The following is a 111,721-nucleotide window of genomic DNA, read 5'->3' on the forward strand; positions in this document are numbered from 1 at the left end:
CCCGTGCTAACGAACATTGACCCCTGGTCAGACCGTCGCGAATTGATGCCTGCGCTCCTACCGGCCCTTGAGGCCTTTTTGTAATGGGCAGATCGCGAGCTGATCCAATGTTGGCCAGAAGCTGTTTAGGGCTTCCTCGAATAGGCCTGATACATAGATGCAACCGGGTACCAATGTTTGAAAAGCGGGTTGACAGTGGGGGCGAGTCCATACATAGGAGCGAGCTTGCTCGCGAAAAACCTCAACGATAACGCATGCCTCCTGAATGAATGCGGCGCCTATGAGTTCTTCGCGAGCAAGCTCGCTCCTACAACAGCTAGATTGTATTGGCCCTGAAGTCAGGGTTTCAGCGGGCGCTCCTGGTCCCGCTCGGAAAGCTCCGTGCCGTCGTCGGGGTGCTTCCAGGTTTGCGGCTTTTCTTCCTCTGGCTGCTGCCGAGGATGTTCACGTTCCGGTTCATTGTGCTGCTTGTATTCGTTGCCCATAGCCACCTCCCATCCGTAAGAATTGGATACAGGTTCAAGCATAGAACAGCTCTGAAAAATCGGGTGGCCGTTTGAACTGATAGCCAACACGCATCAATGCATCCATATTTGTCACTTATCATTTCTAAATGTGTCAGCCAATATCCCAAGTCTTAAGCGAAACAAGCACTTTAAAAAGAACGCTGGAGACACAAAATCATGACTAGCCCTTCCCGGCCTGACGCTGCCAGCTCGAAAGTAGGCGCTGTATTGCGCGTTACTTCGGGCAACTTCCTTGAACAGTTCGACTTCTTTCTGTTCGGTTTCTACGCTACCTATATCGCCGCCGCTTTCTTCCCTGCCGCTAATGAGTTTGCGTCATTAATGATGACCTTCGCCGTATTCGGCGCGGGCTTCCTGATGCGACCGCTGGGCGCAATCATTCTGGGCGCCTATATCGATGACGTGGGCCGTCGCAAAGGCTTGATCGTGACGCTGTCGATCATGGCCAGCGGTACGCTGTTGATCGTGCTGGTGCCCAGTTACCACACCATTGGCCTGTGGGCGCCGCTGCTGGTGCTGCTGGGCCGCCTGCTGCAAGGCTTCTCGGCCGGTGCTGAATTGGGCGGTGTGTCGGTTTACCTGTCTGAAATGGCCACCCCGGGCCGCAAAGGTTTCTACACCAGCTGGCAGTCGGGCAGCCAGCAGATCTCCATCGTCGTCGCCGCCGCGCTGGGCTATGGCCTGAACGTGTGGATGGAGCCGTCGGTGGTTGCCGACTGGGGCTGGCGCATTCCCTTCGCCGTTGGTTGCGTGATCATTCCGTTTATCTTTGTGCTGCGTCGCAACCTCCAGGAAACCGAAGAGTTCGCCAACCGCAAGCATCGCCCGACCATGCGTGAAGTGATGGCGACCCTGGTAAAGAACTGGACCGTGGTCATCGGCGGCATGTTGATGGTGGCCATGACCACCACCGCGTTCTACCTGATCACCGTTTACGCACCGACCTTCGGCAAGACCGTGCTGCAACTGAGCACCTCCGACGCCCTGCTGGTGACCTTGCTGGTGGCGGTGTCGAACTTTTTCTGGCTGCCGATCGGCGGCATCCTCAGCGATCGCTTCGGCCGCAAACCGGTGCTGATCGCCATGACCGTGCTGACCGTTCTCACCGCTTATCCAGCGCTGTCCTACGTGGTTAACGCGCCAAGCTTTGCGCACATGCTGGAAACCCTGTTGTGGTTCTCCTTCCTCTACGGCCTGTACAACGGCGCAATGATCCCGGCGCTGACCGAAATCATGCCGGTAGAAGTGCGCGTGGCAGGCTTTTCCCTGGCTTACAGCCTGGCGACTGCGGTCTTCGGTGGCTTCACGCCGGCGATTTCCACCTGGTTCATCCACATCACTGAAGACAAGGCATCCCCCGCTTACTGGATGATGTTCGCCGCGCTGTGTGCCTTGTGTTCAACCCTGGCGTTGTATCGCCACGCCAATACCCGTGGCCAAGTCATGCAGGAGGCCGTGCAATGAAGCCGTTGTTCAAATCCCTCACGGCCGTCGTCCTCGGTGCCCTGGCGCTGACGGCCCAGGCCGAACAGCTCAAGGTGATGACCTCCGGTGGCTTCACCGCTGCCTATAAACTGCTCGGCCCGCAATACGCCAAGCAAAGCGGTGACACCCTCGACACCATTCTCGGCCCGTCCATGGGCAAGGCGCCGGAAGCGATTCCCAACCGTCTGGCCCGCGGCGAACACGCCGATGTGGTGATCATGGTCGGCTACGCTCTGGATGAGCTGATCAAACAGGGCAAGGTCGACCCCGCCTCCCGCGTGGAATTGGCCGACTCGCGCATTGGCCTGGTGGTGAAGGAAGGCGCGGCAAAACCTGCGATCAATACTGACGCCGAACTCAAGGCCGTACTGAGCAAGGCTAAATCCGTTGCCTATTCCGATAGCGCCAGCGGTGTGTATGTCGAGAAGGAGTTGTTCAAGAAGCTCGGTATGCCGGCCAAGGGCACCATGATTGAACGCGTGCCGGTGGGCGAACAGGTGGCCAAGGGCGACTACGAAGTCGGCTTGCAGCAGGTGGCCGAATTGCTGCCGGTCAAGGGCGTGACGTTTGTCGGCAAGCTCCCGGAAAACGTGCAGTCGGTGACACGCTTTGCGGCGGGCATTCCGGTCAACGCCGAACACCCGGACGAGGCCAAAGCGCTGCTGGAGTTCATGGCATCGCCGCAAGCTCAGCCAGCGGTGCAATCCACCGGCCTGGACTCGGTGTCACGCTGACCGAAACGGCATCTCCCGCACCAACCGCTCCAACTCCAGCGCCGCTGGCGGCAATGTCCGCCCGCGGCGCTTGATCAAGCCCACATTGCGCATCACCTGCGGCTCTACCAGCGGCACACTCACCAGAATCGGGTGCTCACACGCCGGCATCGCAATCGACGGCACCATCGCCACGCCCAACCCCGCCTCCACCAGCCCGATCATCGTGGTCACGTGGTGGGTCTCGCAGATACTCGGCTTTTTCACCCGCACGCCCCGCAGCGCCTGGTCGAGCAGGAAGCGGTTGCCCGAGGTTTTGTCCACGCTGATGTAGTCGTGTTCGTAGGCTTCGGTCCAGGTCACGCTCTCACGTGTGGCCAATGGGTGGTCACGTCGACAGGCGAGCACATAACGCTCCTGCAACAACAGCTCGAACTCCACCTCGTCGGCCAGGCTACCGCTGAAGCTCACGCCGAAATCCGCTTCACCGCTTGCCACTGCATTGCTCACTTCGCCCGCACTGGCATCCAGCACACGCAGGCGAATCTTCGGATACAGCTTGTGGAATTCGGAGATCACGTGGGGCATGAAGTAATACGCGGTGGAGGGCACACAGGCGATGGTGACGTTGCCCATGCGTGTGGACGCGACGTTGCTGATGCCCATCAAGGCGATGTCCAGATCGTCGAGCATCCGCTCCACCTGCGGCAGGAAGGCACGCCCGACCATGGTCAGGCTGACCCGCCGCGTGGTGCGCTCGAACAGCTTCACATCGAGGGCGGACTCAAGCTTCTCGATGCGTCGGCTGAGGGCCGGTTGCGAGATTCTTATAGCCTCGGCGGCACCGCGGAAACTGCCCTTGTCTACCACGGCGCGGAAGGCCTGGAGGTCGTTGAGGTCGAAATTGATGATCACGGGAGGCAGGCCAAAGTGGTCGGGGTGACGAGCATTATCGTATGGGAGCCGGTGGGATGCCACGTGTGCCGAGAGGGTTTGTCGAGATCATCCTGTTACACATATGAAGTCATACATATCAGCAGGTTATCGGCCGTATACGGCCACGCGATCGCCAAAACGGGTCAATACTTGGAGCCTGACCTACACAACTGGAGACGTAGCAATTCATGGAAACCTACCCCTTCTGGATGGACGACGAGGTGCCGGGCATCGGCATTGATCAGTTGCTTCTTGCATCACGTCAATGGTCGAGTAGGATTGAATCCTACTCACCTCTGACGGATTCACCCATGCGCTCAACCCAGCAAATGAGCATCACCTTGCCCCTTGAAATGGCTGCCCTGGTCAAAGCCAAGGTGGCTACTGGCGAATATGCCAGCGAAAGTGAAGTGATTCGCGACGGGCTGCGGGCGTTGCTGGCGCGTGATCGTGCCATGGAAGATTGGCTCAGAGACGAAGTTATCCCAGCAGCGACCGCACTTGAGGCGAAGCCTGAGCTTGGGTTATCGCCAGAACAGGTTCGCGAACACATGGCGGCCAGACGTCAGCGCAAAGGCACAGGGGAAGTGTGAGCTACTCTGTAGTTTTTTCGCCCGAGGTCTTGACCCAACTCGATGCACTCGAAGACTACATCAGCGATGTCGGCTCCCCTCCTGTAGCAGCGCGTTTTATCGACAATCTTGTCAGCTACTGCGAAAGCCTTGCCCTGTTTCCCTTGCGTGGCATGCGCCGTGATGACCTGCTGAAACACTTGCGCATCACTCACTATCGTCGCAGCACCATTATTGCTTTCAGGGTGAGGCCTGATCTCAAAACGGTATCGATCGTGGGCGTGTTTTATGGCGGGCAAGACTACACAGCGTTATTACAAGGAGATGGGAACGAACGCTCATCGAAGTTTGAAGAGCCTGCTGAAAACTGATCAGCAGGCTTTTAGCGCTTAGTCGCCTGATCGCTTCCCCCAAGCCGCTGGCGTACTGAAAAATGCCTGCGCGTTACTGTCCAGGGTCTCCAGGTGATAACCACCCTCCTGCACGATCAGGCACGGCAGCCCCAGCCCTCGAATGCGCTGCCCTAACCGCGCGAAGCCTTCGCGCGTCACCGAGACTTTGCTTTGGGGGTCCAGCTCGTAGATATCAAAGCCCAGTGACAACACCAGCACATCCGCCGAGAAGCTCTTCACCGCTGCCAGGGCCTGCTCCAGCTTTTCGAAGAACACCGCTTCGCTGGCACCATGTGGCATAGGCAGGTTGAGGTTGTACCCTTCGCCGGCGCCGTTGCCTTTTTCCTCGGCAAAGCCTGTTACGCCCGGATAGAAGTTGGTCGGGTCGCCGTGGATCGACACATACAGCACGTCATTGCGGTCGTAGAAAATCTCCTGGATGCCTTGGCCGTGGTGCATGTCGGTATCGAGCACCGCGACGCGCTGGAAGCCTTGGCGTAACGCTTGCGCAGCCACCGCCGCATTATTGATGTAACAGAAGCCGCCCGCCGCATCGAAGCGGGCGTGATGCCCCGGTGGCCGACACAAGGCGTAGGCGGCAGGTGCGCCATCGAGGATCGCCTTGGCAGCGGCAACCGCGCTCTGGGCTGACCAATACGCCGAGCGCCAGGTCAGTTCACCGATCGGGCAACTGCCATCAGCCAGGTAACGTGCCGCCTGGGCCAGAATGCCGCGCAGGGCGTTGGGCTCGCGTACGAAGATGTTGGACATGACTTCGTCGCCCCAGTCTTCGGGGATTTCCTTCCAGCGCTGGTGAGCTTCTTGAAGAAAATCCAGGTACGCAGCGCCGTGCACGGCGAGCAGCGGTTCCATACCGTAGTCGCTCGGTTGCTGGATATCAAAGCCCAGGGTTTGCGCAGCCAGCAGCAGGTTGCGCGCACGCTCGGGGACCTCCTGTGGTGTGCGCATCTGGCCACGAGAATAGTAACTGCGTGGGTGATGCAGCAGTTGTTCGGGATGGAAAAACGTATTCATAGGATGCTCCTGGATAAACACAGAACCTGTGGGAGCTGGCTTGCCTGCGATTGCGCACGGTCAGAGCACAATGTACTGCCTGCTTCACCGCTATCGCAGGCAAGCCAGCTCCCACATGGGCACGGCGTCAGCCTTTATAAATGAACCTGGCCGGCGCGTTTCAACACGGCGTTGAGCAATACATCGGTGCCCTGGCGCACGTCTTCGGGCAAGACGTCTTCGGCTTCGTTGTGGCTCAGGCCACCGACGCAGGGGATGAAGATCATCGCGGTCGGGCAATAGCGCGCCAAGTGGATAGCATCGTGGCCGGCGCCGCTGATGATGGTCTGCTGGCTGTAGCCCAGCGCGTCCACCGACGCTTGCACACAGGCCACGCACTCAGCATCGAACGGCGTGGCCGGGCTGAGCCAGTGCGGTGTGATGGTCACGCTGAGGCCACGGTTGTCGGCAATCGCCTGCAGGCGGGCGCGCACTTGCTGCTCCATGGCGTCGATATCGGCGTCGCGGTGATGACGCAGATCGACAGTGAAGTCGAGCACACCGGGAATGGTGTTGCGCGACGACTTGGCGATGCTCAACTCACCCACCGTAGTCAGGCCATGCGGGGCAAAATCGGCAGCGAGGTTTTCCAGCGCCTGGATCATTTTTGCGGCGCCGTATAAAGCATCTTTGCGCAGCGCCATCGGCGTGGTGCCAGCATGGGCGGCCATGCCTTCGACCCGTACATCGAGCCAGCGAATCGCCTGGCCGCCGGTCACCACGCCGATACTATTGGCGTTGTCTTCCAGGATCGGGCCTTGCTCGATATGCGCTTCGAAATACGCATCCACCGCCCCACCCAATGCCCGCTCACCGTTATAGCCGGTGGTGCGCAACGCCTCGGCTACGCTGACGCCATCACCGTCGGTGGTCGCCAACGCCTTGTCCAGCGCGAGGGCACCAGTAAAGACCGCCGAGCCCAGCATCGCCGGGGTGAAACGCGCGCCTTCTTCGTTGGTCCACACCGCGATTTCCAGGGGCTTGCGCGTCTGGATGCCGTGGTCGTCGAGGCTGCGGATCACCTCCAGGCCCGCCAATACGCCGTACACACCATCGAAACGCCCGCCTTCGGGCTGGGTATCAAGGTGGCTGCCGATCATCACCGGGGCCGCGTCATTGTCGGCACCCGAGCGACGGGCGAACAGGTTGCCGATGGCATCCACGCTCAACGTCAGGCCAGCGGCTTTACACCAGTGACTGAACAGCTCGCGACCGGCCTTGTCTTCGGCGCTCAATGCCAGGCGACAGCTGCCACCGCGTGCGGTCGCGCCGATCTCGGCCATGTCCATCAGGCTACGCCACAGGCGCTCGCCATTAATCTTCAACATTGCTGACTCCCTCAACTGTGTGCCATTTCCAGGCGGTGGGCCGTGGCGTGGCGGCGGGACAAGGCCAGCACGCATACCAACGAAACCGCCGCGATCACGCTGTAAAACACTGCCATCGGCCACCACTGGCCCAGGTATTGATGGGCCAGCCAGGTGCCGATCAACGGTGTCAGGCCGCCGGCCAGCGCGCCGCATACCTGGTAAGCCAGGGAGATCGCGGTGTAGCGCACACGGGTTTCAAACAGGCCGCTGACAAAACCTGCGATGACGGCGTAGAACGACGCCATGCACACCACCGCCAGGGCTATGCCGAGGATGATCAACGGCGCCTGGCCGCTGCTGACCAGGACGAACATCGGGTACGGCGAGGCCATTGCCAGCACGCACATGGCGCACAGAAACCGCGTAGCACCGACCTTCTCCGCCACCCAGGCAGCCAGCGGCTGAACGCAGAACTGAATAATGGCGACGAAGAACAGGCATTCCAGAATCAACGAGCGCGGCAGGTTAAGTTGCTGAGTGCTGTAGGCAATCATGAAGGTGTTGGTGAAATACACGCCGGCAATCCCCAAGGTGTTGGCGCCAATGCACAACAACAGTGGACGCCAAGCGGTCTTCAGCACTTCCAGCACGGGGGCTTGGTCCTGCTTGATCGCCCGGGCTTTTTCCGCCAGGGCCTTGTCTTCGAGGAACTCCGGCGACTCATTTACACCCAGGCGAATCGCCAGGCCGACGACCAACAGCAAGGCACTGGCCAGGAACGGCAGGCGCCAGCCCCAACTGAGCAAGTCTTCTTCCGGCAGACGCGTGACGGCACTGAACGCCAGCAAGGAAAGGATCAAACCCGCCGGGCTGCCCAGCTGCGCGAAGGATGCAAAGAAGTTACGACGCCCCTTTGGCGCATGTTCCCCGGCCATCAACACCGCCCCGCCCCACTCACCGCCCACCGCAATGCCCTGTACTACCCGCAACAGGATCAGCAGCACCGGTGCGGCAGCGCCGATCTGGGCGTAGGTCGGCAATAGGCCGATGCACACCGTGACCACGCCCATCATCACGAGGGTAATCACCAGGGACTTCTTGCGGCCGATGCGGTCGCCGATATGGCCGAACACGATGCCGCCCAACGGCCGCGCAAAAAAGCCCACGGCGAAGGTGCCGAACGCGGCCATGGTGCTGAACAATTTATCATCGGAGGGGAAGAACAGCTGACCGAACACCAGCGCCGCAGCGGTGGCATAGATGTAAAAGTCGTACCACTCGATCATGGTGCCGATAAAAGCGGCGGCCGCGGCACGGCGAGGCTGCGGCGAAGCGGAAGGCTTCATGGGGCTGGCTCCTTTGTTTATTTTTTTGGCAGGAGAAGGTCAAACCGGTGCGCTCTGGTGGCGCTCGTTAAGCCTGATTTTTCGGCCAGAGGCTATGATTAGTCAATTTTCTATTTATTATCTTGATTATAAATAGCGCTTATTATCGAGCCACGCCATGCCCGAAACCCGCCGCGATATTCACCCGTTGCTCAACGACCGCCTGGACTGGAACCTGCTGCGCACCTTCCGCGTGATCGGCCAGGAACTGAGCATCAGCCGCGCCGCTGCGCGCCTGCACCTGACGCAACCGGCCATCAGCCAAGCGCTCAAGCGCCTGGAAGAACAATTGGGCTGTCAACTCATCGCGCGTCGCGGCCCACGCTTTGTACTCACCGAGGCGGGTGAACAGATCTTCGCGATCGCCGGTGAGATGTACGGCCAGGTGTCGCAGATGAGCAACGCCCTGCAAAAGCCTGGGGATGAAGTGATCGGCAAAGTGCGCTTGCTGATGATCAGCCGGATTAATTCCGACACTTTCGATGACTTTCTCGCGGGTTTTCATCGCGAGCATCCACGGGTCGAGCTGGAAGTCGAAGTGATGCGCAGCTCCGACATCGTCGCCGCCCTGCTGGAAAAAACCGCGACCCTGGGGCTCAGCCTCAATCGCCGGCCACAGCCGCGCCTGGAACAGCACCTGTTTCTGCGTCAGCGCTATGCGTTTTTTTGTGGGAAACACCACCCATTGTTCGGACGCACAGGCTTGGTCGAAGGGGACTTGCAGTCGGAAAACTTCGTGAGTTTTACCAGCGACCAGATCGGCGGGATGCTCTCGCCGCTGACGATTTTTCGCGATCAGCAAGGGTTCGGCGGGCGGATCGTGGCGTCGTCATCCAGCCTGGAAGAAGTGCGGCGATTGGTGATTGCGGGGTTTGGTTTGGGCTGCTTACCGACTCATGTGGTGGCGGACGATGTGAAAAACGGGCTGCTGTGGCGGTTGCCGCCGGATGAGGGGATTGCGGATGTGGATATTCACTTGTTGTGGAACCGGGAGCAGAAGATGAGCCGGGCGGAGGGAGTGTTTATTGAGTGTCTTTTGGGGCGGTTGGCAGGCGAATGATTGGCCACATCCTGCGTGTCAAAAAGCAGTTACAACTCACTGGATGCACGTCGAAGCACGCACGGCTAGGATTGCAGTGAACTAAGCCAATGGCGTACATTAGCGATGATTTTCATAGAGACGTCAGTCTTCACCCGTCGCGTTAAAGAATTGATCGACGAGGATGCCTACACGACTCTTCAGAACGTGTTGGTAGTCAACCCTTCTGCTGGCGATGTAATCGAGGGTACGGGTGGAGTTCGCAAGATACGAGTAGCAGCCAAGGGCCATGGCAAACGAGGCGGGGCGCGGGTGATCTATTACCACTTCGTCTCGGCATCACAGATTGTTCTACTGATGATCTATCCCAAAAATGAACAGCAGGACTTGACTGCCGACGAGCGCAAGTCACTGAAGGCTGCGATTGAGCACTGGAGATAGCTATGAGCAGATTTTTTGATGAATTGATGGAAAGCGTTCAAGAGATGAACGAGATCCTGCGCGGAGAACGCGAACCTTCTCGTGAATTCCATGTTGATTCAATGCGAGTCAAAGAGATCCGTAAGGCGACAGGGCTGACCCAGGCTAAATTCGCAGCGCTGATTGATGTGCAACTTGGCACATTACGTAACTGGGAGCAGGGTCGTCGTGAACCTACCGGACCAGCAAAGGCATTGTTGAAAGCTATCCATAATGACCCAGTCCATGTACTGAATGCATTGGCTAGCTAAAATAAGACTCCACCGCTGCGCCTTAACCATCGTCATAACCGGAAAAGCTCGGAGCTGACTCAGCGACGGGCTTTTTCGTTTGTGCGGCAGATTTAAGGCTTTTTAAAATCTCACATCGATAGCACTGATGATTACTATCGAAACGAGCGCCTGAACGATTGCCGCCACTGATTCCTATAATCGCTCCAAATTCCCTCCTCGCCTGGCTTCAGGCGATATTCCTCCCGGAACCCAATCCCATGCCAAGCGCGAGCCAGGCCCCTAGCGGGCTTCCCGAACATAATCAACAAAGCGTCAAACAGCAGTGGCTGGCGATTCTTTCAGTCGCCGTGGGTGCCTTCGCCCTGGTGACCAGTGAATTCCTGCCGGTGGGCGTACTCAACGACGTTGCCAGCGACCTGGGCATCAGTGCCGGTCACGCCGGGTTGATGGTGACATTGCCCGGCATCATGGCCGCCCTCGCCGCGCCGTTTCTGTCGGTCAGCATTGGCGCCATGGACCGACGCTACCTGCTGATTGGCCTGACACTGGTGATGATCATCGCCAACGGAGTGGTGGCCTTTGCCACCGACTTCAGCCTGCTGCTGTTCGGGCGTGTATTGCTCGGCATCAGCATCGGCGGCTTCTGGGCCACGGCCATCGCCCTCAGCGGCAGGCTGGCGCCCAAGGGCGTCGGCGTCGCAAAAGCCACGTCGATCATCATGATGGGCGTGACCCTGGCCACCGTACTCGGCGTGCCTGTGGGTACCTGGCTCAGCGGCCTGATGGGCTGGCGAATGACCTTTCTGGTCACCGCGCTGGTGGGTGTGCCAGTGCTGCTGGCACAAGTCTTCCTGCTGCCGCGCCTCAAACCGGAAAAGGCCATTGAGGTTCGTGACCTGCCAGCCCTGTTTATCAACCCACAAGCGCGGGTCGGGTTGATTGCCGTACTGCTGATCGGCCTGGCGCACTTTGCTGCGTACACTTATGTCGCGCCGTTCTTCAAACACAGCTCCGGCTTCGACGGGCCGACGATTGGCTCATTGTTGCTGCTGTATGGCGTGGCAGGCGTACTGGGCAATGTGTTCGCCGGCTTCGCCGCCAACCGCAGCGTGCGTAACACCTTGCTGTTGGTCGCGCTGATGATCGGGACCAGCACCGCCCTGTTCCCCTACTTCGCCACCGGTATGACAGGCGCCGTGGTGCTGATCGCACTCTGGGGCTTTGCCTTTGGCGCCTTCCCGGCCTGCGCCAGTATCTGGATGTTCGTGGTGGCGCCCAAGGATGTGGAACGAGGCATGCCGCTGTTCGTAGCGCTGTTTCAGGTGATCATTGCCCTGGGCTCGTTCTTTGGTGGACGGATCGTCGACCAGATGGGCAGCTCGGTGTTGTTGAGCCTGGCCACGGTGTTGGTGGGGTTGGGGTTTGCGACCGTGCTGGTGTTGGGCCGCAAGGTGAGCAACAGCTTGGTGGCGCAGCCTGCCTGACCGAGTTGCAGCCACAAAAAAGCCTGCTGAGCGTTGAGTTCAGCAGGCTTTTTTCGTTTCAGAAGCAGGTATTTATTTGGCCGTGGGGAAATCACGCTCCAGGACAGCGTCCACCAAGGCTTGCGCGTTTTCAATCAATTGAGCCAGGGCCATGATCACGGGCGACTGCGTGCTGACTGGATCTTCGGCGCATTGGTAGGCGGTTTGCAGGGCGGATGACAGGATTTCGGTGGCGTTTGTGAGGGCTTCTTCGGTGCCGACATCTGCACCTACATGGAAGATTTTCCGAGGGAAAAATTCGGAGTCAGAATCGAGATTGCTCATTGTGTAGCTCCTGTATGCAATGGGAGCTGCCACATCCCGCTGTCAAACAGAATCAGGTGGCAGCTGTGCGCGGGTTGACAGACCGGTATACAGGACCCGGCGCACCCGAAGATGCCCCACGCACAGCCGCCATAAAACGACGTCACAGCAGAAACGCTGTAATCGCATGGAGGTCGTACACCTGTAAATCAGTCTGTCAAAACCGGTCGCCATGAGGGCGACGGCGGAAGGTTAGCGCCCTACCCCAGCCAACGCAACCCTGCCCGAAAACTGCCGCCCCCGCATAACGTAAGCACCTGTTTCGGAAAAGCTCGGTAATCAGAATGGCAGGCATAAAAAATCCGGAGCTCTTATCAGGAGTCCGGATTTTTTATGCGGGTCAGACCCATTCGGTGCTACAGCGCTTTTACCGGCTTAATCAAACTCTCTGCCGGAATCCCAAACATCTCATGTAGTTTCCAAATCATCGGCAGCGTAAGAGCTCGCTTCCCGTTCAGCACCTCATACACCCGATTCTTGCGCCCAATGGCAGGCACAAGGTCTGTGGCTGACAAACCGGACTGTTCCATCCTGAAACGTATGGCATCCACCGGATTGGGCAGGTCAACCGGAAAGTGTTTCGCTTCATAAGCTTCGATCAGCGTAATCATTACCTCAAGGTAATCCCCTTCAGGCGTCCCGGGCTCTGGTTCATTATCGAACAGCGGCGAGACAGCCTTCAGCGCTTCTTGGTAATCCTGTTCGGTATGAATGGGTCGAATGTTCATGGGTTACTCCATTTCCACAGTATCAGCGTCGACGGCGTCGTACTGCTTATGTGTGCCGACAAATTTGATATAGAGCGCGCCGTAGCGATAGGCCACAGCAACCACTAGCCGGTAGTCATTGCCTTTGATGTTGAACACGACCCGGCGGCTTTTGAGAACGCTCGCATGGCGAAATTGGCCCTTGATATCTGCGGGCGTCTGCCAGTTCGCTTTCTTGACCTCGTCAATCCAGGCAAGGAGGGACTGCTCTGAATCCGGGTATTTCTGCCAGAAAGTCTTGAGCTGACTGATTGCGATGATTCTCATGAACCGATCCTAGTCCCACACTGGGACTCACACAAGTGCGTTTCATCTGTTTGTCGTGCTCTGATACCCCACCACACTCAGAAACGCCAAACTGAAATCATGAAGAAATTTTACAGTCAGGCACCCAGCATGATCGGGTTAGTGAGGAAGCCGTCGTGGTCACTCACGTCGGCCAGCTGCAGTTCAGATGCACCGATGCTCATGGCCACTGCCACCACGGCGTCGATGCGACCAGTGATTTTGCGCTGGGCGAAGATGCGGTTGTCCTTCTGATCGGCGTCTGACACTAAGCTGGCTGCGGTCCAACGCGATACTGGGTTGGCTTTGATCTTGACCGACCTAATGAAGTGGTCAGGCATTACTGAGCAGGGCGAGGCTATGACTCTGATGATTCATCACCTGCATGCGCTGGGCTCCGCGAAGTGCCAGCCGCTGCTGAATCCGCCGCGCCACGAAATCCAGATATCGTAAACCTGGCGCGGGAATTCCGTAATAAAAGCCTACTCGCCATCCAGAAAGGTCCAGGCGACGAGATCATAGAGCTCTTATAACCACCGTAAGAGCTGTATCCGACAATAAGAGAGCAGCTTTACTGCATCTGCTTTGTTCGAATCCACTCGGTTTTCAGAATTTGCTGTGCTAGCACAACAATTCTGCTGCAATTCCCATATGCGTCACTTCCTGGGGTGCTTGCGGATGACAGTGCACTCAGTACTTCTGCGGTAAGTTCAACGAAAGCTGGCTCTTTAGGGTTGGACAGCAGCTGTATTTTTGAACTCAGTGAAAAGGATGTCATCAATAACCTCCTCTTTTCTGCTTCCCACGACTCCTTCAATCCCGCAGCTGCAGCTTGATCATGAGCTCTAACATTTTCAATAAATGCGTCATGAGATTCGGCACCTGTCGCGTGAGCCTGTAAAAGACCGATTGCAGCAATGTATTCAGCGCACGTATCACGAAGGTCGTTGATCCACGCTTGCCGACTCTCTTTAAGTGCTACCGCTTTAGCCAGAATCATCTGATTATTGGCAGTTTTTTTGAAAGTGAAAATTGAAACCCACGCCCCTACCAGCACTGCAATAGCTGTAAGTGCGAAACCGAAAACAACAGTCCAATCCGTCCCTGAGTCAACAACTGCTCTAATCTCCGGCACTCGGTTTAGCGTCACTACCATATTTTGTATCGTCAATTTCTGCTCCTAGCAGGATATCATTCAAACAGACAGATACCCCAATCCAAACCAAACTGCCACCAGCGGCCACCGGAGGACGGCGCCTACCTGAGGAAAACGCAATGCCCGAACTTCACAGCGCAATCCACAAGATCGACATGAAGCCAGACGGCACCCCGGCCGTTCTGTTCCTCAGCGGCGCCGAGCAAGTAGAGAGGCAAGCCCGCGACGACCTGATGCGCCAATTCAACGAAAGCTACAACGGCACCGCCGGTAAGGGCTGGGGCTTCTTCCATGCTGAGTCGGTTGTCTACAGGTCGAGTTGCGTTTATCAGAAGTCACCATACTCACCACGGTGATTGCGCACCACTATACATTCAAATGTAAACCTAGTCAGGAGCGAGTCGCCAAGCTCAAATTTAGACATTTCAATCTTTCGTCTGGCTTCTAGCTTACAAGCTTCTCTAGTGGGGTAGGAAGTTAAGTCGATCACTAATTTTCCATCGTGGTCGTCATCGCACATGACGAGATACGTGCACCTATCGATGCTAAGATAATGGGGTTTTTCGGCAGTGCGGGCAAGGAAATTTTTTTCACGCTCCTTATAGTCTAATAGCAGCGCCATGCCAACGACAGTAGCGATCACAATGACAGCTCCCAATACACGTTTAAACCACTTTGTAAAAATTTTGAATTCCACTTTTGTTTGTCGTCCATTTGGTTGCGTGCTGGGATTTTCTAGATAAGTGCTCTGTCATCCTAATTCATTTGGCATTAGTGGAAGTCCGGGTCATTATCAAAGCTATCTTGATTGTAATCATTAATTAGGTCTCGTGAGGGTCTGACACCAACCCCAGTATTGACCCAGTCCCTCACATTTTTCGCTGCACCATAATATCCCGGAAATAGTGTTGTGGCATCCACGCCAAGACATGAGCAGAGCTTTAATAGGTCAGGAACCTGCTCAACTGCCAACGTCATCTTGATGAGCGGCCTTACGCTTCTAGCAATACTACAGATTTCCTCTACGTCCTCTAAGGCTTCCGCCTGGAATGGACCAAAATCATCTTCTTGGATACTATGCGTGGTGAATAACCCGGATTGAGCTGCTTGATTTCTACTAGTGCCACCTGGCGTTCTGATGATCTTGACTGTCTTCCAGCTATCAGAATATCTTGTATTGAGTGCCCAAATGGCAATCCTTGGCATATTTCTGTCATTTATCTCAAGGCTCGCCGATGATGCAGCAAAGTAGCAAGCTACAAAGCTTCTGTCTGTCCAATCTAGAAGGCGAGTTGGCACATCGTAGTGCTGCGCGGCTGCCATGATCTCATAGAGCTCTTTTGGGGGCCACGGCAAGTAAGAACTATGCATGACATACTTATCAGCAAACAGCCTGCCTTTAACCTGCTCTGAATAGCCTGGGACGGTTAGCCCCGATCGTTCACAACCCTCTAAAAACTTCTTGAGTACATCTAACTCAAAGTGAATTTGTGCGGAGTGAGACTTGTCAAAAATTCTATCGGGCAAATCAAGCCCAAAACCTCCCTCACCTTGACGACATATTGAAGGAATAAGTTTGTATTTGTCGCTTGGTTGACCTCTGAATATATATGGCTCTCCATCCCAAACAGAATTCAACGGTGATATGTACTCTATCAAATCACGCGCAGTCTCAAAATTTTTCACAATTGGGCTTCCCATCACTCACCTGCTGTCATTTGATCAGCCTTCAGTGTAATGGCCTTCTGGCAGAGAGGCTATCAAGGTGTGATACCAATAGAGTAATCGCACATAGTGACGATACACAGCTACAGCAAGAACACAGGTGGTTGCATGCACGAATGCTGAAATATTGCGTGATGATATCCCTGTGAGAATATTTGCAGATGTCACCACGCCGCTAGATATAGCAAATCACCTAACTGCGAGAGGTGTGAAGGCTGCTAGGGGTAATGTATTCGCACCTACCGTAGCAAAACGTACTATCGAGCGTCTTGGCATCGCCTTCCCACAAGCGTCACAGAGTGACGATAAAGACTGAGTGCGGCTCGACGTATTGGTATTGATCTAGAACAGCCCGTACGCGCTCCTAGGAAGGCTCGGGGTGAGGGGAGAGTAATCTTGGCATTCCCCCGGCGTAGATAAGACCCCTGCATCAAACCCTTCAGACCAATATCCAGCACCCTCCACGGATTTTGAAACCACGTGCACACGATAAGTCGGCAGATTGCCGATTCTGAATTTTAGGGAGTTGTGGTGGGGCAGACGTGGTCAACGCCCGCCGAAGAAGCTATGACTTCAGCTGTAACCAATCTTTCGACTAGGATTTTGGGGCGCGAGGGTCATAGGCTTGAAGGGTAAATGATTGGAATGATCCATCGACTTCAATATTTACAGCCGAGGATTTATCGATCCTATCGGTTCCGCCGATAAGAGCATAACCATTACGCCACACGAATATGCCCTGCTCCTTGAGCTTTTTTGCAATTTGTTTGGCCACCACATCCTGCAAATAGTCAGAATCGAGCTGTCTCCTTTGCAGGACATCCACGTCCTCATCTACCGGCCCTTCCTCACCCTTGTAGAAGGTGTAGGGCATGCTCACGAACTCTTCATTTGCGTCGACCATTGGGCTTCTCCTTAGCTTGGTAAGGGCACAATTTCGCCCGGAGACTACGATAGCACAGTGCCACACAACGGAAGATTTACAGAACCATTTGAGATTACGCAGAACTCAGATTTCTCAAAACAGGGAAAATCAGGATTTTGCAACAGTAAACAATGGTGGTGCTATCTACGCGTTATCTGAACGAGGCACCGAATAAGTTGATTCAAGGCAATGTTGGTGCCTGGAGCCAAGTCTCGCCGGTTAGTCAGCGACGAAGCCTCACATCACTCAGCCCGTGCGCACGACTTTATACGCCCTTGGCCCCTTAGGCTCCTCATGCACCTCAAACCGAACAACATCACCCATCGCTATACCATTAACGACATCTTCAACATCATCATAAAAGAAAAATACGTCGCGCCCTTTTTCTCTTCGTATAAACCCGTAACCTTTAAAAGAATCATAAGCATTAACAAAACCGGTATCGACTAGCTGATCTTCTGTCATATTCACTCCCACATCAACACCTTAGATGGAACGTCGGAAAATTTCGCTTTCAGCTGACGTCTAAGAGCTCTTGCCAAAGTCTTGTTGGTCCTTGTCAGGATTCCAACTCTGTTAATCAACCTCCTGTAAGCGTTAATTACAGAAACCTTCACATGACTAGTCTTAGGCCGCTTCAATAGCAAATCAGCCTCACGAATAATTGCGGCTGTTGCTTTACCATCATAAAGTGGAAGTATATCTCTCATCCGAGCACGCAATTTCAGAGCTTGAGAGTGTTCAAGCCTTGTTAGCTTGGCAACCTGACCTGAGACTTTATTCCAGAGCTCGTGATATTCATCTCGAAATCTGTCCTTCTGATACTCTTGCTCACAGATATAAACGGAATGCCGAATTAAATCTCTTTCAGCTCGTCGAATTTTTGGGATACCGTGCCCTACCCACACACCAGTGACAGCATACTCAGCCGACAAATCGTCAGCTCGCTCTATCTTCGTCTTACTTTTCTTAATGCGTAACTTATGCTCACTGAACAACCCGGCTACATATTTTATATAGGTAGTAGCTTCATCCTGAGAAAGAACTTTGTTGGACGAGAGCGTCACATCATCTAGCAGACGGGAATATGCGATCCCCTTACTCCTGAGCTCAGCAACAAAATTGTACTCAGAGTTATGAAATATTAGATTAGCAACATAGCTAGACGTGCATGCCCCTTGTGGGACTTTTCCGTCTCTAGTAACGATTTTACATAGAAGATCACTGACATCGTCAGGAAACTTGAATAAATATTTGAAAATACCTAGAACACTACCACAAGGAATATTATCGTAGAAATCCCGAATATCTAGACTAATCAGAGATTTTGAACCGGCATGTATTCGACTATTCTCAATATAGTCACGCGGATTATCCTCGTCCTTAACGCCACCTTGAAGATATAACGGGTAACGGACCTTTTCAAAAAGCCTAGAGTTTATTCTTTTTTGAAGCTTTTTAAGCTCATACTTTGGCTCATATACGTTCCGTTCCTTATCTCCTTTCGTCCTAATAACAAAATGAGTATATGAATCAGTCGCCCGTGCCGCCAGATCAGTAAGCAGCTTTGGGTGCACCCCTAGCGTCTTAGCTAACATCGCCAGAGAACCAATAGATGCATGAGGATAATAAGGCTTGTCCTTCGCCACTAGCTTGACCTTTCCGTAGTTATCAAAGCAAAGATTAAGAGTCAGTTAGTTGCTATCGCCTCCCAAGAAGATGGAGATCAATTTGCGACCAACCCAGCCGAAGAAAGCCATCACGGTCAATCTGAAAGCTGCATTTGAGCCAATTCTTTTCCCCGATGGACTATCTCTAGCTACACCGGGAATGCTCTTCTTTTTACCAGCCATGTGTATTTCAATTTTAACATCGAACATTGCAAAACCCTCTTGTTGTGAATACAGAGAATTCTGTATTCACGGCCAGACCAATTGGATTAAGCATCTCAAGGAATATTTGTATTGACTCAAATGGACTCTTAACTTTTACGCCAGACAACGGTCGCAGCGCGTAAGCGGAGGAGCGCAGAACACGCCACCACGCGTACGGAGGCTACCGAGGCGCCGGTCATGACCCCCAAGGGGTCGCCAAGTTAGGCATCGATTTCCTTGAACATATGACTTTAAAGAGCGGGAACAGGTGAATGCACCTGCTGCCACAGAGTATTGAGAATGAGGCTATGCTGTCAACAAGACATCAAAGAAAATTGAACTTTCGCAGGGCGCTGATATTCGTCTCCCCTACTGAGATTCCCGCGCAAGGCGAATGCATCGCCTATTCTGTTTACCGGGGCGGGTTGAGTAGTAGAATCGAGAAAATCATCAGACACAAAAAAGCCTCGTAAATCATAGACTTACGAGGCTTTCTAAATAATGGCGGAGAGATAGGGATTCGAACCCTAGGTACCGGTGAAGGTACAACGGATTTCGAATCCGTCCCATTCGGCCACTCTGGCATCTCTCCAACGGCGCGCATCATAACAGCATGATTGATGGATGCAAAGCGCCGAAGCGATTTTTTTCCGTGCTATCAGATGCTTGCGTCGATTACAGCGGTACGCCGAGACGATTGGCGACTTCTTCGTAGGCTTCGATCACGTCACCGAGACCTTGGCGGAAGCGGTCTTTGTCCATCTTCTTCTTGGTGTCCTTGTCCCACAGGCGGCAGCCATCGGGGCTGAATTCGTCGCCCAGGACGATGGAGCCGTCGTGGAATACGCCGAATTCGAGCTTGAAGTCCACCAGCAACAGGCCTGCGTCGTCGAACAGCTTGGTCAGCACGTCGTTGACCTTGAGGGACAACTCCTTCATGCGCGCCAGTTGCTCAGCGGTGCCCCAGCCGAACGCCACAACGTGGGATTCGTTGATGAACGGGTCGCCCTTGGCGTCGTCCTTCAGGAACAGTTCGAACGTGTAAGGGTTGAGCTTGAGGCCCTCTTCCACGCCCAGACGCTTGACCAGGCTGCCGGCGGCGTAGTTACGCACGACGCATTCCACCGGAATCATGTCGAGCTTCTTGACCAGGCACTCGTTGTCGCCCAGCAGTTTGTCGAATTGGGTCGGGATACCGGCCGCTTCGAGCTTCTGCATAATGAAGGCGTTGAACTTGTTGTTCACCATGCCTTTGCGATCCAGCTGTTCGATGCGCTTGCCGTCGAACGCCGAGGTGTCGTTGCGAAACAGCAGGATCAGGCGGTTGGCGTCGTCGGTCTTGTACACCGACTTGGCTTTGCCGCGGTAGAGTTCTTCACGTTTTTCCATGATGGGCTCCGCTTTGAGTAAGGTGGGCTAGGCGATGTGTCGCCAGTCGAGCCCTGAATCTTGATCGGCCAGTTGCAGCCAGTCCGGGTCGCACCCGAGGGTGTCGACAAAACATTGCCGGGCAAGCGTCGGCAGGTTGTTCTTGCTGCTGAGGTGAGCCAGGACCAGGTGTTGCAGGTCTTGCCAGCCCAACTCGTACACCAGGTATGCCGCCTGGTGATTGTTCAAATGTCCCAGCTCGCCGCCCACCCGTTGCTTGAGAAAGTAAGGGTAGTGACCGCGTGCCAGTAGATCCCTGCAGTGGTTGGACTCGATCATCAAGGCATCGAGGTCCCGGTAACCGTCCAGCACCCTGGCGCAGTAGGAACCCAGGTCGGTCAGCACGCCGAAACGCCGCTGGCCGTCACTGAATACGTATTGCGTAGGCTCCTGGGCATCGTGGGCAACCGCGATGACATTGATGCTCAAGGCACCGATTTGCAGTTGTTCGCCACCAGCCAGAAAACCTGCCGGCTCGATGGGTTTGCGCATCCCGCGCAGCGTGCCGCGGCTCATGTACACCGGCAGATTGTAGCGCCGAGACAGTAAACCCACGCCATGCACGTGGTCGGCATGTTCGTGGGTCACTAGAATCGCGCTCAACTGCGCCGGGTGGACCCCGAGACGCAGCAGGCGTCGCTCGGTTTCTCTTAACGAGAAACCACAATCGACCAGCACATACGTGTCATCGTGGGCGACCAGCGTACCGTTCCCTTGGCTACCGCTGCCGAGAACGGCAAAACGCATCGGATCAGCCCAGGTTGTCTTGAATCACGCCCAACACTTTGCGCGCTGTTTCAGCTGGCGCGACGGTGTTGATGTTCTTCTCGACGGTGACTTGCACGCTTTCGCCCACCTTGCTCAAACGAACCTGGTAACGCTCGGCGCGGGTTTCGATCTCTTCCTTGGTCGGCGCGCTGCCGAACAATTTGCCGAAGAAACCTGGCTCGTCGTCTTTCTTCTCGGCCTTTTCAGCCACGTTGATGTAGTACAGGCCCAGGCTGCGGTTGATGTCTTCAACGCGCCAAGGACCTTGCTCCAACGCACGGCCAACACTGGCCCAGGCACGGTCGAGGTCTTCACCCAGGTTCAGCACGACGTTACCGCTGCCGTCTTCGGTGAGGCTGACGCGGCTAGGGGTGTCGTAGTCACGGGCGGCGAGCAGGGAAACGGAACCGCCCTTCTCGGAGATACGGCTCATGCTGGCGAGCATTTCGTCGACCAGCGCAGCGTCTACGCCGGTGTTGACCGAACGCGGAGTGAAATCGACGTTGGCTGTGCTGCCGGCAGGGCGCTCGGCGCTGACCACATAGACTTCACTGGTATTGCGCTGCACGCCCGGCTCGATGCGCACACGCACACGGGCTTCACTGTCGGCGGCTACACCGCCAGCCAGCACGCGCTGGGCCATGTTGGCGGACAGCTCACGGCCTTGCTGCCACGCCGTGGTAAATTCACCGGTCTGCGGGCGTTGCTGGTCGATCCGGAAGCCGTTGTCCTGGAAGAACTGCACCGCCACCGGCCAGACTTCGGCAGGTGGGCGCTGGGCGACGATCCAGCGGTTGTCGCCACTTTTTTGCAGGCTGTAGTCGCTGGCATCGGCCACTGCCGTGATCGGCTGCGGGCGCGGTACTACGTACTCGCCCTTGACGGTGTCGTCGGCGACGTTGCGCGGGATCGGCAACAAGGGGTCAAGACGCTTGGCGACATTGACATCAGGCGGCAGCTGCATCGGTTTGGTTGCTTGCGCTTCCAGGTAATCGCTGCCGCGGTCACGGAAGTAGCCTTCCGGGCCCCATACCCAACCGCAGCCACTGGTGCTGGAGATAATCAAGGCAAGTGCGGAAAGTCCGGCCAATCGCTTCATGCGTAGTGCTTCCTCAATTAAACCAGGACGCCGGACTGGCGCAGGGCCTGTCGCAGCGGTTCGTGACAGGCTTCGCTGAGCCGGGTGAGCGGCAGACGGATACCGTCCGGCATCAGGCCCATCTCAGTCAGCGCCCATTTCACGGGGATAGGATTGGATTCGATAAACAGTGTCTTGTTGAGCGGCATCAGCTTCTCGTGGATTGCACGTGCCGTCGCGGCATCACCGGCGATGGCGGCGGCGCACATGTCGCTCATGGCACGCGGAGCCACGTTGGCGGTCACGGAGATGTTGCCCTTGCCACCCAGCAGGATCAATTCGACAGCGGTGGCGTCGTCACCGGAATACACCAGGAAGTCACTGCTCACACCGGCCAGGATGTCCTTGGCGCGCTGCAGGTCGCCGGTGGCTTCCTTGATGCCGATGATGTTCGGCACGGTGGACAGGCGGATCACGGTCTCGGCCTTCATATCGCACGCGGTGCGACCCGGTACGTTATAGAGGATCTGCGGGATCTGAACGGCTTCGGCGATGGCTTTGAAGTGCTGGTACAAGCCTTCCTGGGTCGGCTTGTTGTAGTACGGCGTCACCAGCAGGCAAGCGTCGGCGCCGGCTTTTTTGGCGTTGCGGGTCAGCTCGATCGCTTCGCGCGTGGAGTTGGCGCCCGTTCCGGCGATCACGGCGATGCGGCCCGCAACGCGTTTGACCACGAACTCGATCACCTGGATGTGTTCTTCCACATCGAGGGTGGCCGATTCACCTGTGGTGCCGACCGCCACGATGGCGTTGGTGCCCTCTTGCAGGTGGAAGTCCACCAGTTTGCCCAGGCTGTCCCAGTCGAGACGACCTTGTGCATCCATGGGTGTGACCAGTGCCACCATACTGCCCGCAATCATGCAACCGCTCCTGCCGGAAAAAGAGAGCCGTAATGGTACTGGCGCCAAGATGCTTGTACAAGCGAAGTACCGCGTGAGGATGCGTTCTGGAGCAACTAAACGTCGGGCAATGCCATCATTGGGCCAAAGCACCGCTTGAAGCCGGCCGATCACGCAATGAAAACGCCACCTCCTAGCCCTTGGCGACGCTTTTCGCTACCCTTGATCCTTTGATCGATACAGCCCACACGGTATCGACCGCTCATCGCTTTAGGAAGGCTGCATGTCCACCCCCACAGTTCGCGAACAATTCCTTGTTATCAGTGCCCTCGGCGCCAACCCCATGGAGCTGACCAACGTCCTGTGCCGCGCCAGCCATGAGAACCGCTGCGCGGTCGTGACCTCGCGCCTGACTCGCCACGGCGAGTGCAGCGCGCTGGTCCTGCAGATTTCCGGCTCCTGGGACGCCCTGGCGCGCCTGGAAACCGGCCTGCCGGGCCTGGCCAAAAAACACGACTTTACCGTCAACGTGGTGCGCAGCGCCGCCCTGGAAAATCGCCCACAGGCGTTGCCTTACGTGGCCTACGTCAGCTCAGCCTACCGTTCGGACATCGTCAACGAGCTGTGCCAGTTCTTTATCGACCATAACGTCGAGCTGGAAAACCTGACCTGTGACACCTACCAGGCGCCACAAACCGGCGGCACCATGCTCAATGCCACCTTTACCGTGACTTTGCCGGCCGGCGTACAGATCAGTTGGCTGCGCGACCAGTTCCTGGATTTCGCCGATGCCCTGAACCTCGACGCGTTGATCGAGCCGTGGCGCCCACAGAACCCAATGTAAGGAAGGACTCATGCCGGTAGCCATCGACACACCCGTGGCCGATTTCGAAGCCCAGGCCACCAGCGGCCAGACTTTCAGCCTCGCCGCCCTCAAGGGTAAGCAAGTAGTGATCTACTTCTACCCCAAGGACAGCACCCCTGGCTGCACCACCGAAGGCCAGGGCTTTCGTGACCAGTACGCGGCGTTCAAGGCGGCCAACACCGAAGTGTTCGGCGTGTCGCGTGACAGCGTGAAGTCCCACGAGAACTTCAAGGGCAAACAAGCATTTCCGTTCGAGCTGATCAGCGATAAGGACGAAGCGGTCTGCCAGCTGTTTGATGTGATCAAGTTGAAGAAGCTGTACGGCAAGGAATACCTGGGCGTGGATCGCAGCACCTTCCTGATCGACAGCCAAGGTGTGCTCCGTCAGGAATGGCGCGGCGTGAAAGTGCCGGGGCATGTTGATGCCGTGCTGGCGGCAGCGCAGGCGCTGAACAAGGCTTGATCTTGCCTCGATAAGCATAGGTATCTACACAACTTTGTGGGCTGTAGCACACACGGTAACCACGATGCGAAGCGAGTAGCTCTTGATCTTGATCTGCTTGTGATCTTGATCTCAGGCGCCCCGTTAAACCACGCTGGCCGGAATTCGACAGGGATTTGGGGGGTAAACCGGCAGGGATGCCGGTTTAGCCGCCCCGCGCCATGGATGGCGCGTGGCGGCGGCCCCCCAAATCACTGGCGGATTACGGGCACACCGAGCCCAAGCGAGGTGCCGAGTGGTGGGGCAAGAGCCCTTTGGTTACTTTGGGGCTTTTCCAAAGTGACCCGCCGTCAGGGCGGAACCCTAAGTGGCCGTTACCGCAGCAATGGATATGTACCCAATCCAACTGTGTCGCCTGTCAGGCCGCCTTAGCGAGCAAGCCCGCACACAGTTGGATTGCGGGGTGTCAGATAGATAGGGGGGCGGCTGTCAGGCCGTCTTCGCAGGCAAGCCAGCTCCCACAGTTTGATCGCAGGGTGTCAGGCAGATAGGGGGCGGCTATCAGGCCGTCTTCGCAGGCAAGCAGGCTCCCACAGTTTGATCGCAGGGTGTCAGGTAGATAGGTGTCGGCTATCAGGCCGTCTTCGCAGGCAAGCAGGCTCCCACAGTTTGATCGCAGGGTGTCAGGTAGATAGGGGGCGGCTATCAGGCCGCCTTCGCGAGCAAGCCCGCTCCCACAGTTTGATCGCAGGGTGTCAGGTAGATAGGGGGCGGCTGTCAGGCCGTCTTCGCAGGCAAGCCAGCTCCCACATTTGGATCGTGGTGGGTCAGGTAGACAAGCATCGGCCGTCAGGTCGTCACGGGAGCAAGCTCCCTTCGCCACAGGGTCAGCTTGGTACCGAAGTTGTGTAGATACCTTGCCTCGTAAGGCCCTCAGGCCTTGCGCAACCAATAACGGTACACGCCAGCGGCCTCTTCTTCCTGGACCAGCGTATGGCCCGCCAGCTTGGCAAAAGTGCGGAAATCGCGCTGGGAGCCTGCATCGGTGGCGATCACTTTAAGCACGGCCCCGCTGGCCAATCGATTGAGTTCCAGCTTGGCCTTGAGCAAGGGCAACGGGCAGTTCAGACCGCTAGCATCAAGTTCGGCGTCAAAGGCGACGGCGTCGGTCATAGTGTTACTCCAGGCAAACATTCGGGCCGCTTAGAATATCTGGTCCCAAGCTCAGTGTCCGGCTACAGTAAGCTCTTTGTCGAAAGGCTTTGTGCATGACTTTTTTGCGCCCTACCCTGCTGACGCTGGCCTGCCTGCTGGCCTCCCCGGCCTTCGCTGACGACCTGCCGTCACTTGGTGACGCCAGTTCTGCCATTGTCTCGCCCCAACAGGAATACCAACTGGGCCGCGCCTGGCTGGCCTATTTGCGCGGTCAGGTGTCGCAGCTTAACGACCCGCAACTCAAGGACTACGTAGAAACCAGCGTGTACAAGCTGGTGGAGACCAGCCAGGTCAACGATCGGCGCCTGGAGTTCATCCTGATCAACAGCCCGCAGCTCAACGCCTTTGCGGCACCCGGGGGGATCATTGGGGTGAACGGCGGCTTGTTCCTCAATGCCCAGACCGAAGGTGAATACGCCTCGGTACTGGCCCACGAACTGGCGCACTTGTCCCAGCGTCACTTCGCCCGAGGCGTGGAAGCGCAATCACGCATGCAACTGCCGATGATGGCCGCCCTGCTTGGCGGCATAATTGCCGCCGCGGCGGGAGCCGGTGATGCAGGTATCGCCGCGATTGCCGGTTCGCAAGCGGCTGCGATCCAGGAGCAGCGCAGGTTCTCCCGACAGAACGAACAAGAGGCCGACCGCATCGGCATCCTCAACCTGGAGAAAGCCGGCTACGACCCGCGGTCGATGCCCACCATGTTCGAGCGCCTGATGCGCCAGTATCGCTTCGATGCCAAGCCACCGGAGTTCCTGTTGACGCACCCGGTGACCGAATCGCGTATCGCCGACACCCGCAACCGCGCCGAACAGGCCAAACCTGGCGGCAAGGAAGACAGCCTGCGCTATCAACTGATTCGCGCACGCGTGCAGTTGAAGTACGAAGACACGCCAGGCCTGGCTGCCAAGCGCTTCCAGGCACAATTGGACGACAACCCCAAAAACGATGTGGCGCGTTATGGCCTGGCCATTGCGCAGATCAAGGGCGTCCAACTCAAGGAAGCGCGTGAAAGCCTGGCACCGCTGCTGGCCAAAGCGCCCAATGACATCACCTACAACCTGGCGCAGATCGAACTGGACATCACCAACAATCGGATGGCGGATGCCCAGCAACGTACTGACCGAATGCTCACCCAGTACCCCAGCAACTACCCGCTGAACCAGGTGCGGGTCGACCTGCTGCTTAAGCAGAACCGTACCGCCGATGCCGAGAAGGCCCTGGACGGTTTGCTCAAGTCACGCCCCGACGATCCGGACGTCTGGTATCAGGTCGCCGAGACGCGAGGCTTGTCCGGCAACATCATCGGCCTGCACCAGGCTCGCGCCGAGTACTTCGCACTGGTGGGGGACTTCCAGCAGGCCATCCAGCAACTGGACTTTGCCAAGCGCCGCGCCGGCAATAACTTCCCACTGTCCTCACGTATCGACGCACGCCAGCGTGAGCTGATCGAACAGGAACGTCTGGTGAAAGGGATGATGAGCTAAACCCGTCACCCACAAAAAAGCCCCGCTGCCGTTAACCGGCAGCGGGGCTTTTTGTTTCTATTGGAGCAGGCTTAACGATTACTCGGCCAACTTGAAGGTGATGAAGCTGGCACGACCTTGACGCAGTACGCGCATCGACACTGAACGGTTCTTCGGCAACGCCTTGGCGATGTCGGTGAACTCCTTGGTGGTGTTGATCGCCTGATTGTTCAGGTGAGTGATCACATCGCCCGGCTGCAGGCCGATCAAGGCGGCTGGGCCGTCCTGGACTTCCTTGATGACCACACCGCTTTGCAGGTCAAACGTCTTCTTCTGCTCGGCGGTCAGTTCAACCACGGCGATGCCCAGGCGGTTACTGCTGCGCTCTGCACCGGGCTTGGCGTTACCGAGGGCATCCAGCGTCGCGCCTTCTTCCGGGATCGCACCAACGGTCAGCTCAACGTTCTGGCGCTTGCCGTCACGAATCACTTCCAGCTTGGCTTTGCCGCCGGCCTTGAGCGCGCCGACCAGATGAGGCAGGTCAGCCGACATCACGATGGGTTGGCCGTTCATGCTCAAAATCACGTCGCCAACTTTCAGGCCGCCTTTGGCTGCTGGGCCATTGTCCTGGATTTGCGCAACCAGGGCACCGGCCGGCTTGTCGAGGCCGAAGGATTCAGCCAGATCTTTGTTCACTTCCTGGATCACTACGCCCAACCAGCCACGGCTGACCTTGCCACCGCTTTTCAACTGATTGGAGACGTCCATGGCCACGTCGATCGGGATCGCGAAAGACACGCCCATGAAACCACCGGAACGGGTGTAGATCTGTGAGTTGATGCCCACCACTTCGCCGGCCAGGTTGAACAATGGACCGCCGGAGTTGCCCGGGTTGATCGGCACGTCGGTCTGGATGAACGGTACGTAGTTCTCGTTTGGCAGGCTGCGGCCAATGGCACTGACGATACCCTGGGTGACGGTATGGTCAAAGCCGAATGGCGAACCGATCGCGACAACCCATTGGCCAGCCTTCAAGTCCTGAGACTTGCCCAGTTTGAGAACCGGCAGGTCCTTGCCGTCAATTTTAAGCAAGGCGACGTCGGAACGCGGGTCGGTACCGATCAGCTTGGCCTTGAGCTCACTGCGATCGGCCAGGCGCACGAGGATTTCGTCAGCATCGGCGATCACGTGATTGTTGGTCAGGATATAGCCGTCAGGCGAAATGATGAAGCCCGAACCCAGGGACTGGGCTTCGCGCTGCCCCCCGCCGCCACGAGGGGTGCGCGGCTGCGGCATGCCGCGCTCGAAGAACTCGCGCAGCATGGGCGGCAAGCCTTCCAGGTCGGGCATTTGCTGGTTCGAGACTTTGCGATCCGGCAGTTTCTGGGTGGTACTGATATTGACCACGGCCGGTGAGGCTTGCTCTACCAGTTGGGTGAAGTCAGGCAGCTCGACTGCTTGCGCAGGTAAGGCCTGACCCAGCACCAGCACTGTGGCAACTATGGATAGGTAAGACTTCAAACGTGGTATCGACATACAGCTCCCGTTACGACGAGCAGGGTTGAGCGACAGGGTCCAATAAACGCCGAATGCGACAAACGACATTTTTGTTCCGCGAACAAAACAAGGCCAGAGCCAACAAACCCTGACCTATAAAAAACATGGGAAGTTTTTGCAAGTGAAAATGCTGATCCAGAAGTTTCATACGCTCGCTCCCCAAACAAACCTGGGCACAGATTGAAAGGTCAGGATGAACATAGAATTAACAATCTCACGGCTTGGCAGCGGCCTTTTCACCGCGTACCGACAGCGCGATACGCTCAGCAGTGCCGACCGGAATTTCCCCTACCACGGTAACCATCATCTCCCCGTCAACCGTATTCAAACGCCGAGAAACCGCCACAGTCGGGCCGAGCTGAGCGCGGGTTTCATTCATATCGGCGCCCCTGGCGGACTCAAGAAATACAGAAAACCGTGCGAGCCCATCGTCATACATCAGGCTATCGACGCTCGATTCCGTTTGGGAGTCTTTGCGCGTAGCGCTGCTGATCTGCTTGAAGCCAGGCGGCAGCCAATCCAGATGCCACGCCTGGGAGGCAGGCATGTCAGAGGCTTTATCGGTGGAAACAGCGACGGGCGAACATCCGCTGCCTGGCTTTAAGTCGTGCTCGGCAGGAATGACCGAGGTATCCAGGCGAGCATATTGAAAGCGCTCCAGCAACTGCCCCTGATCATTGAGCAGCAGGGATTTAAGCGGCAGAGCCGTCTCACGATCCAGATGCAACTCAAAACCGTAGCGGTAGTGATCTCGCGGGCTGATCGACACAATCACTGCGTGACGACCAGCCACGCGGGATTTGCCAATGACGGCCAGTTCATAAAATTGAGTGAGTTTTTTTGAATCGAAAGCACGCGAGGGTGCATCGGAAGATTTGACCAACCCAGCAATCAGATCGCCACTGACGCATTGCGTCCGGCCATCCAACCGTACCGTTTCCCGGGGTGGGCCATCCAGTTGCAGCAGCCGTTCACGAACATGACCATCCTGAACCCGGTGCCAGATAGCGTGGGTAGAAAAACTGCCATTGCGTTCGTAAACAAACGTACCTTCAAAGCTTTGCTGCTGCTCTGCACGCCCAAGTCGAGTCAGCCAGTCTTGGGCTTCATCGGCATGGGCGGATAGTGCAAACCAACTACTGAGCAAAAGCGTAAGGAGCGGTATGGCGCGCATAGAGCTCCTTAGCGAATCAGCGGTTTTCCTGACTGGCTGCGCGAGCGTACGGCAGAGCGCTTTCGGTGCCTTTGGCAGCCGATTCCTGAGCGTGCTGACGCAGGTAGCCTGGAAGACGCTGATCTTGCCAGCCGGATTGCCCTTGAAGCACACCGTTGGCCATAGGGCCGGTGGCATCGGAGCTTTCCTTGTAGCCTGCCAGTACAGCCGGACCTTTGACTTGTGGACCCGCCATGACCGGTTGCTGAGTTTGCTGGGCCAGTTCGGCACCGGCAATTTCATCCTGATTGTACAGACGAACACCAGCCAGTACGGCCACAGTCACCGAGGCAGCCACTGCCAGTCGACCCAGGCTACGCCACGGGCCACGAGCAGTCTTGGCCGGAACGGCTTCATCAGCCAGCGCGGCAGAAACGGCCGCAGCAATATCCAGACGAGGGATTAAAAGATCCTTGTGCATCACCGCCCGAGCGACTTGGTAACGAGACCAGGTATCACGGGTTTGGGCGTCATCAAATGCGTTGAGCACTCGACGAAGTTCCAGTTCATCCGCTTCGTTATCCATCACTGCGGACAGCGATTCCTGCAGGGCATCACGACTCATGGCGGTTCCTCTCTTGGCTGTCGCCGCTGTCTTTAGTTTTCCTGCAACAATGGTTGCAAGGCTTTGTCGATGGCTTCCCGGGCCCGGAAAATCCGTGACCTTACAGTCCCCACCGGACATTGCATGACGCTCGCAATGTCTTCGTAACTCAGACCATCGAATTCACGTAAAGTTAACGCCGTACGCAAATCTTCTGGCAGTTGCTGAATGGTTCGATGGACGGTGCCTTCGATCTCGTCGCGCAGCAATGCACGCTCCGGCGACTCGAGATCTTTGAGGCCGTGATCACCATCGTAAAACTCAGCATCTTCTGAACTGACATCACTGTCTGGTGGGCGGCGGCCGCGAGACACCAGATAGTTCTTCGCCGTGTTAATAGCGATACGGTATAGCCACGTGTAAAACGCGCTGTCACCGCGGAAATTTCCAAGTGCACGGTAAGCCTTGATAAAGGCTTCCTGTGCAACGTCCTGCGCTTCATGGGTGTCGTGCACAAACCGCACGATCAACCCGAGAATTTTGTGCTGGTATTTCAGCACTAGCAGATCAAATGCTCGCTTGTCGCCGCGTTGTACGCGCTCGACCAGCTGCTGATCCTCTTCCTGGGTTAGCATGAACACTCCTCGTTGTACTTGAACGAGGCTTGCATAACTAAACGATCAGGCTTGCAAACATAGACTCGGGCTTTTCGCAAAAGTTCTCCCCCTTCAAGCAAGTTTCCGGCATGCACTGATTTGGCACACACGAAAAACGCAGCCCGGGCGGGGCCGGCTGCGCGAATAATCTTGTCGCCGGTTTCGTGACGCGTCCAATGCTCCCGACGGGCCAATAAACTCAACGTTTTCCCAGCTTTCGGGCAACCTGCTATTGAGTCGGGGCTCATGCAAAAAGTTCCCGTCCCGCCAACCGGCCGTTTCCCAAAGCTGCGCGGCATAATCTCACAATGCCACGAATGCGTGGCTATTGTGCCGCTCCACCCCTCTATATACTAGTGGCCCGTGTGACCCTTTGATTCGCCGATCCAGGCGTCCTGTTTGCGCCGCTCCTTCGGATCGCTTTTTGCGGAATCCTTCAAATGAGCCAACAGTTTCAACACGATGTGCTGGTGATCGGCAGCGGTGCAGCCGGCTTGAGCCTTGCCCTGACCCTGCCCCCCCACCTGCGCATTGCGGTTTTGAGCAAGGGCGACCTGGCCAACGGCTCGACATTCTGGGCCCAGGGCGGTGTCGCGGCGGTACTGGACGACACCGACACGGTGCAATCGCACGTCGAAGACACCCTCAACGCCGGCGGCGGTCTGTGCAATGAAGACGCCGTACGCTTCACCGTCGAGCACAGCCGCGAAGCCATCCAATGGCTGATCGACCAAGGCGTACCCTTCACCCGCGATGAACATGCCGGCAGCGACGACGGCGGCTTTGAGTTCCACCTGACCCGCGAAGGCGGCCACAGCCATCGCCGCATCATTCACGCCGCCGACGCCACCGGTGCTGCGATTTTCAAGACCCTGCTCGAACAGGCGCGCCAACGGCCCAACATTCAGTTACTGGAGCAACGCGTCGCCGTCGACCTGATCACCGAAAAACGTCTGGGTCTGGACGGCGAGCGCTGCCTTGGCGCCTACGTACTCAATCGCACCAGTGGCGAAGTCGATACCTACGGCGCGCGCTTCACTATTCTTGCCTCGGGCGGGGCAGCCAAGGTTTATCTCTATACCAGCAATCCCGACGGCGCCTGCGGTGACGGCATTGCCATGGCCTGGCGCTCGGGCTGCCGGGTGGCCAACCTGGAGTTCAACCAGTTCCACCCTACTTGCCTGTACCACCCGCAAGCCAAGAGCTTCCTGATCACCGAAGCCCTGCGCGGCGAAGGTGCGCACTTGAAGCTGCCCAATGGCGAGCGCTTCATGCAGCGCTTCGACCCACGCGCCGAGCTGGCACCGCGCGACATTGTCGCCCGCGCCATCGACCACGAGATGAAGCGCCTGGGTATCGATTGCGTCTACCTGGACATCAGCCACAAGCCCGAAGCGTTTATCAAGACACACTTTCCGACCGTCTATGAACGCTGCCTGACCTTCAATATCGACATCACCAAAGGTCCGATCCCAGTGGTGCCGGCTGCGCACTATACCTGCGGCGGCGTGATGGTCGACCAGCACGGGCGCACCGACGTGCCCGGCCTCTATGCCATCGGCGAAACCAGTTTTACCGGCCTGCACGGTGCCAACCGCATGGCCAGCAACTCACTGCTTGAATGTTTTGTGTACGCACGCTCGGCAGCGGCGGATATTCTGGAACAACTGCCGCATATCCCGGTTCCGGCCGCCCTGCCCCGCTGGGACGCCAGCCAGGTCACCGATTCGGACGAAGACGTGATCATCGCTCACAACTGGGACGAGTTGCGGCGTTTCATGTGGGACTACGTGGGCATTGTGCGCACCAACAAGCGCCTGCAACGGGCGCAGCACCGGGTACGCTTGCTGTTGGACGAGATTGACGAGTTCTACAGCAACTACCGAGTAAGCAGAGACCTGATTGAATTGAGGAACCTTGCTCAAGTAGCGGAACTGATGATCAGGTCTGCCATGGAACGTAAGGAATCTCGGGGTCTGCACTACACGCTGGACTATCCAGGGATGCTGCCAGAGGCGAAGGATACGATCCTTACACCGACCTGATGAGGCACGTTAAGAGACCTTAGCGTAGCACCATAGAACCCCGTTTTGTAACAGCTTTGGCGCACATTTGTCCCAACGCTGGGGTCCTTATCGCCTGCCCGCAAGGGTCCTTATCGTGCGCCTGAGCGAGTGCGCGAGGGCCTACGGGGGTAAGCGCGCAGGTTAGTAATTACAGGTGGTCACTCAGATTTTTGTGTCATTTTCTCATCACCCTTGGGGCGTCATCGAGTCAACATTGAGTATCCAGCAAGTCATGCCCTGGGCTCAGTACTTAAGGGGTTTTCCAGACAGAGACCTGTTTTAAGCAACCTCAGCAGGGACCATAGGGGGCCAGCATGAACGCTTAAAGGAAAGCTCAAGGTGACGCGCCCAGGGCCTAAGGATGGCAGACCCTGGGGCTCTAAAAGGAGATGGTGAGCTGTCTTATAAGACTCACTGGCCTTGACCTCTATCACATCCATACGCCTCCTGGGAGACAGGCCACCATAACCCGTAGACCCTACGGTCTCAGGATGCGAATAGGGATAAAGGACAAGCCACTGAGGCCTGAACGATACAGCTAAGGGAGGTGATGCTTATCAGCAATAATCACCAATCACTGAGGAACCCGATGAGGTGTCATTAAGGCTCTCGAAGTATCCTGGCTGAAGTTCCACGGGATTGGCGTTAACTATCGACGGTCAGTGTCGGATTGCGAACATGAGGGACCTTTAAGGTAACGCTCATAGAGAGGTCATTAAGGGACCATCAGGGAGGGTCTCTCCTCTCTCCTTAGTGAGGGGATCCGGGATTGAGATTTTGACGCTATCAAACTGACACAATGACAACCAACTGACATACCCAAAGGTGGCTATAGGGCCACAGCTCAGGGTCTGTCAGGTCATCACACAGCGGCCACAAGAGTGACCCACGGGGCAGTCAGTACAGCAGCGGCTATGCCTGTGCCCAGGTCAGACAGCACCTCACGGACAACCTCAGAGACCAGCTCAAGCATCCCCTCAGGGATCGTTAAGCCAATCAGCAAGGCCACAGTACAGACCAGACGCCAGAAGGCCTTAGTGTAAGCGTCTGGCAGACACACCTTGCTGATAGCTAAACTGCCGCCTTTCGTTTGTGGGTGATGGAGCCTACTTGCAGGAGTAGGCACTACCCTTTTGATGTCCTACGATCCGACGACGCTATCAAGTAGCGACGTCCCATAGGAGTTGTCCACTACGCATAGCCATTTTTCCGAGATTTGTCGAAACACGTAGGTCGCCCTGCGCGAAATCTCAGTTTTCACACCGTCCTTATCCGTGGCCTGTAGCAAGGTCTCCATGATAACGAGAGCTACATCACCTCCTTGTATAACTTGGATCTCCCCCTGTGTGACAACGATGCTGTTATTGAAATGATCCGCAATGGCGACAAAAGCTCGGCGGATGCTCTCTTTGCCTGAGACGGTCAATCCTGGTTTGACCACAAGACTGGCGTCATCCGCATAAAATTTCATCAGTTCGTCGAAATCTTCGGCTGTGATAGCGCGATCAGCGGCCTCGATTGTCTCTTTGAGAGTTCGGGTAAGTGCGTCCATTCCTGTGCTCCTGTATGAGCCTCAGAAGCAGGAATGAAAAACCCCGCTTTTGAGGCGGGGTTCGGCAGATCGTACGCAGCCCCACCACCTATGTGAAGGCGATAATAATTGAACTTGCGCAACGGAAACTGTAACTGTTCATGGCATGAATCTGCCGCATAAAGCCAAGAAAATCAACTGATACAATCCTGCATGGGCACACCGTTTGCCACTACACCGGTCTCCACTGATGCGGCAGCAACTGGCCGATCTCACTCGCCCGCTGCGCCGGCAACCGAGTTAGCACATCTTTGAGATAGGCATATGGATCATGCCCATTCAGCCGGGCAGACTGGATCAAGCTCATAATCGCCGCCGCTCGTTTACCACTGCGAAGCGACCCGGCAAACAACCAATTCGAGCGCCCGAGAGCCCATGGTCGGATCTGATTTTCGACTGGATTATTGTCGATGGGCACAGCTCCGTCATCAAGGTAGCGCGTCAGCGCTACCCAGCGTCAAGACTTCGATAAGATCCCTCACAGTCACCCGGCGTCTAAATCCAGTGAATTAGTGTTTTGGTGAAACCTTATTCCTCAAGGACCTCATAGGAGAGGACCGAAAGGGATCTTATCGAAGCCCACAAGGAACCCTTGCGAGAGCCCTGTAGGTGCATCGGGTGTCACTTGGTTTCCAGTTCGATCAAGGTGACCACTGGATACTTGACGGTCTCGGTTTGCAGCTTCTCTTTAGGGTCGGCTGGGTTGGCGATCTTGAGGCGGACCATAGCGTTAGCCACTACGTCAGCCACACCGCTAATCTCGATGTCGAAACCTTGGATGGCTGGGTTACGGGTAACATGGGTCGACCAGATGTCGCCGTCACGTTGCTCACGGAAAGACAGCATGGCGAAGGCGTTAGGGACCATAAAGATCAGACCTTTAGGGCCGCTGTGGTACTGGATACCCGCGCCGATCAACTCGGACACGTCCTCTACGCCAGCACGCTGTGCGGCACGATCAAGGGTCGGCCCCATGCTGATTGGGAGCATGTAGGTGAAGTCATCCAGACCTGAACCAAAGGCGGTGTCTACGTTGACGGCCAGGATGTCGATAAGGTCCTCAGCGACTTCACGCGGTGCGCCTATAGGCATGGTTGCCTTGACCTTACGCAGGTTGGCGGTCTTAGCCAGGATCTTAGCCACGGTGGTGTTGCACTGGATTTGGAAGTCAGTCAGCAGCTTGACGATGGTTTGTTCTGCGCCGTTGGCGGTGAAGCCTGCGATGACGTTTGCATCCAGCACAGTCAGGCGGGTCGAGAACAGGGCGGCAGTGCTGCAAGGCTCAGAGAACAGGAAGTCACCGGCGATGGCCTTACCCTTGGTGACCACTTGCGAACGGTCATACAGGGAGGTGCGTGGGTCGAACTCGATGTCTCGGCTTTCCAGTAGGGCCACTTGTTGCACGGTCGGCTCAGTACCTGTAGGACGGAACTCACAGGAGATTGCCTCCTCAGCAGCCTCACGCCAGTCCTCGGAGTTGAGGTAAGTGTTGATACCGTTCTGCATGAAGGCCACGTAGTCCAGTTCGTTAGGTGCAGCGCCTTGACGTAAACGGGAGTCACTGAAACGGGCCACAGTGGAACCCTCAACGACCGACTCAACGTGCATACGGTCAGGCATGGCGAAACGGTCACGGGCGTCACGGTGGTCAGTGTTGCGGTTAATGGTGCCGGTTGCGTGGTTCAGTTTTACTTTAGACATGTGGGAATCTCCTTTAGGGAATCAATAGGGTCTCGCTCAGCGCCTGAATGGGCTAAGTCGACAAGGTGTCTTGCAGGTGTTCTTGATGAGGCGTGAAGGTCCACAGAGGGGCCCTCAGCGGGTGGCTCTAAGGGTGACCCTGGGATTAGATCCAGGTGTCGTTTTCATCCCACGCCATGATTGAACGGCCACCATTACGGGACGCACGGATGTTCTGACCATGGGCACGAATCTTGGCCTCTTTGGCCTCACGCTCAGCCTTCTTACGGGCGATTGCCAGCGGGTCATGTGCCTCAGCCATTTGACGGTTGCGCTCAGCAAAGAACGCAGCGTCCTTACGGCGCTTTTCTTCCTCACGGCTAACCTCAGCGCGTTGAATAGAGACCTTGCGGAACTCGTCAGGGAAGCCACGCGGCGACAGGCCGACAGCTTCATACTGGTCACAGATTTCAGTCATGCGGTCTACGTTGCGACCACAGGCAGCGAACAGACCGGCCAGCATTGCACCCTCGGCAAATTCCTTGGTGACCTCTTGGCCTTGGACTTCATACTTGGTTTCAGACAAACGGGAAATATTGAGTTTCATGGTGGTAGCTCTCCTTTGTGTGTTGGTGGTGTGGGCCGAAGGTGTCCCGCGCTGCTGACTCATACTTGGTCAGACTCACGCTGCGCTGTGCCGTATCGGACAGACTTAGTTAACGGGACGCTCTACTCTCTCCTTAGTGAGGTGAAACGGGATTGAGATACGGGCTTAGGGTTGAGGACCCATTGAGGGCTCTTGAAGCTCGGTCACGTCGCTGTCAGTGCGACGACCTTTGCCATGTGCCCAGGCTTGCGGACCACAGCGGCCAGCATTAAGCCAATCGCCGGGGAGACCAAAAGGGTTTCATAGCGAGCCTGTGAGGCGTTCAGGTAGAAACCATGCTCGGCCACAACGTCACCGGGAAAGGACGGGTGAGGACTGGTCAAGGTCCAACGAAAACCGCCAAGGTGTGGCGCTTTGATCACTGCGCCGGATTCTTCAAGGTTGCTCAGAATGATCTCAGCGCGGTCCTTAACGGTTCGGTGTTCACCGCCCAGGGTGATAGCGATAGCGTGGGTTGCGGTCATCTGTGTGGTTGTCATAAGGGTTCTCCTTTTAGAGGTCGATAGGGTGCCGCCCAGGCTCTCAGTGAGCCCAGGAAGGTGAGGTGTGTGGTTGCTTTAGGATGAACCTTAGATACGACCCTGCGCGGTGTTGTCCGGGTCTTGGAACATCAGGGAGCCTTTAATCAGGGGGATGCGTAGGTGGGCGCAAAGGATGCCCGCAAGGTCAATGCCCTGCTCTACCAGTCGCTCAAAGCGCTCAACGGTACGAACACCCACATAGCTACGCATGTCAGCCAGGACAGCCGGTGCATCGAAGGTGACACGCTTGGCCTCATGGTCCCAGGTACGGAACTCACAACGGCGGTTGTTATAGCGTAGGCGCATGTCGATGAATGCAAGGCGGGCAGCCGCTGGGAATTCTTTATTGATGGCCTGTAGTTCGGCCTCGGTGATAGTGGTCACAGACTCACGGTCCTCCTTTAGTTGTTCGATACGTGCCAGCTCGGCACGCTCAAAGGTTGTCAGCTCGTTCCCGTCAAGGTCTTCCTCAAGGGCAAACACGATGTCGTCAGGGTCAAAGCTGAATTTCTCGCCAGTGGCAGGCCGGTACACAATGACCGACCCTTTAGCACGGGGCTCACCTTTGAGGGCCTTCCCGGTGCGGACAGAACGCAAGCCTGTAGGGCTCTCAGGGTCCAATGCCCACAGGGTACGGCAGACCTCGATAGGGGGCAGTCCCAGGGGCAACGAGCGGGCGGCCCATCGGCGCTGTTCAAGGATGGTCTTGACGCGGCTCAGTCCGTGACCTTGCAGGGCCTCAGGGCGGTCCTCATAAAAGTCAGCCCACATATTCATCAGTCGGCTAACGTCCACGCTCGCCCCAAGGGCCCCCACGATGGTTGCTGCGCTCAGATGCTGCGCTGTAGGGAAAACTTTGTAGCGCTCTGCCAGCTCACTCAGCGGCTCCTCAGTGGTGGTCATCCATTCGACCCAGGCAGGCAAGTCGTTAGGGTCCACCTCAGGCGGGCAAGGGCGGGACGGAATGACGGCAAGGTCAGCGCGGATAGAAACCTGCAAGGTAGCAAAGGCCTCAGCGGTCAGGATGGTCGGTGCAGTGGTGGTCTCCGTGGTCATGGTGGTGGTCTCCTTAATTTCAATCGTAAATGTGTGTCAGCTCATGCGGCTCTCACAATGTTGGTGGTGGAAAGTAAAGGGGTTGTGTTCTGTAACCTCAGTGAGGGTTTCTGTTCCCAGTAGCCTCACGGGCCTTAGCTTCGCGTACCTTCTTGGCCTCACGGCGGCGGGCCTGGGTGACCTCAAAGTGCTCACGGATCTCCTCAAGGGTGTGGCCTTGTAGGTCCAGCCCCCCCCCCCCCATGTGTGCAGGTGGTAGCGTTGCGATTTGGTCAGGATGGTCGGCACCTTGGGTGCATGGTAGGCGCTCGTTACGATTCAACGCGCAGGGTCTTGAAGACCTCAAGGGTTCGCTCAGGGCTCACCAGCTCGGCCACCTTCATCGACTCAGCACGGGTCAATTTGTCAGTCTCAGCGGGCAACTCAGGGAGGGCCTGTGCGATTGCTTTAAGGGTGTCGGCGTGGCTCAGTCGCAAGGCAACGGCCAGGGATACGGTGGTGTCTACTCGGCGTTCAGTGTGTGCGGTCATGTGGTGGGTGTCCTGTTCTGGTCTGTGAAAATTCCTGTGTGTTTTGAAGGAAGGTCGTAGGTGTGTCCCTTCCTCACCTGGTGAGGGGTTTTAATCCCAGGTCCTAAAGTGAGCCTTACGGCCAGCCCTCAGCGGGACCCATTACGGCTTCAAGCGGGAGCTGACAGTAGAAGCTGGTCACGTTGGCGAACTCGCCGTGTTCCTCAAGGATTGCCTCAAGAGCAGCACGACACATTGCGTTGAGCTGTGTGCTGTCATGGTCACGGTCAAGCATGAAGCTTTTGCGCAGGTTGTAGCCCTCGACACAGCCAGTCACGCGCCCGGTCTTGGCGTTGAGGTAGACCCCTTTAGGGAAGAACCCTCCACGGCCTGGGGTGTTGCGTGCGTTCTGGCGATTGGTGCAGGCCCGTAGGTTGCTGGCCTTGTTGTTGCCTGGGTCACCGTCCTTGTGGTCGATGTACAGGCCCTGGGGATCAGTGCCGGTGGTCAGTGCATACACGACCCGGTGAACTGCCAACCCTTGGAATGACCAATAGCCATCGGGCCGCTGCGTGCCTACGGGTTGACCTTCAAGGGTCGCAAGGCCCGAAGGGCTCAGGGAGTCGGCCTTGTAGGAAGCGGAAAGGGTCTTAATGTCGATCTGAATATTTTGCATGGTGGGTATCTCCTCGGTGTCTGGTTGGTGGTTCTCCTGGGTGACCCGTGGTGTGGGTCTTATAGGTGCGTGTAGGCCCTGATCGGTTGCTCAGTGATCCCTTAAAGGTTGCTCGGTGATGCTGGTCAATCTGTGGTCGGTAGACCCAGGCTCAAAGGTCTCTCTGAGGTGGGATTGCTTATCAGCAAATAATCCCATCACAAAGGGTCTCTTAGAGGGTCTTTAGTCTTGTGTCCGCATTGAGTGATTGCCTCTTAGAGGTCGGTCATTAGGTTTCTTTATCTTGTGTCCGCATTAAATGGCGAACGCATCAGCTCCCAGGTCCAGGCGTAGCTGTGCCATCTGGTCAGGTGTCGATTGAATGGCCGGGACCGTCTCGCGCTGGTGACCTTCAAAGTCTCCCATAGCAGCCCTCAGCCACTTAGGCCGGGACCTCATAAGCGGTTGCAAGGCCACCTCAAGGGCGTTGAGATAGCGGCGAGCCATCCGGGAGGACAGGCCCAGGTGTGCCCCAATGGTCTCTGTAGAGAACACGTCAAGGGACTCAAGCAATTCATAGAGGGTTTTAACGGGGAGCTGCTTGGTTCCGCCGTGGTCCAGCTTTGCGACTCCAGAAAGGATGTCTTCAGACCATCGGTCATACCGGTCCTGAAAATCCAGATGACCACAGAAAGGGTTCTCAATGATTGTCGGCACGGTTCCTCGCTTGGGTTTCGCAGGGACAAGGCGCAGCCCTGTCAGATAGTCCGCCCGGTCGAAGGCATCGGCCAGGGTGTGGAGTAGAACAGGTGTGTGGTGGATCATGGTGGTGGTCTCCTATAGCTCGCCTTATCGACGGGCAGCGTTGAGCCTCCCGTGGCGTAGGGTGATTGGTGATGTCCTCTTGTGGGTGAGGGGTTTTAATCCGAAGTGTCTAAACGAACCCACCTTGCCCCCCCATTGAGGGGATCGCAGCGGGAGACGTTGGGTGGAAACTGTATTGTCAGTGTTCTTGTGAGGGTATCTGTTGCGAAGTATCAGAGCGTGGCCCACACAGGCAGCCGGTTACTTTGCGGCACAACCCCAGCGCTCAACCTTTGATGCCTGGGCGGAAGTCCTCTCCTCGGCCTTGCACTTATTCCGCTCAACTAAGGCTGTGGTGATTTCCTCGGCGTGCTCTTGAAGGCGAGCACAGCCCATAGGTGCCTATCTCTCAATGGGTGAGGGATTCTAATCCGAGGTGTCAATTCGTAGCCTTAGTGAGGGTTTCTGCGGGTAGCGCGTAGCGGACAAGATAGGAAAGTGTTCGCGCCTTCCCGTTTTAGTGGGGTTATTCCGACCTGCTTAAAAGACAAAAGCCCTCAGCCACTTTGGCTGGACCTCATCAGTGGTTGTATGGCGACCTTAGGGCTCCAATTTGTGCCACGCTGCTATAGATGGAGAACACATCAAAAGCTCAAGTAATTCAATAGTGCCTTCACAGAGAGTCACTTGGTTCCGCCGTGTTCCAGCCTCGTGCCCCTGCAAGGATTTACTCAGCCCATCGGTCGTTGTCAGCCCCTTTACCACCTCATCGCAGGACCTTCGCCTTATTGGCATTAAGTGATAATTTCTGGCAAAGTCTTCTGTATGGGAAATTAGGTATTTGCCATTCAAGGATTGAACGATGAAGAAAGTGATTCAGCTAAAAGAAAAGCCTGCAGGTTACTGCACGAACGCAGCGAGAGCTGGAGAGCCCGTCCATATCCAGTACCGAGGAGTTTCCTTATCTTCAAGCGGCAGAGATTTCATTCGTAAGGTTGAGGCTTTCCCTAACCAGATGTTAGAAATGGCCTATACCGACTTTCAAGCCTCAACGGTTAAGCGCTTCGTTGCCATAATTCACGGCAATCTTGAAGCAGAACTGCACTTAAATGACTTTGAAGTATATGCTGAAGCACTCGTAACCAGAAGCGTTAAAGCGGGTGACGCCTTAAGAAAAAGCGACTTCCACCACTTTGACAAAATGACATTAGAAGGTATCGACTTCCCTGAAGATTGCGGCTACGTTGTGATACTGAACAATGGATGGGAGAGAATCCTATTCTGGGATTTCGGCCCTTTATTAGAAAATGAAAACTATGCACCTATAGACTACGACGTAGGCCGCCTTATAGCTACAGGGTTCTCGGCTTCAGTTTTCCCAGAGATTTTTGACCTGAATGACGACGAGTGGAGCAAGATTATTGCTTCCGGCTGGTTCCCATTCTCTTATCTTGATTATGAACAACAACTGAACCTATTGAATTACTTAAAGCTCGACTGGGACACCCAGGAGATAGAGCAAAGCATTGACAAAAAACTATGTGACGACAGTACTGAGTGGCTATCAAAAATAAGCAGCAACGAGAAAATAAAACCACATTACGACCTCATTGAAAAATCATTTAAATATCACCTAAACAACGATTACGACGCTTCGATACACATACTCTACCCAAGGATTGAAGCGCTCCTCCGGGAGGATTTTATCCGAGCAAACCCTAAAAAACAGGGGAGACAACAGAGTGTGCTTTCTTCTCATATATCTACCAATGTAACGAAGCACACTCATACGGTCACGCGACTACTCCCCGACAGATTCGGAGAATATCTCAACAAACACTATTTTAAAGATTTTAACGTTGAGGAAGTAACTGACTTCATCAGCAGAAACACTGTCAGCCATGGCAAAAACCCAACCTCCTCATTCACAAGAAAAGCGTCACTAATAGGCTTTTTAATTCTCGACCAAATCCATCAATACACCCACCTATCAAATACTTTTGAAATAAGAATCCAAGATGATGAGAGAACAGCACAAGCCAATCCCGAATGACTCTGGACAGGACACCACAGGGAAACCCTCGTAGAAAAGAGTCAAAACTAAATACCGAAACACGGGACAATTCAAATGTTTGGTTTCTTTAAGAAAAAACCCACACCCCCAAATGAGCAAGCCAGGGAGACACTTTCGCGGACGGCCACTATCATTGAATTAAACCTCATACTCTGCAGATCCACACCGAGCTACAAAGCTAAACTCAGCAGTGATTTTGTAAGAGGCTATTTTATAGGATTCTTTGATGCATCATTGCAATATTCAAAAACACCGTTAAGAGACGACGAGGAGTTTTTCATTTGCATGCTGTATGGGCATGAAGCCTTACTAAGAAAAGACATAAGCTCCACAACTGAATACACGCGGGCCTCAATTCACCTGCAAGGTGTAGAGGGATTCGACAAAGGACAAGCGGCAGGCGGAAGAGATTATTTTGATTTTATGAACAAAACTATCAACTCACCTGTCACCCTACTTAAAGTTTTTCACGACAACTAAAGAAATTTTGCGACCTCGACACATACAGGGTCTTGGTCGCAAATATCAGAAAAATATCTTGTAGAGCCCAAACAGACCTAAAGCCACAAACAAATAAAACACTAACTGAACCCCCTTCTTGGTAACACTTTTATTTATCACCCAAAGCTCATCAAGAAAAAAATCTCTAAACTTACGCTCATCAACGTCCATTGACAGGCCATATTGAGGAAGCAAATCAACAGCACGAAAATATTGGATTTGCGCCAGCCTTGATAAATTATTATTGTTGTCGTCTATTTTCAGCTCATCTTCGCAAAACATTTTCCAAGCCATAGTTCTTGCGGCCTTTTCACCATTTGAAGCTATCGAAAGTATATGTAGCTCACGACTCCTAAGCTCCTGAGCAACCTTTTCAACGCCATAAAGTTCGAGATTTCTCATTCCATTAAGACCTAATTGTATATTTCTTTTAGCCTGTACGTTTGATAACTGATCGACCGCGAAGCATGCTCCAAGCTCGGCTCAGTTACCCACTAACAGAACTGCTCAGTCCGTAAGATTCGCCCCACGTCAGTATCCCGTTAGAGCTGCGCTTGGTGGTCGTATCGGTCTGGGTATGAGCCACTGTCCGTATACGCCTTGCCCGCAGAGGGCCACCTTGGAGGTGACCTTACGGCATTATTCACAGAGGTCGCCACGTTTCGGTGGTGTCGCTTTGGTTATTGTGGTTTTTTAATCGCGCCCTCACTGTGACCAAAGCAGCCAAACCAGTCACAAAATACAGCCGTGATAGTTTTTTAACAGCACCAAAACCCATGATACCTTCACATTGCACTAACCGCGTTTACGCCGATTGAGTCTATGGCGAGCATCCCACATCAGACGTTCATTTTCTGAACTCGGCTCCTTCATATAACGCCGCTCAGCCCGTCTCAGCCCGTACTCGGGGAAAATTCGGCTGACAATAACTTTCAATGCTGCCCATCCAAATATCAGGACCACTACGATCCCTATAAACTCAAACATCCTACTTTCCTTGTTGAGAAACTTCATACAAATACATTATGGAGACACCGTATTGCACATAGATAGGCTCTGCTCGCATATCTGGGCTATAACCTACCAGATGAGTTCGAGCCTCTTTCACTACGCGCCTATTAGTCATCATTGCTTTAGCAAAATCATAGGGGATGCCACGTGACACAGCATAACTAACTGAGCGATTTATGGTCCCTCTAAGAATACCTTTAAGGACGTTCCATAAGATGAAGCAGAGGATCACAATAAATATCGTCGTTAACACCTGGTCACTTCCTTGAAGCCCACTAAACAGTGCCACTATTTTAGTACCAGTCGAGTGCTTTAACCAGAGCCTCGGCCATTCGTCCCACCTCAACTGCGCTCCCCGCCCCGTATAAGTCATAACTGATAGACCCCGAAGCGTGCCCCAAGATGGACTCAGCGGTTCCCACAGGCACCTCAGCGGCCTTCAAGGCACCGGCCAGCGAGTGACGTAACGAGTGGAAGGTCTGGGTCCGATCAGCGTTCAACGTCAGGACCTCCCTAAGGGCCCCATTGAGCACGTTCGAGAACTGACCGGCTCCCAGTGTGAACAGCCGGGAGTCTGCCTTTCTGACGAACTCAAGGAACGCCTGAAGATCGAAGCCGTAGGCACCATCAGTAAGCGGCACAACACGGAGAGCATTCTTGGTCTTGGCTGTCTTGCCATCGTTCCTGTTGATGTCGATGACCCACACGCTGCCGACCTGTTTAACGTCAGCCTTGGTCAACTGCCTGAGTTCTTCGATACGGGTCCCAGTGATCACCCCAAGGGATAATGCCCAGCGCTGCCAAGCGTCCACCGGAAGCGACTTAGCGTGAGCCATCAGGGCCTTTACCTGATCTTGAGAGAACGCCTCACGGGAGCTGTCAGCGCCTTTCGTTGGCTTCAGGCCCTTATCAAAACTCTTGTCGAGGTATCCGTTATTCACAGCCCAATCCATGACAGTCGATAGCCGGGTCAGCAGCTTCTTAACCGTTGAAGGCTTACGGTCCTGAAGGAGCTTGTCCCTCAGATTCTTCATGTCCTCCCGTGTGTGGGTCTTCATATCCAAGTCGCCAAGGATCAAGCCGATAGCCTCACACGATGACTTCACGTCCCGCATGGTGCTGTCCTGAATGCTGTCTTTGCGTTCCGCCATGTAGAGCCCAGAGAGGTCCTTGAAGGTCAGACTTGGGGAAGCATTTACAGATATAGGCAGGGAGAGAGCCAAAGGCACGCCACAAGACTCATCATTGAGGTCCTTAACGATCTCGACCAGTTTCCCTGACCGTCCACGCATGCGTTCCTGTGAGGCCTCAATGATCTCAAGTGCCTTACTCACTGCCCGTTGCTGGTTAACGCTGAGGGGCAGCTTTGCGGAGGCCATACGCAATGCCAAATGATGCTCATCGTTGATCATCTCGTAAGCGACCAAAGAGCTGTCACCGTGCGCCATCGTCAAGTTGTACTCTGCGATGTCTATAAGGCGCTCACGGAGTTCGTCCCAAGACGCCTCATGGTTGTCTAATTGGTAAGCCTTAAGGGTCGTGAGGATGTCTTGCGAGATGGTCATTGCGATGGCCTTGTCGGTAGTCCTGAGTGACAGCGTGAAGAAGCCCTTAACGGTTCCTTGAGGGCGAAGGCGAAGGTAATAGCGACCAGACCGGCGATAGTGGTACGGCTTGGCGAGCGCAGTTTGTAACAGGTTTGTCCCACTTCGGGAGCGGTGGATGACGGTCATCGGCTGAAACCCCTGTATCCATTGGGTTTAGCCTCATCGGGTTGAGTTCTACAGCAACTATAAGGTCAGCCGTGACCTGATCGAGTTGCGCAACCTGGCACAAGTGGCCGAGTTGATGATCCGTTCAGCCATGGAGCGCAAGGAAAGCCGGGGCCTGCATTACACCCTCGATTACCCGCAGATGTTGCCCGAAGCCCGCGACACTATCCTGGTGCCAACCACCTACGGCGGCTGAACTTCAGGCGTACCCGCAGGCGCCGGTGCACATCGGCGGCCTGCGCATCCCAGGGCACACAGACCGTGCGTACTCGTCGCTCACCCTGCACGCGATAACGCAACACCACGACCAACGGCAACGCCAGGCTGTCGGGCCGAAGCTGCACGGCGTGCCAGCCGCGGGCGGCGTTCCATAACTGCCAGCCATCATCATCGCGGCGCAGGCCACGAATCGACGAGCGGTGAGTGAGCAGAACATGGCGCGGTAGCACCCACGCACAGTGGGCCAGGCATAACAGGATGCCGAGGCTTGAATAAGGCAGGCTCACGATCAACAGGCTGCCCAGCGCGAACAGCAGGGCAAGCAGATACGCCGCCAGCAACAGCCGCGAGGCCTGCCAGCGGCATTCAAAGCGATTACTTGGGCTGGACACGATCCAGAATCATCCGGACCATGCGCTGCAGCTCTGGATCTTCAGATTCGGCGCGCTCCATGAACCAGCCGAACATGTCCTGATCTTCACAGGTCAGCAGCCTGACGTAGAGGTCGCGGTCCACCTGATTGAGCGTCGCGTACACCTCTTTGGTGAAAGGCACCAGCAATACATCCAGCTCCAGCATGCCACGACGGCTGTGCCAGTAGAGGCGATTGATTTCTACATCTTCGACCATGGAGCCCTCCTCAAATAGAGCGCAAGTATACAGGCCCGGCGACACCGGAACAGTCGGCTTTGGTCGCCCGCGACGAAACTATGCATTTGCCGGACGCCCCTCTATGATGCACCCATGACTTTTTAACCTGCGATGACCCATGGCTGACTCTGCTTTTTTCTGCACCCTGTCCCACGAAGGCGTTCTTGCCGTCCGCGGTTCTGATGCTGCCAAATTCCTGCAAGGCCAACTGACCTGCAACCTCAATTACCTGAGTGATACCCAGGCCAGCCTGGGCGCGCGCTGCACGCAAAAAGGCCGGATGCAGTCCAGCTTCCGTATCCTGCTGCAAGGTGACGGCGTACTCCTGGCCATGGCCACGCAGCTGCTTGAACCGCAGTTGGCGGACCTGAAGAAATACGCTGTGTTCTCCAAATCCAAACTCACCGACGAAAGCGCCGCCTGGGCACGCTTCGGTCTGGCGGATGCAGATCAGTGCCTGGCCGCCTTCGGCCTGGCGCTGCCCGCCGAAACCGACAGCGTGGCGCGCACCGACACCTTGATCGCCATTCGCGTGTCCCCCGGCCGTGCCGAGCTCTGGGTCCCCGCCGAACAAGCCGATGCCGTGCGCAGCCAACTGGCCGCACAATTGCCACAGGCTGAGTTGAATGCGTGGTTGCTTGGCCAGATCCGTGCCGGTATCGGCCAGGTGATGGCGCAGACCCGCGAGCTGTTCATCCCACAGATGCTCAACCTGCAAGCCGTGGGCGGCGTGAGTTTCAAGAAAGGCTGCTACACCGGCCAGGAAATCGTCGCGCGTATGCAATACCTGGGCAAACTCAAGCGGCGCCTGTATCGACTGAGCCTTGAAGCCACGCAGTTACCCGAGCCCGGCACGCCGCTGTTTTCCCCTGGCCATAACAGCGCGGTTGGCGAGGTGGTGATCGCGGCAAAAGCCGACCAGTCGATTGAACTTCTCGCGGTGCTGCAAGCCGAAGCTGCCGAGAGTGGCGACGTGCGTACAGGCAGCCTGGAAGGCCCCGGCCTGCAACTGCTTGATCTGCCCTACCAACTGGACCGTGATCGCGAGATCCAGCGTTAATCGCCGTACCTTTTTGCAGCACCTAGAGAGCATGAATGAACAAGCTGGCGGAAAAAATCCAACAGGCGTTGGTAACGGCCATCGACAACGATGACCTGGTTCTGCCGACACTGCCGGAGGTGGCCCTGAAAATTCGCCAGGCCGCCGAAGACCCGGAGATCAGCATCAGCCGCTTGAGCAAGGTAATCAGTCGCGACACCGCCTTGTCGGCACGCCTGATCAAAGTGGTCAACAGCCCGCTGTTACGGGCCAGCCAGGAAGTCACCGACCTGCACACGGCCATCACGCGGCTCGGTACCAACTACAGCAGCAATCTGGCCATCGGCCTGGTGATGGAGCAAATTTTTCACGCTCGCTCCGAAGTGGTTGCCCAGAAAATGCGTGACGTGTGGTGCCGCAGCCTGGAAGTCGCCGGCGTCAGCTATGCCTTGTGTCGTCGGCACAGCCACCTCAAGGCCGACCAGGCGGCCCTCGGCGGTTTGGTGCACCAGATTGGCGTGCTACCGATCCTCACCTATGCCGAAGATCACTACGAGCTGCTTTCCGATCCGGTCAGCCTTAACCACGTCATCGAGAGTATTCACCCGTTACTGGGCGACAAACTGCTGAGCGGCTGGGACTTCCCGGAAAAGCTGGCGAAACTGCCAGGCCAATACCTCAACCTGGAACGCGACTGCGCAAAGCTCGACTACGTCGATCTGGTGCAGATCGCCGTGCTCTATTGCCACCACAACACCGACCATCCGCTGGCTAAAGTCGACATTACCAGCGTGCCGGCCATGCAAAGGCTGCAGATTGATCTCTACAGCGAGAAGATGCGCACTGAACTGGACGAAGCACGTTCGATGTTCTACTGATCAACCGGCGATAAAACTCACGCGCACTTTCAAACCGGCCAACTCGCCGTCATGCAGACTGATCTGCGCCAGGTGTGCGCGGCAGATTTCCCCGACAATCGCCAGCCCCAAGCCAGACCCCATGCCCTGTTGGCTACGCCGATAAAAGCGCTCGAATACCCGGTCCCGCTCATCCAGCGGGATACCTGGGCCATCATCCTCAACCTCCAGCACCGCCGGTGCGGTCACGCGTAAAATCACATTGCCTCCGGGTGGCGTGTGGGCCATGGCGTTGTCCACCAGGTTGCTCAGGAGCTCATTCAACAGCGTCGGCTCACCACGCAACCACACCGGCTCGTCAGCCTCCAGTGCCAAGGCCACTCCGCGTGCGTGAGCCAGCGGCGCCATGGCCATGCCCAGTTCACGCGCCAACTGGCTGAGGTCGAGCAACTGCGCGCCGCCTTCAGCGATGGCTCGGGCACCGTTTTCGATGCGGGCCAAAGACAACAATTGATTGGCCAGATGGGTCAGGCGGTCAGTGCCCTGGGCAGCGCTTTCAAGGGTGCTGTGCCAGGTGGCCGGCTCCTGGGCACGCAAGCCCAGCTCCAGACGAGCCTTGAGCGCCGCCAGCGGCGTGCGCAACTCGTGGGCAGCATCGGCAATAAACTGCGCCTGGCGCTCGAACTGGCCGCGCAGACGCTCGGTGAAGTGGTTGAGGGAGCGCACCAGCGGGCCGAACTCATCCTGAACTTCCACCAGAGGCAGTGGCCGCAGGTCATCGGGCTGGCGCTCCTCCACCGCTGTACGCAGGCGTTCGAGCGGGCGCAGTGCAGCGCTCACCGCGAACCACACCAGCAGCAACGCACCGATGGCCAGCATCCCCAGGCGCAGCAATGTGTCGGCCATCAAGCTGCGGGCCATGGCGACGCGCGCTTCGTCGGTCTCCGCGACACGAATCTCGGCCATGCCATTCATGTTCGGCTCGGAAACGGCCTTGAGCAGGCTCACCACACGTACATGCTGACCCTGGTACATGGCGTTGTAGAAGCGCGCCAGGGCTGGGTAATCGTCGGTGCGGGGTGTTCCGGGCGGCGGGCCCGGGAGGTTTTCGTAACCGGAAATCAGCTTCTGATCAATGTCATTGACCTGGTAATAAATGCGACCGGCGCTGTCATAAGCGAAGGTGTCGAGGGCCACATACGGCACATTGGCGCTGAGGGTGCCGTCCACCTGGGTCAAGCCTGCGGCAATGGTGCGCGCCGAGGCCAGCAGCGTGCGGTCGTAGGCGGTGTCGGCGGCTTCGCGCCCGTTCCAATAGGCGCTCATGCCGCTGGCGAGCATCAACAGCACCAGCAACAGCGCCAGGTTCCACAGCAGGCGCCAACGCAGACTGCTGGGCTTATGCATCGCGGGCTTCCAGCAAGTAGCCCAGGCCGCGGAACGTCACGATGGCAATGGGCTGACCATCGAGCTTCTTGCGCAGGCGGTGCACGTAGATTTCGATGGCGTCGGGGCTGGCTTCCTCGTCCAGGCCGAACACCTGAGAGGCCAGTTGCTCTTTGCTCATCACGCGGCCCGGTCGGGCGATCAAGGCTTCGAGTACCGCTTGCTCACGGGAGGTCAACGTCATCAATTCACCGCCCACCGTGAAGCGTCGTGTGTCCACGTCGTATACCAACACCCCGCACGCCTGCTGACGTTCCCCACCGAGCACACTGCGGCGCAACAGCGCCTTGACCCGCGCCTCCAGCTCCGTCAGCTCGAACGGCTTGGCGAGGTAATCGTCGGCACCCAGGTTGAGGCCGTGCACGCGGTCTTTGACATCACTGCGTGCCGTCAGCATCAACACCGGCAGGTTTTTTCCTCGGGCCCGCAAGCGCGCCAGCACCTCGAAACCATCCATGCGCGGCAGGCCCACATCAAGGATCGCCGCCGCGTATTCCTCGCTGCCCAAGGCCAGGTCCGCGGCCACGCCGTCGTGCAGCACGTCGACGGTCAAACCCATGCCCTTGAGCGCTTGCGCGACGCTTTCGGCCAGTTGCAGATGGTCTTCGACCAGGAGGACACGCATGGATTTCTACCTCATGAGGAGTGGTCGGCGCAGCGTTTTATTGACCCGCCGGCCCGCGAGTTTACAGGCGCAACCTGCCCTGTGAAGCCCGAAAACATTGAAAGACAATTGAAAGGTTAGTGAAAGCTTCGCCCTTTAGCATCCAGCTACGGTGGTTTCTGTACGCCGAGCTGCCTCACCCGTAGCGCCCGAAAAACGCCTCGAAGCGTTTTCGCCAAAAATAAGAACAATAACGGAGTCCATCACGATGCTGTCGACACAGCCCCAGGCTTGCCCGCCCGTTCGTATTTCCCGTTTCACTCACACCGCACTCGCCGGCGCCGCTGCCCTTGCCGGCTTTTCGCCGCTAAGCCAGGCTGCCTTCTTCGAAGACAGTAGCGCGACCCTTGAAACCCGCAACATGTACTTCAACCGCGACTTTCGCGACGGCACCAGTGCGCAGCAGTCCAAACGCGACGAATGGGCCCAGGGTTTCATGCTCAACGTGCAATCGGGCTACACCGACGGCACCGTCGGCTTTGGCGTGGACGCGCTGGGTATGCTCGGCGTCAAGCTCGACTCCAGCCCCGACCGCACCGGCACCGGGCTACTGCCGACCCACGACAACGGCCGCGCCGCCAACGAGTACTCCAAACTGGGCCTGACCGGCAAAGTGAAAATCTCCGCGACTGAGCTGAAGATCGGCGCATTGATGCCCGAATTGCCGATCCTCAAGCCCAACGACGGTCGCATCCTGCCGCAGACCTTCAACGGTGGCTTGATCACCTCCAGGGAGTTCAAGAACCTGGTGTTCACCGGCGGCCGCCTGGACAAAGCCAAAGACCGCGACGACACCAATTACGAAGACATCGCGCTCAATAACAAGAACAGCCGCTTCCTCAGCGGCGCCACCGGCAAGCACTTCAACTTCGGTGGCGTCGACTACAAGTTCGCCGACAAAATCACCGGCAGCTATCACTTCGCCCAGCTCGATGACGTATACCGCCAGCACTTCCTCGGCCTGGTCGCTGCGCGCCCGATGGGCCCCGGCACGTTTGCCGCCGACCTGCGCCTGGCCATCAGCGATGACACCGGCTCGGCCCGCGGCGGCACTATCGACAACACATCCCTCAACGGCCTGTTCAGCTATGCCCTCAATGGCCATAAGCTCAGCGCCGGCTACCAGCACATGTCGGGCGACAGCGCCTTTCCGTATGTGGATGGCAGCGACCCGTACCTGGTCAACTTCGTACAGATCAACGACTTTGCCGGCGCCGAAGAACGCTCCTGGCAGGCACGCTACGACTACGACTTTGCCAAGCTGGGGATTCCCGGCCTGAGTTTCATGAGCCGTTACCTGTCGGGTGACAACATCAAGCTCAAGAACGGCCAAACGGGCAAAGAGTGGGAGCGCAACAGCGAGATCAAGTACGTGGTGCAAAGCGGCACATTCAAGGATGTGGCCGTGCGCCTGCGTAACGCGACCTATCGCTCCAACTATTCAGCCCGTGATGCGGATGAAATGCGCTTGCTGGTCAGCTACAGCGTAGCTCTTTGGTAAGTGTGCTTTGGTCAATACGTCCTGGTAGCAGAACCTGATAACAACAACGATGGAGATAACCATGAACCCTTCACTGCGTAAATTTGCCCTCGCCGCCGGCTGCATGTTGTTCGCCGGCCAGTTGCTGGCCGCCGACGAGCCCAAGCGCCCGGAATGTATCGCCCCGGCCTCGCCCGGCGGCGGTTTTGACCTGACCTGCAAACTGGCGCAAAGCGCGCTGGTCAATCAGAAGCTGCTGAGCAAGCCGATGCGTGTGACCTACATGCCCGGCGGCGTGGGCGCAGTGGCCTACAACGCAGTGGTCGCCCAACGGCCTGCGGATGCCGGCACGCTGGTCGCCTGGTCGAGCGGTTCGCTGCTGAACCTGGCCCAGGGCAAGTTCGGTCGTTTCGATGAGAGCGCTGTGCGCTGGCTGGCAGCGGTGGGCACCAGCTACGGTGCCATCGCAGTGAAAAGTGATTCGCCCTACAAGACCCTCGACGATCTCGTAAAAGCCTTGAAGAAAGATCCGGGCAGCGTGGTGATAGGTTCCGGCGGCACCGTCGGCAGCCAGGACTGGATGCAAACCGCGCTGATCGCCAAGGCTGCCGGGATCAACCCGCGTGAGCTGCGCTATGTAGCCCTGGAAGGCGGCGGTGAAATCGCTACCGCCTTGCTCGGTGGTCATATCCAGGTAGGCAGTACCGACATCTCCGACTCCATGCCGCACATCCTCAGCGGTGACATGCGCCTGTTGGCGGTGTTCTCCGAGAAACGCCTGGACGAGCCGGAAATGAAAGACATCCCCACCGCCAAGGAGCAAGGCTACGACATCGTCTGGCCTGTGGTACGCGGTTTCTACCTGGGGCCAAAAGTCAGCGATGCCGACTATGCCTGGTGGAAAGACGCCTTCGACAAGCTGCTGGCCTCCGACGAGTTCGCCAAGCTGCGTGACCAGCGCGAGCTGTTCCCGTTCGCCATGACCGGCCCGGAGCTGGACACCTACGTGAAGAAACAGGTGGCTGACTACAAAGTGCTGGCCAAAGAGTTCGGCCTGATTCAGTAATCGCCTCCTCTTTTGTGTAATGCCCCTGTAGGAGCGAACTGGCTCGCGAAAAACGCAAGTACACCGTGTGCATCCAGGATGGCCGGCGTCATCGTTGACGTTTTTCGCGAGCAAGCTCGCTCCTACAAGAGGGGCCTTGGAGTTTTCTATGCTCTTACAACGCATTTTCGCTGCCGCGATGCTACTGGCCTGCGTCGGCCTGGCGCTGATGGCCTGGCCGTATCAGGCGGCCTTTTCCTACGAACCGGTAGGGCCTCGGGCCTTCCCCCTGCTGCTGATCGGGCTGATGGCGCTGGCACTGATCTACATGCTGATTCGCCCGCAACCGACCAAGCACACCGAGGATGAGCCGGCGCTGGACCGCCCGACGCTCATCAAAATTGGGATTTGCGTGGCCTTGCTGCTGGTGTTTGCAGCCACTTTCGAATCCCTGGGTTTCATTCTCAGCAGCATGCTGATCGGTATTCCGATGGCGCGGCTGTACGGCGGCCGCTGGCTGCCCAGCGTAGTGATCATCACCTTGATGAGCATCGGTCTTTATCTGCTGTTCGATAAAACCATGGACGTGCCACTGCCCCTCGGTCTGCTCGACGTTCTGGAGAACTGATATGGATACTTTTGGCTATTTGGGCCAGGGCTTCGGCGTCGCGTTGAGCCCCTACAACCTGGTGACCGCACTGTGCGGCACCCTTATCGGCACCGTGGTCGGCCTGCTGCCGGGCCTGGGCCCAATCAACGGCGTGGCACTGTTGATTCCCATCGCGTTTGCCCTGGGCTTGCCGCCCGAATCAGCGCTGATTCTGTTGGCAGCCGTATATCTGGGCTGCGAATACGGTGGCCGGATCAGTTCGATCCTGCTCAACATCCCGGGCGAAGCCTCTACCGTGATGACCACCCTGGACGGCTACCCGATGGCCCGTAAAGGTATGGCCGGTGTGGCGTTATCGTTGTCGGCCTGGAGCTCGTTCATCGGTGCATTTATCGCCACCTGCGGCATGGTGCTGTTTGCGCCATTGCTGGCCAAATGGGCGATTGCCTTTGGACCGGCGGAATACTTTGTGTTGATGGTATTTGCGATTGTTTGCCTGGGCGGCATGGCCGGTGACAAACCGCTGAAAACCTTTGTGTCGGCGCTGATCGGCCTGTTCCTTGCGTGCGTGGGCATCGACGCCAACAGTGGTGTTTACCGTTTTACCGGCGACAATATTCACCTGACCGACGGCATCCAGTTCGTGGTTCTGGTGCTGGGCTTGTTCTCGATCAGTGAGATCCTGCTGCTCCTGGAAAAAACCCACCGTGGCCAGGAAGCCGTGAAAGCTACCGGGCGCATGATGTTCAACGTCAAGGAAGCCTTGTCGGTACTGACCGTTAACCTGCGCTGCGGGGTGTCGGGCTTTATCATCGGCGTCTTGCCCGGTGCCGGCGCGACCATGGCCTCGGCTGTGGCCTACATGACCGAGAAGCGTATCGCAGGCGCCAGCGGCAAATTCGGCCAAGGCGACATGCGCGGCCTGGCGGCTCCGGAAACCGCGATCGGCGCATCGGTCTGCGGCGCCATGGTGCCGATGCTGACGCTCGGCGTTCCTGGTTCGGGCACCACGGCAGTGATGATCGGCGCGCTGTCGCTGTACAACATCACCCCCGGTCCGCTGCTGTTTCAACAGCAACCTGATATCGTCTGGGGCCTGATCGCCTCGTTGTTTATCGCCAACATCATGCTGGTGGTCCTCAACATCCCGATGATCCGCATCTTCACGCGCATCCTTGCGGTGCCGAACTGGGCGCTGGTACCGGTGATCGCCATCATCACCGCAATTGGTGTGTACGCCGTACATGCCACCACCTTCGATCTGTTCCTGATGATCGCCATCGGCATCTTCGGCTACATCCTGCGCAAGCTGGACTTCCCACTGTCGCCGTTGCTGCTGGGCTTTATCCTCGGTGGTCTGATGGAGCAGAACCTGCGTCGTGCATTGTCGATTTCCAATGGTGCGCTGGAAATCCTGTGGTCCAGTCCGATCACCTTCGGTGTGTGGGTACTGACCGCCATCATGCTGCTCGTGCCATTGCTGCGTATCTGGCGCAAGCGCTCCTTGCAGCGCCGTGCCGTAGCCGATGTCTGAAGTCACCTTTAAACATTGGTGGGGAACACCGCTGGTCGGCCTGGCCGGCGGTTACCTGGCCAGCCTGGTCGGCTGGCCTTTGCCGTATATGGTCGGCTCGTTGCTGGCGATCATCCTGGTGCGGTGCCTGACGCCATGGCAACTGGCGGAAATCCCCGGCGGGCGCAAATGCGGCCAATGGGTGGTGGGCATCGGCATTGGCTTGCACTTCACGCCGCTGGTGATCGAACAAGTGATGAGCCACTTTGGCCTGATCTTCTTCGGTGCTCTGGTCACCAGTTTGTCGAGCGTGGTCGGCGTGTGGTTGATGCGCCGCAGCGGTGAAGACCGCGCCACAGCGTTTTTTTCGAGTATGCCGGGCGGCTCCGGAGAGATGGTCAACCTCGGCGCCCGTAATGGCGCGGTGCTGAGCCGGGTCGCGGCTGGGCAGAGTTTGCGCGTGCTGGTGGTGGTGCTCTGTGTGCCGGCGATCTTCAAGTATTTGCTGGGTGGCGGTGCACCGCAGTTTCACCCGGCGCCTGTGGACTGGGCCTGGCTGGCCCTGCTGTTTCCGATAGGTGCACTGGTGGCCTGGGGCTGGCAGCGTTTGCGCCAACCCAATCCCTGGCTCTTCGGGCCATTGCTGGTGAGTGCCATCGCCAGCGTGACCTGGGACTTACACATCGGCCTGCCCGACGGCGGCAGCCAGATCGGCCAATGGCTGATCGGCAGCGGTTTGGGCTGCCACTTCAATCGGCAGTTCTTCCGCAGCGCGCCGGTGTTCCTGGGCCGTACCTTGATCGGCACGGCGTTGACCATGGCGTTGGCGACATTGGCGGCGGTGGGGTTGAGCGCATTGACGCACCTGGACCTGCGCTCACTGACGCTGGGCATGATGCCTGGCGGCATTGCCGAGATGAGCCTGACGGCAGAGACATTGCAATTGTCGGTGCCGTTGGTGACGGCGATGCAGGTGATGCGTCTGCTATTTGTGCTGTTTTTGGCGGAGCCATTGTTCAGGCACTGGAACCGCCAGCCGTAAACAATCCAAACGCTCTCACATTTTGAATGTGAGAGCGTTTAGATTGGCGGCAGCCTCCACTCAATCGGCGTCTCGCCATTCTGCTCAAGAAACTTGTTGGTCCGGCTGAAATGCCCACACCCAATAAACCCCCGATACGCCGACAACGGCGACGGGTGCACTGACGTCAATACCAAATGTTTGGTGGCGTCGATCAGCTTCTGCTTGCCCTGAGCATGGGCGCCCCACAGCAAAAACACCAAGTGCGGCTGGTGCTCACTGACGACCTCGATAATTCGATCGGTAAAGAACTGCCAGCCCTTGCCCGCATGGGCGTTGGCATTGGCACGCTCCACAGTCATTGTGGTGTTGAGCATCAACACGCCCTGATCGGCCCAGCTTTGCAGGTAGCCATGATTGGGAATGTCGATGTTCAGGTCGCGCTTGAGCTCTTTATAGATATTGACCAGCGACGGCGGTGCCGGCACGCCCGGTTGTACCGAAAAGCACAGGCCATGGGCCTGGCCCGGACCGTGGTAAGGGTCTTGGCCAAGGATCACGACTTTGACCTTGTCCAGGGGTGTGGAATTGAGGGCGTTGAAAATCAACGGGCCGGGCGGGTAGATCTCTTTGCCGGCGGCATGTTCCTGGCGCAGGAATTCGCGCAACTGGGCCATGTAGGGCTTCTCGAACTCATCGCGCAGGGCGTGTTTCCAGCTGGGTTCGAGTTTGATACGGTCGCCATCGGTCATAGTTGAATTGTCTTGTAAAAAAGAATGAGGCGAACCCTAGGAAAGCCGACCCCGCTTGTCAATTGATCTGACACACCACCGGCACTTTCCCACGAAGGGATCATACTCATCCTTCACCTGCTTGATTGAGGTCACAATGAACCTGCACTTCGAAGAACTGGCCGGCAACGGCGGTGCGCGCATAGGCATCGCCAGCCTGGACGCGCCAAAGAGCCTCAACGCCCTCTCCCTGCCCATGATCCTGGCCTTGGCAGAACGCCTGGATGCCTGGGCCAAAGACGCGCAAATTGCCTGTGTGCTGTTGCGCGGCAACGGGCCAAAAGCCTTTTGCGCCGGGGGTGAAGTGCGCAGTCTGGCTCAGGAATGCCGTGAACAACCCGGCGAAGTTCCGACCCTGGCCGCGCAGTTTTTCGCTGCCGAGTATTGTCTCGACTACCACTTGCATACCTACCCCAAACCGCTGATTTGCTGGGGCCACGGCTATGTATTGGGCGGCGGCATGGGGCTGTTGCAAAGTGCCTCGGTACGCATCGTCACGCCGAGCAGTCGCCTGGCCATGCCCGAGATCAGCATCGGGCTGTACCCGGATGTAGGTGCCAGTTGGTTTCTGTCACGCCTGCCGGGCAAGCTCGGTTTGTTCCTGGGCCTTACCGGCGCCCATGTCAACGGCCGCGATGCCCTGGACCTGGGCCTGGCTGATCGCTTGCTGCGTGATGACCAGCAAAACGAGCTGCTTGACGGCCTGCTGCAATTGAACTGGCAGGAACAGGCCGCAATGCAGCTCACCAGTTTGCTCAAGGCTCTTGCCCAGGAGGCGGTCGGCCAACAACCCGAAGCGCAATGGTTGCCGCGCCGTGGGCTGATCGATGAATGCCTGGATGTGGGTGATATACGGTGTGCCTGGCGTGCGTTGAGCCTGTTGCGTGATCACAGCGACCCGCTATTGGCCCGCGCAGGTAAAACCCTCAGCGAAGGTTGCCCACTGACGGCCCACCTGGTGTGGGAGCAGATCCAGCGTGCCCGGCATCTATCCCTGGCCCAGGTGTTTCAGATGGAGTACACCATGAGCCTCAATTGCTGCCGCCATCCGGAGTTCGCGGAGGGTGTTCGAGCGCGCCTGATCGACAAGGACCAGACACCTCATTGGCATTGGCCGGATATCAATACCCTTCCGGAAGCGGTTGTGCATGCGCACTTTAACAAGGCGTGGGAAGGTAGGCATCCTCTGGCAGATTTATCTGACTACTGACAGGTCGGTGCTCTTGTCGTTGATGTTGAAAGCGCAGTTGTCCGGCTGGCTGTCCGTGCAGGTATATTCCGGCAGTTTGAACGCACCGGCCCGCAGCTCCCAGTAGAGGGTACTGGTCAATGACATGTTGATAATCTTGCTGCCCTTGTAGGGCCTCAGCGCTACAACGCCGCCCCAAGCGGTGCGATAGATGCATTTGTCCATGTAGCCGTTTTCCCTCTGCTCGTCCTCACCCGGTATAAAGACCGCGCCGATGAAGCCTTCGACAAGGCCCCGATACTTGACCTTCGGGCTTTGCCACCGCAGGTCGTTGCTCTCGACGCGATAATGGCCGTCGACATACGAAACCTGTGCCGGGTAAGCACAGCCTTGCTCCGCTCTGGCCGATGCAATGACGCCGGTCATCAGCAGGAACACGCAAATCGATAGTTTGAACATAGGGGGTTCCATCTGCTCAGTTTCACCACGTAAAGCTCAGGGGCTTTTCGCTAGTGAAATACAGCTATCGCCTCAAAGATAGCTGTTAAATCTGACAGTACGGACATACGGTACCTATAAAAAACGGCGCTTGATGCGCCGCTTGTTTTTCAAAATATTTAACGATGACCGCCGCGGCCCCCGCCGTGATCGGCACCCCGCCCATGCCCGCCGTTGCCCCAGCGATTACCCCAGCCCTGATTGGAATAAGGCCGGTAACCCGCTCTTGGGTAATAACGCGGTGCCGGCTGGTAATAGCGCGGCGCCGAGTAATAGCGAGGTTGTGGTGCATAGTAGCGAGGCGCAGGGGTGTAATAGCTGCGTCCATAGGGAGAGTAGCGCGGGCCGCCGTAGTAATAGGCGGGCGCCGGTGCGGTATAGACTTCGGAGCGATAGTAGGTGGCGCCTCCATCGTAATAGGGCACACAAGCTGACAGGGTCAGGCCGAGCAAAGCGATAAGCAGCAGTCGTCTATACATGGCGGCCTCCTGGACCGCGGAAGAGCTGCTCCAGCGACGCTGGAGAGCGGCATTCAGCCTTCACTGAATGACGAAATATCTGACATCAAAAACCGAATCTGGTGCGCCGACGACATAAGTAGAAACATCTGTTTCAGACGAAGTGAATGCCGGTCTTCAGAACGTGGTGATGGAACAGGGCTGAGCGGCGCTGTATCGTGCAAGCACTTGTGCGCCCCTGCCCGATTTCTGCCTGAACCGACCGATGACCACACCCTCCCTTTGCCCTGCCTGCGGTGCTCGCAACGACTGCGTCCTGGCCGATCCGCGCACCGCTGACCAGCCATGCTGGTGCTACAGCGTGACTATCGATCCGGCGGTGCTTGAAGCCTTGCCCGATGAACTGCGTAATAAAGCCTGCCTGTGTCCCCGTTGTGCCCAGGCGGACGAAGAGTTACGTAACCGCAATGCGCGTTGATCGTTTCCTCAGCAACCTGGCGCAGTTCAATCGCCAGCAAGTGCGCCTGCTGCTGGCGGGGCGCCGAGTGACCGTCGACGGTGTAGAAATCAGCGACCCCCATCATCCAGTGCGCGAATTCAGCCATGTCTGCGTTGATGGGGAAGTACTGCAGGCAGGCAAACCGGCGCGCTATTTCATGCTGCACAAACCCCAGGGCTGCGTGAGTGCCACCGCGGACCCGCAACATCCCACCGTTCTGGACCTGCTGGATGTGCCGGACAAGGCCGAGCTGCACATCGCCGGTCGTCTGGATTTCAATACCACCGGCCTGATGCTGATTACCAACGATGGCCAATGGTCGCGGCGCCTGACCCAACCACAGACCAAGTTGCCCAAGGTTTACCGCGTGGAAACCGAGCAAGAGATCGGCGAGCAGTACGCAGCAACTTTTGCCGAAGGTGTGTATTTCGCCTTCGAAGATCTCACCACCCAGCCTGCTGAACTTGAGTTGCTGGGCCCACGGACGGCGCGCTTGAGCATCATCGAAGGCCGCTATCACCAAGTGAAGCGGATGTTCGGCCATTTCGACAATAAGGTGATCGGCCTGCATCGCGAGCGGATGGGCCCCCTGGTGCTGGACACATCCCTTGCGCCGGGCCAATACCGACCACTGACCGACGACGAAATACGGCAGGTCTGACGACCGTTCGGCCTGCGATCGCAAAAAACCGGCCTTTGAACTTGCGGCCTGGCAGTTGTGCTGCTTGACTCAGGGCTTGCGCCACATCATGACTGATGAATCGCCCTATAACCTCCAAGAAACACCTTGCCTCGCCCGTGCTCGACCGACGGGCCTTCCCGGCAAACCGCCCCTCATAACAACACCCGCCGGCCAGCCAATCGGACCGACATGGGCCCTCATTTCAAGGCGTATGCCTACCTGTCACAAAGCTCGTGCAGAGTGATCTGCGCGCACTACCCGCTTGCCAGGAGTCTTACGACATGAGGCCAGAAATCGCTGTGCTGGATATACAGGGTCAGTATCGGGTGTACACGGAGTTCTATCGCGCGGACGCGGCTGAAAAGACCATCGTCCTGGTCAACGGCTCCATGGCGACCACGGCGTCCTTCGCTCAAACCGTGAAAAGCCTGTACCCGCAATTCAATGTGGTTTTGTACGACCAGCCTTACGCCGGCCGCTCCAAAATCCATAACCGCCATGAGCAAATGCTGACAAAGGAAGTTGAGGGCCAGATCCTGCTGGAACTGCTCGACCACTTCGCCGCTGAACACGTACTGTCCTTTTCATGGGGCGGTGCCGCCACTCTGGTCGCGCTTGCACACCGGCCTCGACGTGTGGAAAAAGCCGTGATCAGCTCGTTCTCGCCAGTGATCAATGCCCCCATGCGCGATTACCTTGAGCGCGGTGTCGATTACCTCGGCAACCTCGACCGCGACCGTGTCGGCCACCTGGTCAACAGCACCATCGGCAAGCATCTGCCGTCGCTGTTCAAGCGCTTCAACTACCGCCACGTCAGCAACCTGGCCGAGCACGAATACGGGCAGATGCACTTTCACATCAGCCACGTGCTCAACAGCGACCGGCTGTGCTACTTGAGAGCGGCCAGGCAGATCGATATTCCAGTGCTGTTTTTGAACGGCGAATGGGATGAGTACACCAGCGCCGAGGATGCCAAACTGTTTGGTCAGCATGTGGCCAAGAGCAGCTTCAGCACCATCCAGGCGACAGGGCACTTTCTGGATATGGAGCACAAAGCGGCGTGCCGGGATAGCCGTGAGGCCGTGGTGGGCTTCCTGAAATCAGAGCGACAGATGAGCCGGTTGCGATATCACCAGGGGCAGACGCAGCATGCCGCTGCCATTTGAAAGGGAGACTGGCGATGGCGAACAAGCACACTCGCCACACGCAACCCACACATTTTTCAAAGAAAAACTTCAAATTGCGGCGAACATCTGGTACAAAGTCAGCCGCTCTGAGCGGGTATAGTTTAGTGGTAAAACGAAAGCTTCCCAAGCTTTAGTTGAGGGTTCGATTCCCTCTACCCGCTCCACTTGAATGTGGCACCTGCGTCAGGATGAATCTGACGAAGGATGCATAAAAACCGGTCCCTGGTGACCGGTTTTTTTATGCCTGGGATTTGAGGTTCAAGAACGTTGCGCACTCATCAGCCCGGGGTTAGCAGGCCTCCAGCCCACCAGCGCGATCAACAGAATCAGCAGTTGCAAACCGATGATCAGCCCCACACACCCGGCCCAGCCCCAGCGCGCCCAAATCAGCGCCGGCACGATAGCTCCGCAACTGCCGCCCAGGTAGTAACAGGTCAGGTAGACCCCCACCGCTCCTGCCTTGCTGTCGCCCGCGCTGGCGGTGATGAAGGCGTTGGCGGCTGCCTGCGCGAGGAACACGCCGGTGGAGCTCAAGGCCAGGCCCACCACAATGCACCACAGCGAAGGCACCAGGGTCAGGGCCGAACCAAAAACGCCCAGCACCGCGGCGATGCTCAGCAGTTCGGCCTGGGGGCGGGTTTTGCTGAGGCGGCCGGCGATAGGTATCACGATCAGTGCCAATAGAAATACCGTGTACAACGCTCCCAAGGCCGCGGGCCCAAGGTTGAACGGCGGTAGGCCGAGGTACAAACCAGCGTAGGTAAAGGCTGCGACTTGCGAGAACAAAACACAAAAGCCTACGGCATAGGCGGCCAACAGCGGCTTGCGCAAAACACCTGACCACGCCGCCCTGCCCGGCTTCACCCGCGGGCGGTTGGCTGGCAACAGAAATTGGATAAAACCACCCACCATCAAGCTCAATACGGCCAGCCACTCAAATGCTTCGCGCCAGCCCACATACTCGGTCACCACCCCGGTGACGAACCGTCCGGCGAACCCACCCAGCACCGTACCCGCCACATACAGGCTGGTGACTTCAGTCACCGTGCCGCCGCTCCAGCGATCGCCGATGTAAGCCACGCTCGTGGCAAACACGATGGGGATCAACATGCCCTCGACAAAGCGCCACACCAACACTTCAGTGAAGCTGTCAGCATAAGCCGTCATCAAGGCCGGCCCCGCCAGCAGCAGCGCCGCTACGCTTATCACCGTGCGTTGCTCGAAGCGCCGCGTCAGATGGCTGACGAATGGCGCGGTAATCGCCACCGCCAGCGTGGTCACGGTAATGCTCCAGCCCGCAGCCTTGGCGCTGATGCCAAACTGCGCCGCAAACACCTGCAGGATGCTCTGGGTGGCGTAGAGGTTGAGGAACGCCGCACAGCCACACAGGAACAGGGCAAGGCGGGCACAATGCAAATGCGGCTTCATGAAACCTCTCGTTTTATTTCGTGCGGCCTTTATAGAATGGCTGGCGTGTCTTTAACCAATACCGAATTCCGACCGATTGATACCCAAGGACCAGGATGCTCGACCTACGCAAGCTGCGTTACTTTCTGACGGTCGCTGAAGAGCTGCACTTCGGCCGCGCGGCACTTCGCCTGCATCTGGCGCAGCCGCCGCTGACACGGCAGATTTCTGCGCTGGAGGCCGAGTTGGGCTTCAAGCTGTTTGACCGCACCAGCCGTACAGTCACCCTCACCGCCCAGGGCCGTGCATTCCTGCCCTATGCCCGCGGTGTGTTGGAGCAAGTAGAACTGGCGCAAGTGATTGCCGGTAAATTGGCCGCCGGCACCGCGGGCCAATTGGCGCTGGGATATGCCAGCTCAATTGCCCTGTCGGACCTGTTCAGCCAGGCGATCCAGGCATTCGCCCAGCGCTTTCCCGAAGTGCAATTGACCCTGGTGGAATGCGCCTCCGGCAGCTTGGGCGCCCAGGTGGCGGACGGACGCCTGGATATCGGCTTGAGCCGGCTGTGGCCGCAAAGCGCCGAGGTCCAGGCGTTATCGCTGGGCGAGGAGCGCTTGGTGGCCGCCGTCTCCAGCGACAGCCCATTGGCCAGCCAAACCATGCTCAGCGTGGCGCAACTGAGCACTTATCCGCTGATTCTGTTTCCGGCCGATTATGGGTCTGGCTTGAACCAATCCATTGAGCAACTTTACCGACACCACGGCCAGCCGCTGCGCCCCGGGCCGACCGGGCGACAGATCACCTCCATTATCGCCCTGGTGGCGGCCGGGCAAGGCGTGGCGCTGGTGCCGGAATGCACCCAGAGCTTGATGAACAAAGGCGTGACGTATCGGCCGATGCAGGAAGCGGAGGCATGTGCGCAGTTGCTGGTACTTACCCCAACGTCAGAAAGAGGCGTATTGGTGGACGCATTTCTGGGGGTACTCGGGCAGGCATTCCACATCCGGTAATACCGCGAAAAATCCCGCAATACGTCTGCGCGACGCCATTCCACCGGCCTCATACACTTCATTCAACCGCTACCGAAATACCGGACATCGACCGTCGGTAGGTAGAGTGTTGATAAATTTTTTTCAGTAGTTATAGTCACCACCAACACACACCACAAGGAGGTGATGTGGATAGCCGATACTTGATAGGTCACATCGTTGCAAACGGTTGGTATCTGGTGCGCATCAGGGGTAGTCATCACCACTTCAAGCACCCGATAAAGCCCGGACTGGTCACGATTCCTCATCCTAAAAAGGACCTGTTGGATAAAACCGCCAAGAGCATTTTGAAACAGGCTCTGCTGAGTTAACCGGCCCTGGAGGGCAACACATATGCTTTATCCCATCGCAATTTCAACGGGCGACAAGGACCATGCCTGGGGCGTGGAAGTCCCGGATATTCCTGGTTGCTATTCCGCCGGCGATGACCTGGACGACGCCATGGCCATGGCTCGCGAAGCCATTGAGGGGCACTTCGAAATTCTTGCAGAAGATGGCGCGCCGATCCCCAGCGCTCAGAAAGTCACCTTGCATGCCGCCAACCCACAGTACGCAGGCTGCACCTGGGCGGTGGTAGACATCGACGTCACCAAGTACCTGGGCAAGGCGCAAAAACTCAACATCACCCTGCCGGGGTATCTGTTGAATCGTATCGATGACTATGTACTGAATCACCCGGAAGAAAAAAGCCGCTCGGGGTTTCTGGCCTCGGCCGCACTCAAGGTATTGCAACAGGGTCGATAATCGCGGCGGAGCAAAACCGAAGGGTTTACTGGAACAGTCAGTTGAAAAGAATTTGACCGCAAGAAACGTAGTTTCCCGACCGGCTGGCGGAACTAGAGTAGCGTCATCCCCATTAATCGCCTGTTCGAGGAGCCCGCTCATGACCTACCAATTCAAGCTCATGCCTTCCCCTGTCGGTGAACTGACGCTGGTGGCGCGCAACGGCAAACTGAGCGCCATTTTATGGGAAGTGGAACGCGCGAACCGCGTGCGCCTGGGTCAATTGGTCGAGGCCAACGACAGCCTGATACTGCTGGAAACCCAACGCCAGTTAACGCAATACTTCGCCGGAACACGTAATCAATTTGAGCTGGAGCTGGATTTCGCCGGTACCGATTTTCAGAAACAGGTTTGGCGGGCTCTGCTGACAATTCCCTTCGGCGAAACGCGCAGCTACAGCCAGATTGCCCAACAGATCGGCAACCCCAAGGCAGTACGCGCAGTCGGTGCGGCGAATGGGCGTAATCCAATCTCAATCATCGCCCCCTGCCACCGAGTGATTGGCGCATCAGGCAGCCTGACCGGGTTTGCCGGCGGGTTGCAGGCCAAGCAGTATTTGCTGGCGCTGGAAGGCGCAGGTCAGGCAGAGCTGGCGTTCTAACTTTGAAGGCGATTGAACCCTCCAGCACTGGGCACCGAGACAATTGTTAAAAGAAATTTCAGAGAAGTGACGTGGTCAATGATTTATCACCTCTTCACAAAGGAAACGGTAATGAAATTTTCCACAGTCTCCCAAACCCTGTCGCGCTGGGCAGGCAGCCCCCGAACCTTTTACACAGCGGTGGCGCTGATCCTGATATGGGGCCTGAGTGGGCCCTATTTCCACTACAACGACACCTGGCAACTGATCATCAATACCTCGACGACCATTATCACGTTCCTGATGGTGTTCCTGATCCAGAACACGCAAAACCGCGACAACGATATCCTGCATATCAAGATTGACGAGCTGCTGCGCGTGTCCAAAGATGCCCAGAACGCCGTGCTCAGCCTCGATGGCCTGGACCGCAAGGAGCTGGAAAAGCTGCGCCAGGAATACCGCAACATTGGCAGCGCCAGCAGCCTGAGTGTGAACAACGGTTGCGCTGACAACGCGGCGCCGGCCAAGACAGACTTGAACCAGGCATAAAAAAACGGCGGTTGGGATAGCTCCCACCGCCGTTTTCGTTTCAGGCGACGGTCTTAACCGTCACCTTGGTGACCCTTGCCATAGGTCGATGCCAGGGCACGGGCTTTTTGCAGGCGCTCCTCAAGCTTGGGCAGCGTCTCATCCACCAGCGCTTTTATCTCCGGCACATCCGACGCGGCGCCTTCTTTCTTGAACAGGGCGATGGCGTCTTCACTTTCCTTGACCTGCTGGGCTGTATAGGCGGCGTCAAAGGAGTCGCCGTCCTTGAGTTCAGGCATCAGGGTTTCGGCTTTATCGACGATCTTTTCCCTTGGCGCGACCGGCAAATCGAGCTTCTTGGCGATGGCGGCCAAGTGCTGGTTGGCCAGGGTGCGCTCGTTGATGACCTCGATGGTGTAGTCCTTGATCTCTTGGGACGAGGTCTTGGCGTGGGCCATGCGACTGGTTTCGATATCGGCCATACCTTTGGCCGAAGCCTGCTCGATAAATTCAGCAGGCGACTGGGCGAAAGCATTGCTGGCGCCGAGGCCCAGCAGCATCGCGAAACTGGCGGTGCGTAACCGGATAGCCATGCGGCTCATGATGGGTTCCTCCAGAGCAAAAATAGGTGCGGGGATCTACACCCGCCCTGAATTCGAATTTTCAGAGCCGCAAAGGTTTAGAAAAAACTTGCCAGTGCGACGAACGGTTGTCTTTACCTCACGCCGACTTGTTTGCGAACAAGCCCGGCAATGCGTGCGCCAGAGCATTAATGGCAAAGCCGATGAACATCACGCCGCAGAGCCTGGTGATCAGAATTTCATGGCGCTGATACACCGTACGCACTCGTTGGGCGCCGACCACACCGATCAAAATCCCATAGGCCAAAAAGCCGCCTACAAAGCTGAGGAATATCAACGTCGGCAGCATCGACCACGTCAACAACTCGGCACGGCTGGACAGCAATGCGGTGAAGGTCGCCACGGCAACCGGGTAAGCCTTGGGGTTGGTCAAGCCAAACACGATGCCATGCCAGAATGGGTGGCGCGCCGCGCCCTGAGGCGCATCGCTGCTGCGACGCTGGGTACGAATCGCACGCCAGCCGAGCCAGAACAAATACACACCGCTGAGCACACCCAATACATCGAACGCACTGCTGCCGACTTCGCGCGCACCGACGATGGCAATAAGCGCAGTGCTGCACCACACCACATCGCCAAGCAAATGCCCGCACAAAAAGCCCGCTCCGGCACGCCGGCCTCGGGCCGCACCGATGCCGAACACCGCCAGGACGCCAGGGCCCGGGGTAATGCCGTAAATAAAACCCGAAGCCAGTACGGCGAACAGCAAGGATAGGGTCATAAATAGACGCTCCGACGGACACTTAAAGATGATGGATTCTGCATGTTTCAGCGCGGTGGGTAAAACTTCATTCCGGCATAGGGCTTGGCACGACAGGCTTGCAGGCGCGAGGCCAGATCGCCGACATGCACCTCCAGTTTGTGGCCGTCGGGATCGAGAAAATAAAACGACGCGCCTTCGCTGCGGTTGTCACGCCACTCCGGCACGCCGGCGGCCCGCAGGCGTCCGACCAACGCGGTGAAATCAACGGCATCGACGTTGAAGGCGTAATGGGTGTAGTCCACTGCCTCAGTGGTCGAGCGCATCGGGTCCAGCGACACGCACAGCCAAAGCCCGGGCAATGAAAGGTACGCACCGTTATCCCAGGTGGCATCGAGTTGAAGGCGCAGCAGATGGTGATAAAAGTTGACGCTGCGCGGCACGTCGGTGACGGCCAGGGTCAGGTGGTTGAAGCCGGTCAGCATTCAGGTTTTCTCTTATTATCGGTGATGATCGGACAATACACCGCCCACTCGCGCAATCAACCACTGCAACCCAGCATCCCCACCCCGCCGCATATGCCAGGCCAGCTCAAAAGCAAACGAAGGAATATGAAACGGCGGTGGCACGGTCAGCAACTGTTGATGATCGATATTCAGTAAACCCCGGGACGACACCGTCAAGATCAAGTCCGTACCCTTGATCAACTGCGGCGCCACGCCCCAATGCGGCAGGCTGATTGCCACATGCCGCCGCTCACGAATTGCAGACAGTGCCCGTTCGATTTCCGGCGTGCCACTGCCGCGCATTTCCAACAGTACATGGGGGCGTGACAGGTAAGTCGGCAGGTCCAACACACCGCCGGGTGCAAGGCTGTGGCGGTCGACCAGGCAGGTGTAATGCTCTTCGAACAAGGCCGTCGTACGCAGTTCAGCGGGCATGTCGGGGAATACGCCAGCCGCCAGGTCGAGATCGCCATTGAGCACGCCATCCACCATGCCTTCGCGGCTGGCCTGGATGATCTGCAGGTCGATGCCAGGCGCTTCATTGCGCAGGATGCGAACCAACCCGGGTAGCAGGATCGCCGCGCTGTAGTCCGACATCGCCACGCGAAAGCGGCGCTTGGCCGAGGCGGGGTCAAAACGATTCGGCGCCAACAATGCCTGCACCTGGCCCAGCGCTTGGGCCAATGGCGCTGCCAACTCCAGGGCACGAGCCGTGGGTACCAGCGCGCCGCCCTGACGCACCAATAGCGGGTCACCAAGCATATCGCGCAGCCGCGCCAACGCGTGGCTCACCGCCGGCTGGCTCAGGTGCAGGCGCTCGGCGGCGCGGGTCACATGGTGCTCACTGAGCAAGGCGTCCAGGACCACCAGCAGGTTAAGGTCGATGCGGCGCAGATCATTCATCAGATGCATGGTCGACATAAGAACTTGGAATTTAAATTTGCGTGACGAATAGCCTAGAGTCCAGCAAAACTTCTGGGAGCGTGAAGATGAGCGTGTTGCATTGGGTGGGGTTGTTAGCGCTGGCGGTGATCGCCGGAGCCGTGGTGCCGTTTCAAAGTGCGATCAATGCGAACCTGGGGCGCGGGCTCGGCCACCCATTGTGGGCCACGCTGGCGTCGTTGTTAGTGAGCATCATCGTGCTGATGCCGGTGATTATCGCCCTGCGCCTACCCTTGCCGAGCCTGACGTTTATCGCCAAGGCACCGCTGTGGATGTGGGCCGGTGGCGCCTTTGGCGTGTGTTTTATTTCACTGGCGTTGATGCTGTTGCCCAAGCTCGGCGCGTCAGGGTTTATTGCGTTGGCAATGGCCGGGCAGATTCTCGCGTCGTTGCTGCTCGACCACTTCGGCCTGTTCGGCCTGGTGCAACGCCAACTGACAACGCCGCGAGTGTTGGGCGCGTTGCTGCTGATCGGCGGCGTGGCATTGATTCAGTTCAGTGGCGCTCAGCAGCCAAGCGATTGATCTGGGCCTGCTCCACCACCGGCTGCGGCGCGCCCTGGCTCGCGGCCTGCAACATTGCCCGGCCAACAGCCTCGGTACTCACCACCCAAGCCGGTTTTACCCGCCGCACAAACGAAAGCACCGGCCCCAGCACACTGTAGAAAGCTTGATACAAAGGCGTCTTTGAGCGCACGCCGTGCAACGGCTGGATGATCCCCGGACGGAACAGATACACCGCCTTGAACGGTTGACGCAGCAAAGCGTTTTCGGTCTTGCCCTTGACCCGCGCCCACATCGACTTGCCCGTCTCGGAACTGTCCGTGCCGGCGCCGGACACGTAGATGAACGTCATCTGCGGATTAAGCCGCGCCAGCGTGCTGGCAGCCACCAGGGTCAGGTCATAGGTGAGGTGGGTGTACCGGGCTTCGTTCACGCCCGCCGACGATACGCCGAGGCAAAAGAAACACGCATCAAAACCTTGCAGCAGGTTTTCCAGGGGCTGGAAGTCGAGCATGTCGCTGTGCAACACCTGATGCAGCTTGCCATGTGCCTGGGTCAGGGGCGTGCGGCCGACGGCGACCACTTCCTGCACATCCGCCGCGAGCAGGCACTCGCGCAGCACGCCCTGGCCGACCATACCGGTGGCGCCGAATAACAGAACTCTCATTAGGGAACCTCAGCGGCACGCCGCAAACTTGCTCAAGTGGAACGTGTTGAGCGTGTAGCTTAACGCCTGCCGCCAGAGGCTGCCCCATCAAAACGCGCTACGAAATATCTCTTCAATCTGGCGCTGATCCGCCCGACGTGGGTTGGTCAACCCGCACGCGTCCTTCAACGCGTTGGCAGCCAGCACCGGGATGTCCTGCAACTTGGCACCCAGCTCACGCAGGCCGGCGGGGATTTCCACGTCCTGAGACAGCCGGCGTATTGCCGAGATGGCGGCCTGGGCGCCCTCCTCCACGGTGATGCCCTTGATGTCCGCGCCCAGGGCACGGGCCACGTCGCTCAAGCGCTTGGCGCTGACGCTGGCATTGAAGCTTTGTACGTGAGGCAGGAGCACGGCGTTGCAAACGCCATGGGGCAGGTCGTACAGACCGCCCAGTTGGTGCGCCATGGCATGCACAAACCCCAGAGACGCGTTGTTAAATGCCATACCGGCGAGGAACTGTGCGTAAGCCATGTTTTCCCGTGCGGCCATGTCATTGCCGTCGCGCACCGCCAGGCGCAAGTTGGCACTGATCAGCTCGATGGCCTTGATCGCACAGGCGTCGGTGATCGGTGTGGCGGCGGTGGACACGTAGGCTTCAATGGCGTGGGTCAGCGCATCCATCCCGGTGGCGGCGGTGAGGCTCTTGGGCATACCAACCATCAGCGCCGGGTCGTTGACCGACAGCAGCGGCGTGACGTTACGATCAACGATGGCCATTTTCACGTGACGGGTTTCGTCGGTGATGATGCAAAACCGCGTCATCTCGCTGGCGGTGCCGGCGGTGGTGTTGATGGCGACCAGTGGCAGTTGCGGCTTGCTCGACTGATCGACGCCTTCATAGTCGCCGATGCGTCCGCCGTTGGTGGCGCACAGAGCAATGCCCTTGGCACAGTCATGGGGCGAACCGCCGCCCAGGGACACCACGAAATCGCAGGCCGTCTGTTGCAGCAGCGCCAGCCCCTTCTCGACGTTTTCTACCGTGGGGTTGGGCTTGGCGCCGTCGTAGATCACCGAGTCAATATCCTGCATCGCCAACTTCTCGGCGATCAGGCTCGCCACACCGGCTTTGGCCAGGCCGGCGTCTGTGACGATCAAGGCTTTACGAAAGTGGTAGGCGCGAATGGCGGTCATGGCTTCGTCGAGGCAGTCGCTGCCCATGATGTTGACGGCGGGGATGAAGAATGTGCTGCTCATGGTCGATCCTCAGAGGCTTTATGCCGACAGAATCCACCGGTACCGCATGGCGCATCTTGATCAGGATCAACGCCGGCTCGTGATAAAGTCACCCCCCCAGCCGATTTCGAGTAGACCCGCCGCAATGAAGGATTTCCAGGATATTGACGCCCACCTTGAAGACTGGAGCGCCCTGCGCGACACCGTCGACTTCAGCGGGATTCTGATCGGCAACGGCGCCAGCCGCACGATCTGGGAAGACTTTGCCTACGACTCGTTGTTCGAAAACGCCCGCACCGTGGAAGAAAAGCCCCTGAGCCAATCCGAACTCAGCGTGTTCGATGCCCTGCAAACCCGCAGTTTCGAGCAAGCCCTGGGCGCCTTGAAAACCACCAGCCGGGTCAACAAGGCCCTGGCGGTCAGTTCGGCGGCGCCGCGTAATCGCTACTACGCAATCAAAGAAGCGCTGATCAACACCATCCACACCGTTCACATCCCGTGGCGACTGGTGCAGCCATCGACCCTGGCGACGATCAACGCTGAGTTGGCACGCTACGCCACTGTCTTCACCAGCAACTACGACTTGCTCAACTACTGGGCAATCCTGCACACGCCAGGGATCGACGACCTGTTCCGCAGCGCTGATTCAAGCTTTGATCTGCGCAATACCCACACCGACACCACGCGCATTCTCTACCTGCACGGCGGCCTGCATCTGGTGCGCAACCTTGACGGTACGGCGCGCAAACTGCCGTCCACCGACAGCACTTTGCTCAGCAGTTTTGCGATCAACAACACGATCAAGACCCTGGACGATGTGCCGCTGTTTGTCAGCGAAGGCAAGGTTGAGGAAAAGCTCAAGAGCATTCGCAGTTCGGATTATCTGTCGTTCTGTTATGAGCAGTTGCTGACCCATACAGGCGCGTTGTGCATTTTCGGCCATGACCTGGGGCCGCAGGATAAGCACCTGGTGGATGCGATTCGCCAGGCCGGCATCACCACCCTGGCAATCTCGGTGTCGGGGCGCACTGAGGGCTTTATTCGTCAGCAGAAGCAGCGGTATTCACAGCTGTTTGAAGGGACTGGGGCGCAGTTGAAGTTCTTCGCAGCGCGCACGCATCCGCTGGGTAATCCGGCGCTTTCAGTCCCGGTCGAACACTGATTTCACATACTGATCGCGGTCATTCTTCCGCGCTGTGCACCACCACCAGCAACTGCGCCTGCACCTCCCCCACCGAGCGAATCCGGTGGGGTTTCTGCGCATTGAAATGCAGCGCGTCACCGCGCTCCAGCAGCACGCGCTCGCTCATGAAATCCACTTCCACCTGGCCTTCATGGACGAACAGAAACTCTTCCCCCAAGTGCTCCTTGAAGGTCTTGTCGGTGAACTCCGCCGGCGGGTAGATGATAAACGGCAACAAGCTGCGTTCACTGACTTGATGGGCAAGCACCGCGTAACCCGGCGACGTGTCGGGCCGTTCATGGCTGCGCACCAGGCTATAGCTGTCGAGGCTGACCTTGTCTTCGCTGAACAACTCTTCGACTTTCACGTTCAGGGCCTTGGCCAGTTTCAGCGCAGCGGCAATGGACGGCGTGTTCAGCCCGCGCTCCACCTTCGACAGGTAACTCTTGGTCATCCCGGATTTTTCGGCCAGGGATTCCAGGGTTACGCCAAGTTTTTTTCTCAATAATTTCAAACGGATAGACATTTGCTGCGGTTAATCCATGCAGAAAGCGATGAGCCGTGCTTGCCAATGACACAAAGTGTCATATAGCATCTTTAGTGTCATTTGCATGTCCCCAACGACCTTGCGAGCAGCGGGCGAGCAGCAAATCCGACGTCCATTGAACCACCCAAAGGACACCGATATGGCCAAGACATTAGCACTCCCAAAAGACCAACTGGTCAAGCAAGCCCTGAGCCAGATGCAAAACAGCCTGGCAGATAATACGTGGACCGAGCGGCAAAAGCTGGCGCTGACCTGCCGAATTCTGTTCGAACACGGCCACGATTCCGGCCTGGCCGGGCAAATTACCGCACGGGGGCCTGCACCGGGCACCTACTACACTCAGCAACTGGGCCTGGGTTTTGATGAAATCACCGCCAGTAACCTGCTGCTGGTCAACGAAGACCTGGAAGTGCTCGAAGGGCATGGCATTCCTAACCCGGCCAACCGCTTTCACACCTGGGTGTACCGCGGGCGCCCGGATGTAAACTGCATCATCCATACACACCCCACGCACATTGCCGCGCTGTCGATGCTGGAAGTGCCGTTGCAGGTGTCGCATATGGACCTCTGCCCGCTGTATGAAGATTGCGCGTTCCTGCAGGCCTGGCCCGGCGTACCGGTAGGCAATGAAGAAGGGGAAATCATCACCACGGCGCTGGGCGACAAACGCGCCATTCTGCTCTCGCACCATGGCCAGTTGTCCACCGGGGCCAGCATCGAAGAAGCCTGCGTCATCGCGCAGTTGATCGAGCGGGCGGCCAGGTTGCAGTTGCTGGCGATGTCCGCGGGCACCGTCAAGCCGATCCTGCCGGAGTTGGGGCGCGAGGCCCATGACTGGATTTCCAAGCCCAAGCGCCACGGCGCCGCGTTCAATTACTACGCGCGGCAAAACCTGCGTAAACACGCCGATTGCCTGAACTGATCGCCCCCTTTTTGACCGGAGTTTTCCCATGTCCAATCCAACTATTCACGGCATCATCGGCTACACCATCACCCCGTTCAGTGCTGATGGTCAGCGTGTTGACTTCGACGCCCTGGGGCGTTCCATCGACCGCTTGGTCGACAGCGGCGTCCACGCCATTGCGCCGCTGGGCAGCACCGGCGAAGGCGCTTACCTGAGCGATGCCGAGTGGGACGATGTCAGTGCCTACAGCATCGAAAAAGTCGCCAAGCGCGTGCCGACCATTGTCAGCGTGTCCGACCTGACCACCGCCAAGGCTGTGCGGCGTGCCCGTTATGCCGAGGCGCACGGCGCCGATGTGGTCATGGTGCTGCCCGCCTCATACTGGAAACTCAGCGACGCGCAAATCCTCGCCCACTACGCCGCGATCGGCGACAGCGTCGGCGTGCCGATCATGCTCTACAACAACCCGGCCACCAGCGGTACCGACATGTCGGTGGATTTGATCCTGCGCATCCTCAAGCAGGTCGACAACGTGACCATGGTCAAGGAGAGCACGGGCGACATCCAGCGCATGCACCAGTTAAAACTTGAGAGTGACGTGCCTTTCTACAACGGCTGCAACCCGCTGGCCCTGGAAGCCTTCGCGGCCGGTGCCAAAGGCTGGTGCACCGCGGCGCCGAACTTGATCCCTCAGCTCAACCTGGACTTGTACCAGGCAGTGCTGGCCAATGACTTGAACAAGGCACGCGAGCTGTTCTATCGGCAGTTGCCGTTGCTGCAATTTATCCTCAAGGGCGGCTTGCCGACGACGGTCAAGGCCGGGTTGCGCCTGACCGGGTTGGAAGTGGGGGATCCACGGTTGCCGGTGTTTGCGTTGGATGAGGCAGGGATCGAACAACTCAAAACACTTCTGAAATAAACACCCTGCTCGCGAATCACGCCAGCGATAACGCAGCACCTTTGGGTGTTCGTGTTGCCTATTCGTTTTTCGCGAGCAAGCTCGCTCCTACAGGTGATGAAAGGGTGCACATTAACAGAGACAAATAACAATAATTCTCGATATCATTCACGACTTTTCCACGCCGTGCTTCGTCAAGAAGGATATCCATGTCTCGTCCCAAGCCCGACCCGTCGTCGGCCGATGCCTGTCGCGGGTTTTATGCAGATATTCTGTATTTCCTGCGTAAACGCACGGACAACGCCAGCGACGCGGCAGACATGACTCAGGATGTCTTTACCCAGTGGCTGGGCTACCGCGACCGGGCCAAGGTCGAGCAGCCACGGGCGTTCCTGTTCCAAATGGCGCGCAATCTGCTGCGCGATCACTGGCGCAAACAGAAGGTACGGCACACCGCCCATCCCGACCACGCCGCAATGGATATCGAGCCGGTCACCGACGAACAGCACGACCCCATGGCTGCCGCCCTTCGCCTGCAACGCCTGGAACAGTTGAAAGAAGTCCTCGCCGAACTCTCGCCCCGCCGGCGAGAAGCCCTTATGCTGCACCGCTTCGAAGGCTTGAGCCAGGCACAGATCGCCGAACGCATGGGCATCTCCACCAGCATGGTGGAAAAGCACATCGCCCTGGCCCTGCTGCATTGCAAGCGACGCCTTCAATCCGACCCCGGCACGGAGCAGCCAGAATGAACCGCCTGAGCGACATCGACGCCCTGGACAGCCAAGCGAGCGACTCCATCGACGCCCAAGCCGCCAGTTGGTTTGCACGCAACCGCAACGCTGCCAGCCGTGCCGACCGCAAAGCCTTTGCCGCCTGGCAGGCGGTGCCGGCCCATGCGCGTGCCTATGCCGAATTCGAACAACTGTGGGCCGACCTCGCCCAGTTGCAGCAACTGAACAAAGCGGTACCACTGCCCAAACGCAAGCTCAGCCTCTGGCGCCCGGCCCTGGCGGTGGCCGCTGCCCTGCTTTGCGCCGTGCTGGCGACACACATCGGCGCCCCCCGCGAGCTGTATCACACCCAGGTCGCCGCTCATGCCAAAGGTATGCGCACCATGCACCTGCCCGATGGCAGCACCCTGTATGTGAATGCCAACACCCAGCTTCGCGTGGACTTCAGCGCCCATCAACGGGTTCTGCATCTGGACAAAGGCCAGCTGTATATCGAAGTGGCGGCGGACAAGGAGCGGCCACTCTACGTGCAAGCCGGCGAGTCGATCATACGGGTGGTGGGCACTGGTTTTGACGTGCGCCGCAGCCAGCAGCAACTGGTGGTGAGCGTCGCCCATGGTCAGGTGGCGTTCGAACCGGACAGCAAAAGCGCCATCACCCTGCTCGGCGCCCGGCAACGTGCCGCTTACAGCTACGCCAAAGGCACCCTGCAACAACAAACCCTCAGCGCTGAAGAAGTGGCTGATTGGCGCAGCGGGCATCTATCGTTTCGCAACCGCGAACTGGCCAGCCTGATCGACGAGCTGAGCCTGTACCGTCCCCAGCCGCCGTTGCAGGTCAGCAAGGCCGTGGCGCAACTCAAGGTGTCGGGCAACCTGGATGTGAATGACCCCGATGCGCTGCTCAACGCCCTGCCCGCCCTGTTGCCGGTAAAAACCGTGGTCTTGGCCGATGGCAGTGTGAGAGTCGAGCCGAGCAAATAGCCTTAACACTGCACACATGAGAATATTTTGCATTCGCATGTGTGGTTTTTTTGGCCTGCCCCGTCTTCCTCCCGTCCGTGTTTGATACGCACACCTTTTTGGCTATTTAGCCGCCCCGGGGGATTTCATGTTTCGCGCGCCTTGCCACGCTTCGCACTTGTTTGTTCGACCCACGCTCATCGCCACGTGCCTGGCCTTCAGTCTCAGCGCCCAGGCCGAGTCGTTCACGCTGCACCTGCCGGCCCAGTCACTGGCCACATCACTGAGCCAGGTGGCACAACAGGCGAAAATCCAGCTGCTGTTCGATGAAAGCCTGCTCAAAAACCTGAAAGCGCCGGCGCTCGACGGTGACTACAGCGCAGAAGTGGCCATTCGTTCGCTGCTGAAAAACGGCGAGTTCACCCTGATCAAGGTCGGCAGCACCTACGTAGTGCGCCCCGATGAGGGCAAGGCCACCAGCAGCGCCGCGATCCAGCTGGACACACTGAGCGTGATCGGCACCGGCAACGAAGTGAACGCCAGCACCGTCAACCGCTCCACCCTGACCCAGGCCGATATCGACCGCTACCAGTCCAATAACATTCCCAGCCTGTTGCAGACCCTGCCCGGCGTCAGCCAGGGCGGCTCGCTCAAACCTGGCGGGCAGACCATCAACATCCGTGGTTTCGGCGATGCCGAAGACGTGCCGATGACCGTCGACGGCGCCACCAAGACCGGCTTTGAGCGCTACCAGCAAGGCACGGTGTTTATCGAACCCGAGCTGATCAAGCGCATCGAAGTGGAAAAAGGCCCCAACTCGCCGTTCACCGGCAATGGCGGCTTCGGCGGCACCGTCAACATGATCACCAAGGACGCCCCGGACCTGCTCCAGGACGGGCGCAACAGCGGCGCGATGCTCAAATACGGCTACTCCAGCAACGACCATGAACAGGTCTACAGCGGTGCCGTGTATGGCCGCACCGACGATGGCCGTTTTGACGCCCTCGCCTACCTGACCCAACGGGACGGCGGCGATATGAAGGTAGCCGCCAAGTTACCCAACGACAACAACGAGTACCCGATCAACCCTCAGCGCCTGCCCAACAGCGCGCAGGATGTGGACGGCAAGTTGTTCAAGGTCAATGCGTATTTCACCGATGAGCAGAGTGTCGGCCTGTCGTACTCGCGCTCTCACAGCAACCGCTGGACGCCGTTTTCCGCCGCGAGCTACCCGACGCCGCCCACCCAGTTCAACATCGACCGCTACGGCTACGAAGGTGCGTTGAAGCGTTTCCTCGCGCACCGCGACACGGTCGACACCACCTGGTCGGGCAAGTATCACTACCAGCCGCTGGATAACCCGCTGGTAGACCTCACCGTCAAATACTCCCAATCCAACACCGAACAGACCGACGAGCGTGACGCCACCGCGTTTTTCCAACTGGCCACCGGCGGGCGCAAGATGGACACCGCCTACACCGACAAGCACCTGGACATCCGCAACGTCAGCCTCTTCGACACCGGGCCCTTGCAGCACGCGGTGACCGTCGGCGGGCAGATCCGCAAGCACACCCGCGAAACCGAAATGTGGATGCCCGGCAGCACCTACAACACCCCGCGCTATAACTACGGGCACTTCCAGCCAGGCTTTATGCCCCACGGCAAAGTCGACACCAACAGCTTCTTCATCCAGGACGCGGTCACCCTGGGCGACGTGACGATCACGCCGTCGCTGCGTTATGACCACGTGCGCAACCGCGGCGAGGGCAACGATGCGCCCTACTACAACAACCCCGACCCCGCGGTTGGCCACGACTACAGCGACCGCACCTACACCGGTTGGTCGCCGCGTCTGGCGCTGTTCTGGACCGTGACCCCGAATGTCGGGCTGTTTGCCAACTGGAGCCAGACCTGGCGCGCGCCGGTGATCGATGAACAATATGAAGTACAGGGCCTGGGCAGCCGCACCGCGACCAGCGTGGACCTGGACCCGGAGCGCATCACCTCGATCACCCTGGGCAACATCACCAACTTCGACAACCTGTTTGCCCAGGACGATAACCTGCAACTGCGCACCACCTTGTTCCACAACAAGGTCGAAGACGAAATCTTCAAGGCCACCGGCGTAGGCTGTCAGAACCAGGCCATCAACGGCGGCAGCATCGCTTCAGCGTGCCCGCTGGGGCCGATGTCCAACTACCGCAATATCGGCGGCATGACCATCAAGGGTGTCGAACTCGAATCGATCTATAACTCTACCTACCTGTTTGGTTCGGTGTCGTTTGCTTATGCCAAGGGCCAGCACCAGGGCGCCTACACCAATCCATGGGGCCCGGACGTGGCGGCGCGGGATATCCCGCCGACCAAATGGGTGCTGGTACTGGGCACCAACATCCCGGCCTGGGATGCTCAGGTGGGCTGGATGGGCCAGTTCATCGGTGCCACCGACCGCCTGCCCAGCGACAAATACTCCGGTGGCCCGGGCTCCGGCGTGGGTGATTTGTTCTTCGACCAGTATGGCAACAAGCGCTACAACACCCAGGGCCTGTTCGCTAAATGGAAACCGCAGCAGGCTTACCTCAAAGGCACCGAGGTGAACTTCACGGTGGACAATCTGTTCAACAGTAACTTCCGCCCAGCCTTGAGTGGCGACCGTGCCTACACCAAGGGGCGTGATGCGAAGATCAGCGTCACACGCTTCTTCTAACCACACACGCATTCCAACTGTGGGAGCTGGCTTGCCTGCGATAGCGGTGGTGCAGCCACCATGGTCATCGCAGGCAAGCCAGCTCCCACAGGGACCGCGCCCATTTCAGGCCAGGTAGCCATCCCCGCGCAACAGGGTTTCCAGGCAATGCTCGGTGATGTGATAGAACGCCTTGAGCTCCTGGATTTTTGCCAATAGCTGCGCGTTGTCCACAGGCTCGGCACGTTTGACCGCCAGGATCATCTTGTTCTTGTTCGTGTGTTCCAACGAGATGAACTCGAACACCTTGGTCTCATAGCCGCAGGCTTCAAGGAACAATGCACGCAGGCTGTCGGTGACCATTTCTGCCTGCTGGCCCAGGTGCAGGCCGTATTGCAGCATCGGCTTGAGCAACGCCGGACTCTGGATCTGCAGGCGGATCTGTTTGTGGCAGCACGGCGAACACATGATGATCGACGCACCGGAACGGATGCCGGTGTGGATCGCGTAGTCGGTGGCGATGTCGCAGGCATGCAAGGCAATCATCACGTCCAGCTCACTGGGCGCCACGCTGCGTACATCGCCGCACTTGAATACCAGCCCCGGATGCTCCAGGCGCGCAGCAGCGCTGTTACACAAGGTGACCATGTCTTCACGCAACTCGACACCGGTGACCTCGCCCTCGGCCTTGAGGGTATTGCGCAGGTAATCGTGAATGGCGAAGGTCAGGTAGCCCTTTCCCGAACCAAAATCGGCGACGCGCACCGGTTGGTCCAGCTTCAACGGCGACGTTGTCAGCGCATGGCTGAACACTTCGATGAACTTGTTGATCTGCTTCCACTTGCGCGACATCGATGGGATCAGCGCCTGCCTGGCGTCGGTCACACCCAGGTCGGCGAGGAACGGCCGGCTCAGGTCGAGGTAGCGGTTCTTCTCACGGTTATGCTCGGCCGACGGTGCTTCGCGCAGTTGTTGCGGTTTGCTTTTGAACAGTGAGCTTTTGTTCTTCTTGCTGTATTCAAGCTGGGCTTCGTCGGTCAGCGACAGCAAATGCGCGTTCTTGAACGACGCAGGCAACAGCTCGGCAATCGCCGCTACGCCGTCGGCCAAGGGGAAATTCTTGGTGATATCGCGGGTTTTGTAGCGGTACACGAAGGACAGGCACGGCTGGTCCTTGACGGTGACCGGCTTGATGATCAGCCGTTGCAGCTCGGCCTCTTCACCGACGTACTTGGCCAGCACCAGCTTGATAAAGGCGTTTTGCGCAAGGCTGGTGCTCAGCAACTGGATGAACTGAGCGTGATGATCCGGCGCAGGGGTGGCGGGTTGAGCGGTGACGGACATGAACAAAAACGCCTCGGGCAAAGAATGCCGGGCATTTTAGGGGGGATAGGGGTTCAGGGCACGGGGTTATTTGATCAACGGTCAATCGAACCCGGAGCTGGCGTACCCTGTGTAGGAGCGAGCTTGCTCGCGAAAAACGTCAACGATAACGCGGGTGTCCTGAATGAACGCGGCGTCTGAGCGTTTTTCGCGAGCAAGCTCGCTCCTACAAAAAAGCAGTTATTCGAGTACGACCAAGCGATTGGGCAGTTCGTTGCGGGTGTGGGTAACGGGCACATGCACCTTGAGCAACTCCCCGCACGCCTCGATGCAGGTAATAAACCCGGCAAGCGTCTGCCCCTGTTTGACCTGCTGGGTAAATGCTTTGACGATGGCGTCCCAACTGCTGTCATCCAGGCGTTTGGAAATGCCGTCATCGACGAGAATCTCGACGTAGCGTTCCGCCTCGCTGACAAATATCAGCACGCCGGTGCTGCCCAGCGTGTGGTGCAGGTTCTGCTCCAGAAACTGCCGACGCGCCAGGTTCGAGGCACGCCAGTGGCGAACGGAACGGGGAATCAGGCGGGTGGTGACCTTGGGCAAACGAAACACCAGGCACAACACAATGAACGTCGCCCATTGCGCCAACAGCAAGGTGTACATGGTCAGGTAACCCGACAAGTAATGCACCACGCCCGGCACCACCAACGCGATGAGGCTGGCCCACAGCAACGGGATATACGCGTAATCGTCGGCACGCGCCGCCAGCACGGTCACCAGCTCTGCATCGGTAGTTTTTTCGACCCGGGCAATCGCTTCGGCGACTTGGCGCTGCTCATGTTCAGTCAGTAATGCCATGGTTGTAGATGCTCTTTTCTCGTTATTGTCATTACCAGCCGCCCGAAGCCCCGCCACCGCCGAAGCCACCCCCGCCGCCACGGAAACCACCGCCACCGCCGCCCCCACCGCCGCCGCGCCCGCTGCTGCTGAGAATGGCCAGCAAGATAGCGCCTACCGGCAAGCCCATGCGATTGCACAGCCACAACACGCCGATCAGCAGGATAAACAGGCCGATGGAAAACCCGGGATTATCCTTGGCGAAATTCGCATCCGCCACATGGGCAGGCACCGCCAAGGGTTCACCGCCCACCACCTGGATCATCGCCGCCACGCCGTCGCTGATGCCCTGGCTGAAATTGCCGGTCTTGAACTTGGGCAAAATCACCTGGTTGATGATCACCCACGACTGCGCATCCGTCAGCACGCCTTCCAGGCCGTAACCCACTTCGATGCGCAATTGGCGCTCATCACGGGCCACGATCAACAGGGCGCCGTTGTCCTTGCCCTTCTGGCCGATGCCCCAAGCGCGTCCCAATTGATAACCGTAGTCTTCAATCGGGACGCCCTGCAGGTCGGGTACGGTGACCACCACAAGCTGGTCACCGGAAGTCTGCTCCAGCGCCTGCAACTGTTGCGTGAGCTGCTGGCGCGTTGCCGGGTCGATCATCTGGGCGTTGTCCACCACCCGCCCGGTCAATGCCGGGAAGGTCAGGGCCGCCTGGGCCATGCCCACGCAGGCCAGTAGCCAAAACGCCAGGCCTATCCGTAATAAACGCATCGACACCTCAAGGCAGCGTTATTTGAATTTCACCTGCGGCGCCTTGTCGGCATCGGCGCTGGTGGCTTCAAACGTGGCGCGGATCGGCAAGTCGCTGTACATCACGCTGTGCCACAGACGGCCCGGGAAGGTGCGGATTTCAGTGTTGTACGCCTGCACGGTCTGGATGAAATCACGACGGGCCACGGCGATACGGTTTTCGGTGCCTTCAAGCTGGGATTGCAAGGCCAGGAAGTTCTGGTTGGCCTTGAGGTCCGGATAACGCTCGGACACCACCATCAAACGGCTGAGTGCGCCGCTCAGGCCGTCCTGGGCTTGCTGGAACTGCTTGAGTTTTTCCGGGTTGTCGAGGGTGTTGGCATCCACCTGGATCGAGGTGGCCTTGGCCCGTGCTTCGATCACGGCGGTGAGGGTTTCCTGTTCGTGGGCGGCATAGGCCTTCACCGTTTCCACCAGGTTGGGGATCAGGTCGGCGCGGCGTTGATACTGGTTCTGTACCTGGCCCCAGGCCGCCTTGGCCTGTTCGTCCAGGGTCGGGATGTTGTTGATGCCGCAACCGCTCAGCACGCTGCTGATCAATAGCAAAGCCGCGGCCTTGAAGCCCCAGCGGTAAGTTTGTGCTGCTTGCATGGTGTTTCTCCTGCCCAATCTTGATGGAATTTGATGACTAACCCTATAAACCACGCGCTTGGGGCATAATCCGCCACCACTGGAATGCATCGAGCCAATCAGCTACAAAGATGCCCAGCGCGAAAAAGAGTTCAGAGTGTGCTGCATTTATCTGAACAACACCCGAACAACAATAGACGTTTCCCACATTTTGGCCGACAGCATGCATTTAATGCTGCGCAGTAGCCGAAAAAGGATATTCATGAAAAAGCTGTGTTTGCTCGGCCTTGTTGCCACGCTGGCCACCCACCCCGTCTGGGCAGAAACGAAGCCTGCTGTGCTTAAAGACAAGGACGCCTTCGTCAGCGAGCTGCTCAAGCAAATGACCCTGGACGAAAAGATCGGCCAATTGCGCCTGATCAGCATCGGCCCGGAAATGCCCCGCGAGCTGATCCGCAAGGAAATCGCCGCCGGCCGCATCGGAGGCACCTTCAATTCCATCACCCGCCCCGAAAACCGTCCGATGCAGGACGCGGCCATGCGCAGCCGCTTGAAGATCCCGATGTTCTTCGCCTATGACGTGATCCACGGCCACCGCACCATTTTCCCGATCAGCCTGGCCCTGGCCTCCAGCTGGGACATGGACGCCATCGGCCGCTCCGGGCGCATCGCCGCCCAGGAAGCCGCCGCCGACAGCCTCGACATCACCTTCGCACCGATGGTGGATATCTCGCGCGACCCGCGCTGGGGCCGCACCTCCGAAGGTTTCGGTGAAGACACCTACCTGGTCTCGCGCATTGCCGAAGTCATGGTCAAGGCGTTCCAGGGCACCAGCCCCGCGAATGCCGACAGCCTCATGGCCAGCGTCAAGCACTTTGCCCTCTATGGCGCGGTGGAAGGCGGGCGCGACTACAACGTGGTCGACATGAGCCCGGTCAAGATGTACCAGGACTACCTGCCGCCCTATCACGCAGCGATCAAGGCCGGCTCAGGCGGCGTAATGGTGGCGCTGAACTCGATCAACGGCGTACCCGCCACCGCCAACACCTGGCTGATGAACGACTTGCTGCGCAAGGACTGGGGCTTCAAGGGCCTGACCGTCAGCGACCACGGCGCGATCTTCGAGCTGATCAAGCACGGCGTGGCCAAGGACGGGCGTGAAGCGGCCAAGCTGGCGATTAAGGCCGGCATCGACATGAGCATGAACGACTCGCTGTATGGCAAGGAGCTGCCTGGGCTGCTCAAGTCCGGCGAGATCCAGCAGAGTGACATCGACAACGCCGTGCGCGAAGTCCTCGGCGCCAAGTACGACATGGGCCTGTTCAAGGACCCGTACCTGCGCATCGGCAAGGCCGAGGATGACCCGGCCGACACCTACGCCGACAGCCGCCTGCACCGTGCCGAGGCCCGCGACATTGCGCGCCGCAGCCTGGTATTGCTGAAAAACCACAACGACACCCTGCCGCTGAAAAAATCCGCAACCATCGCTCTGGTCGGCCCGCTGGCCAAGGCCCCGATCGACATGATGGGCAGTTGGGCGGCTGCCGGCCGGCCTGCGCAGTCGGTGACCCTGCTCGACGGCATGAACGCCGTGATCGGCGAAAAAGGCAAAGTGATCTATGCCCGTGGCGCCAACATCACCGGCGACAAGGCGGTGCTCGACTACCTTAACTTCCTCAACTTTGATGCTCCGGAAGTGGTAGATGACCCGCGCCCTGCCCAGGTATTGATCGACGAAGCGGTGAGCGCGGCGAAGAACGCCGATGTCATCGTCGCGGCCGTGGGCGAATCCCGTGGCATGTCCCACGAGTCGTCGAGCCGTACCGACCTGAACATCCCGCAAAGCCAGCGCGACTTGATCAAGGCCCTCAAAGCCACCGGCAAACCGCTGGTGCTGGTGCTGATGAACGGCCGTCCGCTGTCGATTCTCGAAGAGAACCAACAGGCTGACGCGATCCTGGAAACCTGGTTCGCAGGTACCGAAGGCGGCAACGCCATCGCCGACGTGCTGTTCGGTGACTACAACCCGTCGGGCAAGCTGCCGATCACTTTCCCGCGTTCGGTGGGGCAGATTCCGACCTACTACAACCACCTGACCATTGGCCGACCGTTCACCCCAGGCAAGCCGGGCAACTACACTTCGCAGTACTTCGATGACACCACTGGTCCCCTGTTTCCCTTTGGTTATGGCCTGAGCTACACGCAGTTCAGCCTGTCGGACATGGCGCTGTCGTCCACCACGCTGAACAAGACCGGCAAGCTCGACGCCAGCGTCACCGTGAAGAACACTGGCAAGGTCGATGGCGAAACGGTTGTGCAGTTGTATATCCAGGACGTGGCCGGTTCGATGATCCGCCCGATCAAGGAGCTGAAGAACTTCCAGAAGGTCATGCTCAAGGCCGGCGAAGCGCGCACGCTGCACTTCACCATCACCGAGGACGACTTGAAGTTCTACAACGCCCAGCTCAAATTTGCGGCGGAACCGGGTGAGTTCAATGTGCAGATCGGGTTGGATTCCCAGGATGTGCAGCAGCAGACCTTCGAGCTGCTCTGATCTGAAGCTGTAAACACGGTCGCTGTGGGAGCTGGCTTTTGTGGGAGCCAGCTCCCACATTTGATTGAGTGATGCGACTAGCCGCGCCGGTCGAGCAGATTGACCACCAACCGATCAATCCACCCCCATACCCGCTGCTTCACGCGCCGCCACAATGGCCGCGCCTTCCAGGCCTCCAGGCTCACCACCTGGCTTTGGGCAAAGTCCGCTTCGAAACTGCTCACCACCGCCGCCGTCAATCCCGGGTCCAGCGCTTCAAGATTGGCTTCCAGGTTGAAGCGCAAATTCCAGTGGTCGAAATTGCACGAGCCAATGCTGACCCAATCGTCTACCAGCACCATCTTCAGGTGCAAAAAGCACGGCTGATATTCAAAGATCTGCACGCCTGAGCGCAGCAGACGCGGGTAATAACGGTGCCCGGCATAGCGCACCGACGGATGATCGGTACGGGGGCCAGTGAGCAGCAAGCGCACATCCACACCGCGCCCTGCCGCCCGGCGCAAGGCGCGGCGCACGCTCCAGGTTGGCAGGAAGTACGGGGTCGCCAGCCAGATACGCCCTTTGCTGCTGTTCAAGGCGCGAATCAACGATTGCAGGATATCGCGATGCTGACGCGCGTCGGCATACGCCACGCGCCCCAGCCCCGGCCCGGTGGCGGGCACTTTGGGCAAGCGTGGCAAACCGAAATGGGTCGCCGGTTTCCATTCACGGCGCGCGGCGTTAGCGTGCCATTGCCGGTCGAACAGGGCCTGCCAGTCCAGCACCAGCGGGCCGCTGATCTGTACCATGACTTCATGCCAGTCGGCAGTGTCTTGCCCCGGCGTCCAGAATTCATCGGTGACGCCCGTGCCGCCGACCACGGCGACACACTGATCAATCAGCAACAACTTGCGGTGATCGCGATACAGGTTGCGCATCCAGCGCCGCCAATTCAGGCGGTTGTAAAAGCGCAGCTGCACGCCGGCATCGGTCAAGCGCTTGCGCAGCCCGAGGGTAAACGCCAGGCTGCCGTAATCATCGAACAGGCAGCGCACCTGCACCCCGCGCTCGGCGGCCAGCACCAGCGCCTGCACCATCGCGTCGGCACAGGCGCCGGCTTCGACCAGATACAGCTCAAGATCCACCTGCTGCTCGGCCCGCGCGATGCCCACCAGCATCTGCGGGAAGAAACTCGGCCCGTCGATCAGCAGTTCGAATTGATTGGCGCTGCGCCACGGGAACACTGCGCCACTCATGTCAGCGCGCCGTGAAGATCAGTACCGCACCTACCGGCACCGACAAACTGATTGACTTGAGCCCCGCCGCCTTGCGCAAGGCCGCCACACCCGGCGCGAGATCGAAGTCCTCGGCGTGCAGCACCACCGGTTCCAGGGTCACCACCTGAAAACGTCGTTCATCCAGGCGCGTAGCGAGCAACTCGGCGCTGTAGGTTTGGGTCTTGCCGTGCAGGGCGACGCTCAGCGGCAGGCGCAGCTCCAGCTGCGCGCCGGACGCCAGGTCGTTGATGGGCTGCAGATTGATCTGGGCGCTGATCAGCGCGTCGGGAAAAGCCTTGATCTGGAACAGCTCTTTACGCATGCGCTCGTCGCGCAGCGGGATGCCGCTGTTGATCGACTCCATCTCCACTTGCAACTGCGCCGCGCCCTTGGCGTCGACTTTGCCGTGCAACACCAGGAAGCGATGGACTTCGGCAATCTCGGTGTTTTTGGTGGTGACGAAAGACAGGCGCGAGGATTCGTTGTCCAGATACCAGTCGGCGTGGGCAGGCACGGTGGCACAGGTCAGCAGGGCGAAGACCAGGGGTTTGACATTGAACATATATACTCATGGGGCAAAAAACCTGGACGAACCTTAAGCGCAATCTCACAACCGGCGCAAATTCAAATGTGGGAGCTGGCTTGCCTGCGATGGCGGTGTATCAGTCAACCATTTCTCGCCTGGCACACCGTCATCGCAGGCAAGCCAGCTCCCACAGGGTTTTGCGGTGTTTTTAATCCAGCGTTCGCTGCACTTCGCACACCGCCTGTTCAAGGCTGCCCATATGCAAATTCAACACTCGCTCCACCGGCGACTGATGCATTGGCCAATGCAGCGCCATGCTCCCCACCAACCGACCATTGGCGCGCACCGGCAAGGCCACGGCACGGATCAGAAACGGCAAACGCACCGGGTATTCCCAATAGCCCTCGGTACGCTGGCCGAACCCCTGGTGCTGGGTGTGCTCGCATGCATGGTATTGCTCATCGGCGGCCACCCGGTCGCGGCCCGCCAGGCGTTGCACTTCATCACGGGGCAGTTGCGTCAGGCAGGCCTTGCCCATCGCCGAGTGAAACAGGCTGGCATACTGCCCGACGATCTGGCAATTGTTCGGGTAAAGCTTGCGCAGCACACCGGGAATCGCGCTTTCCATGACCTCCAGGCGCTCGCCGTCGAAGCAGGACAAGTCCACCACCAAGCCGGTACGTTCGCTGAGCTCCACCAACCACGGCGCAGCGCTTTCCACCACCTGGCGCTTGAAGCGTTGCTGGGTATCGCCAAACAAACGCCGGGCACGCAGGCGGTAACGCCGATCGCTCAGGCCGCGGTAGACCCAACCCTGTTCCTGCAAGGTCAGCAACATGCGCGACACCGTGGCCTTGGGCAGCTGCGTGAGGTAGTGCAGTTCTTCCAGCCCCAGCGCCTGGTGCTCGCCCAGCAACTCGACGATTGCCAGTGCGCGCTCAACCGAGCGTACCGTGCCTGTCTCCATGTTCGATCTCCCTGTTGCCGGTGGATGATCTTTTTTACACAGCAAGATACAGGCCCGGTCACGGTTCAGCCGGCGGTTGCCAGGCACGCCGGCGGCCGGCGCTGCACCCATTGGGTCAGCTGTTCATGGGCATAGGCCAATTGCAGCACGGCTCGGTCGGCCTGGGCCGGGCCGATGATTTGCAGGCCCATGGGCAAGCCCTGGGGGTTGAAGCCCACCGGGATGCTCATGCTCGGCAAACCGGCGAGTGTCGGACCGATCACCACCTCCATCCAGCGGTGATAGGTGTCCATTTCACGCCCGCCAACGAGGCGTGGACAAGGCTGTTGTGCATCGAAAGGGAACACTTGGGCGGTGGGCAACAGCAGAAAATCGTAACGTTCAAACAACTTGGCCAGGGCCCGATACCACTCGCTGCGATCCACCGACGCCTGGTACACCTGCTGGGCACTCAGGCCCTGGCCGCCCTCCACTTCCCATTGCGCTTCAGGCTTGAGCAGCGCGCGTTTCCTGGGGTTGGCATAGGCCGCGCCGAGGTTGCCGTGCACCAGCCAATGGCGGTGTACCAGCCAGCAGCGCCACAGACGCGCCATTGAAAATTCCGGCTGGCAGCTTTCTACTCCGCAGCCAAGCTCGGCGAAGTCACCCAGCGCCGTTTCGCACAGGCTCATCAGGCCGTCTTCCATCGGCAGATAACCGTTGTAGTCACCCAGCCAACCGAGGCGCACGCCGTTGAAGTCGCGTTGCAACGGCTGGCCCAGCACAGCGGGATCGTCTCGGGATGACAACGGCGCCCGGGGGTCGTAACCGGACTGAATGCTCAGCAGACGCGCCACATCCGTTACGCTGCGCCCCATCGGGCCTTCGGTGCCCAGTTGCTGCACGAACAGCTCCGGCATCGGCCCGTGGGGCACACGGCCCTGGGACGGGCGCAAGCCGAACACGTTATTGAACGCCGCCGGGTTACGCAGCGAGCCCATCATGTCGCTGCCGTCGGCCACCGGCAACATCCGCAGCGCCAGGGCCACCGCCGCTCCGCCACTGCTGCCACCCGCCGCCAGGCGTGGGTCATAGGCATTGCCGGTGGTGCCAAACAGCGTGTTGTAGGTGTGAGAGCCCAGGCCGAACTCCGGCACGTTGGTCTTGCCGATGATGATCGCGCCACTGGCCCGCACTCGCGCCACGCTGATGGCATCTTCGTTCGGTACATGCTCGGCGAACAGCGGCGAGCCCAAGGTGGTGCGCAAGCCTTGGGTCGCCGCCAGGTCCTTGATGGCCTGGGGCATGCCATGCATCCAGCCGCGGGATTGGCCCTGGTCCAGCTCATGATCGCAGGCCCTGGCCTCAGCCAGCACAGCGTCGCTGTCGCGCAACGACACCAGTGCATTCACACGGGGATTGAAACGCTGGATCTGCGCCAGGTACGCCTGCATCACCTCTTCGCACGACACCTGCCGCCCATGAATCGCCTGTGACAGTTGCGTGGCATCCCAATCGACAATACTCAAGGCTTCACCTCTCTGGAAAACGGCAGCGGCTTGCTCGCCCGCGGAGCCTCGCGCATGCAGTAGGTGCCGAGCAGCGTCAGCACGCACGCGAACAATACATAGAAGGACGGCGCCACCGGGGTGCCCAGTACCTTGCTCAGCCAAGTGACGATCAACGGCGCAAAACCGCCGAACACCATCACCGCCACGTTATACGCCACCGATACGCCGGTCGAGCGCACCTCGATGGGAAACTGCTCGGCCAATGCCGTCGGCGCCGGGCCGAAGAACCCGCCAATGGCCGTGCACAGCATCACCTGCATCACCAGCAAACGCTCGATGGACGGCGCGGCAGCCACCCACACATATAGCGGGTAGACCATTACGAAGAATGCCAGGGTGAAGGCCATCAACACCGGTCGCCGCCCCAGGCGATCCGAGAGCAAACCGGACAACGGGATCACCACCGTCATCAGCGCCACCGCAAACATCTGCACCATCAGTACCTGGTCCAGCGGCAGGCCGAGGTTCTTGTGGGCGAAGGTCGGCATGTTCACCAGCACCACGTAGAACGACACCGTCGCGCCGCAGGCCAGGCCCATCGACACCAGGATGCTGCGCCGATGCTCACGCAGCACCTGCATCAGGCTCGGCGCCGGGCCGCTGGCATTTTTACGCGCCTGGATAAACTCTTCCGGGTCTTCCATGTGCCGCCGAATCCACAACCCCACCGGGCCGATCAGCAAGCCCAGCACAAACGGCAGGCGCCAGCCCCACAGGTCGAGGGTTGCGGGAGAGAAGAAGTGCGTGACCAGCGCCACCATCGCCGCGCCACCAAATACCGCCAGGCACTGCCCTACCAATTGCCAGGAACCATACAAACCCTTGCGATGGGCCGGGGCGCTCTCCACCAAAAAGGCCGTGGCGCTGGCATATTCACCGCCGGTGGCAAAGCCCTGAAGCATCCGCGCCACCACAATCAGCAACGGTGCACCCATGCCGATCGCGGCGTAGTTCGGCGCGAAGGCGATCAGCGCGATAGACACGGTCATCAGCCGGATAATCAACTGCATCGCGGCTTTGCGGCCTTTGCGGTCGGCATAAATACCCAACAGGATGCCGCCCACCGGACGCATGAAAAAGCCCACGCCAAAGGTGGCCAGGGCCATCAGCAGCGATGCGTATTCGTCTTCCGAGGGGAAGAACTGCCGGGCGATGATGCTGGCGAGAAAGCCGTAGACGATGAAGTCATACCATTCCAACGCGTTGCCGATCACCGCCGCCACCACTTGGCGGGTGCGCGAAACACCAGATTTTGCAGTCTGCATGAGGATCACTCCGTTCAACCGATCAGGGAAAGGGTCCAGCGGCAGAAAAAGGCGTTGCTGTAGGAGCGAGCTTGCTCGCGAAAATCGTCAACGATGACGCAGCGCTTTCAGGGAGCCCGTGTCGCCTGTGGGTTTTTCGCGAGCAAGCTCGCTCCTACAAGGGTTTGAGCCAGCTCTCGGCCAGCGCGCCCCAGTAGGCTGCGCCGGTCAGCAGGATGTCGTCGTTGAAGTCATAGGCGGGGTTGTGCACCATCGGCCGCGACACGCCGTTGCCGATAAACAGGTAACTGCCGGGGCAGCGCTGCAGCATCCAGGCGAAGTCTTCGCTGCCCATCAGCGTGCGGGTGTTGCCGTCCACCGCGTCAGCACCGAGCAAGGCCACACCGACCTGTCGGGCAAACTCGGTTTCTTCGGCATGGTTGACCAGCACGGGATAGGCCGGGCGGTGTTCGATCTGCACGGAGCAGCCGAAGCTGGCGGCCTGGGTCTGGATGATCGCGTTGACCCGTTCCAGCATGTGTTCGCGCACCTTGGGGTTGAGCGCGCGCAGGCTCAGGCGCAGTAAGGCTTGCTGGGGAATCACATTGGCGGCTTGGCCGGCTTGCAGCGCGCCGACTGTGACAACGGCGGCTTCCTGGGTGTCGATATTGCGCGCGACTACTGTCTGCAAAGCCATGACCATGCTGGCCGCCGCCACCAGTGGATCAACGGTAAGGTGCGGCATGGAACCGTGGCCGCCGACGCCTTCGAGGGTCACGGTGAGCAAGTCCTGGGACGCCATCATCGGGCCAACTCGCAAGCCCAGATGCCCCGCCGGCAAGCCCGGCATATTGTGCATGCCGAACAGCCCATCACAGGGAAAACGCTCCAGCAAACCGTCCGCCAACATCGCCTCGGCACCGCCCTGGCCTTCTTCAGCAGGCTGAAAAATCAGGTTCAAGGTACCGTCAAATTGCCGCGTCGCCGCCAGGTAGCGTGCAGCGCCCAGCAACATGGTGGTGTGACCGTCATGCCCGCAAGCGTGCATGCAACCGGCGTGCTGGCTGGTGTAGGAAGCACCGGTGTTTTCGATGATGGGCAAGGCGTCCATGTCGGCACGAATGCCCAGGGTGCGTGGGCTGCTGCCGTTGCGCAACACACCGACCACGCCGGTCTTGCCGATGCCGGTGTGTACCTCGTAACCCCACTCCTTAAGTGACTGTGCGACCAGCGCTGACGTGCGGTTCTCTTCAAAGCCGAGTTCAGGATGGGCGTGGATGTCGTGACGCACAGCGTGCAAGTCGCTGGCGACGTCGCTGAGCCAATCCAGAATATGCTGGTGGGGGCGCATGGTGATTCTCCTCACAGGCGGGTGGTCCCGTTCTTGTTGGTGACACATCGACAGCTAAGCGCGATGTGCGCGTGAGGACAATCAAAGGTGGTTCCACTCTGTGGAACCTCAGGGCCGAGCCTTTTTCCGTGAGCCCAGCAGAGGATCCAAATGGGGGAACTGGCTTGCCTGCTCCCACAGAGGAGTGAGTGTGTCAGGGAGTCAGGCGACAGCCTTGGCGGTTGCCCAGCCACCTTGCCGTATGTGTGCGCCCCAAACCACTCGCCGTCACTTCACTGCGCTCCGGCGTGTCGATAAACGCACTGATGGGCACGTATTGCTTCACATACCCCAGGCAATACGACGCCGGGTTGTTCTCCACGTACCGGCACGAGCAATACTCCTTGGCGGTGTACGCTGCGATGATGTCGGGGAAGGCTTGCAGGTTGACGCGCTCATGCCACATCCAGCCCAACAGGCCAAGCAACAGCAGTAGAAAAAAGCGGGTAACCACCCGACGGCGAATCATGACCGCACCGCCGCCAGCACGCGTTTGAGCAGTTCGTTATGCCGATAACTGCCATCGCGATCATCGCCATAACGCACGATGACCAGGTGTTCGCCGGGCAGCACAAACAGTGCCTGGCCCCAGTGCCCAAGTGCAGCGAAGGTGTCGGCCGGCGCGTCGGGCCAGGGTTGGGGCGTGCCCTTGTTGAGCCACCAGTGCCCGCCCGGTACCGCTTCATCCTGGCCCGCCTGGAATTTATCGAAAGGCTGCCGATTGAAAGCCACCCACTCTTTGGGCAGCAACTGTTGCTCGCCCCAACGCCCATCCCGTTCCATCAGTAGCCCGACCCGCGCCAGATCACGGGCGGTGAGGTAGGCATAGGACGAGGCGACAAAGGTTTCGTCGGCATCGGTTTCCCACGTCGCGGTGCGAATGCCCAACGGCTTGAACAACGCATCCCACGGATAGCTCATGTATGCCTTGTGACCCAGCATCCCTTTAAGCACAGCGGACAGAATATTGCTGTCGCCACTGGAATACCGGAACGCCTGGCCGGGTTCGGCGGCGGCCTTGGTATCGGCGGCAAATTGCGCCATGTCGGCGCGGCCCCGGGTGTAGAGCATCGCCACCACAGAAGACTTCAACGGGGCGTATTCATAGTCCTCCTGCCAATCCAGCCCCGAAGCCCAGTGCAGCAAGTCGGCCATGCTTACCTTGGGGTGCTGTTTCATCGGCGGATAGAAGCGTGCGGCCGGGTCGGTGAGTTTGAAACGGCCCTCACCGTAGGCTACGCCCAGCACGGTGGCCATCAGGCTTTTGCTCACCGACCAGGTCAGGTGCGGCGTGCTGGCGGTGGTAGGGGCGGCGTAGCGCTCATAGATGATTTCGCCATCGCGAATCACCAGCAGCGCGTCGGTGCGGATGCCTTCGCGCGTTTCATCATTGCGCGGTGCAAAAGCAAAATCTTCCAGCGCTTTAACAGCCGGGCCCGCCAATTGCGGACCATAGGCCCACTCTGTCGCCGGCCATTGTTCGGCGCAGGCATCAGTGGTTAAAACCAGCAAGGCAGCGCACAACAAACGTTTGACCATAAAGGATCACTCAGCGCATTCAAGCCCGCCAGCCTAGCCGAGACAAATGACGGTTTGGCGACGCCACCACCTTGCTGCTTGCGTTAACGCCCTGTGACTGCCCAGCAGGTTTTTTGAACCCGTAGGCCTCGTAAACCTGGGCTCCCGTAGGTGTCGCCCCGCCCCGCTTGCCCCAGCGCTCCTCGTTGCCATCAACAGAAACCGAAACGTGACTGCCAGATTGAAATACCCCCAGGCGCCCCTTTGCCAGTTCCTCGGGAGGCACTTGCTCGACCTGCTCCCACAAGCCCAACCGTTTGAAGGCGTACTCGATACTGCCGCCATTGTTCAAGATATCCAGCGCGCGAGCGTAGTCTCCCGCCCCACTGGCATGGCTTTGCTCCTGAAAACGCTTTGCCGCAACGGCCACGATAAAGTTGGCATAGATAGCGGTCTGAATGTTCTGGCACTTGAGCTTTGCCGCCTCTGCTGCTTGTTTCACCTCAGCCTTGCTCAGCGAAGTGGTATCACCATTTCGCAGGGTAATCAGATAGCCATGCCGGGTTTCACGTACTTTTTTGAAAATATCCGTAGGTTTTTCGCCGAACTGCATCATCGCCATCTTGATAACCGCCACGATGGTGCAGTTATCGCGGCTCCACTGACTGAATCCGCCCCAGATGTTCCCAGGCTTTTGCCCAGGGTGGGCATTTACCGGTTTGTACTGGTAATGAGGTGCCGCCCGCCAGTTCGGCTGTACGCCGATGGTGCGCCCATAGGTGCGCCCGTCTTTGCTACGAATACCGGTGAAGCCTTCGATAGGCCACTGCACCAAGGCTGGCGCGGGCTGGTAATTCCATCCAGCGATCGAATTTGAGCTGATAGGTGAAACAGCCATGCATGCTCCCAATGTCGCAGGGTCGCGTTAATAGGTTTGTCTACCTTTTGTGGCCCGAACGCTAATCAGGTTCCACTTGGCCTATAGGGCCTCAACCTTCTGCTGCCGAGAAAGAATGAGGCGACATTGCCCTCCCTATCCCGCTGGCCTGTCATCCAACCGTCACCGTAACTTCATGGAGATGACACCGAGGCTACATAGCCTGACTTTGGACAACAAAGTCGACTGGCCGCAACCTGGCCGGCACCCGGAGACTCGCTATGACTCAGATCGCCCGCATCAGCGACAAAGGCAATGAACGCCGTCTGCAAGCCGAACGCCTGGTGGGCGCCAAGGCTTTGCAGGAAGCCCAGGCCCTGCGGTTCAACGTGTTCAGCGGCGAGTTCAACGCCAAGCTGAAAGGCGCGGAACTGGGCCTGGACATGGATGACTATGATGTTCACTGCAGCCACATCGGCGTGCGGGACTTGAACAGCGGTCGACTCGTCGCCACCACCCGTTTACTCGACCACCAGGCCGCCAGCACCCTGGGCCGGTTCTACAGCGAAGAAGAATTCAGCCTGCATGGCCTGCTGCACTTGCAGGGCCCGATCCTGGAAATCGGCCGCACCTGCGTCGACCCGGCCTACCGCAACGGCGGCACCATCGCGGTGCTCTGGGGCGAGTTGGCCGAAGTGCTCAACCAGGGCGGCTACAGCTACCTGATGGGCTGCGCGAGCATCCCGATGCACGATGGCGGCATCCAGGCTCACGCAATCATGCAGCGTTTGCGCGAACGCTACCTGTGCAACGAACACCTGCGCGCCGAACCGAAAAAACCATTGCCGGCCCTGGACTTGCCGTCCAACGTCATCGCTGAAATGCCACCGCTGCTCAAAGCCTATATGCGCCTGGGCGCGAAGATCTGCGGCGAGCCGTGCTGGGATGAAGATTTCCAGGTGGCCGATGTATTCATCCTGCTCAAGCGCGATGAGTTGTGCCCACGGTATGCCCGGCACTTCAAGGCGGCGATGTGATGAACCGCCTGCGCGTCTACGGGCGCATCGCCCGCGTGCTGATGGTGGTGGCGCTGGGGTTGAGCATGGCCAGTGTGTTTGGCCTGTTCGAGCGTCTGGGTGTGGCCAACTCGATGGTGCGGCGACAGCGTTGGTCGCGGTTCTTTATGGCGCGACTGACCAACGCCCTGCCCTTTCGCGTAACGGTGCACGGTGAGCTGCCGCAAGCACCGATGTTGTGGGTGAGCAATCACGTGTCCTGGACCGACATTCCACTGTTGGGCATGGTTACGCCGCTGTCGTTTTTGTCCAAGGCCGAGGTGCGCACCTGGCCCGTGGCTGGCTGGTTGGCGGCCAAGGCCGGCAGCCTGTTCATTCGTCGCGGGGCAGGTGACAGCCAGTTGATCCGCAAGCAGATGACCCGGCATCTGGAGCAACAGCACCCGCTGCTGATGTTCCCCGAGGGCACCACCACCGACGGGCGCAGCCTGCGTACTTTTCACGGGCGCTTACTGGCCAGTGCGATCGATGCTGACGTATCGCTGCAACCGGTGGCGATTCGTTATCTGCGTGACGGTGGGGTTGACCCGCTGGCGCCGTTCATTGGCGATGATGATTTGCTGTCGCACTTGATGCGCTTGTTTTCCAACGAACAGGGTGACGTGGAGATTCATCTGCTCAAGCCGATTGCCTGCGCCGGGCAGGAACGCGCAGCCTTGGCGTATCAGGCGCAGCAGGCGGTGCAGAAGGCGTTGTTTGGCCCGGTGCCGGAAGCTGAGCAAGTGGCTGCTCGACCTGCGTTCGCGGCATAAAGCGGGCACAGTCATATGTGGGAGGGAGCAAGCCCCCACCCACATTTAGACATCGGTGGTCAGTTGGATCTGCGCAAATCTCTGCAATTGGGGATAGAACACCTGGAAATCTTCACTTAACGGCTTATAAAGCTCGCGCAACTCGTGCATCGCAAATCCGAGTGCCTGCGGGTCAGTCAGCCGCCGCGAAATCCCGCGCAACACCTGCTCCATCACCGCAAATTCGCGATACGAACCCAACCAGTCATCCGCCGCCATATACGGCGCAATCTGCGCCAGCCGCCCCGGCAACGCGGGTTCGGCCGCCAGCACCCGATACACCTGCGAGGTAAATCGCTCCAGAGGCTGGTCGGCATACAGCGCCCAATCTCGCGCCAGGCAATGGTCGAAAAACACATCGAGGACGATCCCGGCATAGCGCCTGCGGGTCAGGCTAAAGCGCGACAACGCCTCGCCCACCAACGGATGGCTATCGGTAAAGCGGTCGATGGAGCGATGCAGCTGAATCGCCGCTTCGATTTGCGGGCTGAACTGGCCCTGCAGGCGGCCTTTGACGAAGTCGCCATAAAGGCTGCCCAGCAGTTGTGCAGGAAGTTGGCCGCCCAAGTGCAGATGTGCGAGATAATTCATGTCGCGCAGTCTAACACTGCCGCACACATATCGTTATAACCCGATATACCGATTCGAACTGGTCTCAGACCAAAATCATATTGGTATATCGGGATGCGACGATTTAAAGTTCGCCTCATCGCGATATAACGCTTACGACACCGAGCACCCTGCCATGTCCATCGACCTCGACGAAATAATAAAAGCCCTGGCGCACCCAGTACGACGAGACATCCTCACCTGGCTCAAAGACCCGAAAGTGCAATTCCCCGAGCAACTGCACAACCACGAGTACGGCATCTGTGCCGGGCAGATCGACCAGCGCTGCGGCTTGTCCCAGTCGACCGTGTCGGCGCACCTGGCGACTTTGCAACGAGCGGGGTTGATCAGTAGCCAGAAGGCCGGGCAATGGCACTTTTTCAAACGCAATGAGGAAACGATCCAAGCCTTCCTCACGGCGCTCATAACCGAACTCAGCGCACCGCAATAACCAAGGAAACGCAAATGCCCCTCTCGCTCCTCATACTGGCCCTGAGCGCCTTCGCCATCGGCACCACTGAGTTCGTCATCATGGGGCTGCTGCCCGATGTCGCGGCGGACCTGGGTGTGTCGATTCCCGGCGCCGGCTGGCTGGTCACCGGCTACGCTCTGGGCGTGGCCATCGGCGCGCCGTTCATGGCACTGGCCACCGCCAGGCTGCCACGCAAGGCCGCCCTGGTAGCGTTGATGGGCATCTTCATTGTCGGCAACCTGCTTTGTGCCATAGCCAGTGACTACAACGTACTGATGTTCGCCCGCGTCGTCACCGCGCTGTGCCACGGTGCCTTCTTCGGGATCGGCTCCGTGGTAGCGGCCAACCTGGTACCAGCCAATAAACGCGCTTCGGCGGTAGCCTTGATGTTCACCGGGTTGACCCTGGCTAACGTGCTCGGCGTACCGTTGGGCACAGCATTGGGCCAGCAAGCCGGCTGGCGCTCGACCTTTTGGGCGGTGACCGTGATTGGCGTGATCGCCCTGATCGGCCTGATCCGCTTCCTGCCCGCCAAACGTGACGAAGAAAAACTCGATATGCGCGCCGAACTCGCGGCCCTCAAGGGCGCCGGCATTTGGTTGTCGCTGAGCATGACGGCACTGTTCGCCGCCTCCATGTTCACCCTCTTCACCTACGTGGCCCCACTGCTGGGTGATGTCACCGGTGTGTCGCCCAAAGGCGTGACCTGGACCCTGCTGTTGATCGGCCTGGGCCTCACGCTGGGCAACATCATCGGCGGCAAACTGGCCGACAAGCGCCTGGCAGCCACCCTGATCGGCGTATTCATCAGCATGGCGGTGGTGTCCACGGTGTTGAGCTGGACCAGCGTTGCGCTGATACCAAGCGAAATCACCCTGTTCCTGTGGGCCACCGCTTCGTTTGCCGCCGTACCGGCGTTGCAGATCAACGTGGTGACCTTCGGCAAGGCCGCTCCCAACCTGGTGTCCACCCTGAACATCGGTGCCTTCAACATCGGCAACGCCCTCGGCGCCTGGGTCGGCGGCAGCGTGATTGCCCACGGCTTCGGCCTGACCAGCGTGCCACTGGCTGCCGCCGTCCTGGCCATCCTCGCCTTGCTCGTGACCCTCCTCACTTTCCGTCAGGGCGGCAATGCCGACCTGGCCCCCGCGACCCACTGATCAACTTAAAGACAAAGGTGTTTTCCCATGACGACTATTTTCGATCCGATCACACTGGGCGACCTGGAGCTGTCGAACCGCATCATCATGGCGCCGCTGACCCGCTGCCGTGCAGATGAAGGCCGCGTGCCCAACGCGCTGATGGCCGAGTACTACGTGCAGCGCGCATCCGCCGGGCTGATCCTCAGCGAAGCCACCTCCGTGACGCCCATGGGCGTGGGCTACCCGGACACGCCGGGCATCTGGTCCAACGACCAGGTGCGTGGCTGGGCCAACATCACCAAAGCCGTGCACGGCGCGGGCGGCAAGATCTTCCTGCAACTGTGGCACGTGGGTCGCATCTCCCACGAGTCGTACCTGAACGGCGAAACTCCGGTAGCGCCAAGCGCGATCCAGCCTAAAGGCCACGTCAGCCTGGTGCGGCCACTGGCCGATTACCCTACCCCGCGAGCCCTGGAAACCGCTGAAATCGCCGACATCGTCGACGCTTACCGCGTGGGCGCCGAAAACGCCAAGGCCGCAGGCTTTGACGGCGTGGAAATCCACGGAGCCAACGGCTACCTGCTTGACCAGTTCCTGCAAAGCAGCACCAACCAGCGCACCGACAACTACGGTGGTTCCCTGGAAAATCGTGCGCGTCTGCTGCTGGAAGTCACCGACGCCGCCATCGAAGTCTGGGGCGCTGGCCGCGTCGGTGTGCACCTGGCACCGCGCGCCGACTCCCACGACATGGGCGACGCCAACCTGGCCGAAACCTTTACCTACGTCGCCAGCGAACTGGGCAAGCGTGGCATCGCCTTTATCTGCTCGCGTGAAAAAGAAGGTGCGGACAGCCTTGGCCCACAGCTGAAAAAAGCCTTCGGCGGTGTATACATTGCTAACGAACGTTTCACCAAAGACAGCGCCAATGCCTGGCTGGCGGCGGGCAAGGCGGATGCGGTGGCCTTCGGCGTGCCATTCATTGCCAACCCGGACCTGCCGGCGCGCTTGAAGGCGGATGCGCCGTTGAATCAGGCGCACCCGGAAACCTTCTACGGTAAAGGGCCGGTGGGTTATATCGACTACCCGACGCTGCCGATCTAACGTCATCCGCAAATACTGTAGGAGCGAGCTTGCTCGCGAAAAACTCACAGGCGCCGCGTTCATTCAGCAAGCACGCGTTATCGTTGACGTTTTTCGCGAGCAAGCTCGCTCCTACAGTGTCAGGGGCAAGTCCCCCTCCCACATTTGTGCCTGTATGTACCCCTTGGAAACATCGCTTCACAGAACGGCAACAATATCGCTACAAAATACTTAGCCGACTACCTATCAACTGCCCGCCAGCCCGTATATAAAGTCCCCCCACAAATCAGGCAGAAGGACGATTGACCATCCTTAGGCTTTACTGTTGACACAACTGGTCGCAATTACGCATTTTGTCTCAATTGCGCAGGCTGGGGCTCAGGCGCAGCATGTCCAGCCCTATATCAGCCCAGCGCTCGGCGTCCTGATGCAATTGAAAACTGTCAGGCACCAGCAGCCACTGGCCGATCAACCCGTGGATAAAGGCATGAATACACACAGCCCCGCGGGTGGTATCCAGCGTGGCTGGAAGTTGCCCGCGATGGACCGCGTTACGCAACGTCAAGCCGATGCGCAGGTTGCACTCAAGGGTGTGGGTCTGGCGTTGGCGGCGCATGTCACACATTTCATCGGTGAACTCGCACTTATGAAACAGAATCTCGTTGATGCGCCGGGTTTTCGGGTCCAGGGCCACTTCATGGTAGAGATGAATCAGCAGCTTGCGCATACAGCCCAACGGGTCGGCTTCATCCTCGCTTTCACTGGCCCGCGCCAGCTCGTCCAGGGGTTCGTGCAACGTGTCGAGCAGTGCCTGAAGCAAGTCGGACTTGTTACTGAAGTGCCAGTAGATAGCCCCGCGCGTCACCCCTGCCAGCGTGGCGATGTCCGCCAGGGTAGTGCGCGCGACGCCACGCTCATAAAAGGCTTGCTCGGCGGCTTGGAGAATCTGGCTGCGCGTTTCCTGAGCTTCCTCTTTGGTGCGACGAACCATGGCAGTAAAACCTCAATCGGGACACTGTGGATGGTACTTGACCATCATCTGAATAATTGTGGGACGACGCCGTCTTGGGCGCCGAACGTACTAGAATCGAGGCTTGTGGCAGTGCTTTGTCAACATTGCGCCAAGCCTGTCAAGAGTTTACAAACAACCATGAACGTAAGTATATTGCGTAGCAAGCTACTTATCCACTCACAGCTTGTTTTTTACCCTTCCACACTTCTTGTGCGCACTCTGCGCGCCTGACCCGAGGATCTTCATGCAACTTAAGCCAGCTGTTACCGCTCTGGTCACTGCCGTCGCCCTGGCATCGCTGCTCAGCGGATGTAAAAAGGAAGAAGCGGCACCGCCCGCTCAAACCCCTCAGGTCGGCGTGGTCACCCTTCAACCGCAAGCCTTCACCCTGACTACCGAGTTGCCAGGCCGCACCACGGCCTATCGCATCGCGGAAGTGCGGCCTCAGGTCAACGGCATCATTCTCAAGCGCCTGTTCAAGGAAGGCGCCGACGTGAAGGAAGGGCAGCAGCTCTACCAGATCGACCCGTCGGTGTATGAAGCCACCCTCAAAAGCGCACAAGCCAGCCTGTCCCAGACCAAGTCCATCAGCGACCGCTACAAGCAGTTGGTCGATGAACAGGCCGTCAGCCGTCAGGAATACGACACCGCGGTCTCCAACCGCATGACCGCCGAAGCAAACGTTCAAACCGCCCAGATCAACGTGCGCTATACCAAAGTGTTTGCGCCGATCTCCGGGCGCATTGGTCGTTCTGCAGTGACCGAAGGCGCACTGGTCAGCAATGGCCAGGCCGATGCGATGGCCGTGATTCAGCAACTGGACCCGATCTACGTCGACGTTACGCAGTCCTCGGCTGAAATGCTGAAACTGCGCCGCGACCTGGAAAGCGGTCAGTTGGAGAAAGCCGGCGAAAACGCGGCCAAGGTCAAGCTGACCCTGGAAGACGGCACGCCTTACGCTCAGGACGGCAAGCTGGAGTTCTCCGAAGTGTCGGTCGACCAGACCACCGGTTCCGTGACCCTGCGCGCGGTGTTCCCCAACCCTGACCATGTGCTGCTGCCAGGCATGTTTGTGCACGCACAGCTGCAAGCGGGTGTGAACAGCAAGGCCATTCTCGCTCCGCAACAAGGCGTGACCCGTGACCTGCGCGGCATTCCGACGGCGCTGATCGTGAACAAGGACAACAAGGTCGAGCAACGCGAACTGGTTGCCAACCGCACTGCCGGTGCCTACTGGCTGGTGGAAAAAGGCCTGGACGCCGGTGACCGCGTGATCACCGAAGGCCTGCAATTCATCAAGCCGGGTATCGAAGTCAAGGTCAAGGACGCCGACAACGCCAAACCCGCCGGTACTGCTGCAGCGCCTGCTGCCGCTGCTGGTCAAGGGGAGTAATCCATGTCGAAATTTTTTATCGACCGTCCCATTTTCGCCTGGGTAATTGCCCTGGTGATCATGCTGGTCGGGGCACTGTCGATCCTGAAGTTGCCCATCAACCAATACCCGGCCATTGCGCCGACGGCCATTGATATCCAGGTGACCTACCCAGGCGCGTCCGCACAAACCGTGCAGGACACCGTGGTGCAGGTCATCGAGCAACAGCTCAACGGTATCGACAACCTGCGTTACGTCGCCTCGGACAGTAACTCCGACGGCAGCATGACCATCACCGCGACGTTCAACCAGGGTACCAACCCGGATATCGCCCAGGTCCAGGTGCAGAACAAGCTGAACCTGGCCACCCCGCTGCTGCCGCAAGAAGTGCAGCAACAGGGTATCCGCGTGACCAAGTCGGTGAAGAACTTCCTGATGGTGATCGGTCTGGTGTCCGAAGACGGCAGCATGACCAAGGACGACCTGTCCAACTACATCGTGTCCAACATCCAGGACCCGATTTCGCGTACCTCGGGTGTGGGTGACTTCCAGGTCTTCGGTTCGCAGTACGCCATGCGTATCTGGCTCGACCCGGCCAAGCTGAACAACTACCAGCTCACGCCGGTGGATGTCAGCAACGCCATCAAGGCGCAGAACGTGCAGGTGGCCACCGGTCAACTGGGCGGTTTGCCTGCCCTGCCCGGCACTCAGCTGAACGCCACCATCATCGGCAAGACGCGCCTGCAAAGCGCTGAAGAGTTCGCCAAGATCCTGATGAAGGTCAACACCGACGGTTCCCAAGTCCGCTTGGGCGACGTCGCACGTATCGAACTGGGCGGCCAGAACTACAGCATCAGTGCACAGTTCAACGGCAAGCCGGCTTCCGGTATGGCGATCAAGCTGGCGGCCGGTGCCAACGCTCTGGACACCGGCAAGGCCATCCGCGAAACAGTGAAGTCCCTGGAGCCGTTCTTCCCGCCTGGCATGAAGGCGGTGGTGCCGTATGACACCACCCCGGTCGTGACCGAGTCGATCTCCGGCGTGGTTCACACCCTGATCGAAGCGATCGTGCTGGTGTTCCTGGTGATGTTCCTGTTCCTGCAGAACTTCCGCGCCACCATCATTACCACCATGACCGTACCGGTGGTATTGCTGGGTACCTTCGGGATCCTGGCGGCGTGCGGCTTTACCATCAACACCCTGACCATGTTCGGCATGATCCTGGCCATCGGCTTGCTGGTGGACGATGCCATCGTGGTGGTGGAAAACGTCGAACGGGTTATGGCCGAGGAGCATCTGTCGCCCAAGGAAGCGACGATCAAGTCCATGGGCCAGATCCAGGGCGCCCTGGTCGGTATTGCCCTGGTACTGTCGGCGGTATTGCTGCCGATGGCGTTCTTCGGTGGTTCCACCGGTGTGATCTACCGCCAGTTCTCCATCACCATTGTTTCGGCGATGGCGTTGTCGGTACTGGTTGCCCTGATCTTCACCCCCGCCCTGTGCGCCACCATGCTCAAGCCGATCGATCCGGAAAAACACGGCCAGCCCAAGCGCGGCTTCTTTGGCTGGTTCAACCGCACCTTCGACAGCGGCGTACTCAAGTACGAGCGCGGCGTGGGCAACATGATCAAGCACAAGATCCCGGCGTTCCTGGTGTATGTGCTGATCCTGGCCGGCATGATCTGGATGTTCACCCGTATTCCAAGCGCGTTCCTGCCAGAGGAAGACCAGGGTGTGATCTTCGCCCAGGTGCAGACACCGGTAGGCTCTTCGGCTGAACGTACGCAAAAGGTCATCGACGACATGCGTGCCTTCCTGCTGCATGACAAGGAAGGCGAGCCAGGCGAAGGCAAGTCGGTGAACTCGGTGTTTACCGTAAACGGCTTCAACTTCGCCGGCCGTGGTCAGAGCTCGGGCCTTGCGTTCGTGATGCTCAAGCCGTGGGATGAGCGTGACTCGACCCAATCGGTATTCGAGGTCGCCAAACGTGCCCAGGGTTACTTCTTCGGGGCCTTCAAGGACGCCATGGTATTTGCCATCGTGCCGCCTTCGGTTCTGGAATTGGGTAACGCCACCGGTTTCGACGTGTTCCTGCAAGACCAGGGTGGTGTGGGCCACGAGAAGCTGATGGCTGCGCGTAACCAGTTCCTGGGTGCTGCGGCGCAAAGCAAGGTGCTGGCGGGCGTACGTCCCAACGGCGTGAACGATGAACCGCAGTACGAGCTGACCGTCGACGACGAGAAAGCCAGTGCCCAGGGCATCAGCCTTGCCGATATCCAGCAGACCCTGGCCATTGCCCTGGGTGGCAGCTACATCAACGACTTCATCGACCGTGGTCGTGTGAAGAAGGTGTATGTGCAAGGTGACGCCGCCAGCCGCATGGCTCCGGAAGACCTGGACAAATGGTACGTGCGCAGCAACTCCGGGAAGATGGTGCCGCTGTCGGCCATCTCGTCGGGCCAGTGGATCTACGGCTCGCCCAAGCTCTCGCGTTACAACGGTGTAGCGGCGATGGAAATCCTCGGTACCCCGGCGCCTGGCTACAGTACCGGTGATGCGATGGCGGAAGTCGAACGCATTGCCAAGGAACTGCCGGCCGGCATCGGCTACGCCTGGACCGGCCTGTCGTACGAAGAACGCCTCTCCGGCTCCCAGGCGCCTGCGCTGTACGCGCTGTCGCTGCTGGTGGTGTTCCTGTGCCTGGCGGCACTGTACGAAAGCTGGTCGATCCCGATCGCGGTGATTCTGGTGGTGCCATTGGGTGTGATCGGTGCATTGATCGCTACCAGTATGCGTGGCTTGTCCAACGACGTGTTCTTCCAGGTAGGCTTGCTGGTGACGGTGGGCCTGGCGGCGAAAAACGCCATCCTGATCGTGGAATTCGCCAAAGAGCTGCACGAGCAAGGCAAAGGCATCGTCGAGGCGGCTATCGAAGCGTCCCGGATGCGTCTGCGCCCGATCATCATGACATCCATGGCGTTCGTGCTCGGCGTACTGCCGCTGGCGATTTCCAGCGGTGCCGGCTCAGGCAGCCAGCACGCGATCGGTACCGGCGTAATCGGCGGTATGATCACCGCCACTGTACTCGCCATCTTCTGGGTGCCACTGTTCTATGCAACCGTGTCCTCGGCCGGCGAACGTAAAAAGAAAGACACTACTGAAACTCCTAAAGAGGCTGGCCAATGAGCAAGTCGCTACTTTCCCTGGCCGTCACGGCATTCGTGCTCAGTGGCTGCTCGCTGATACCTGACTATCAGCGCCCCGATGCGCCGGTGGCCGCACAGTTCCCGCAGGGGCCGGCGTATTCGTCGGCACAGGCGCCGAACCAGGCCGCTGCCGAGCAGGGCTGGAAGCAGTTTTTCCATGACCCTGCCCTGCAACAGTTGATCCAGACCGCGTTGGTGAACAACCGTGACCTGCGTGTCGCGGCCCTGAACATCGACGCCTACGCGGCGCAATACCAGATCCAGCGTGCCGACCTGTTCCCGGCGGTATCGGCCACCGGTAACGGCAGCCGTTCGCGCACTCCGGCCAAGCTGTCACAGACTGGCGAATCAACCATCGCCAGCCAATACTCGGCGGGCCTGGGGATCAGTTCCTATGAGCTGGACCTGTTCGGTCGCGTGCGCAGCCTGAGTGAAGAAGCGCTGCAGAAGTACTTCGCCACTGAAGAAGCGCGGCGCAGTACCCAGATCAGCCTGGTGGCCAGTGTGGCCAATGCCTACCTGACCTGGCAGGCCGACAAGGAATTGCTCAAGCTGACCCAGGACACCCTGGGCGCGTTCGAGCAGAGCTTCAAGCTCACCTCGCGCAGCAACGAAGTCGGCGTAGCCTCGGCGCTGGACCTCAGCCAGGCGCGCACCTCGGTGGAAAACGCCCGTGTGCAACTGGCCCGTTACACCCGCCAGGTGGCCCAGGACGAAAACAGCCTGACCCTGCTGCTGGGCACCGGCCTGCCGGCGAATATCGCCAGCAAGCCGCTGTCCGATGACCTGCTCAGCGAAGTGCCGGCCGGGCTGCCATCGGACCTGCTGCAACGTCGTCCCGACATTGTGCAGGCCGAGTACAACCTCAAGGCGGCCAACGCCAATATCGGCGCGGCCCGTGCGGCGTTCTTCCCGAGCATCAGCCTGACGGCCAGTGCCGGTACCGCCAGCCCAACCCTGGGCGGCCTGTTCAAGGGCGGTTCGGGTACCTGGGCGTTTGCCCCGCAGATCAACATCCCGATCTTCAACGCCGGTAGCCTGCGCGCAAGCCTGGACTACTCGAAGATCCAGAAAGAGATCAACGTGGCCAACTACGAAAAAGCCATCCAGACCGGCTTCCAGGAAGTCTCCGACGGCCTCGCCGCCCGGCAGACCTACAAGCAGCAACTGGATGCCCAACGCGGCTTCGTCGAGGCCAACCAGGATTACTACCGCCTGGCCGAGCGTCGCTACCGCATTGGTGTCGACAGCAACCTGACCTTCCTCGACGCCCAGCGCCAACTGTTCAGTGCCCAGCAATCGCTGATCACCGACCGCCTGGCGCAGCTCACCAGCGAGGTCAACCTGTACAAGGCCCTCGGCGGTGGCTGGAACGAGCAGACCGCGAAGAACGAGTCATTGAAAGAACAAGCACCGCCATTGAAGTTGTTCTGATCGCGCGGGTCTAAAAAAACCGCTTCCCTTACCGGAAGCGGTTTTTTTATGTCATGCCGTTCTAATCATTATCAAAATAAGTTCATGTATGGATCTCAAGCTTAGAGCATCTGACCTCCATGTCATTGCCCTCATCCGTCGTCCAACCGAATGAAAAGCTGGCATGGATCGAGGTCTCGCCAGACCCATCGCTGGAAATGCTTTTGACGCTCAAATTGCCCCAATATTCTTGCGGGGAATACTCGACATCGCTTTCAAGGCCAAACGTGGCACGGATAAGGCCTTCTCCAGGCCCGATGATGTAAGTCATATTCTCCTTCAGCTTGAACGCACGCTCTTCTCCATCACCGTCTGCCTCAAGGGTCAGTTCGTTTTTCGAGCCGGGGTTGCCTTCGATTCCCAACCGAATTCGTAACTGGTGACCCTCGATGTAGCTCAACTCAAAACTATCGAATTGAATTGGCACCGCTCTGATCAATTCCGACTTGAACGTATTCGAGGACGTTAAAAACTCACCCATATCTGATCCAAAGCTCATGGAATTCAATCCCTGATCACGTAAAAAAGATACTGTCAGCCTTTTCGAAAATAGGCGTATGAAATCAGAAGATCTACTGTTAACCCTGACAGTAGACAGCTAACCCTGCGCGCCGGAAGCTGACGAGTCGGGCGCCTCACAATTACGTTCGATCATCGCCCACAACCCGCCCTCCCCCACTTTCATCGCCCCCGCACCGCCGCGCACCATGGCCGCCACCTGCATAAACCCAATAACAACAGGTCCACACCATGAGCACTTTCCAACCGCGCCAGCTGTTGCTGGCGGCTGCTGTCGCCAGTTCTGCCCTGCCCGTTTTCGCCCAGGAGCACGGCTTTCTCGAAGACGCCAGCGCCAACCTCAACCTGCGTAACTTCTTCTTCAACCGCAACTTCACCAACCCGACCAAAGCCCAGGGTGGCGCGCAGGAGTGGACGCAAAGTTTCATCCTCGACGCCAAGTCCGGTTTCACCCAGGGCACAGTCGGTTTTGGTGTGGACGTGCTGGGCCTGTACTCGCTCAAGCTCGATGGCGGGCGTGGCACAGGCGGCACGCAGTTGCTGCCGCTGGACCATGACGGCCGGCCAGCCGATGAATTCGGCCGGCTCGGCGTGGCATTCAAGGCGCGCTTTTCCAAGACTGAGCTGAAGGTGGGCGAATGGATGCCGGTGCTGCCGATTCTGCGTTCCGACGATGGCCGCTCCCTGCCACAGACCCTGCGCGGCGGGCAGATCACCTCGAAGGAAATCGACGGCCTGACCCTGTATGGCGGCCAATTCCGCGCCAACAGCCCGCGGGACGACGGCAGCATGAGCGACATGTCGATGTTCGGCAAAGCCGCCTTCACCTCCGACCGTTTCAACTTTCAGGGCGCCGAATACGCGTTCAACGACAAACGCACCCAAGTCGGCGTGTGGAATGCCCAGCTCAAGGACATCTACAGCCAGCAGTATCTCAACCTGATCCACAGCCAGCCCGTGGGCGACTGGACCCTCGGCGCCAACCTGGGTTTTTTCTACGGCAAGGACGACGGCAGCGCACGCGCCGGTAGCCTGGACAACAAAACCTGGTCCGGCCTGTTCTCGGCCCGGTACGGCGGCAACACCTTCTATGTCGGCCTGCAAAAACTCACCGGCAACAGCGCGTGGATGCGCGTCAACGGCACCAGCGGCGGTACCCTGGCCAACGACAGCTACAACTCCAGCTACGACAACGCCGAGGAAAAATCCTGGCAAGTGCGCCACGACTACAACTTCGCCGCCCTGGGCGTACCGGGCCTGACCTTGATGAACCGCTACATCAGCGGCAGCAATGTGCACACCGGCACTATCACCGACGGCAAGGAATGGGGGCGCGAGACCGAAATGGGCTATACGGTGCAGAGCGGCACATTGAAAAATCTAAACGTGCGCTGGCGCAATTCCAGTATGCGCAGGGATTACAGCAACAACGAATTCGATGAAAACCGGTTGATCGTCAGCTATCCCATAAGCCTGCTGTGAAAACCCATCGGATTGATAACCAAACGTTCAGGCGCACACGGTGCGATCGTTGTGCGCCTGTGCGCTCTTTCATCGCATGCAACCAACTACCTCCAATGCCGGCTATTCGGTTCCCCGCACCACGACGAAAGCCCATTTTCCTACTTGATAAGGCCTATCAATCTTCAGAAAACCTGATGCCTACTTACCGCCCTCTGTAGTACTCGGTATCAATCGAGCAGGGAACGGTTACCTCCAGCGATGCAACTCATTGATCTCCTTGCCTTCAAGGCAACGAGGGACTGGGCAATCGACTACATTTAGCTCAAGAGAGGTAACCGTTCATGACTACGATAGGCACGCAAACCGCTCCAGCCGTAACTGCGCCTTCCGCAACTGCAGACAAAACTCCACCTCCCAGCGACAACCTCATTCGCCGAAAGACACAAATGCTCGTGGATGACGGTAACCTCAAAGCGAGTGAGGAAACCTCCGAATACCATGGAAGCCCCGAGAAGCTAACGCGCGCAGGCAATACCCTGACACTCGAAACGAGTGATAAATCGGACGTCATCCATATCAGCCAGGACCCGAACGGCCAACTGCAGGTAACGGTAAATGGCCAGGAATACACCTTCAACGGCAATAAACGCTCGCCAAACAATCCGTCATCGGAAGGCGTGCCACCTCAATTCCGCCTGCACATTAAGAGCGGCGCAGGCAATGACAACATCACCCTGGCCCCTGACGTCACTGTTGACGTAAAGATCGAAGCGGGTGACGGAGATGACACCGTTCAAACCGAAGGGGGGAATCCCGACATTTATGGCGGACGCGGGAATGACACTATTCGCTTGGGTAAAGGCGGCGGCTACGTCGAGGGCAACGACGGTGACGACACGATAATTGGCGGTTCGGGCCCCTCCGTGATGTACGGGAACAAGGGTAACGATCGTTTGTATGCAGGGGCTGGACCCACCTCCAAAAAAAGCCACCTGGATGGTGGAGAGGGCGAGGACCAGTTATACGCTGGCGACGGGCATACAGTGATCAATGGCGGCGACGGTAATGACCAAATAGTTGCTCACGCCAATACCACCGTGTACACGGGCAAGGGATCCGATACCGTATGGGGCAACCTTACCAAAGCGCGCATTTATGCCCAGAACAATGATTACCTGCCAGGCACAGAGCAATCGAATATCACGAGGATGGAGCCGAGCGAAGCGGGTAAAAAAGCTTTTAAAATCGTAGGTTCGGATGAATTCAAACAACGGGTCGAAGATGACCTGGCACTGCTGCGTTCCTCACCTGTGGGGAGGAAAATGCTGGAGGAAATGGATAAAGCTGCTGAGCGAAATGGTGCTCCAGTCACCATCGGGGAAACCAAAAGTGGTAGTTCCAGTTACACGTTCAACAGCAGTGAGCTGCAAAAATTAAGCAAGCAAGAGCGGGAAGAGATCCCTCAGGACGCCCCGAGGATGGGTGGAATAAAAGATGGGGAGCCTGGCGCCCGTGCGGATCAAGGCATAATCGACTATATGCGGAGCATGATCGTGAGCATTGGAGACGAGGACATTACCTCTCCAATTGTCGCGCTCTACCATGAGATGGCACACGCCTGGAACGGTGCCAACGGTACATTTCTGGCAGGCACATCCGATGACCCTACGAGTCCAGACCTGGCCAATGGCGAACCGCAGGCTGTCGGCTTGTCGACTAACGCCCCACCCTTCGACTTCGACAACGATCCCACCACCCCGCCGACGTCCACAAACCCAGCCCCATTCACCGAGAATGCGTTGCGCGAGGAAATGGGGCTCTCACCGCGACTGAAATACTGACACAAGAAAGTTGACGTAACCGTATATTCGCGCAGCAGGGATGCTGCCTCTTGATTTGATTAATGACCCGCTCCAGCGGGTCACTCTGGCGCAAGCATCGGCTGCGTTTATCTGCCCATGACTCCATGCCAATGATCTTGCTGTATGGTGCGCGCCTGACACTGCTGATTGCCCCTCGGTGCCCTCTATTGAGCCTGCGCACACCATGAAATCTTCTATCATCGCATCCGCCGTGCTTGCCCTGGCCCTGTGCCTCAGTGGCTGCATCGGTGCCCCCCTTGCCCTGACCCCAACGACCCAGAAACGCTTGCAAGCCCAGGCGCCGATCCGCTTTCTGCTGACCTTCGATGACGGCCCCAGCGCCTCGGGCTATAACAACCCGAGCCGTTCGGTGGTAGCTGATCTGGCGAATAACCCGGTATTGCCGGGGATCAAGGCGGTATTTTTTCTGCAGACCGAAGCGGCTCGCTCCGGCGGCAGTGCCCGGGGCCGCAAAACCATGGAGCGTGAATACGCCGCCGGTCATATCCTGGCCTTTCATACGGCCACGGCGTTTCACACCAATCATCGCTGGTTGAACGACGCCACGCTTGAACGCACCCTTACCGAAGGTGCCGCAGATATTGCCGCCATCACGGGCGCGCGCCCCGTGCTGGTACGCCCGCCGTTCTGGAACTACGACAAGCGCACCTTCGCCGCCTACCAACGCCACGGTATGCACGTACTGCTGACGGACTTGAGTGCCAATGACGGCAAGATCTGGGGCTTCAACGCCAGCCCGCGTCGGCGGGCCAACCTGTATCGGCAGCTGTCGGTGGTGCGCGAACGCATCGCCTTGGGTGAACTACCGACAGTGGAGGGTGTGATCCCGGTAGTGGTGACCTTTCATGACATCAACCGCTACACCGCGCGGCATATGCAGGAGTACTTGCAGATCCTGATGGACAGCGCGCGAGTCAACAGCTTGAGGACCGCTGCCGAGCCGTTCTACACCGACCACGGCGCGCTCGAACGCGCAGCGCTGGCCCGTACGGTCAAGGATGCGAACGAGCCGGTGCACCTGCCAGGAGTGTGGAATTGGCTGTGGGATGCTGATTCCCACTAATGCCCTGAACTTGTGACGATCCCCCGTGGGAGCTGGCTTGCCTGCGATGCAGACAACGCGGTGCCTCAGTCAGACCCCGTCGCTGC

Annotated in this window: 115 protein-coding genes, 2 tRNA genes and 3 pseudogenes; 53 read left to right on the forward strand and 67 right to left on the reverse strand. The window is 58.3% G+C overall.

Annotation, left to right across the window (positions count from 1 at the left end; translation table 11 throughout):
- Positions 1–338: 338 nt before the first annotated feature.
- On the reverse strand, positions 339–485 hold the full coding sequence (locus TX23_RS28150) for a hypothetical protein (protein ID WP_167346920.1): 147 nt from the start codon (positions 483–485) through the stop codon (positions 339–341).
- Between the two features lie 198 nt (positions 486–683).
- Between TX23_RS28150 and tcuC the strand changes: the two genes are divergently transcribed.
- Both tcuC and TX23_RS04155 read left to right on the forward strand, forming a co-directional pair.
- Positions 684–1,991, forward strand: coding sequence for an MFS transporter (gene tcuC / locus TX23_RS04150; protein WP_057701143.1), 1,308 nt, complete (start codon positions 684–686; stop codon positions 1,989–1,991).
- Positions 1,988–2,746, forward strand: coding sequence for a substrate-binding domain-containing protein (locus tag TX23_RS04155; protein WP_057701144.1), 759 nt, complete (start codon positions 1,988–1,990; stop codon positions 2,744–2,746). Before tcuC ends, TX23_RS04155 begins: the two co-directional genes overlap by 4 nt.
- Here TX23_RS04155 and TX23_RS04160 read toward each other — a convergent pair.
- Positions 2,738–3,640, reverse strand: coding sequence for a LysR family transcriptional regulator (locus tag TX23_RS04160; RefSeq protein WP_057701145.1), 903 nt, complete (start codon positions 3,638–3,640; stop codon positions 2,738–2,740). The two genes, TX23_RS04155 and TX23_RS04160, sit on opposite strands and share 9 nt — an antisense overlap.
- A gap of 209 nt (positions 3,641–3,849) precedes the next feature.
- On the opposite strand from TX23_RS04160, the gene TX23_RS04165 reads away from it, so the two are divergent.
- A complete protein-coding gene (locus TX23_RS04165) occupies positions 3,850–4,254 on the forward strand; it encodes a ribbon-helix-helix domain-containing protein (protein WP_082629568.1) in 405 nt (134 codons plus the stop codon).
- The gene (locus TX23_RS04170) at positions 4,251–4,604 is read left to right on the forward strand and encodes a type II toxin-antitoxin system RelE/ParE family toxin (RefSeq protein ID WP_057701147.1); all 354 of its coding nucleotides are present in this window, start codon (positions 4,251–4,253) and stop codon (positions 4,602–4,604) included. Before TX23_RS04165 ends, TX23_RS04170 begins: the two co-directional genes overlap by 4 nt.
- An 18-nt stretch (positions 4,605–4,622) precedes the next feature.
- On the opposite strand, the gene TX23_RS04175 is transcribed toward TX23_RS04170, so the two are convergent.
- The 3 genes from TX23_RS04175 to TX23_RS04185 all read right to left on the reverse strand — a co-directional run bounded on the left by TX23_RS04175 (position 4,623) and on the right by TX23_RS04185 (position 8,355).
- Positions 4,623–5,660: a histone deacetylase family protein gene (locus TX23_RS04175; RefSeq protein ID WP_057701148.1), complete on the reverse strand. Its 1,038-nt coding sequence runs from the start codon at positions 5,658–5,660 to the stop codon at positions 4,623–4,625.
- A gap of 134 nt (positions 5,661–5,794) precedes the next feature.
- Positions 5,795–7,027 (reverse strand): Zn-dependent hydrolase, encoded by a 1,233-nt coding sequence (locus TX23_RS04180; RefSeq protein WP_057701149.1) that lies wholly within the window; start codon positions 7,025–7,027, stop codon positions 5,795–5,797.
- Positions 7,028–7,038: 11 nt separating this feature from the next.
- Positions 7,039–8,355: an MFS transporter gene (locus TX23_RS04185; RefSeq protein WP_057701150.1), complete on the reverse strand. Its 1,317-nt coding sequence runs from the start codon at positions 8,353–8,355 to the stop codon at positions 7,039–7,041.
- 157 nt (positions 8,356–8,512) lie between these two features.
- Between TX23_RS04185 and TX23_RS04190 the strand changes: the two genes are divergently transcribed.
- From TX23_RS04190 to TX23_RS04205, 4 genes are all read left to right on the forward strand, one after another.
- Positions 8,513–9,454: a LysR family transcriptional regulator gene (locus TX23_RS04190; protein WP_057701151.1), complete on the forward strand. Its 942-nt coding sequence runs from the start codon at positions 8,513–8,515 to the stop codon at positions 9,452–9,454.
- A 105-nt stretch (positions 9,455–9,559) separates the two neighbouring features.
- On the forward strand, positions 9,560–9,874 hold the full coding sequence (locus TX23_RS04195; protein WP_057701152.1) for a type II toxin-antitoxin system RelE/ParE family toxin: 315 nt from the start codon (positions 9,560–9,562) through the stop codon (positions 9,872–9,874).
- A gap of 2 nt (positions 9,875–9,876) precedes the next feature.
- Entirely contained in the window at positions 9,877–10,164 is a 288-nt protein-coding gene (nadS, locus tag TX23_RS04200) for a NadS family protein (RefSeq protein ID WP_003189536.1), read from the forward strand.
- 239 nt (positions 10,165–10,403) lie between these two features.
- Positions 10,404–11,630 (forward strand): MFS transporter, encoded by a 1,227-nt coding sequence (locus tag TX23_RS04205; RefSeq protein WP_057701153.1) that lies wholly within the window; start codon positions 10,404–10,406, stop codon positions 11,628–11,630.
- 72 nt (positions 11,631–11,702) lie between these two features.
- On the opposite strand, the gene TX23_RS04210 is transcribed toward TX23_RS04205, so the two are convergent.
- From TX23_RS04210 to TX23_RS27970, 4 genes are all read right to left on the reverse strand, one after another.
- Positions 11,703–11,954, reverse strand: a complete 252-nt coding sequence (locus TX23_RS04210) for a DUF6124 family protein (RefSeq protein WP_057701154.1) — start codon at positions 11,952–11,954, stop codon at positions 11,703–11,705.
- Between the two features lie 395 nt (positions 11,955–12,349).
- Positions 12,350–12,721, reverse strand: a complete 372-nt coding sequence (locus TX23_RS04215) for a helix-turn-helix domain-containing protein (protein ID WP_017848700.1) — start codon at positions 12,719–12,721, stop codon at positions 12,350–12,352.
- Positions 12,722–12,724: 3 nt separating this feature from the next.
- Positions 12,725–13,027, reverse strand: coding sequence for a type II toxin-antitoxin system HigB family toxin (locus TX23_RS04220; RefSeq protein ID WP_057701155.1), 303 nt, complete (start codon positions 13,025–13,027; stop codon positions 12,725–12,727).
- Positions 13,028–13,143: 116 nt separating this feature from the next.
- Positions 13,144–13,314, reverse strand: a complete 171-nt coding sequence (locus TX23_RS27970) for a hypothetical protein (RefSeq protein WP_157243902.1) — start codon at positions 13,312–13,314, stop codon at positions 13,144–13,146.
- 43 nt (positions 13,315–13,357) lie between these two features.
- On the opposite strand from TX23_RS27970, the pseudogene TX23_RS28345 reads away from it, so the two are divergent.
- Positions 13,358–13,578 (forward strand): annotated as a pseudogene (locus tag TX23_RS28345) (hypothetical protein); the annotation flags it as partial.
- Positions 13,579–13,616: 38 nt separating this feature from the next.
- Here TX23_RS28345 and TX23_RS04230 read toward each other — a convergent pair.
- The gene (locus TX23_RS04230; RefSeq protein WP_057701156.1) at positions 13,617–14,216 is read right to left on the reverse strand and encodes a hypothetical protein; all 600 of its coding nucleotides are present in this window, start codon (positions 14,214–14,216) and stop codon (positions 13,617–13,619) included.
- 104 nt (positions 14,217–14,320) lie between these two features.
- Here TX23_RS04230 and TX23_RS04235 point away from each other — a divergent pair, with 104 nt between their 5' ends.
- The gene (locus TX23_RS04235; RefSeq protein ID WP_057701157.1) at positions 14,321–14,557 is read left to right on the forward strand and encodes a hypothetical protein; all 237 of its coding nucleotides are present in this window, start codon (positions 14,321–14,323) and stop codon (positions 14,555–14,557) included.
- A gap of 415 nt (positions 14,558–14,972) precedes the next feature.
- Here the strand turns inward: TX23_RS04235 and TX23_RS04240 are convergent, their stop codons facing one another.
- From TX23_RS04240 to dapA, 10 genes are all read right to left on the reverse strand, one after another.
- Positions 14,973–15,887: an FRG domain-containing protein gene (locus TX23_RS04240; protein WP_244885940.1), complete on the reverse strand. Its 915-nt coding sequence runs from the start codon at positions 15,885–15,887 to the stop codon at positions 14,973–14,975.
- Positions 15,888–16,521: 634 nt separating this feature from the next.
- Positions 16,522–16,830 (reverse strand): hypothetical protein, encoded by a 309-nt coding sequence (locus TX23_RS04245; protein WP_057701158.1) that lies wholly within the window; start codon positions 16,828–16,830, stop codon positions 16,522–16,524.
- Positions 16,831–17,097: 267 nt separating this feature from the next.
- Positions 17,098–17,316, reverse strand: coding sequence for a retron Se72 family effector protein (locus TX23_RS04250; RefSeq protein WP_057701159.1), 219 nt, complete (start codon positions 17,314–17,316; stop codon positions 17,098–17,100).
- A 2-nt stretch (positions 17,317–17,318) separates the two neighbouring features.
- Positions 17,319–18,500, reverse strand: a complete 1,182-nt coding sequence (locus tag TX23_RS04255; RefSeq protein WP_057701160.1) for a reverse transcriptase family protein — start codon at positions 18,498–18,500, stop codon at positions 17,319–17,321.
- A gap of 45 nt (positions 18,501–18,545) precedes the next feature.
- Entirely contained in the window at positions 18,546–18,731 is a 186-nt protein-coding gene (locus tag TX23_RS04260; protein ID WP_057701161.1) for a hypothetical protein, read from the reverse strand.
- 496 nt (positions 18,732–19,227) lie between these two features.
- Positions 19,228–19,317, reverse strand: a tRNA-Ser gene (locus TX23_RS04265).
- An 83-nt stretch (positions 19,318–19,400) separates the two neighbouring features.
- On the reverse strand, positions 19,401–20,114 hold the full coding sequence (purC, locus tag TX23_RS04270) for a phosphoribosylaminoimidazolesuccinocarboxamide synthase (RefSeq protein ID WP_005786030.1): 714 nt from the start codon (positions 20,112–20,114) through the stop codon (positions 19,401–19,403).
- A 27-nt stretch (positions 20,115–20,141) separates the two neighbouring features.
- Complete coding sequence (locus TX23_RS04275; RefSeq protein WP_057701162.1) at positions 20,142–20,900, reverse strand: MBL fold metallo-hydrolase; 759 nt, start codon at positions 20,898–20,900, stop codon at positions 20,142–20,144.
- Positions 20,901–20,904: 4 nt separating this feature from the next.
- Positions 20,905–22,020 (reverse strand): outer membrane protein assembly factor BamC, encoded by a 1,116-nt coding sequence (gene bamC, locus TX23_RS04280; RefSeq protein ID WP_057701163.1) that lies wholly within the window; start codon positions 22,018–22,020, stop codon positions 20,905–20,907.
- Between the two features lie 17 nt (positions 22,021–22,037).
- Complete coding sequence (dapA, locus tag TX23_RS04285) at positions 22,038–22,916, reverse strand: 4-hydroxy-tetrahydrodipicolinate synthase (RefSeq protein WP_057701164.1); 879 nt, start codon at positions 22,914–22,916, stop codon at positions 22,038–22,040.
- 262 nt (positions 22,917–23,178) lie between these two features.
- On the opposite strand from dapA, the gene TX23_RS04290 reads away from it, so the two are divergent.
- Both TX23_RS04290 and TX23_RS04295 read left to right on the forward strand, forming a co-directional pair.
- Complete coding sequence (locus TX23_RS04290) at positions 23,179–23,739, forward strand: glycine cleavage system protein R (protein ID WP_003189463.1); 561 nt, start codon at positions 23,179–23,181, stop codon at positions 23,737–23,739.
- Positions 23,740–23,749: 10 nt separating this feature from the next.
- Entirely contained in the window at positions 23,750–24,223 is a 474-nt protein-coding gene (locus tag TX23_RS04295) for a peroxiredoxin (protein ID WP_057701165.1), read from the forward strand.
- Positions 24,224–25,135: 912 nt separating this feature from the next.
- On the opposite strand, the gene TX23_RS04300 is transcribed toward TX23_RS04295, so the two are convergent.
- On the reverse strand, positions 25,136–25,375 hold the full coding sequence (locus TX23_RS04300) for a sulfurtransferase TusA family protein (RefSeq protein ID WP_057701166.1): 240 nt from the start codon (positions 25,373–25,375) through the stop codon (positions 25,136–25,138).
- A 95-nt stretch (positions 25,376–25,470) separates the two neighbouring features.
- Here TX23_RS04300 and TX23_RS04305 point away from each other — a divergent pair, with 95 nt between their 5' ends.
- Entirely contained in the window at positions 25,471–26,904 is a 1,434-nt protein-coding gene (locus TX23_RS04305; RefSeq protein ID WP_057701167.1) for a M48 family metalloprotease, read from the forward strand.
- A 78-nt stretch (positions 26,905–26,982) separates the two neighbouring features.
- Here the strand turns inward: TX23_RS04305 and TX23_RS04310 are convergent, their stop codons facing one another.
- The 4 genes from TX23_RS04310 to rpoE form a co-directional block, all read right to left on the reverse strand.
- Positions 26,983–28,419, reverse strand: a complete 1,437-nt coding sequence (locus tag TX23_RS04310; protein WP_005786015.1) for a DegQ family serine endoprotease — start codon at positions 28,417–28,419, stop codon at positions 26,983–26,985.
- Between the two features lie 235 nt (positions 28,420–28,654).
- Positions 28,655–29,614: a MucB/RseB C-terminal domain-containing protein gene (locus TX23_RS04315; protein ID WP_057701168.1), complete on the reverse strand. Its 960-nt coding sequence runs from the start codon at positions 29,612–29,614 to the stop codon at positions 28,655–28,657.
- A 16-nt stretch (positions 29,615–29,630) separates the two neighbouring features.
- Entirely contained in the window at positions 29,631–30,218 is a 588-nt protein-coding gene (locus TX23_RS04320) for a sigma-E factor negative regulatory protein (protein ID WP_057701169.1), read from the reverse strand.
- Between the two features lie 32 nt (positions 30,219–30,250).
- Positions 30,251–30,832 (reverse strand): RNA polymerase sigma factor RpoE, encoded by a 582-nt coding sequence (gene rpoE, locus TX23_RS04325; RefSeq protein WP_003172477.1) that lies wholly within the window; start codon positions 30,830–30,832, stop codon positions 30,251–30,253.
- A 461-nt stretch (positions 30,833–31,293) separates the two neighbouring features.
- Here rpoE and nadB point away from each other — a divergent pair, with 461 nt between their 5' ends.
- On the forward strand, positions 31,294–32,898 hold the full coding sequence (nadB, locus tag TX23_RS04330) for an L-aspartate oxidase (RefSeq protein ID WP_057701170.1): 1,605 nt from the start codon (positions 31,294–31,296) through the stop codon (positions 32,896–32,898).
- Between the two features lie 1,162 nt (positions 32,899–34,060).
- On the opposite strand, the gene TX23_RS04340 is transcribed toward nadB, so the two are convergent.
- From TX23_RS04340 to TX23_RS04380, 9 genes and pseudogenes are all read right to left on the reverse strand, one after another.
- On the reverse strand, positions 34,061–34,471 hold the full coding sequence (locus TX23_RS04340) for a YybH family protein (protein ID WP_005756306.1): 411 nt from the start codon (positions 34,469–34,471) through the stop codon (positions 34,061–34,063).
- Positions 34,472–34,682: 211 nt separating this feature from the next.
- Positions 34,683–34,967, reverse strand: a pseudogene (locus tag TX23_RS26850) (transposase domain-containing protein); the annotation flags it as partial.
- 164 nt (positions 34,968–35,131) lie between these two features.
- Entirely contained in the window at positions 35,132–36,211 is a 1,080-nt protein-coding gene (locus TX23_RS04345; protein ID WP_057701172.1) for a hypothetical protein, read from the reverse strand.
- A gap of 145 nt (positions 36,212–36,356) precedes the next feature.
- Positions 36,357–36,797: a hypothetical protein gene (locus tag TX23_RS04350; protein ID WP_057701173.1), complete on the reverse strand. Its 441-nt coding sequence runs from the start codon at positions 36,795–36,797 to the stop codon at positions 36,357–36,359.
- A gap of 203 nt (positions 36,798–37,000) precedes the next feature.
- Positions 37,001–37,336, reverse strand: a complete 336-nt coding sequence (locus TX23_RS04355) for a hypothetical protein (RefSeq protein ID WP_057701174.1) — start codon at positions 37,334–37,336, stop codon at positions 37,001–37,003.
- A gap of 90 nt (positions 37,337–37,426) precedes the next feature.
- Positions 37,427–38,434, reverse strand: coding sequence for a hypothetical protein (locus tag TX23_RS04360; protein ID WP_057701175.1), 1,008 nt, complete (start codon positions 38,432–38,434; stop codon positions 37,427–37,429).
- A 311-nt stretch (positions 38,435–38,745) separates the two neighbouring features.
- On the reverse strand, positions 38,746–38,964 hold the full coding sequence (locus TX23_RS04370; protein ID WP_057701177.1) for a hypothetical protein: 219 nt from the start codon (positions 38,962–38,964) through the stop codon (positions 38,746–38,748).
- Between the two features lie 115 nt (positions 38,965–39,079).
- Positions 39,080–39,619 (reverse strand): HNH endonuclease, encoded by a 540-nt coding sequence (locus TX23_RS04375; RefSeq protein WP_057701178.1) that lies wholly within the window; start codon positions 39,617–39,619, stop codon positions 39,080–39,082.
- A gap of 294 nt (positions 39,620–39,913) precedes the next feature.
- Entirely contained in the window at positions 39,914–40,423 is a 510-nt protein-coding gene (locus TX23_RS04380; protein WP_057701179.1) for a hypothetical protein, read from the reverse strand.
- Between the two features lie 841 nt (positions 40,424–41,264).
- On the opposite strand from TX23_RS04380, the gene TX23_RS04385 reads away from it, so the two are divergent.
- Together TX23_RS04385 and TX23_RS04390 are read left to right on the forward strand one after the other, a co-directional pair.
- Positions 41,265–42,455 carry a hypothetical protein gene (locus tag TX23_RS04385; protein ID WP_057701180.1) on the forward strand — a complete coding sequence of 397 codons (1,191 nt, stop codon included), beginning with the start codon at positions 41,265–41,267 and terminating at the stop codon, positions 42,453–42,455.
- A 75-nt stretch (positions 42,456–42,530) separates the two neighbouring features.
- Complete coding sequence (locus TX23_RS04390) at positions 42,531–42,956, forward strand: hypothetical protein (protein ID WP_057701181.1); 426 nt, start codon at positions 42,531–42,533, stop codon at positions 42,954–42,956.
- 45 nt (positions 42,957–43,001) lie between these two features.
- Here TX23_RS04390 and TX23_RS04395 read toward each other — a convergent pair whose 3' ends face one another.
- Positions 43,002–43,379, reverse strand: coding sequence for a hypothetical protein (locus tag TX23_RS04395; RefSeq protein ID WP_057701182.1), 378 nt, complete (start codon positions 43,377–43,379; stop codon positions 43,002–43,004).
- A 902-nt stretch (positions 43,380–44,281) separates the two neighbouring features.
- Complete coding sequence (locus TX23_RS04405) at positions 44,282–45,721, reverse strand: tyrosine-type recombinase/integrase (protein ID WP_057701184.1); 1,440 nt, start codon at positions 45,719–45,721, stop codon at positions 44,282–44,284.
- Between the two features lie 43 nt (positions 45,722–45,764).
- Between TX23_RS04405 and TX23_RS26855 the strand changes: the two are divergent.
- Positions 45,765–45,956: pseudogene (locus TX23_RS26855) on the forward strand (L-aspartate oxidase); the annotation flags it as partial.
- Here TX23_RS26855 and TX23_RS04410 read toward each other — a convergent pair.
- Positions 45,925–46,371, reverse strand: a complete 447-nt coding sequence (locus TX23_RS04410; RefSeq protein ID WP_057701185.1) for a protein YgfX — start codon at positions 46,369–46,371, stop codon at positions 45,925–45,927. The pseudogene TX23_RS26855 and the gene TX23_RS04410 sit on opposite strands and share 32 nt — an antisense overlap.
- Positions 46,355–46,609, reverse strand: coding sequence for an FAD assembly factor SdhE (locus TX23_RS04415; protein WP_014717362.1), 255 nt, complete (start codon positions 46,607–46,609; stop codon positions 46,355–46,357). The genes TX23_RS04410 and TX23_RS04415 overlap by 17 nt, the downstream gene beginning before the upstream one ends.
- A 139-nt stretch (positions 46,610–46,748) precedes the next feature.
- On the opposite strand from TX23_RS04415, the gene ygfZ reads away from it, so the two are divergent.
- Together ygfZ and TX23_RS04425 are read left to right on the forward strand one after the other, a co-directional pair.
- Complete coding sequence (ygfZ, locus tag TX23_RS04420; protein WP_057701186.1) at positions 46,749–47,690, forward strand: CAF17-like 4Fe-4S cluster assembly/insertion protein YgfZ; 942 nt, start codon at positions 46,749–46,751, stop codon at positions 47,688–47,690.
- A 35-nt stretch (positions 47,691–47,725) separates the two neighbouring features.
- A complete protein-coding gene (locus TX23_RS04425; RefSeq protein ID WP_057701187.1) occupies positions 47,726–48,547 on the forward strand; it encodes an HDOD domain-containing protein in 822 nt (273 codons plus the stop codon).
- Here TX23_RS04425 and TX23_RS04430 read toward each other — a convergent pair whose 3' ends face one another.
- Positions 48,548–49,933, reverse strand: coding sequence for a sensor histidine kinase (locus TX23_RS04430; RefSeq protein WP_057701188.1), 1,386 nt, complete (start codon positions 49,931–49,933; stop codon positions 48,548–48,550).
- The gene (locus TX23_RS04435; RefSeq protein ID WP_057701189.1) at positions 49,926–50,597 is read right to left on the reverse strand and encodes a response regulator; all 672 of its coding nucleotides are present in this window, start codon (positions 50,595–50,597) and stop codon (positions 49,926–49,928) included. Before TX23_RS04435 ends, TX23_RS04430 begins: the two co-directional genes overlap by 8 nt.
- Before the next feature lie 247 nt (positions 50,598–50,844).
- Between TX23_RS04435 and TX23_RS04440 the strand changes: the two genes are divergently transcribed.
- The 5 genes from TX23_RS04440 to TX23_RS04460 all read left to right on the forward strand — a co-directional run bounded on the left by TX23_RS04440 (position 50,845) and on the right by TX23_RS04460 (position 56,326).
- Positions 50,845–52,137, forward strand: coding sequence for an OprD family porin (locus TX23_RS04440; RefSeq protein ID WP_057701190.1), 1,293 nt, complete (start codon positions 50,845–50,847; stop codon positions 52,135–52,137).
- Positions 52,138–52,198: 61 nt separating this feature from the next.
- On the forward strand, positions 52,199–53,182 hold the full coding sequence (locus tag TX23_RS04445) for a Bug family tripartite tricarboxylate transporter substrate binding protein (protein WP_057701191.1): 984 nt from the start codon (positions 52,199–52,201) through the stop codon (positions 53,180–53,182).
- A gap of 148 nt (positions 53,183–53,330) precedes the next feature.
- Positions 53,331–53,789: a tripartite tricarboxylate transporter TctB family protein gene (locus tag TX23_RS04450; protein WP_057701192.1), complete on the forward strand. Its 459-nt coding sequence runs from the start codon at positions 53,331–53,333 to the stop codon at positions 53,787–53,789.
- A 1-nt stretch (position 53,790) separates the two neighbouring features.
- Positions 53,791–55,305 carry a tripartite tricarboxylate transporter permease gene (locus tag TX23_RS04455; RefSeq protein WP_057701193.1) on the forward strand — a complete coding sequence of 505 codons (1,515 nt, stop codon included), beginning with the start codon at positions 53,791–53,793 and terminating at the stop codon, positions 55,303–55,305.
- Positions 55,298–56,326, forward strand: a complete 1,029-nt coding sequence (locus TX23_RS04460) for an AbrB family transcriptional regulator (RefSeq protein WP_057701194.1) — start codon at positions 55,298–55,300, stop codon at positions 56,324–56,326. Before TX23_RS04455 ends, TX23_RS04460 begins: the two co-directional genes overlap by 8 nt.
- 38 nt (positions 56,327–56,364) lie before the next feature.
- Here TX23_RS04460 and ung read toward each other — a convergent pair whose 3' ends face one another.
- Positions 56,365–57,057 carry a uracil-DNA glycosylase gene (gene ung, locus TX23_RS04465; protein ID WP_057701195.1) on the reverse strand — a complete coding sequence of 231 codons (693 nt, stop codon included), beginning with the start codon at positions 57,055–57,057 and terminating at the stop codon, positions 56,365–56,367.
- A 136-nt stretch (positions 57,058–57,193) separates the two neighbouring features.
- Between ung and TX23_RS04470 the strand changes: the two genes are divergently transcribed.
- A complete protein-coding gene (locus TX23_RS04470; protein ID WP_057701196.1) occupies positions 57,194–58,306 on the forward strand; it encodes an enoyl-CoA hydratase/isomerase family protein in 1,113 nt (370 codons plus the stop codon).
- Here TX23_RS04470 and TX23_RS04475 read toward each other — a convergent pair.
- Together TX23_RS04475 and TX23_RS04480 are read right to left on the reverse strand one after the other, a co-directional pair.
- Positions 58,292–58,744 carry a DUF3757 domain-containing protein gene (locus TX23_RS04475; protein WP_057701197.1) on the reverse strand — a complete coding sequence of 151 codons (453 nt, stop codon included), beginning with the start codon at positions 58,742–58,744 and terminating at the stop codon, positions 58,292–58,294. The genes TX23_RS04470 and TX23_RS04475 overlap by 15 nt on opposite strands.
- Before the next feature lie 158 nt (positions 58,745–58,902).
- Positions 58,903–59,262, reverse strand: a complete 360-nt coding sequence (locus tag TX23_RS04480) for a hypothetical protein (protein ID WP_057701198.1) — start codon at positions 59,260–59,262, stop codon at positions 58,903–58,905.
- Positions 59,263–59,506: 244 nt separating this feature from the next.
- Between TX23_RS04480 and TX23_RS04485 the strand changes: the two genes are divergently transcribed.
- The 4 genes from TX23_RS04485 to TX23_RS04500 all read left to right on the forward strand — a co-directional run bounded on the left by TX23_RS04485 (position 59,507) and on the right by TX23_RS04500 (position 61,773).
- A complete protein-coding gene (locus tag TX23_RS04485; RefSeq protein ID WP_057701199.1) occupies positions 59,507–59,719 on the forward strand; it encodes a cysteine-rich CWC family protein in 213 nt (70 codons plus the stop codon).
- On the forward strand, positions 59,709–60,401 hold the full coding sequence (locus TX23_RS04490) for a pseudouridine synthase (RefSeq protein WP_057701200.1): 693 nt from the start codon (positions 59,709–59,711) through the stop codon (positions 60,399–60,401). Before TX23_RS04485 ends, TX23_RS04490 begins: the two co-directional genes overlap by 11 nt.
- A gap of 302 nt (positions 60,402–60,703) precedes the next feature.
- Complete coding sequence (locus tag TX23_RS04495) at positions 60,704–61,588, forward strand: alpha/beta fold hydrolase (protein WP_057701201.1); 885 nt, start codon at positions 60,704–60,706, stop codon at positions 61,586–61,588.
- A 111-nt stretch (positions 61,589–61,699) separates the two neighbouring features.
- Positions 61,700–61,773 (forward strand) — tRNA-Gly (locus TX23_RS04500).
- 94 nt (positions 61,774–61,867) lie between these two features.
- Here TX23_RS04500 and TX23_RS04505 read toward each other — a convergent pair.
- Positions 61,868–63,037, reverse strand: a complete 1,170-nt coding sequence (locus TX23_RS04505; RefSeq protein WP_057701202.1) for an MFS transporter — start codon at positions 63,035–63,037, stop codon at positions 61,868–61,870.
- 95 nt (positions 63,038–63,132) lie between these two features.
- Here TX23_RS04505 and TX23_RS04510 point away from each other — a divergent pair, with 95 nt between their 5' ends.
- The 5 genes from TX23_RS04510 to TX23_RS04530 all read left to right on the forward strand — a co-directional run bounded on the left by TX23_RS04510 (position 63,133) and on the right by TX23_RS04530 (position 65,977).
- Positions 63,133–64,026 (forward strand): LysR family transcriptional regulator, encoded by an 894-nt coding sequence (locus TX23_RS04510; protein ID WP_057701203.1) that lies wholly within the window; start codon positions 63,133–63,135, stop codon positions 64,024–64,026.
- 167 nt (positions 64,027–64,193) lie between these two features.
- Positions 64,194–64,376 carry a type II toxin-antitoxin system HicA family toxin gene (locus tag TX23_RS04515; RefSeq protein WP_057701204.1) on the forward strand — a complete coding sequence of 61 codons (183 nt, stop codon included), beginning with the start codon at positions 64,194–64,196 and terminating at the stop codon, positions 64,374–64,376.
- A 22-nt stretch (positions 64,377–64,398) separates the two neighbouring features.
- Positions 64,399–64,809 (forward strand): type II toxin-antitoxin system HicB family antitoxin, encoded by a 411-nt coding sequence (locus TX23_RS04520; protein WP_057701205.1) that lies wholly within the window; start codon positions 64,399–64,401, stop codon positions 64,807–64,809.
- Positions 64,810–64,948: 139 nt separating this feature from the next.
- Entirely contained in the window at positions 64,949–65,449 is a 501-nt protein-coding gene (locus TX23_RS04525) for a methylated-DNA--[protein]-cysteine S-methyltransferase (protein ID WP_057701206.1), read from the forward strand.
- Between the two features lie 111 nt (positions 65,450–65,560).
- On the forward strand, positions 65,561–65,977 hold the full coding sequence (locus TX23_RS04530) for a low affinity iron permease family protein (protein ID WP_057701207.1): 417 nt from the start codon (positions 65,561–65,563) through the stop codon (positions 65,975–65,977).
- Positions 65,978–66,030: 53 nt separating this feature from the next.
- Here the strand turns inward: TX23_RS04530 and TX23_RS04535 are convergent, their stop codons facing one another.
- The 4 genes from TX23_RS04535 to TX23_RS04550 all read right to left on the reverse strand — a co-directional run bounded on the left by TX23_RS04535 (position 66,031) and on the right by TX23_RS04550 (position 68,715).
- Positions 66,031–66,558: a DUF4142 domain-containing protein gene (locus TX23_RS04535; protein ID WP_057701208.1), complete on the reverse strand. Its 528-nt coding sequence runs from the start codon at positions 66,556–66,558 to the stop codon at positions 66,031–66,033.
- A gap of 118 nt (positions 66,559–66,676) precedes the next feature.
- Positions 66,677–67,318: a LysE family translocator gene (locus tag TX23_RS04540; protein ID WP_057701209.1), complete on the reverse strand. Its 642-nt coding sequence runs from the start codon at positions 67,316–67,318 to the stop codon at positions 66,677–66,679.
- A gap of 47 nt (positions 67,319–67,365) precedes the next feature.
- Positions 67,366–67,782: a fosfomycin resistance glutathione transferase gene (gene fos, locus TX23_RS04545; protein ID WP_057701210.1), complete on the reverse strand. Its 417-nt coding sequence runs from the start codon at positions 67,780–67,782 to the stop codon at positions 67,366–67,368.
- A gap of 15 nt (positions 67,783–67,797) precedes the next feature.
- On the reverse strand, positions 67,798–68,715 hold the full coding sequence (locus TX23_RS04550; RefSeq protein ID WP_407071376.1) for a LysR substrate-binding domain-containing protein: 918 nt from the start codon (positions 68,713–68,715) through the stop codon (positions 67,798–67,800).
- Positions 68,716–68,792: 77 nt separating this feature from the next.
- On the opposite strand from TX23_RS04550, the gene TX23_RS04555 reads away from it, so the two are divergent.
- A complete protein-coding gene (locus TX23_RS04555; protein ID WP_057701212.1) occupies positions 68,793–69,269 on the forward strand; it encodes a DMT family transporter in 477 nt (158 codons plus the stop codon).
- Here TX23_RS04555 and TX23_RS04560 read toward each other — a convergent pair.
- Together TX23_RS04560 and yiaY are read right to left on the reverse strand one after the other, a co-directional pair.
- The gene (locus tag TX23_RS04560) at positions 69,241–69,915 is read right to left on the reverse strand and encodes an NAD(P)H-binding protein (RefSeq protein WP_057701213.1); all 675 of its coding nucleotides are present in this window, start codon (positions 69,913–69,915) and stop codon (positions 69,241–69,243) included. The two genes, TX23_RS04555 and TX23_RS04560, sit on opposite strands and share 29 nt — an antisense overlap.
- Positions 69,916–70,002: 87 nt before the next feature.
- The gene (gene yiaY / locus TX23_RS04565; RefSeq protein WP_057701214.1) at positions 70,003–71,151 is read right to left on the reverse strand and encodes an L-threonine dehydrogenase; all 1,149 of its coding nucleotides are present in this window, start codon (positions 71,149–71,151) and stop codon (positions 70,003–70,005) included.
- A gap of 124 nt (positions 71,152–71,275) precedes the next feature.
- Here yiaY and TX23_RS04570 point away from each other — a divergent pair, with 124 nt between their 5' ends.
- Positions 71,276–72,292, forward strand: a complete 1,017-nt coding sequence (locus TX23_RS04570; protein ID WP_057701215.1) for a DUF4917 family protein — start codon at positions 71,276–71,278, stop codon at positions 72,290–72,292.
- A gap of 19 nt (positions 72,293–72,311) precedes the next feature.
- Here TX23_RS04570 and TX23_RS04575 read toward each other — a convergent pair whose 3' ends face one another.
- Positions 72,312–72,839 carry a helix-turn-helix domain-containing protein gene (locus TX23_RS04575; RefSeq protein WP_057701216.1) on the reverse strand — a complete coding sequence of 176 codons (528 nt, stop codon included), beginning with the start codon at positions 72,837–72,839 and terminating at the stop codon, positions 72,312–72,314.
- Between the two features lie 160 nt (positions 72,840–72,999).
- Between TX23_RS04575 and TX23_RS04580 the strand changes: the two genes are divergently transcribed.
- The 5 genes from TX23_RS04580 to TX23_RS04600 all read left to right on the forward strand — a co-directional run bounded on the left by TX23_RS04580 (position 73,000) and on the right by TX23_RS04600 (position 79,062).
- A complete protein-coding gene (locus TX23_RS04580; RefSeq protein ID WP_057701217.1) occupies positions 73,000–73,782 on the forward strand; it encodes an aldolase in 783 nt (260 codons plus the stop codon).
- Positions 73,783–73,810: 28 nt separating this feature from the next.
- Entirely contained in the window at positions 73,811–74,683 is an 873-nt protein-coding gene (locus TX23_RS04585; RefSeq protein WP_057701218.1) for a dihydrodipicolinate synthase family protein, read from the forward strand.
- Positions 74,684–74,871: 188 nt separating this feature from the next.
- A complete protein-coding gene (locus TX23_RS04590) occupies positions 74,872–75,411 on the forward strand; it encodes an RNA polymerase sigma factor (RefSeq protein ID WP_057701219.1) in 540 nt (179 codons plus the stop codon).
- Positions 75,408–76,376, forward strand: a complete 969-nt coding sequence (locus tag TX23_RS04595) for a FecR family protein (protein ID WP_057701220.1) — start codon at positions 75,408–75,410, stop codon at positions 76,374–76,376. Before TX23_RS04590 ends, TX23_RS04595 begins: the two co-directional genes overlap by 4 nt.
- Before the next feature lie 127 nt (positions 76,377–76,503).
- Positions 76,504–79,062 carry a TonB-dependent receptor gene (locus tag TX23_RS04600; RefSeq protein WP_057701221.1) on the forward strand — a complete coding sequence of 853 codons (2,559 nt, stop codon included), beginning with the start codon at positions 76,504–76,506 and terminating at the stop codon, positions 79,060–79,062.
- 105 nt (positions 79,063–79,167) lie between these two features.
- Here TX23_RS04600 and TX23_RS04605 read toward each other — a convergent pair whose 3' ends face one another.
- From TX23_RS04605 to TX23_RS04620, 4 genes are all read right to left on the reverse strand, one after another.
- Positions 79,168–80,385 (reverse strand): class I SAM-dependent methyltransferase, encoded by a 1,218-nt coding sequence (locus TX23_RS04605; protein WP_057701222.1) that lies wholly within the window; start codon positions 80,383–80,385, stop codon positions 79,168–79,170.
- Between the two features lie 219 nt (positions 80,386–80,604).
- A complete protein-coding gene (locus TX23_RS04610; RefSeq protein WP_057701223.1) occupies positions 80,605–81,222 on the reverse strand; it encodes a TPM domain-containing protein in 618 nt (205 codons plus the stop codon).
- Between the two features lie 31 nt (positions 81,223–81,253).
- Entirely contained in the window at positions 81,254–81,982 is a 729-nt protein-coding gene (locus TX23_RS28660; RefSeq protein ID WP_057701224.1) for a TPM domain-containing protein, read from the reverse strand.
- 18 nt (positions 81,983–82,000) lie between these two features.
- Positions 82,001–82,612, reverse strand: a complete 612-nt coding sequence (locus TX23_RS04620) for a LemA family protein (protein WP_057701225.1) — start codon at positions 82,610–82,612, stop codon at positions 82,001–82,003.
- A 241-nt stretch (positions 82,613–82,853) separates the two neighbouring features.
- On the opposite strand from TX23_RS04620, the gene bglX reads away from it, so the two are divergent.
- Positions 82,854–85,145, forward strand: coding sequence for a beta-glucosidase BglX (gene bglX, locus TX23_RS04625; RefSeq protein WP_057701226.1), 2,292 nt, complete (start codon positions 82,854–82,856; stop codon positions 85,143–85,145).
- A gap of 77 nt (positions 85,146–85,222) precedes the next feature.
- Here bglX and TX23_RS04630 read toward each other — a convergent pair whose 3' ends face one another.
- The 9 genes from TX23_RS04630 to TX23_RS04670 all read right to left on the reverse strand — a co-directional run bounded on the left by TX23_RS04630 (position 85,223) and on the right by TX23_RS04670 (position 94,494).
- Complete coding sequence (locus tag TX23_RS04630) at positions 85,223–86,380, reverse strand: phospholipase D-like domain-containing protein (protein ID WP_057701227.1); 1,158 nt, start codon at positions 86,378–86,380, stop codon at positions 85,223–85,225.
- Between the two features lies 1 nt (position 86,381).
- Complete coding sequence (locus TX23_RS04635; protein WP_057701228.1) at positions 86,382–86,963, reverse strand: YceI family protein; 582 nt, start codon at positions 86,961–86,963, stop codon at positions 86,382–86,384.
- 172 nt (positions 86,964–87,135) lie between these two features.
- Positions 87,136–87,894 (reverse strand): helix-turn-helix domain-containing protein, encoded by a 759-nt coding sequence (locus TX23_RS04640; protein ID WP_057701229.1) that lies wholly within the window; start codon positions 87,892–87,894, stop codon positions 87,136–87,138.
- A 65-nt stretch (positions 87,895–87,959) separates the two neighbouring features.
- Entirely contained in the window at positions 87,960–89,402 is a 1,443-nt protein-coding gene (locus TX23_RS04645; protein ID WP_057701230.1) for an amidase, read from the reverse strand.
- Positions 89,399–90,709, reverse strand: coding sequence for a citrate-proton symporter (locus TX23_RS04650; protein WP_057701231.1), 1,311 nt, complete (start codon positions 90,707–90,709; stop codon positions 89,399–89,401). The genes TX23_RS04645 and TX23_RS04650 overlap by 4 nt, the downstream gene beginning before the upstream one ends.
- 154 nt (positions 90,710–90,863) lie before the next feature.
- Positions 90,864–92,039, reverse strand: a complete 1,176-nt coding sequence (locus TX23_RS04655; RefSeq protein WP_057701232.1) for a M20 aminoacylase family protein — start codon at positions 92,037–92,039, stop codon at positions 90,864–90,866.
- 193 nt (positions 92,040–92,232) lie between these two features.
- The gene (locus tag TX23_RS04660) at positions 92,233–92,547 is read right to left on the reverse strand and encodes a hypothetical protein (protein WP_057701233.1); all 315 of its coding nucleotides are present in this window, start codon (positions 92,545–92,547) and stop codon (positions 92,233–92,235) included.
- Positions 92,544–93,617: a serine hydrolase domain-containing protein gene (locus TX23_RS04665; protein ID WP_057701234.1), complete on the reverse strand. Its 1,074-nt coding sequence runs from the start codon at positions 93,615–93,617 to the stop codon at positions 92,544–92,546. Before TX23_RS04665 ends, TX23_RS04660 begins: the two co-directional genes overlap by 4 nt.
- 19 nt (positions 93,618–93,636) lie before the next feature.
- Positions 93,637–94,494: a hypothetical protein gene (locus TX23_RS04670; RefSeq protein ID WP_157243903.1), complete on the reverse strand. Its 858-nt coding sequence runs from the start codon at positions 94,492–94,494 to the stop codon at positions 93,637–93,639.
- Between the two features lie 260 nt (positions 94,495–94,754).
- On the opposite strand from TX23_RS04670, the gene olsB reads away from it, so the two are divergent.
- On the forward strand, positions 94,755–95,510 hold the full coding sequence (gene olsB, locus TX23_RS04675; RefSeq protein ID WP_044272710.1) for an L-ornithine N(alpha)-acyltransferase: 756 nt from the start codon (positions 94,755–94,757) through the stop codon (positions 95,508–95,510).
- Entirely contained in the window at positions 95,510–96,301 is a 792-nt protein-coding gene (locus TX23_RS04680) for a lysophospholipid acyltransferase family protein (RefSeq protein WP_057701236.1), read from the forward strand. Before olsB ends, TX23_RS04680 begins: the two co-directional genes overlap by 1 nt.
- 45 nt (positions 96,302–96,346) lie before the next feature.
- Here TX23_RS04680 and TX23_RS04685 read toward each other — a convergent pair whose 3' ends face one another.
- Positions 96,347–96,931 (reverse strand): acyl carrier protein phosphodiesterase, encoded by a 585-nt coding sequence (locus TX23_RS04685; protein WP_057701237.1) that lies wholly within the window; start codon positions 96,929–96,931, stop codon positions 96,347–96,349.
- Positions 96,932–97,085: 154 nt separating this feature from the next.
- Between TX23_RS04685 and TX23_RS04690 the strand changes: the two genes are divergently transcribed.
- The 3 genes from TX23_RS04690 to TX23_RS04700 are packed head-to-tail and all read left to right on the forward strand — an operon-like array spanning position 97,086 to position 99,664.
- Entirely contained in the window at positions 97,086–97,400 is a 315-nt protein-coding gene (locus TX23_RS04690; RefSeq protein ID WP_032877312.1) for an ArsR/SmtB family transcription factor, read from the forward strand.
- A 14-nt stretch (positions 97,401–97,414) separates the two neighbouring features.
- The gene (locus TX23_RS04695) at positions 97,415–98,581 is read left to right on the forward strand and encodes an MFS transporter (RefSeq protein WP_057701238.1); all 1,167 of its coding nucleotides are present in this window, start codon (positions 97,415–97,417) and stop codon (positions 98,579–98,581) included.
- 27 nt (positions 98,582–98,608) lie between these two features.
- On the forward strand, positions 98,609–99,664 hold the full coding sequence (locus TX23_RS04700) for an alkene reductase (RefSeq protein ID WP_057701239.1): 1,056 nt from the start codon (positions 98,609–98,611) through the stop codon (positions 99,662–99,664).
- A gap of 337 nt (positions 99,665–100,001) precedes the next feature.
- Here the strand turns inward: TX23_RS04700 and TX23_RS04705 are convergent, their stop codons facing one another.
- Complete coding sequence (locus tag TX23_RS04705) at positions 100,002–100,634, reverse strand: TetR family transcriptional regulator (RefSeq protein ID WP_005785903.1); 633 nt, start codon at positions 100,632–100,634, stop codon at positions 100,002–100,004.
- Between the two features lie 265 nt (positions 100,635–100,899).
- Here TX23_RS04705 and TX23_RS04710 point away from each other — a divergent pair, with 265 nt between their 5' ends.
- The 3 genes from TX23_RS04710 to adeC are packed head-to-tail and all read left to right on the forward strand — an operon-like array spanning position 100,900 to position 106,667.
- Entirely contained in the window at positions 100,900–102,048 is a 1,149-nt protein-coding gene (locus TX23_RS04710) for an efflux RND transporter periplasmic adaptor subunit (RefSeq protein ID WP_057701240.1), read from the forward strand.
- Positions 102,049–102,051: 3 nt separating this feature from the next.
- Positions 102,052–105,213 (forward strand): efflux RND transporter permease subunit, encoded by a 3,162-nt coding sequence (locus TX23_RS04715; RefSeq protein ID WP_057701241.1) that lies wholly within the window; start codon positions 102,052–102,054, stop codon positions 105,211–105,213.
- Positions 105,210–106,667 carry an AdeC/AdeK/OprM family multidrug efflux complex outer membrane factor gene (gene adeC / locus TX23_RS04720; protein ID WP_057701242.1) on the forward strand — a complete coding sequence of 486 codons (1,458 nt, stop codon included), beginning with the start codon at positions 105,210–105,212 and terminating at the stop codon, positions 106,665–106,667. Before TX23_RS04715 ends, adeC begins: the two co-directional genes overlap by 4 nt.
- An 82-nt stretch (positions 106,668–106,749) precedes the next feature.
- Here adeC and TX23_RS04725 read toward each other — a convergent pair whose 3' ends face one another.
- Positions 106,750–107,205 carry a hypothetical protein gene (locus tag TX23_RS04725; protein WP_157243904.1) on the reverse strand — a complete coding sequence of 152 codons (456 nt, stop codon included), beginning with the start codon at positions 107,203–107,205 and terminating at the stop codon, positions 106,750–106,752.
- A gap of 251 nt (positions 107,206–107,456) precedes the next feature.
- Here TX23_RS04725 and TX23_RS04730 point away from each other — a divergent pair, with 251 nt between their 5' ends.
- The 3 genes from TX23_RS04730 (at position 107,457) to TX23_RS04740 (ending at position 111,635) form a co-directional block, all read left to right on the forward strand.
- A complete protein-coding gene (locus TX23_RS04730; RefSeq protein ID WP_057701244.1) occupies positions 107,457–108,707 on the forward strand; it encodes an OprD family porin in 1,251 nt (416 codons plus the stop codon).
- A gap of 323 nt (positions 108,708–109,030) precedes the next feature.
- The gene (locus TX23_RS04735; protein ID WP_082629572.1) at positions 109,031–110,530 is read left to right on the forward strand and encodes a M91 family zinc metallopeptidase; all 1,500 of its coding nucleotides are present in this window, start codon (positions 109,031–109,033) and stop codon (positions 110,528–110,530) included.
- A 205-nt stretch (positions 110,531–110,735) separates the two neighbouring features.
- Entirely contained in the window at positions 110,736–111,635 is a 900-nt protein-coding gene (locus TX23_RS04740; protein WP_057701246.1) for a polysaccharide deacetylase family protein, read from the forward strand.
- Positions 111,636–111,721: the final 86 nt, after the last annotated feature.

Source organism: Pseudomonas paralactis, from assembly GCF_001439735.1.
Classification (GTDB): domain Bacteria; phylum Pseudomonadota; class Gammaproteobacteria; order Pseudomonadales; family Pseudomonadaceae; genus Aquipseudomonas; species Aquipseudomonas paralactis.

Excerpts from the sequence above, each read along its gene's own strand:
- TX23_RS28150 (WP_167346920.1), bottom strand. The coding sequence starts at position 485 with ATGGGCAACGAATACAAGCAGCACAATGAACCGGAACGTGAACATCCT.
- tcuC (WP_057701143.1), top strand. The coding sequence starts at position 684 with ATGACTAGCCCTTCCCGGCCTGACGCTGCCAGCTCGAAAGTAGGCGCT.
- TX23_RS04155 (WP_057701144.1), top strand. The coding sequence starts at position 1,988 with ATGAAGCCGTTGTTCAAATCCCTCACGGCCGTCGTCCTCGGTGCCCTG.
- TX23_RS04165 (WP_082629568.1), top strand. The coding sequence starts at position 3,850 with ATGGAAACCTACCCCTTCTGGATGGACGACGAGGTGCCGGGCATCGGC.
- TX23_RS04175 (WP_057701148.1), bottom strand. The coding sequence starts at position 5,660 with ATGAATACGTTTTTCCATCCCGAACAACTGCTGCATCACCCACGCAGT.
- TX23_RS04180 (WP_057701149.1), bottom strand. The coding sequence starts at position 7,027 with ATGTTGAAGATTAATGGCGAGCGCCTGTGGCGTAGCCTGATGGACATG.
- TX23_RS04185 (WP_057701150.1), bottom strand. The coding sequence starts at position 8,355 with ATGAAGCCTTCCGCTTCGCCGCAGCCTCGCCGTGCCGCGGCCGCCGCT.
- TX23_RS04190 (WP_057701151.1), top strand. The coding sequence starts at position 8,513 with ATGCCCGAAACCCGCCGCGATATTCACCCGTTGCTCAACGACCGCCTG.
- TX23_RS04195 (WP_057701152.1), top strand. The coding sequence starts at position 9,560 with ATGATTTTCATAGAGACGTCAGTCTTCACCCGTCGCGTTAAAGAATTG.
- nadS (WP_003189536.1), top strand. The coding sequence starts at position 9,877 with ATGAGCAGATTTTTTGATGAATTGATGGAAAGCGTTCAAGAGATGAAC.
- TX23_RS04205 (WP_057701153.1), top strand. The coding sequence starts at position 10,404 with ATGCCAAGCGCGAGCCAGGCCCCTAGCGGGCTTCCCGAACATAATCAA.
- TX23_RS04210 (WP_057701154.1), bottom strand. The coding sequence starts at position 11,954 with ATGAGCAATCTCGATTCTGACTCCGAATTTTTCCCTCGGAAAATCTTC.
- TX23_RS04215 (WP_017848700.1), bottom strand. The coding sequence starts at position 12,721 with ATGAACATTCGACCCATTCATACCGAACAGGATTACCAAGAAGCGCTG.
- TX23_RS04220 (WP_057701155.1), bottom strand. The coding sequence starts at position 13,027 with ATGAGAATCATCGCAATCAGTCAGCTCAAGACTTTCTGGCAGAAATAC.
- TX23_RS04235 (WP_057701157.1), top strand. The coding sequence starts at position 14,321 with ATGCCCGAACTTCACAGCGCAATCCACAAGATCGACATGAAGCCAGAC.
- TX23_RS04245 (WP_057701158.1), bottom strand. The coding sequence starts at position 16,830 with ATGGTCGACGCAAATGAAGAGTTCGTGAGCATGCCCTACACCTTCTAC.
- TX23_RS04250 (WP_057701159.1), bottom strand. The coding sequence starts at position 17,316 with ATGACAGAAGATCAGCTAGTCGATACCGGTTTTGTTAATGCTTATGAT.
- TX23_RS04260 (WP_057701161.1), bottom strand. The coding sequence starts at position 18,731 with ATGTTCGATGTTAAAATTGAAATACACATGGCTGGTAAAAAGAAGAGC.
- purC (WP_005786030.1), bottom strand. The coding sequence starts at position 20,114 with ATGGAAAAACGTGAAGAACTCTACCGCGGCAAAGCCAAGTCGGTGTAC.
- TX23_RS04275 (WP_057701162.1), bottom strand. The coding sequence starts at position 20,900 with ATGCGTTTTGCCGTTCTCGGCAGCGGTAGCCAAGGGAACGGTACGCTG.
- bamC (WP_057701163.1), bottom strand. The coding sequence starts at position 22,020 with ATGAAGCGATTGGCCGGACTTTCCGCACTTGCCTTGATTATCTCCAGC.
- dapA (WP_057701164.1), bottom strand. The coding sequence starts at position 22,916 with ATGATTGCGGGCAGTATGGTGGCACTGGTCACACCCATGGATGCACAA.
- TX23_RS04290 (WP_003189463.1), top strand. The coding sequence starts at position 23,179 with ATGTCCACCCCCACAGTTCGCGAACAATTCCTTGTTATCAGTGCCCTC.
- TX23_RS04295 (WP_057701165.1), top strand. The coding sequence starts at position 23,750 with ATGCCGGTAGCCATCGACACACCCGTGGCCGATTTCGAAGCCCAGGCC.
- TX23_RS04300 (WP_057701166.1), bottom strand. The coding sequence starts at position 25,375 with ATGACCGACGCCGTCGCCTTTGACGCCGAACTTGATGCTAGCGGTCTG.
- TX23_RS04305 (WP_057701167.1), top strand. The coding sequence starts at position 25,471 with ATGACTTTTTTGCGCCCTACCCTGCTGACGCTGGCCTGCCTGCTGGCC.
- TX23_RS04310 (WP_005786015.1), bottom strand. The coding sequence starts at position 28,419 with ATGTCGATACCACGTTTGAAGTCTTACCTATCCATAGTTGCCACAGTG.
- TX23_RS04315 (WP_057701168.1), bottom strand. The coding sequence starts at position 29,614 with ATGCGCGCCATACCGCTCCTTACGCTTTTGCTCAGTAGTTGGTTTGCA.
- TX23_RS04320 (WP_057701169.1), bottom strand. The coding sequence starts at position 30,218 with ATGAGTCGTGATGCCCTGCAGGAATCGCTGTCCGCAGTGATGGATAAC.
- rpoE (WP_003172477.1), bottom strand. The coding sequence starts at position 30,832 with ATGCTAACCCAGGAAGAGGATCAGCAGCTGGTCGAGCGCGTACAACGC.
- nadB (WP_057701170.1), top strand. The coding sequence starts at position 31,294 with ATGAGCCAACAGTTTCAACACGATGTGCTGGTGATCGGCAGCGGTGCA.
- TX23_RS04340 (WP_005756306.1), bottom strand. The coding sequence starts at position 34,471 with ATGGACGCACTTACCCGAACTCTCAAAGAGACAATCGAGGCCGCTGAT.
- TX23_RS04345 (WP_057701172.1), bottom strand. The coding sequence starts at position 36,211 with ATGTCTAAAGTAAAACTGAACCACGCAACCGGCACCATTAACCGCAAC.
- TX23_RS04350 (WP_057701173.1), bottom strand. The coding sequence starts at position 36,797 with ATGAAACTCAATATTTCCCGTTTGTCTGAAACCAAGTATGAAGTCCAA.
- TX23_RS04355 (WP_057701174.1), bottom strand. The coding sequence starts at position 37,336 with ATGACAACCACACAGATGACCGCAACCCACGCTATCGCTATCACCCTG.
- TX23_RS04360 (WP_057701175.1), bottom strand. The coding sequence starts at position 38,434 with ATGACCACGGAGACCACCACTGCACCGACCATCCTGACCGCTGAGGCC.
- TX23_RS04370 (WP_057701177.1), bottom strand. The coding sequence starts at position 38,964 with ATGACCGCACACACTGAACGCCGAGTAGACACCACCGTATCCCTGGCC.
- TX23_RS04375 (WP_057701178.1), bottom strand. The coding sequence starts at position 39,619 with ATGCAAAATATTCAGATCGACATTAAGACCCTTTCCGCTTCCTACAAG.
- TX23_RS04380 (WP_057701179.1), bottom strand. The coding sequence starts at position 40,423 with ATGATCCACCACACACCTGTTCTACTCCACACCCTGGCCGATGCCTTC.
- TX23_RS04385 (WP_057701180.1), top strand. The coding sequence starts at position 41,265 with ATGAAGAAAGTGATTCAGCTAAAAGAAAAGCCTGCAGGTTACTGCACG.
- TX23_RS04390 (WP_057701181.1), top strand. The coding sequence starts at position 42,531 with ATGTTTGGTTTCTTTAAGAAAAAACCCACACCCCCAAATGAGCAAGCC.
- TX23_RS04395 (WP_057701182.1), bottom strand. The coding sequence starts at position 43,379 with ATGAGAAATCTCGAACTTTATGGCGTTGAAAAGGTTGCTCAGGAGCTT.
- TX23_RS04405 (WP_057701184.1), bottom strand. The coding sequence starts at position 45,721 with ATGACCGTCATCCACCGCTCCCGAAGTGGGACAAACCTGTTACAAACT.
- TX23_RS04415 (WP_014717362.1), bottom strand. The coding sequence starts at position 46,609 with ATGGTCGAAGATGTAGAAATCAATCGCCTCTACTGGCACAGCCGTCGT.
- ygfZ (WP_057701186.1), top strand. The coding sequence starts at position 46,749 with ATGGCTGACTCTGCTTTTTTCTGCACCCTGTCCCACGAAGGCGTTCTT.
- TX23_RS04425 (WP_057701187.1), top strand. The coding sequence starts at position 47,726 with ATGAACAAGCTGGCGGAAAAAATCCAACAGGCGTTGGTAACGGCCATC.
- TX23_RS04430 (WP_057701188.1), bottom strand. The coding sequence starts at position 49,933 with ATGCATAAGCCCAGCAGTCTGCGTTGGCGCCTGCTGTGGAACCTGGCG.
- TX23_RS04435 (WP_057701189.1), bottom strand. The coding sequence starts at position 50,597 with ATGCGTGTCCTCCTGGTCGAAGACCATCTGCAACTGGCCGAAAGCGTC.
- TX23_RS04440 (WP_057701190.1), top strand. The coding sequence starts at position 50,845 with ATGCTGTCGACACAGCCCCAGGCTTGCCCGCCCGTTCGTATTTCCCGT.
- TX23_RS04445 (WP_057701191.1), top strand. The coding sequence starts at position 52,199 with ATGAACCCTTCACTGCGTAAATTTGCCCTCGCCGCCGGCTGCATGTTG.
- TX23_RS04450 (WP_057701192.1), top strand. The coding sequence starts at position 53,331 with ATGCTCTTACAACGCATTTTCGCTGCCGCGATGCTACTGGCCTGCGTC.
- TX23_RS04455 (WP_057701193.1), top strand. The coding sequence starts at position 53,791 with ATGGATACTTTTGGCTATTTGGGCCAGGGCTTCGGCGTCGCGTTGAGC.
- TX23_RS04460 (WP_057701194.1), top strand. The coding sequence starts at position 55,298 with ATGTCTGAAGTCACCTTTAAACATTGGTGGGGAACACCGCTGGTCGGC.
- ung (WP_057701195.1), bottom strand. The coding sequence starts at position 57,057 with ATGACCGATGGCGACCGTATCAAACTCGAACCCAGCTGGAAACACGCC.
- TX23_RS04470 (WP_057701196.1), top strand. The coding sequence starts at position 57,194 with ATGAACCTGCACTTCGAAGAACTGGCCGGCAACGGCGGTGCGCGCATA.
- TX23_RS04475 (WP_057701197.1), bottom strand. The coding sequence starts at position 58,744 with ATGTTCAAACTATCGATTTGCGTGTTCCTGCTGATGACCGGCGTCATT.
- TX23_RS04480 (WP_057701198.1), bottom strand. The coding sequence starts at position 59,262 with ATGTATAGACGACTGCTGCTTATCGCTTTGCTCGGCCTGACCCTGTCA.
- TX23_RS04485 (WP_057701199.1), top strand. The coding sequence starts at position 59,507 with ATGACCACACCCTCCCTTTGCCCTGCCTGCGGTGCTCGCAACGACTGC.
- TX23_RS04490 (WP_057701200.1), top strand. The coding sequence starts at position 59,709 with ATGCGCGTTGATCGTTTCCTCAGCAACCTGGCGCAGTTCAATCGCCAG.
- TX23_RS04495 (WP_057701201.1), top strand. The coding sequence starts at position 60,704 with ATGAGGCCAGAAATCGCTGTGCTGGATATACAGGGTCAGTATCGGGTG.
- TX23_RS04505 (WP_057701202.1), bottom strand. The coding sequence starts at position 63,037 with ATGAAGCCGCATTTGCATTGTGCCCGCCTTGCCCTGTTCCTGTGTGGC.
- TX23_RS04510 (WP_057701203.1), top strand. The coding sequence starts at position 63,133 with ATGCTCGACCTACGCAAGCTGCGTTACTTTCTGACGGTCGCTGAAGAG.
- TX23_RS04520 (WP_057701205.1), top strand. The coding sequence starts at position 64,399 with ATGCTTTATCCCATCGCAATTTCAACGGGCGACAAGGACCATGCCTGG.
- TX23_RS04525 (WP_057701206.1), top strand. The coding sequence starts at position 64,949 with ATGACCTACCAATTCAAGCTCATGCCTTCCCCTGTCGGTGAACTGACG.
- TX23_RS04530 (WP_057701207.1), top strand. The coding sequence starts at position 65,561 with ATGAAATTTTCCACAGTCTCCCAAACCCTGTCGCGCTGGGCAGGCAGC.
- TX23_RS04535 (WP_057701208.1), bottom strand. The coding sequence starts at position 66,558 with ATGAGCCGCATGGCTATCCGGTTACGCACCGCCAGTTTCGCGATGCTG.
- TX23_RS04540 (WP_057701209.1), bottom strand. The coding sequence starts at position 67,318 with ATGACCCTATCCTTGCTGTTCGCCGTACTGGCTTCGGGTTTTATTTAC.
- fos (WP_057701210.1), bottom strand. The coding sequence starts at position 67,782 with ATGCTGACCGGCTTCAACCACCTGACCCTGGCCGTCACCGACGTGCCG.
- TX23_RS04550 (WP_407071376.1), bottom strand. The coding sequence starts at position 68,715 with ATGCATCTGATGAATGATCTGCGCCGCATCGACCTTAACCTGCTGGTG.
- TX23_RS04555 (WP_057701212.1), top strand. The coding sequence starts at position 68,793 with ATGAGCGTGTTGCATTGGGTGGGGTTGTTAGCGCTGGCGGTGATCGCC.
- TX23_RS04560 (WP_057701213.1), bottom strand. The coding sequence starts at position 69,915 with ATGAGAGTTCTGTTATTCGGCGCCACCGGTATGGTCGGCCAGGGCGTG.
- yiaY (WP_057701214.1), bottom strand. The coding sequence starts at position 71,151 with ATGAGCAGCACATTCTTCATCCCCGCCGTCAACATCATGGGCAGCGAC.
- TX23_RS04570 (WP_057701215.1), top strand. The coding sequence starts at position 71,276 with ATGAAGGATTTCCAGGATATTGACGCCCACCTTGAAGACTGGAGCGCC.
- TX23_RS04575 (WP_057701216.1), bottom strand. The coding sequence starts at position 72,839 with ATGTCTATCCGTTTGAAATTATTGAGAAAAAAACTTGGCGTAACCCTG.
- TX23_RS04580 (WP_057701217.1), top strand. The coding sequence starts at position 73,000 with ATGGCCAAGACATTAGCACTCCCAAAAGACCAACTGGTCAAGCAAGCC.
- TX23_RS04585 (WP_057701218.1), top strand. The coding sequence starts at position 73,811 with ATGTCCAATCCAACTATTCACGGCATCATCGGCTACACCATCACCCCG.
- TX23_RS04590 (WP_057701219.1), top strand. The coding sequence starts at position 74,872 with ATGTCTCGTCCCAAGCCCGACCCGTCGTCGGCCGATGCCTGTCGCGGG.
- TX23_RS04595 (WP_057701220.1), top strand. The coding sequence starts at position 75,408 with ATGAACCGCCTGAGCGACATCGACGCCCTGGACAGCCAAGCGAGCGAC.
- TX23_RS04600 (WP_057701221.1), top strand. The coding sequence starts at position 76,504 with ATGTTTCGCGCGCCTTGCCACGCTTCGCACTTGTTTGTTCGACCCACG.
- TX23_RS04605 (WP_057701222.1), bottom strand. The coding sequence starts at position 80,385 with ATGTCCGTCACCGCTCAACCCGCCACCCCTGCGCCGGATCATCACGCT.
- TX23_RS04610 (WP_057701223.1), bottom strand. The coding sequence starts at position 81,222 with ATGGCATTACTGACTGAACATGAGCAGCGCCAAGTCGCCGAAGCGATT.
- TX23_RS28660 (WP_057701224.1), bottom strand. The coding sequence starts at position 81,982 with ATGCGTTTATTACGGATAGGCCTGGCGTTTTGGCTACTGGCCTGCGTG.
- TX23_RS04620 (WP_057701225.1), bottom strand. The coding sequence starts at position 82,612 with ATGCAAGCAGCACAAACTTACCGCTGGGGCTTCAAGGCCGCGGCTTTG.
- bglX (WP_057701226.1), top strand. The coding sequence starts at position 82,854 with ATGAAAAAGCTGTGTTTGCTCGGCCTTGTTGCCACGCTGGCCACCCAC.
- TX23_RS04630 (WP_057701227.1), bottom strand. The coding sequence starts at position 86,380 with ATGAGTGGCGCAGTGTTCCCGTGGCGCAGCGCCAATCAATTCGAACTG.
- TX23_RS04635 (WP_057701228.1), bottom strand. The coding sequence starts at position 86,963 with ATGTTCAATGTCAAACCCCTGGTCTTCGCCCTGCTGACCTGTGCCACC.
- TX23_RS04640 (WP_057701229.1), bottom strand. The coding sequence starts at position 87,894 with ATGGAGACAGGCACGGTACGCTCGGTTGAGCGCGCACTGGCAATCGTC.
- TX23_RS04650 (WP_057701231.1), bottom strand. The coding sequence starts at position 90,709 with ATGCAGACTGCAAAATCTGGTGTTTCGCGCACCCGCCAAGTGGTGGCG.
- TX23_RS04655 (WP_057701232.1), bottom strand. The coding sequence starts at position 92,039 with ATGCGCCCCCACCAGCATATTCTGGATTGGCTCAGCGACGTCGCCAGC.
- TX23_RS04660 (WP_057701233.1), bottom strand. The coding sequence starts at position 92,547 with ATGATTCGCCGTCGGGTGGTTACCCGCTTTTTTCTACTGCTGTTGCTT.
- TX23_RS04665 (WP_057701234.1), bottom strand. The coding sequence starts at position 93,617 with ATGGTCAAACGTTTGTTGTGCGCTGCCTTGCTGGTTTTAACCACTGAT.
- TX23_RS04670 (WP_157243903.1), bottom strand. The coding sequence starts at position 94,494 with ATGGCTGTTTCACCTATCAGCTCAAATTCGATCGCTGGATGGAATTAC.
- olsB (WP_044272710.1), top strand. The coding sequence starts at position 94,755 with ATGACTCAGATCGCCCGCATCAGCGACAAAGGCAATGAACGCCGTCTG.
- TX23_RS04680 (WP_057701236.1), top strand. The coding sequence starts at position 95,510 with ATGAACCGCCTGCGCGTCTACGGGCGCATCGCCCGCGTGCTGATGGTG.
- TX23_RS04685 (WP_057701237.1), bottom strand. The coding sequence starts at position 96,931 with ATGAATTATCTCGCACATCTGCACTTGGGCGGCCAACTTCCTGCACAA.
- TX23_RS04690 (WP_032877312.1), top strand. The coding sequence starts at position 97,086 with ATGTCCATCGACCTCGACGAAATAATAAAAGCCCTGGCGCACCCAGTA.
- TX23_RS04695 (WP_057701238.1), top strand. The coding sequence starts at position 97,415 with ATGCCCCTCTCGCTCCTCATACTGGCCCTGAGCGCCTTCGCCATCGGC.
- TX23_RS04700 (WP_057701239.1), top strand. The coding sequence starts at position 98,609 with ATGACGACTATTTTCGATCCGATCACACTGGGCGACCTGGAGCTGTCG.
- TX23_RS04705 (WP_005785903.1), bottom strand. The coding sequence starts at position 100,634 with ATGGTTCGTCGCACCAAAGAGGAAGCTCAGGAAACGCGCAGCCAGATT.
- TX23_RS04710 (WP_057701240.1), top strand. The coding sequence starts at position 100,900 with ATGCAACTTAAGCCAGCTGTTACCGCTCTGGTCACTGCCGTCGCCCTG.
- TX23_RS04715 (WP_057701241.1), top strand. The coding sequence starts at position 102,052 with ATGTCGAAATTTTTTATCGACCGTCCCATTTTCGCCTGGGTAATTGCC.
- adeC (WP_057701242.1), top strand. The coding sequence starts at position 105,210 with ATGAGCAAGTCGCTACTTTCCCTGGCCGTCACGGCATTCGTGCTCAGT.
- TX23_RS04725 (WP_157243904.1), bottom strand. The coding sequence starts at position 107,205 with ATGAGCTTTGGATCAGATATGGGTGAGTTTTTAACGTCCTCGAATACG.
- TX23_RS04730 (WP_057701244.1), top strand. The coding sequence starts at position 107,457 with ATGAGCACTTTCCAACCGCGCCAGCTGTTGCTGGCGGCTGCTGTCGCC.
- TX23_RS04735 (WP_082629572.1), top strand. The coding sequence starts at position 109,031 with ATGACTACGATAGGCACGCAAACCGCTCCAGCCGTAACTGCGCCTTCC.
- TX23_RS04740 (WP_057701246.1), top strand. The coding sequence starts at position 110,736 with ATGAAATCTTCTATCATCGCATCCGCCGTGCTTGCCCTGGCCCTGTGC.